Annotated in this window: 93 protein-coding genes, 1 tRNA gene and 2 pseudogenes (2 of these 96 running past the window's edge); 40 read left to right on the forward strand and 56 right to left on the reverse strand. The window is 71.5% G+C overall.

From position 1 onward, the window contains the following. Window positions 1–352, reverse strand: the beginning of a protein-coding gene (locus ACQXVK_RS03150) for an ROK family protein (protein WP_430852654.1). It extends 791 nt beyond the left edge of the window; only the first 352 of its 1,143 coding nucleotides appear in the window; its start codon is at window positions 350–352; its stop codon lies off the left edge, out of view. Between the two features lie 36 nt (window positions 353–388). Between ACQXVK_RS03150 and ACQXVK_RS03155 the strand changes: the two genes are divergently transcribed. Further along, a complete protein-coding gene (locus ACQXVK_RS03155; RefSeq protein WP_430852656.1) occupies window positions 389–2,092 on the forward strand; it encodes a beta-N-acetylhexosaminidase in 1,704 nt (567 codons plus the stop codon). Between the two features lie 59 nt (window positions 2,093–2,151). On the opposite strand, the gene ACQXVK_RS03160 is transcribed toward ACQXVK_RS03155, so the two are convergent. Further along, the gene (locus ACQXVK_RS03160; RefSeq protein ID WP_430852657.1) at window positions 2,152–3,705 is read right to left on the reverse strand and encodes a hypothetical protein; all 1,554 of its coding nucleotides are present in this window, start codon (window positions 3,703–3,705) and stop codon (window positions 2,152–2,154) included. 197 nt (window positions 3,706–3,902) lie between these two features. On the opposite strand from ACQXVK_RS03160, the pseudogene ACQXVK_RS03165 reads away from it, so the two are divergent. Further along, window positions 3,903–4,916, forward strand: a pseudogene (locus ACQXVK_RS03165) (UDP-N-acetylglucosamine 4,6-dehydratase family protein); the annotation flags it as partial. Window positions 4,917–4,980: 64 nt separating this feature from the next. On the opposite strand, the gene ACQXVK_RS03170 reads toward ACQXVK_RS03165, so the two are convergent. The 11 genes from ACQXVK_RS03170 to ACQXVK_RS03220 form a co-directional block, all read right to left on the reverse strand. Further along, window positions 4,981–7,107 (reverse strand): PTS fructose transporter subunit IIABC, encoded by a 2,127-nt coding sequence (locus ACQXVK_RS03170; protein ID WP_416394078.1) that lies wholly within the window; start codon window positions 7,105–7,107, stop codon window positions 4,981–4,983. A 92-nt stretch (window positions 7,108–7,199) separates the two neighbouring features. After that, entirely contained in the window at window positions 7,200–8,189 is a 990-nt protein-coding gene (locus ACQXVK_RS03175) for a 1-phosphofructokinase family hexose kinase (protein ID WP_430852756.1), read from the reverse strand. 68 nt (window positions 8,190–8,257) lie between these two features. Then, window positions 8,258–9,046, reverse strand: coding sequence for a DeoR/GlpR family DNA-binding transcription regulator (locus ACQXVK_RS03180; RefSeq protein WP_022906144.1), 789 nt, complete (start codon window positions 9,044–9,046; stop codon window positions 8,258–8,260). Between the two features lie 782 nt (window positions 9,047–9,828). Next, the gene (locus ACQXVK_RS03185) at window positions 9,829–10,770 is read right to left on the reverse strand and encodes a carbohydrate ABC transporter permease (protein ID WP_430852659.1); all 942 of its coding nucleotides are present in this window, start codon (window positions 10,768–10,770) and stop codon (window positions 9,829–9,831) included. Continuing rightward, the gene (locus tag ACQXVK_RS03190) at window positions 10,767–11,813 is read right to left on the reverse strand and encodes a carbohydrate ABC transporter permease (protein WP_430852660.1); all 1,047 of its coding nucleotides are present in this window, start codon (window positions 11,811–11,813) and stop codon (window positions 10,767–10,769) included. The genes ACQXVK_RS03185 and ACQXVK_RS03190 overlap by 4 nt, the downstream gene beginning before the upstream one ends. Window positions 11,814–11,816: 3 nt before the next feature. Beyond that, entirely contained in the window at window positions 11,817–13,142 is a 1,326-nt protein-coding gene (locus tag ACQXVK_RS03195; RefSeq protein ID WP_022906147.1) for a sugar ABC transporter substrate-binding protein, read from the reverse strand. Between the two features lie 199 nt (window positions 13,143–13,341). Continuing rightward, on the reverse strand, window positions 13,342–13,896 hold the full coding sequence (locus ACQXVK_RS03200) for a DUF2231 domain-containing protein (RefSeq protein ID WP_430852661.1): 555 nt from the start codon (window positions 13,894–13,896) through the stop codon (window positions 13,342–13,344). Window positions 13,897–14,099: 203 nt separating this feature from the next. After that, on the reverse strand, window positions 14,100–16,268 hold the full coding sequence (locus ACQXVK_RS03205) for an ATP-dependent Clp protease ATP-binding subunit (protein ID WP_430852663.1): 2,169 nt from the start codon (window positions 16,266–16,268) through the stop codon (window positions 14,100–14,102). 48 nt (window positions 16,269–16,316) lie between these two features. Then, window positions 16,317–17,735, reverse strand: coding sequence for an MFS transporter (locus ACQXVK_RS03210; protein WP_430852665.1), 1,419 nt, complete (start codon window positions 17,733–17,735; stop codon window positions 16,317–16,319). Between the two features lie 134 nt (window positions 17,736–17,869). Continuing rightward, window positions 17,870–18,145, reverse strand: coding sequence for a twin-arginine translocase TatA/TatE family subunit (gene tatA, locus ACQXVK_RS03215; protein ID WP_022906152.1), 276 nt, complete (start codon window positions 18,143–18,145; stop codon window positions 17,870–17,872). A 200-nt stretch (window positions 18,146–18,345) separates the two neighbouring features. Next, window positions 18,346–21,123, reverse strand: coding sequence for a glycoside hydrolase family 2 protein (locus ACQXVK_RS03220; RefSeq protein WP_430852667.1), 2,778 nt, complete (start codon window positions 21,121–21,123; stop codon window positions 18,346–18,348). Between the two features lie 217 nt (window positions 21,124–21,340). Here ACQXVK_RS03220 and ACQXVK_RS03225 point away from each other — a divergent pair, with 217 nt between their 5' ends. Continuing rightward, window positions 21,341–21,739 (forward strand): hypothetical protein, encoded by a 399-nt coding sequence (locus ACQXVK_RS03225; RefSeq protein WP_022906154.1) that lies wholly within the window; start codon window positions 21,341–21,343, stop codon window positions 21,737–21,739. An 83-nt stretch (window positions 21,740–21,822) separates the two neighbouring features. Then, entirely contained in the window at window positions 21,823–22,653 is an 831-nt protein-coding gene (locus ACQXVK_RS03230; RefSeq protein ID WP_022906155.1) for an aldo/keto reductase, read from the forward strand. A gap of 107 nt (window positions 22,654–22,760) precedes the next feature. Here ACQXVK_RS03230 and ACQXVK_RS03235 read toward each other — a convergent pair whose 3' ends face one another. Next, window positions 22,761–23,903, reverse strand: a complete 1,143-nt coding sequence (locus ACQXVK_RS03235) for a class I SAM-dependent methyltransferase (RefSeq protein ID WP_430852669.1) — start codon at window positions 23,901–23,903, stop codon at window positions 22,761–22,763. Window positions 23,904–24,010: 107 nt separating this feature from the next. Between ACQXVK_RS03235 and ACQXVK_RS03240 the strand changes: the two genes are divergently transcribed. After that, window positions 24,011–25,927, forward strand: coding sequence for a hypothetical protein (locus ACQXVK_RS03240; RefSeq protein WP_430852670.1), 1,917 nt, complete (start codon window positions 24,011–24,013; stop codon window positions 25,925–25,927). A 69-nt stretch (window positions 25,928–25,996) separates the two neighbouring features. On the opposite strand, the gene ACQXVK_RS03245 is transcribed toward ACQXVK_RS03240, so the two are convergent. The 4 genes from ACQXVK_RS03245 to dnaK all read right to left on the reverse strand — a co-directional run bounded on the left by ACQXVK_RS03245 (window position 25,997) and on the right by dnaK (window position 30,093). After that, window positions 25,997–26,407: a heat shock protein transcriptional repressor HspR gene (locus tag ACQXVK_RS03245; RefSeq protein WP_031261684.1), complete on the reverse strand. Its 411-nt coding sequence runs from the start codon at window positions 26,405–26,407 to the stop codon at window positions 25,997–25,999. A 126-nt stretch (window positions 26,408–26,533) separates the two neighbouring features. Further along, a complete protein-coding gene (locus tag ACQXVK_RS03250) occupies window positions 26,534–27,544 on the reverse strand; it encodes a DnaJ C-terminal domain-containing protein (RefSeq protein WP_402265298.1) in 1,011 nt (336 codons plus the stop codon). 23 nt (window positions 27,545–27,567) lie between these two features. Next, window positions 27,568–28,227 carry a nucleotide exchange factor GrpE gene (locus tag ACQXVK_RS03255; protein WP_022906160.1) on the reverse strand — a complete coding sequence of 220 codons (660 nt, stop codon included), beginning with the start codon at window positions 28,225–28,227 and terminating at the stop codon, window positions 27,568–27,570. Continuing rightward, entirely contained in the window at window positions 28,228–30,093 is a 1,866-nt protein-coding gene (gene dnaK / locus ACQXVK_RS03260) for a molecular chaperone DnaK (RefSeq protein WP_022906161.1), read from the reverse strand. Between the two features lie 285 nt (window positions 30,094–30,378). Between dnaK and ACQXVK_RS03265 the strand changes: the two genes are divergently transcribed. The 7 genes from ACQXVK_RS03265 (at window position 30,379) to ACQXVK_RS03295 (ending at window position 39,820) form a co-directional block, all read left to right on the forward strand. Next, window positions 30,379–33,096 (forward strand): Ig-like domain-containing protein, encoded by a 2,718-nt coding sequence (locus tag ACQXVK_RS03265; RefSeq protein WP_430852672.1) that lies wholly within the window; start codon window positions 30,379–30,381, stop codon window positions 33,094–33,096. 88 nt (window positions 33,097–33,184) lie between these two features. Continuing rightward, window positions 33,185–33,619 (forward strand): DUF3060 domain-containing protein, encoded by a 435-nt coding sequence (locus ACQXVK_RS03270; protein WP_416394090.1) that lies wholly within the window; start codon window positions 33,185–33,187, stop codon window positions 33,617–33,619. A gap of 109 nt (window positions 33,620–33,728) precedes the next feature. Further along, the gene (locus ACQXVK_RS03275) at window positions 33,729–35,096 is read left to right on the forward strand and encodes a polysaccharide biosynthesis tyrosine autokinase (protein WP_402265308.1); all 1,368 of its coding nucleotides are present in this window, start codon (window positions 33,729–33,731) and stop codon (window positions 35,094–35,096) included. A 42-nt stretch (window positions 35,097–35,138) separates the two neighbouring features. After that, window positions 35,139–35,780: a sugar transferase gene (locus ACQXVK_RS03280; RefSeq protein WP_430852674.1), complete on the forward strand. Its 642-nt coding sequence runs from the start codon at window positions 35,139–35,141 to the stop codon at window positions 35,778–35,780. After that, window positions 35,777–37,039, forward strand: a complete 1,263-nt coding sequence (locus tag ACQXVK_RS03285; protein WP_430852676.1) for a glycosyltransferase — start codon at window positions 35,777–35,779, stop codon at window positions 37,037–37,039. Before ACQXVK_RS03280 ends, ACQXVK_RS03285 begins: the two co-directional genes overlap by 4 nt. Window positions 37,040–37,078: 39 nt before the next feature. Next, a complete protein-coding gene (locus tag ACQXVK_RS03290; protein WP_430852678.1) occupies window positions 37,079–38,197 on the forward strand; it encodes a glycosyltransferase in 1,119 nt (372 codons plus the stop codon). 3 nt (window positions 38,198–38,200) lie between these two features. Then, the gene (locus ACQXVK_RS03295; RefSeq protein ID WP_430852679.1) at window positions 38,201–39,820 is read left to right on the forward strand and encodes an O-antigen polymerase; all 1,620 of its coding nucleotides are present in this window, start codon (window positions 38,201–38,203) and stop codon (window positions 39,818–39,820) included. A gap of 336 nt (window positions 39,821–40,156) precedes the next feature. Here the strand turns inward: ACQXVK_RS03295 and ACQXVK_RS03300 are convergent, their stop codons facing one another. The 7 genes from ACQXVK_RS03300 to ACQXVK_RS03330 all read right to left on the reverse strand — a co-directional run bounded on the left by ACQXVK_RS03300 (window position 40,157) and on the right by ACQXVK_RS03330 (window position 48,322). Next, entirely contained in the window at window positions 40,157–41,518 is a 1,362-nt protein-coding gene (locus ACQXVK_RS03300; RefSeq protein WP_430852681.1) for a right-handed parallel beta-helix repeat-containing protein, read from the reverse strand. Between the two features lie 37 nt (window positions 41,519–41,555). Then, window positions 41,556–42,911, reverse strand: coding sequence for a lipopolysaccharide biosynthesis protein (locus ACQXVK_RS03305; protein ID WP_430852682.1), 1,356 nt, complete (start codon window positions 42,909–42,911; stop codon window positions 41,556–41,558). A gap of 53 nt (window positions 42,912–42,964) precedes the next feature. Next, on the reverse strand, window positions 42,965–44,140 hold the full coding sequence (locus tag ACQXVK_RS03310; RefSeq protein WP_430852683.1) for a glycosyltransferase: 1,176 nt from the start codon (window positions 44,138–44,140) through the stop codon (window positions 42,965–42,967). Between the two features lie 55 nt (window positions 44,141–44,195). Continuing rightward, on the reverse strand, window positions 44,196–45,491 hold the full coding sequence (locus ACQXVK_RS03315) for a nucleotide sugar dehydrogenase (RefSeq protein ID WP_430852685.1): 1,296 nt from the start codon (window positions 45,489–45,491) through the stop codon (window positions 44,196–44,198). Window positions 45,492–45,594: 103 nt separating this feature from the next. Then, window positions 45,595–46,593 carry a Gfo/Idh/MocA family protein gene (locus ACQXVK_RS03320; protein WP_402265331.1) on the reverse strand — a complete coding sequence of 333 codons (999 nt, stop codon included), beginning with the start codon at window positions 46,591–46,593 and terminating at the stop codon, window positions 45,595–45,597. Then, window positions 46,590–47,714 carry a DegT/DnrJ/EryC1/StrS family aminotransferase gene (locus ACQXVK_RS03325; RefSeq protein WP_430852687.1) on the reverse strand — a complete coding sequence of 375 codons (1,125 nt, stop codon included), beginning with the start codon at window positions 47,712–47,714 and terminating at the stop codon, window positions 46,590–46,592. The genes ACQXVK_RS03320 and ACQXVK_RS03325 overlap by 4 nt, the downstream gene beginning before the upstream one ends. Continuing rightward, window positions 47,711–48,322: an acyltransferase gene (locus ACQXVK_RS03330; protein WP_430852688.1), complete on the reverse strand. Its 612-nt coding sequence runs from the start codon at window positions 48,320–48,322 to the stop codon at window positions 47,711–47,713. The genes ACQXVK_RS03325 and ACQXVK_RS03330 overlap by 4 nt, the downstream gene beginning before the upstream one ends. A gap of 102 nt (window positions 48,323–48,424) precedes the next feature. Here ACQXVK_RS03330 and ACQXVK_RS03335 point away from each other — a divergent pair, with 102 nt between their 5' ends. Then, a complete protein-coding gene (locus ACQXVK_RS03335; RefSeq protein WP_430852690.1) occupies window positions 48,425–49,321 on the forward strand; it encodes an ankyrin repeat domain-containing protein in 897 nt (298 codons plus the stop codon). A gap of 62 nt (window positions 49,322–49,383) precedes the next feature. Here the strand turns inward: ACQXVK_RS03335 and ACQXVK_RS03340 are convergent, their stop codons facing one another. The 7 genes from ACQXVK_RS03340 to ACQXVK_RS03370 all read right to left on the reverse strand — a co-directional run bounded on the left by ACQXVK_RS03340 (window position 49,384) and on the right by ACQXVK_RS03370 (window position 58,787). Continuing rightward, window positions 49,384–50,571, reverse strand: coding sequence for a glycoside hydrolase family 1 protein (locus ACQXVK_RS03340; protein WP_430852757.1), 1,188 nt, complete (start codon window positions 50,569–50,571; stop codon window positions 49,384–49,386). A 28-nt stretch (window positions 50,572–50,599) separates the two neighbouring features. Next, window positions 50,600–51,472, reverse strand: coding sequence for an alpha/beta fold hydrolase (locus tag ACQXVK_RS03345; protein WP_430852692.1), 873 nt, complete (start codon window positions 51,470–51,472; stop codon window positions 50,600–50,602). Next, a complete protein-coding gene (locus tag ACQXVK_RS03350) occupies window positions 51,469–53,265 on the reverse strand; it encodes an ABC transporter ATP-binding protein (RefSeq protein WP_402265346.1) in 1,797 nt (598 codons plus the stop codon). The genes ACQXVK_RS03345 and ACQXVK_RS03350 overlap by 4 nt, the downstream gene beginning before the upstream one ends. Next, window positions 53,262–54,194, reverse strand: a complete 933-nt coding sequence (locus tag ACQXVK_RS03355; protein WP_402265349.1) for an ABC transporter permease — start codon at window positions 54,192–54,194, stop codon at window positions 53,262–53,264. Before ACQXVK_RS03355 ends, ACQXVK_RS03350 begins: the two co-directional genes overlap by 4 nt. 58 nt (window positions 54,195–54,252) lie before the next feature. Then, window positions 54,253–55,233, reverse strand: a complete 981-nt coding sequence (locus ACQXVK_RS03360; RefSeq protein WP_430852694.1) for an ABC transporter permease — start codon at window positions 55,231–55,233, stop codon at window positions 54,253–54,255. After that, window positions 55,230–56,969 carry an ABC transporter substrate-binding protein gene (locus ACQXVK_RS03365; protein WP_430852695.1) on the reverse strand — a complete coding sequence of 580 codons (1,740 nt, stop codon included), beginning with the start codon at window positions 56,967–56,969 and terminating at the stop codon, window positions 55,230–55,232. Before ACQXVK_RS03365 ends, ACQXVK_RS03360 begins: the two co-directional genes overlap by 4 nt. A 753-nt stretch (window positions 56,970–57,722) precedes the next feature. Continuing rightward, window positions 57,723–58,787 carry a LacI family DNA-binding transcriptional regulator gene (locus ACQXVK_RS03370; protein WP_416394101.1) on the reverse strand — a complete coding sequence of 355 codons (1,065 nt, stop codon included), beginning with the start codon at window positions 58,785–58,787 and terminating at the stop codon, window positions 57,723–57,725. A 245-nt stretch (window positions 58,788–59,032) separates the two neighbouring features. Here ACQXVK_RS03370 and ACQXVK_RS03375 point away from each other — a divergent pair, with 245 nt between their 5' ends. Next, window positions 59,033–59,188: a hypothetical protein gene (locus tag ACQXVK_RS03375; RefSeq protein WP_022907498.1), complete on the forward strand. Its 156-nt coding sequence runs from the start codon at window positions 59,033–59,035 to the stop codon at window positions 59,186–59,188. A 258-nt stretch (window positions 59,189–59,446) separates the two neighbouring features. Here ACQXVK_RS03375 and ACQXVK_RS03380 read toward each other — a convergent pair whose 3' ends face one another. Beyond that, the gene (locus ACQXVK_RS03380; protein WP_430852698.1) at window positions 59,447–60,148 is read right to left on the reverse strand and encodes a GntR family transcriptional regulator; all 702 of its coding nucleotides are present in this window, start codon (window positions 60,146–60,148) and stop codon (window positions 59,447–59,449) included. Between the two features lie 106 nt (window positions 60,149–60,254). On the opposite strand from ACQXVK_RS03380, the gene ACQXVK_RS03385 reads away from it, so the two are divergent. Continuing rightward, window positions 60,255–61,403 carry an MFS transporter gene (locus ACQXVK_RS03385; RefSeq protein WP_430852758.1) on the forward strand — a complete coding sequence of 383 codons (1,149 nt, stop codon included), beginning with the start codon at window positions 60,255–60,257 and terminating at the stop codon, window positions 61,401–61,403. A gap of 155 nt (window positions 61,404–61,558) precedes the next feature. Here ACQXVK_RS03385 and ACQXVK_RS03390 read toward each other — a convergent pair whose 3' ends face one another. Then, window positions 61,559–62,716 carry a hypothetical protein gene (locus ACQXVK_RS03390; protein WP_430852700.1) on the reverse strand — a complete coding sequence of 386 codons (1,158 nt, stop codon included), beginning with the start codon at window positions 62,714–62,716 and terminating at the stop codon, window positions 61,559–61,561. A 193-nt stretch (window positions 62,717–62,909) separates the two neighbouring features. Between ACQXVK_RS03390 and ACQXVK_RS03395 the strand changes: the two genes are divergently transcribed. From ACQXVK_RS03395 to ACQXVK_RS03415, 5 genes and pseudogenes are all read left to right on the forward strand, one after another. Further along, on the forward strand, window positions 62,910–64,274 hold the full coding sequence (locus ACQXVK_RS03395) for an extracellular solute-binding protein (RefSeq protein ID WP_402265365.1): 1,365 nt from the start codon (window positions 62,910–62,912) through the stop codon (window positions 64,272–64,274). Continuing rightward, window positions 64,271–65,188: pseudogene (locus ACQXVK_RS03400) on the forward strand (carbohydrate ABC transporter permease); the annotation flags it as partial. The gene ACQXVK_RS03395 and the pseudogene ACQXVK_RS03400, both read left to right, overlap by 4 nt. A 176-nt stretch (window positions 65,189–65,364) precedes the next feature. Next, window positions 65,365–66,300 carry a carbohydrate ABC transporter permease gene (locus ACQXVK_RS03405; RefSeq protein WP_022906963.1) on the forward strand — a complete coding sequence of 312 codons (936 nt, stop codon included), beginning with the start codon at window positions 65,365–65,367 and terminating at the stop codon, window positions 66,298–66,300. Continuing rightward, the gene (locus tag ACQXVK_RS03410) at window positions 66,297–69,311 is read left to right on the forward strand and encodes a glycoside hydrolase family 2 TIM barrel-domain containing protein (RefSeq protein ID WP_430852703.1); all 3,015 of its coding nucleotides are present in this window, start codon (window positions 66,297–66,299) and stop codon (window positions 69,309–69,311) included. Before ACQXVK_RS03405 ends, ACQXVK_RS03410 begins: the two co-directional genes overlap by 4 nt. A 94-nt stretch (window positions 69,312–69,405) precedes the next feature. Continuing rightward, window positions 69,406–71,394 carry an Ig-like domain-containing protein gene (locus ACQXVK_RS03415; RefSeq protein ID WP_430852704.1) on the forward strand — a complete coding sequence of 663 codons (1,989 nt, stop codon included), beginning with the start codon at window positions 69,406–69,408 and terminating at the stop codon, window positions 71,392–71,394. 233 nt (window positions 71,395–71,627) lie between these two features. On the opposite strand, the gene ACQXVK_RS03420 is transcribed toward ACQXVK_RS03415, so the two are convergent. Further along, complete coding sequence (locus ACQXVK_RS03420; protein WP_430852705.1) at window positions 71,628–72,047, reverse strand: DUF3151 domain-containing protein; 420 nt, start codon at window positions 72,045–72,047, stop codon at window positions 71,628–71,630. Window positions 72,048–72,335: 288 nt separating this feature from the next. Between ACQXVK_RS03420 and ACQXVK_RS03425 the strand changes: the two genes are divergently transcribed. Next, on the forward strand, window positions 72,336–73,925 hold the full coding sequence (locus ACQXVK_RS03425) for an ABC-F family ATP-binding cassette domain-containing protein (RefSeq protein WP_430852706.1): 1,590 nt from the start codon (window positions 72,336–72,338) through the stop codon (window positions 73,923–73,925). A gap of 61 nt (window positions 73,926–73,986) precedes the next feature. Here ACQXVK_RS03425 and ACQXVK_RS03430 read toward each other — a convergent pair whose 3' ends face one another. From ACQXVK_RS03430 to ACQXVK_RS03475, 10 genes are all read right to left on the reverse strand, one after another. Continuing rightward, complete coding sequence (locus ACQXVK_RS03430) at window positions 73,987–74,682, reverse strand: SDR family oxidoreductase (protein ID WP_430852708.1); 696 nt, start codon at window positions 74,680–74,682, stop codon at window positions 73,987–73,989. A gap of 129 nt (window positions 74,683–74,811) precedes the next feature. Beyond that, entirely contained in the window at window positions 74,812–75,843 is a 1,032-nt protein-coding gene (locus tag ACQXVK_RS03435; RefSeq protein WP_402265379.1) for a YihY/virulence factor BrkB family protein, read from the reverse strand. 4 nt (window positions 75,844–75,847) lie between these two features. Then, entirely contained in the window at window positions 75,848–76,366 is a 519-nt protein-coding gene (locus tag ACQXVK_RS03440; protein ID WP_022907728.1) for a hypothetical protein, read from the reverse strand. Window positions 76,367–76,611: 245 nt separating this feature from the next. Further along, on the reverse strand, window positions 76,612–77,655 hold the full coding sequence (locus tag ACQXVK_RS03445) for a Gfo/Idh/MocA family protein (RefSeq protein WP_430852709.1): 1,044 nt from the start codon (window positions 77,653–77,655) through the stop codon (window positions 76,612–76,614). Between the two features lie 71 nt (window positions 77,656–77,726). Further along, window positions 77,727–78,653: a prenyltransferase gene (locus tag ACQXVK_RS03450; protein ID WP_031262891.1), complete on the reverse strand. Its 927-nt coding sequence runs from the start codon at window positions 78,651–78,653 to the stop codon at window positions 77,727–77,729. Beyond that, window positions 78,650–79,030 (reverse strand): lycopene cyclase domain-containing protein, encoded by a 381-nt coding sequence (locus ACQXVK_RS03455; RefSeq protein ID WP_430852712.1) that lies wholly within the window; start codon window positions 79,028–79,030, stop codon window positions 78,650–78,652. The genes ACQXVK_RS03450 and ACQXVK_RS03455 overlap by 4 nt, the downstream gene beginning before the upstream one ends. Continuing rightward, window positions 79,027–79,368 carry a lycopene cyclase domain-containing protein gene (locus tag ACQXVK_RS03460; protein ID WP_022907726.1) on the reverse strand — a complete coding sequence of 114 codons (342 nt, stop codon included), beginning with the start codon at window positions 79,366–79,368 and terminating at the stop codon, window positions 79,027–79,029. Before ACQXVK_RS03460 ends, ACQXVK_RS03455 begins: the two co-directional genes overlap by 4 nt. Beyond that, window positions 79,368–80,999 (reverse strand): phytoene desaturase family protein, encoded by a 1,632-nt coding sequence (crtI, locus tag ACQXVK_RS03465; protein WP_430852714.1) that lies wholly within the window; start codon window positions 80,997–80,999, stop codon window positions 79,368–79,370. The genes ACQXVK_RS03460 and crtI overlap by 1 nt, the downstream gene beginning before the upstream one ends. Further along, the gene (locus ACQXVK_RS03470; protein ID WP_430852716.1) at window positions 80,996–81,928 is read right to left on the reverse strand and encodes a phytoene/squalene synthase family protein; all 933 of its coding nucleotides are present in this window, start codon (window positions 81,926–81,928) and stop codon (window positions 80,996–80,998) included. Before ACQXVK_RS03470 ends, crtI begins: the two co-directional genes overlap by 4 nt. Beyond that, complete coding sequence (locus ACQXVK_RS03475) at window positions 81,925–82,983, reverse strand: polyprenyl synthetase family protein (RefSeq protein WP_022907725.1); 1,059 nt, start codon at window positions 82,981–82,983, stop codon at window positions 81,925–81,927. Before ACQXVK_RS03475 ends, ACQXVK_RS03470 begins: the two co-directional genes overlap by 4 nt. A gap of 21 nt (window positions 82,984–83,004) precedes the next feature. Between ACQXVK_RS03475 and idi the strand changes: the two genes are divergently transcribed. The 3 genes from idi (at window position 83,005) to ACQXVK_RS03490 (ending at window position 85,500) form a co-directional block, all read left to right on the forward strand. Further along, entirely contained in the window at window positions 83,005–83,547 is a 543-nt protein-coding gene (idi, locus tag ACQXVK_RS03480; protein WP_430852718.1) for an isopentenyl-diphosphate Delta-isomerase, read from the forward strand. A gap of 54 nt (window positions 83,548–83,601) precedes the next feature. Next, window positions 83,602–84,189, forward strand: a complete 588-nt coding sequence (locus ACQXVK_RS03485) for a glycerol-3-phosphate responsive antiterminator (protein WP_430852720.1) — start codon at window positions 83,602–83,604, stop codon at window positions 84,187–84,189. 261 nt (window positions 84,190–84,450) lie between these two features. After that, the gene (locus ACQXVK_RS03490; RefSeq protein WP_416394743.1) at window positions 84,451–85,500 is read left to right on the forward strand and encodes a magnesium and cobalt transport protein CorA; all 1,050 of its coding nucleotides are present in this window, start codon (window positions 84,451–84,453) and stop codon (window positions 85,498–85,500) included. Between the two features lie 78 nt (window positions 85,501–85,578). On the opposite strand, the gene ACQXVK_RS03495 is transcribed toward ACQXVK_RS03490, so the two are convergent. The 4 genes from ACQXVK_RS03495 to ACQXVK_RS03510 are packed head-to-tail and all read right to left on the reverse strand — an operon-like array spanning window position 85,579 to window position 90,656. After that, window positions 85,579–87,006 carry an FGGY-family carbohydrate kinase gene (locus ACQXVK_RS03495; protein ID WP_430852722.1) on the reverse strand — a complete coding sequence of 476 codons (1,428 nt, stop codon included), beginning with the start codon at window positions 87,004–87,006 and terminating at the stop codon, window positions 85,579–85,581. Then, window positions 87,003–88,520, reverse strand: coding sequence for an FAD-binding oxidoreductase (locus tag ACQXVK_RS03500; protein ID WP_430852724.1), 1,518 nt, complete (start codon window positions 88,518–88,520; stop codon window positions 87,003–87,005). The genes ACQXVK_RS03495 and ACQXVK_RS03500 overlap by 4 nt, the downstream gene beginning before the upstream one ends. Before the next feature lie 47 nt (window positions 88,521–88,567). Continuing rightward, entirely contained in the window at window positions 88,568–89,344 is a 777-nt protein-coding gene (locus tag ACQXVK_RS03505; protein ID WP_022907719.1) for an SDR family oxidoreductase, read from the reverse strand. Between the two features lie 28 nt (window positions 89,345–89,372). Next, window positions 89,373–90,656, reverse strand: coding sequence for an MFS transporter (locus tag ACQXVK_RS03510; protein ID WP_430852725.1), 1,284 nt, complete (start codon window positions 90,654–90,656; stop codon window positions 89,373–89,375). 308 nt (window positions 90,657–90,964) lie between these two features. Here ACQXVK_RS03510 and ACQXVK_RS03515 point away from each other — a divergent pair, with 308 nt between their 5' ends. The 4 genes from ACQXVK_RS03515 (at window position 90,965) to ACQXVK_RS03530 (ending at window position 96,474) form a co-directional block, all read left to right on the forward strand. Next, window positions 90,965–91,987: a LacI family DNA-binding transcriptional regulator gene (locus tag ACQXVK_RS03515; protein ID WP_402265407.1), complete on the forward strand. Its 1,023-nt coding sequence runs from the start codon at window positions 90,965–90,967 to the stop codon at window positions 91,985–91,987. A gap of 485 nt (window positions 91,988–92,472) precedes the next feature. After that, window positions 92,473–93,996 (forward strand): multiple monosaccharide ABC transporter ATP-binding protein, encoded by a 1,524-nt coding sequence (gene mmsA, locus ACQXVK_RS03520; protein ID WP_402265725.1) that lies wholly within the window; start codon window positions 92,473–92,475, stop codon window positions 93,994–93,996. Then, entirely contained in the window at window positions 93,993–95,285 is a 1,293-nt protein-coding gene (gene mmsB, locus ACQXVK_RS03525; protein WP_402265409.1) for a multiple monosaccharide ABC transporter permease, read from the forward strand. The genes mmsA and mmsB overlap by 4 nt, the downstream gene beginning before the upstream one ends. A gap of 85 nt (window positions 95,286–95,370) precedes the next feature. After that, window positions 95,371–96,474, forward strand: coding sequence for a substrate-binding domain-containing protein (locus ACQXVK_RS03530; protein ID WP_022907053.1), 1,104 nt, complete (start codon window positions 95,371–95,373; stop codon window positions 96,472–96,474). A 221-nt stretch (window positions 96,475–96,695) separates the two neighbouring features. Here the strand turns inward: ACQXVK_RS03530 and ACQXVK_RS03535 are convergent, their stop codons facing one another. From ACQXVK_RS03535 to dcd, 3 genes are read right to left on the reverse strand one after another with little or no spacing between them, the layout of a single operon-like run. Next, a complete protein-coding gene (locus ACQXVK_RS03535) occupies window positions 96,696–97,073 on the reverse strand; it encodes a HepT-like ribonuclease domain-containing protein (RefSeq protein WP_430852726.1) in 378 nt (125 codons plus the stop codon). Further along, window positions 97,070–97,585, reverse strand: coding sequence for a helix-turn-helix domain-containing protein (locus tag ACQXVK_RS03540; protein ID WP_416394733.1), 516 nt, complete (start codon window positions 97,583–97,585; stop codon window positions 97,070–97,072). The genes ACQXVK_RS03535 and ACQXVK_RS03540 overlap by 4 nt, the downstream gene beginning before the upstream one ends. Before the next feature lie 46 nt (window positions 97,586–97,631). After that, window positions 97,632–98,219, reverse strand: a complete 588-nt coding sequence (gene dcd, locus ACQXVK_RS03545; protein WP_402265418.1) for a dCTP deaminase — start codon at window positions 98,217–98,219, stop codon at window positions 97,632–97,634. Window positions 98,220–98,307: 88 nt separating this feature from the next. Here dcd and ACQXVK_RS03550 point away from each other — a divergent pair, with 88 nt between their 5' ends. Beyond that, window positions 98,308–99,399: a GNAT family N-acetyltransferase gene (locus tag ACQXVK_RS03550; RefSeq protein WP_430852727.1), complete on the forward strand. Its 1,092-nt coding sequence runs from the start codon at window positions 98,308–98,310 to the stop codon at window positions 99,397–99,399. Window positions 99,400–99,481: 82 nt separating this feature from the next. Further along, complete coding sequence (locus ACQXVK_RS03555) at window positions 99,482–101,527, forward strand: cytochrome c oxidase assembly protein (protein ID WP_430852728.1); 2,046 nt, start codon at window positions 99,482–99,484, stop codon at window positions 101,525–101,527. A gap of 53 nt (window positions 101,528–101,580) precedes the next feature. On the opposite strand, the gene ACQXVK_RS03560 is transcribed toward ACQXVK_RS03555, so the two are convergent. Together ACQXVK_RS03560 and ACQXVK_RS03565 are read right to left on the reverse strand one after the other, a co-directional pair. After that, window positions 101,581–101,928: a hypothetical protein gene (locus ACQXVK_RS03560; protein ID WP_022907058.1), complete on the reverse strand. Its 348-nt coding sequence runs from the start codon at window positions 101,926–101,928 to the stop codon at window positions 101,581–101,583. Next, on the reverse strand, window positions 101,918–102,985 hold the full coding sequence (locus tag ACQXVK_RS03565; protein ID WP_416394726.1) for a DUF6177 family protein: 1,068 nt from the start codon (window positions 102,983–102,985) through the stop codon (window positions 101,918–101,920). Before ACQXVK_RS03565 ends, ACQXVK_RS03560 begins: the two co-directional genes overlap by 11 nt. A 210-nt stretch (window positions 102,986–103,195) precedes the next feature. Between ACQXVK_RS03565 and ACQXVK_RS03570 the strand changes: the two genes are divergently transcribed. The 10 genes from ACQXVK_RS03570 to ACQXVK_RS03615 all read left to right on the forward strand — a co-directional run bounded on the left by ACQXVK_RS03570 (window position 103,196) and on the right by ACQXVK_RS03615 (window position 113,703). After that, a tRNA-Gly gene (locus ACQXVK_RS03570) sits at window positions 103,196–103,266 on the forward strand. Between the two features lie 185 nt (window positions 103,267–103,451). After that, window positions 103,452–103,670 (forward strand): hypothetical protein, encoded by a 219-nt coding sequence (locus ACQXVK_RS03575; RefSeq protein ID WP_402265507.1) that lies wholly within the window; start codon window positions 103,452–103,454, stop codon window positions 103,668–103,670. Between the two features lie 87 nt (window positions 103,671–103,757). Further along, window positions 103,758–104,696, forward strand: coding sequence for a class A beta-lactamase (gene bla, locus ACQXVK_RS03580; protein ID WP_430852729.1), 939 nt, complete (start codon window positions 103,758–103,760; stop codon window positions 104,694–104,696). A 69-nt stretch (window positions 104,697–104,765) separates the two neighbouring features. Further along, entirely contained in the window at window positions 104,766–106,034 is a 1,269-nt protein-coding gene (locus tag ACQXVK_RS03585; protein WP_430852730.1) for an NAD(P)/FAD-dependent oxidoreductase, read from the forward strand. Continuing rightward, window positions 106,031–107,161 carry an FAD-dependent oxidoreductase gene (locus tag ACQXVK_RS03590; protein WP_430852731.1) on the forward strand — a complete coding sequence of 377 codons (1,131 nt, stop codon included), beginning with the start codon at window positions 106,031–106,033 and terminating at the stop codon, window positions 107,159–107,161. Before ACQXVK_RS03585 ends, ACQXVK_RS03590 begins: the two co-directional genes overlap by 4 nt. Beyond that, the gene (locus ACQXVK_RS03595; RefSeq protein ID WP_402265518.1) at window positions 107,158–108,717 is read left to right on the forward strand and encodes an ABC transporter substrate-binding protein; all 1,560 of its coding nucleotides are present in this window, start codon (window positions 107,158–107,160) and stop codon (window positions 108,715–108,717) included. Before ACQXVK_RS03590 ends, ACQXVK_RS03595 begins: the two co-directional genes overlap by 4 nt. Beyond that, window positions 108,714–110,069 (forward strand): M20/M25/M40 family metallo-hydrolase, encoded by a 1,356-nt coding sequence (locus tag ACQXVK_RS03600; protein ID WP_430852732.1) that lies wholly within the window; start codon window positions 108,714–108,716, stop codon window positions 110,067–110,069. Before ACQXVK_RS03595 ends, ACQXVK_RS03600 begins: the two co-directional genes overlap by 4 nt. Before the next feature lie 223 nt (window positions 110,070–110,292). Further along, a complete protein-coding gene (locus ACQXVK_RS03605; protein ID WP_416394714.1) occupies window positions 110,293–111,408 on the forward strand; it encodes a glycerate kinase in 1,116 nt (371 codons plus the stop codon). A gap of 143 nt (window positions 111,409–111,551) precedes the next feature. Further along, a complete protein-coding gene (locus tag ACQXVK_RS03610; protein ID WP_022907070.1) occupies window positions 111,552–112,598 on the forward strand; it encodes an NAD(P)-dependent alcohol dehydrogenase in 1,047 nt (348 codons plus the stop codon). 145 nt (window positions 112,599–112,743) lie between these two features. After that, complete coding sequence (locus ACQXVK_RS03615) at window positions 112,744–113,703, forward strand: helix-turn-helix transcriptional regulator (RefSeq protein WP_430852733.1); 960 nt, start codon at window positions 112,744–112,746, stop codon at window positions 113,701–113,703. Here the strand turns inward: ACQXVK_RS03615 and ACQXVK_RS03620 are convergent. Together ACQXVK_RS03620 and ACQXVK_RS03625 are read right to left on the reverse strand one after the other, a co-directional pair. Beyond that, entirely contained in the window at window positions 113,700–115,100 is a 1,401-nt protein-coding gene (locus ACQXVK_RS03620; protein ID WP_430852734.1) for a hypothetical protein, read from the reverse strand. The genes ACQXVK_RS03615 and ACQXVK_RS03620 overlap by 4 nt on opposite strands. After that, window positions 115,090–115,343 carry the 3' end of a TIGR03943 family putative permease subunit gene (locus ACQXVK_RS03625; protein WP_430852735.1) on the reverse strand. It continues 535 nt past the right edge of the window, so 254 of the gene's 789 nt are visible here — the last part of the coding sequence; the start codon falls outside the window, past its right edge — the gene reads right to left on this strand; its stop codon occupies window positions 115,090–115,092. Before ACQXVK_RS03625 ends, ACQXVK_RS03620 begins: the two co-directional genes overlap by 11 nt.

Below are 115,343 nucleotides of genomic sequence, written 5' to 3' on the forward strand. Positions count from 1 at the left end.
GCTGGCGGCCGCGCAGGTCCGAGCGGAGCCCCACGATGCCGTGCAGCCCGAGGTCGACGCCGAGCACGGACCCGGCCGCGGCGTCCGCACGGAACCGCTTCGCCCGGCGCCCGGCCTTGTTCGGCGTCGCGATGGCCTCGGCTTCGGTGACCCACCCCTCGTCGACCAGGTCGGCCAGGGCGGCCTCGACGGTGGGGCGGGACAGTCCGACGGTCCGACCGAGCTCGGTCACGGTGTGCGAGCCGTCGTCGCGGAAGAGCTCGGCGAGGATCGCGCGCGAGTTGATGAGTCGGAGCATCCCCGGAGCGCTGCCGACGACACCGTTCGGAAGCGTTGACACGGTCTCGTCCACGGCCATAGCCTCCATATTACGAAAGATCATTGAGGAATGGTGGACTCCGACATGCTCATCCCACGGCCGCGCCGCACCGAACCGGGTGTCGGCGCCTTCGCGATCACCCCGTCGACCCGCATCGCCGCAGACGCCGCGAGCGAGTCGGTCCGACTGTACCTGCAGCAGACGCTGCGGGGTTCGACGGGACTGCCGGTGCGCGACGCCGCGGATGACCCGGGGGCGACGGCGGACGTGATCGCGCTCCGTGTGGCCGAGGACGACTCGCTCCCCGCGGGCCCGGGCGGTGACCGCTCCGAGTCCTTCCGACTCGTGGTCGCCCCCGACGGCGTCGAGGTCACGGGCGGCGGCCCCGCCGGCGTGTTCTACGGCGTCCAGGCACTCCTGCAGTCCCTGCCGGCCGACGTGTACCGCAGGGGCCGGGTCGGCGACGGCCCGTGGACGGTCCCGGCGGTCACGGTCGAGGACGCTCCGGCCTTCGCCTGGCGTGGCGTCATGCTCGACGTCGCGCGGCACTTCCGGACGAAGCACGAGGTCATGCGGGTGGTCGACCAGCTCGCGGCCCACCGCCTGAACCGCCTGCACTTCCACCTCACCGAGGACCAGGGGTGGCGCATCGAGATCCGGAAGTACCCGCGCCTGACCGAGGTCGGCTCGTGGCGGAAGGAGTCCCAGGTCGGAGCGCACGTCGCCGACGCCGACGGTGTCCTCTGCCCGGCGTCGTTCGACGGTCGCCCGCACGGCGGCTACTACACGCAGGACGACATCCGCGAGATCGTCGCCTACGCGAGCGACCGGTTCGTCACGGTCGTCCCGGAGATCGAGACCCCCGGGCACGTCCGCGCCGCCCTCGCGGCCTACCCGTCGCTCGGCGTCTCGGGCGACCCGGTCGACGTGTGGACCGAGTGGGGCATCGCCGAGGACGTCCTCAACGCCGAGGAGTCCACGATCGCCTTCTTCCAGGACGTCCTCGACGAGGTCGTCGCCCTGTTCCCGTCCGAGTACATCGGCGTCGGCGGGGACGAGTGCCCCAAGGTGCAGTGGCAGGACGACCCCCGCACGCAGGAGCGCATCCGCGAGCTCGGCCTCGCCGACGAGGAACAGCTGCAGGCGTGGATCATCGGCCGGCTCGCCGCGCACGTCGAGTCGCACGGGCGGCGGGCCTTCGGCTGGGACGAGATCCTCGAGGGCGGCACGCTCTCGAAGTCGGCGACCGTGCTGTCCTGGCGCGGCCTGACCGGCGCCCGGACCGCGGCGAAGCGGGGGCACGACGTGATCTCCGCGCCGGACGACCAGGTGTACCTCGACTACCGGCAGAGCGACCTCGTGACCGAGCCGATCCCGGTGTCGATCGTCCTCACCGTCGACGACGTGTTCGCGTTCGACCCGGTGCCGGCGGACCTCACGGACGCCGAACGCGCGCACGTCATCGGCGGCCAGGGCAACATGTGGACCGAGCACGTGGACACCGCCCGCAAGCTCGACTACCAGCTGTTCCCCCGCGTCGCGGCACTGGCCGAGGCCCTCTGGTCGGCCGACGTCACCGGACCGCGGGACGTCGCGGAGTTCCGGGGGCGCCTCGCCGAGCACACGGCCCGGCTCGAGGCGATGGGCATCGAGTACCGACACGACGCCGGGCCCTTCCCGTGGGAGCAGCGTCCGGGCGTGCCCGGCCGTCCGCACTCGCGCGAGGAACGCGCCGCCTACATCGACGCGGTCACGGCGAACATCGCCGACTGACGAGCCGAGCGGGACGCCGGGGCCACCGTCGGCACCGAGAACGGGCGGCGCGTGGTCGCTCAGCCGAAGGTGGGCACCGGCCGGACCTGCTCGACCTCGTGCCCGACGTCCGAGGTCCTCGCCCCGGTGACGACCGCGCAGCTCATCGACAGGCTCCAGAACGAGGTGGGCTCCTGCCGCGTCGGCGGACCCGGGGTGTCCTGCTGCGTCTGCGGCGCACTGCGGATCCGGATCGCCCGGTCGGCCGGGAGCGTGCGGCAGGCTTCGCGGGCGGCGGCCACCGCAGCCGTGTACCGCGGACCGTCCGTGCGCAGGACCGGCCCCAGCGGCCGGAACTGCACGACCACGAGGACGAGCAGGACCACGGCGACGGTCGACCGCACCGCCGTGCCGAGTGCGGGACGGCGGGGAACGCGCCGGGGCCGCAGCGATCGTCGCGACGGATCGGCAGACGCGGCCGCCGCCGCCCCGACGGCGCTCCGGGTGCGACTCCAGCGTCGGGGCGTCACGAGCGCGAGCATGACGAGCACGAGCCCGGCGGTGGCGGGGAACACCCCGTACCGGCTCACCCACGCGTACCGGAGGAACTCCGGCGACATGCTGGCGTAGGCGTAGGCGGGCTTCGGGTTGAGCACGACCGCCGCGCACCAGAGCACGACGGCGTACAGCGCGAGGACGACCGCGAGGGTCCGTTGCGTCCGGTCGCCGCGGACGAGCACCCAGACGAAGGCGACGACGAAGGGCACCAGGAAGAGCAGCCCCGCCCAGGGGCCGACGGCCGCGAGGAACTCGCCGGACGCGGCCCGCGAGAGGAAGGTCGTCATCCCGGCGTTCAGACCGAACCCGTCCGCGAGCGACGCGAGGTCGATGGTCGCGCGCCCGACCTGTCCGCGGTGCCGGTCCGAACCGAGCCACACGGCGAGCTGCAGACCGGCACCGGCGAGGAAGGCGGCCCTGACGGGCCAGGTCCGACGAGTCCTGAGCCCGAGGACGAGCAGCGGCGCGAACACGATCGCCTGCGTCTCGGTCAGGGCGCCGAGCAGGGTCACGACGGCCAGCCCGACGCTCGACGCCCAGCTGCGTGCCCGGTGCAGGAGCACGAACGGCATCATCCACAGGAAGTACGCGTGCACGTTCGCGAGGTTGCCGAGGACCTCGTTCGTCGCGATCGGGACGAGCACCACCGCGAGGGCGATCCCCGCCCGAGCGGCGAGCGCGGCGCCCGGCGTCAGTCGCGCGGTGGCGTCCCGCGTGCACACGAAGACCACCGCCGCGACGAGGCCGGTCCCGACGACGGCTCCGAACGCGATGCCGGTCGCCCACCCCTCGACCGGCAGCACGTGCTGCACGACCCCCGCCACGAGCCGCGGGTACTGGTGCAGGTACCCCGCGTAGCTGCGGGTGAGCGTCCCGAGCGTGCCGTACTGCACGCCTTCGCCGAGGAACGTCCGGCCGTCCTCCGCCCAGAGCACGTCCCGCACCGCCGCGGGCATGCGCGACCAGGCGAGGACGACCGCGAGGACGAAGACCCCGACGGCACCGGCCCGCTCCCAGCGGCCGACGCGGGACCCGTCGTCGCGGATCGGCGCATCGGGGGCGGGTGCTGTTCGCATCGGATCCGTTCGTCTCTCGGTCGGCGACCAGCGTACTGGGCGGTGGAGGACGCCGGGCAGAGCGCCCGCGGCTGCGCGGCGTGCAGTGCAGCACGCCGTCACGACGAACGTTGTTATTTCACATACGAGGTGTTACCGTGGGATGGTCGATCGAAACCGTCCCGAGGAGCGCCATGTCCGATCCCCTGTCCCAGCCCGACCTCCACGGTCTGGACCTGCACGACCTCGTCGGCACCACTCCGACCCCGACCGACCTCGACGGCATGGCGGACCTCGTCCGCGGGCGCCGCGTCCTCGTGACCGGCGCGGGTGGGTCGATCGGCAGCGAACTGTGCCGGCAGCTCGTCGCGCTGGCCCCTCGCGAGGTCATCATGCTCGACCGCGACGAGACCGCCCTGCAGCAGGTGCAGGTCTCGGTCGCCGGGCACGGCCTGCTCGACACCCGTGACGTCGTGCTCGCCGACATCCGCGACGCCGAGGCGATCGACCAGGTCATGCGGACCCGCCGCCCGGACGTCGTGTTCCACGCCGCGGCCCTGAAGCACCTCCCGATGCTCGAGCAGTACCCGGACGAGGCCTGGAAGTCGAACGTGCTCGGAACCCGGAACGTCCTCGCGGCCGCGGTCGCCGCCGACGTCCCGACGCTCGTCAACATCTCCACCGACAAGGCCGCGAACCCCACGAGCGTGCTCGGGTACACGAAGCGGATCGCCGAGCGGCTGACGGCGTGGACCGCGGCCGAGACCGGTCGACGCTACGTGTCGGTCCGGTTCGGCAACGTCCTCGGCAGCCGTGGGTCGATGATCCCGCTCTTCGCCGACCTCATCCGCGCCGGACGCCCCGTGACCGTCACCCACCCCGACGCCACCCGGTACTTCATGACCATCCCCGAGGCCTGTCACCTCGTGATCCAGGCCGCGGCGATCGCCGAACCGGGCGAGGTCCTCGTGCTCGACATGGGCCAGCCCGTCCGGATCCTCGACGTCGCGACGCGGATGATCGACGTCCTCGGTGGCACGTCCGACATCGTGTTCACCGGACTCCGCGCCGGCGAGAAGCTGCACGAGGAACTCATCGGCGCCGGCGAGGTCGAGCGCCGCCCCGTGCACCCGAAGATCTCGCACGCGTCGGTGCCGCCCCTCGCGCCGAGCGAGCTCGACGCCACCACCGATCCCCGGACGGCGCCGATCGAGCTCGCCGTGGCGGCCTGACACCCGGACACGAACAGGAGGCGCGGTGCCAGCCGGCACCGCGCCTCCCGTCAGCAGGTGGTGACTAGACCGCCACCGCGACCCGCTCGTCGGCCGTGACCACGGCGTCCTCCGACGCGGCCGGGGCTCGTCGGACCCACTTCTTCAGCCCGACGAGGACCAGCGCCGACACCACGGTGCCCGCCAGGATCGCCACGATGAACATCGCCACGTCCCCGATCGCGAAGAAGACGAAGATCCCACCGTGCGGCGCCCGCGAGGTCACACCGGCGGCCATCGAGATCGCACCCGTGACCGCGGCACCGATCATCGACGCCGGGATGACCCGCAGCGGGTCGGCGGCCGCGAACGGGATCGCACCCTCCGAGATGAACGACGCACCGAGCAGCCACGCGGCCTTGCCGTTCTCGCGCTCCGGCTTCGTGAAGCCCTTGCGGTAGAGCACGGTCGAGGCGAGCGCCAGGGCCAGCGGCGGGACCATGCCCGCGGCCATCACGGCGGCCATGATCTCGAACGGGACGACGTTCGTGGCGGAGCCGGCACCGAGACCGGCGACCGCGAACGCGTACGCCACCTTGTTCACCGGGCCACCGAGGTCGAACGCCATCATCAGGCCGAGGATGATGCCGAGCAGGATCGCCGAGGCACCGGACAGCGAGTTGAGCCACGCGGTGAGCTGCGTCATGACCCAGGCGATCGGGCCGCCGAGCACCAGGAGCATCAGGCCCGAGGCGATGATCGACGCGAACAGCGGGATGATCACGACCGGCATGAGGCCACGCAGCCAACGCCAGGTCGGGATGCGGCCGATCCAGTAGGCGGCGCCACCGGCGATGAGACCACCGACGAGACCACCGAGGAAGCCGGCGTTCATGAACACGGCGATCGACCCGGCGACGAAGCCCGGTGCGATGCCCGGACGGTCGGCGATGGCGTACGCGATGTACCCGGCGAGCGCTGCCACGAGGAACCCGAGGGACACGCCACCGATCTGGAACGCGGCGGCCCCGAGGTAGTACGCCAGGCCCTCCGGCGGCAGGTTCAGCAGCGTGTAGTTCGTGAGCGTGTAGACCGCGTTGTTCTGCCCGGAGTCACCGTGGGTCAGCGCGATGCCGTACCCGGCGAGCAGGAAGCCGAGCGCGATGAGGAGCCCGCCGCCCGCGACGAACGGGATCATGTAGCTGACACCGGTGAGGAGCCAGCGCTTGAGTGCCTGCCCGAAGTGCTCGTCCTTCGCGGTGCTGGAACCGGCCTCGGCAGCGGAGCCGTGCACGCGTGCGGCGTTGGGGTCGTCGGCGGCGCGGAGCGCCTCGGCGATCATCTTGTCCGGTTCGTCGACACCGCGCTTGACCGGTCCGGCCACGAGCGGCTTGCCGGCGAAGCGACCGCGGTCGCGGACGTCCACGTCGACGGCGAAGACGACGGCGTCGGCGCGGGCGATGAGCGCCGGGTCGAGGGGCTCGACCTGCGAGGACCCCTGCGTCTCGATGTGCATCTCGGCACCCGCGCGCTGCGCGGCGGCGACGAGGGCGTCGGCGGCCATGTAGGTGTGCGCGATGCCGGTCGGGCAGGCCGTCACGCCGACGAGCACCTTGCGGGCGCCGGTCGCGGACCCGGCCGCGGCTCCGTCCGCAGCGTTCGTGGCGGCGGCGGGTCGCGCCTCCTGGCTGGTCGCGGTCGCACTGGAGGCGCTGCTCGCGGTGCCGACACCGGCCTGCGCGACCTCGCCGCTCACCTCGCGGTCGACGAGGTCGACGATCTCCTGCGGGGTGGTGGCGGCGCGGAGCGCGGCGGTGAAGTCCTCGCGGATGAGCGCACGGGCGAGGGTCGAGAGGACCGTGAGGTGGTCCTTGTCGGCCCCCTCGGGCACGGCGATCATGAAGACGATGTCGGCGTCGCCGTCCGGGGCGCCGAACGACACCGTCCGTGCGAGGCGGCTCATCGCCAGGGTCGGCTCGGAGACCGATGCCGACCGGGCGTGCGGGATCGCGATGCCGCCGGGGACGCCGGTGCCGACGCTCGCCTCGCGCTTGATCGCGTCGGCGGCGAGGGACGCCCCGTCCGCCGCGCGGCCGGTCGCGGCCACGCGGTCGGCGAGGACGCGGATGACGTCGCTCGACGTGGCGCCGAGGTCCTCGTCGAGGCCGACGAGCTGGACGCTGATGAGGCGTGGACTCGTGTTGACGGACATGGGTTGCTCCTTTGCAATGGCGCGGGGGGCGCGGGTGCTGCGTGTGTGCGGGTTCGGTGGGAGGGGCGGGCGGCGTGTGCCGTCGTTCGGTGTCAGGCGGGTTCGGGCGCTCGGTCGAGCGCTCGGACCTCGATGCCCGACGGGTCGGTGTGGTCGAGGGCGGGGACGTCGCTGCCGGGGAGTGCAGCGGCTGCGGCTCCGGTGGCGACGGCCTGGGCGAGGCGCTGCTCGGGCGGGTGCCCGGCGACCTCGGCGAGCAGGTACCCGGCGAGGGAGGAGTCCCCCGCGCCGACGGTCGAGCGCGCCACGATCCTGGGTGCGGCGGCGGCGTAGCTCCCGTCCTCGGTGACGAGGACGGCCCCGGCACTGCCGAGGGTGAGGAGCACGGTGCCGACGTTCTTGTCACGGAGCCGTTGCGCGGCGAGCGCCGCGGCGTCCACGTCCCGCTCGAACTCGTCCGGGTCGCCGCCGACGACCTCGGCGAGCTCCTCGGCGTTCGGCTTCACGAGGTCGATCCGCTCGCCCGACTGCAGCAGGGCGGTGAACGGCACGCCCGACGAGTCGACCGCGATCCGGACGTCGTCGCCGTGGCGCTGCCGGACGGCGCGGACGAGGACCGCGAGGGCGTCGTCGGGCAGCCCCGGGGGCAGGGAGCCGGCGAGGACGACCCAGCGGGCAGCCGGTCCGGTCGCGGTGGCGCCGGCGGCGTCCGCGACGAGGGCCGCGAGGTCGTCGAGGCGGCCGGCGAGCGACGGCCCGGGCTCGTTGAGCTTCGTGGTCGTCCCGGTCGGCTCGGTCACGGTGACGTTCGAGCGCAGCGGGGCACCGATCGGCAGGGCGGCGGTCGGGATCCCCCGCGTCGCGAGACCGAGCAGCACCGGGTCGAGCTCGTCGCCCGGGAGCACGGCGATGGTGTCGCCCCCGCTCGCGACGACGACCCGGGAGACGTTGACGCCCTTGCCGCCGGGCTCCGCCGTCGAACGGGTGGCGCGCTGGACGGCGCCGCGCTGCAGCTCGCCGGCGAGCTCGATCGTGCGGTCGAGGCTCGGGTTCGGGGTGACGGTGACGATGCGGGTGCTCACGATGGAGCCCGGCTCGGCGCTGGTGTTCGGGGCTCTACGACTGTTCGAGGTCACGCTGCTGTTCGGGGTCATGCGACGACCACCTCGACGTCGGCCTCGGCGAGGGCTCCCGCGAGGTCGGCGGGCGGCGTCTGGTCGGTGACGACGGTGTCGATCTCGTCGAGCCGGGCGAACCGCATGAGCGCTTCGACACCGTGCTTGGCGGCGTCGGCCAGCACCACGCTCCGGCGGGCCGCGAGGACGTACGCGCCCTTCACCCCAGCCTCGTACTCGTCCGGCGTGCTCAGGCCGAAGCCCGCCGACAGCCCGTTCGTCCCGACGAAGGCGATGTCCGGACGCAGCGCGCCGATCTGCTCGACCGTGGCGGTGCCGACCGCGGCGCTCGTGATCCCGCGGACGCGTCCGCCGAGCAGGTGGAGCTCGACGTGCTCGCTGTGCTGCAGGGTCGCGGCGATCGGGACCGAGTTCGTGATGACCGTCAGGGTCGCGCCGGCCGTGGCGGGCTCCCAGCGGACGAGCTCGGCGGCGACGGCGGCGCAGGTGGTGCCGGCGTCGAGGGCGATGGAGCCGGTGAAGGTCGGCGGGACCAGGCGCATCGCGGCCCGGGCGATGGCGGACTTCGCGGAGTTGTGCTGGACCTCGCGCTCGGCGACGGTGAGCTCGACGACGCTCGACCGGCCGACGGGGACCGCTCCCCCGTGCACGCGGCGCAGTCGGCCGGCGGACTCGAGGGCGTCGAGGTCACGGCGGACGGTCTCGGTCGTGACGTCGAAGTGCTCGGCGAGGTCGGCGACGGAGACCCGTCCTGCCGACTGCAGCGCGGCGGCGATGGCGTCGTGCCGCTCGGTTGCGTACATGCCCGAACTCCTTCGTTCCCGTGGGTTTCGAGAAGAGTACGTCCGGATGCCACAGAAACGCAACCGTTTCAACGCGGAACCAACACGTTCGCAGGTCGCGGTGCGTCTGCGGCTCGCCGAGCGCTCGCCGAGCGGGCCTTTTTCGTCCCGTTCGCCCGCCCCAGGCAGCGAGTTCCGCCCGCTCGACGAACGCGAGCCGCGTGTTCCGCCCGCTCGTGGTCGTTCCGCGACCGACCGTTCGGCGCCCCGCTCTGCGCCCGCCCGTTCGGCGCCGTGCCTGCCCGTGGTGGTCCTGCATCCGCCCGTGGTCGCACGAACTGTCGCGTGGGACCTCCGCCCGGGCCGCTGGTCGCACGAAGTGTCACGCGGGACCTCCGCCCGGGCCCCTGGTCGCACGAAGTCCCGCCGCCCCGCAGCCCGGACGGCACTTCGTGCGACCAACTCACCACGCACGCGGCACGTCGTGCGACCAACCGGCCACCGACACCGCTGGTCGCACGAAGTGTCGCCACCCCGCGGCCCGGGCGGCATGTCGTGCGACCAACCCGCCACGCACGCGGCACGTCGTGCGACCAACCGGCCACGCACGCCGCTGGTCGCACGAAGTGTCGCCACCCCGCGGCCGGCCGGCATGTCATGCGACCAACCCGCCACGCACGCGGCACGTCGTGCGACCAGGTGGCACGAGCGCGCATCGCCGAGCGCGACGCCGAGCCCGGGCACGACGACGCCCCGACCGCCGGAGCAGGTCGAGGCGTCGTCGTCCGGAGCGCCGGGGAGCGTCAGCCCTTGACGGCCCCCGCGGTCATGCCGCTCACGAGCCGCCGCTGCACGATGAGGAAGAACACCACGACGGGGATGGAGAACAACACGCTCGCCGCCATGAGCCCGCCGAAGTCGGTGCCCTTGTCCGTCGAGAAGCCCGCCAGCCAGACCGGCAACGTGTACATCCCCTGGTCCTTGAGCATGACGTAGGCGGTCAGGTAGTCGTTCCACGCTGCGATGAACGCGAAGACGCTCGTGGCGATCACCCCCGGCATCACCAACGGGAACAGCACGCTCCACAGGATCCGGAAGGTCCCGGCGCCGTCGACCTTCGCGGCTTCCTCGATCTCGACCGGGACGGCGACGAAGAACCCGCGCATCACCCAGATCGAGAACGGCAGCACGCTCGCGACGTAGGCCAGGATCAGCCCGATGTAGCTGTTCAGCAGTCCGAGCGACTGGAACGACAGGAACAGCGGGATCAGCAGCGCACCCGACGGGATCATCTGCACGAAGAGGATCGCCACGAGGATCGTCCGCCGGCCGCGGAACCGGAAGCGCGACAGGGCCGCCGACGCCAGGAAGCCGACGACGATCGACAGCAGCACGGCGGCCACGACGACGATCGCGGAGTTCCGCAGGTACACGAGGAAGCCGTCCTGCGTCAGCGCCCGTGTGAAGTTCTCGAGCGTCGGTCGCAGCGGCAACCAGATCGGCGTGAGCGTCGTGACCTCGTCGGCGGGCTTGAAGGCGGTGTTCACCATCCAGTAGATCGGGAACACCCAGACCAGGCAGAACACCACCGCGATGGCGTTCGCCACCACGCGCGGCTTGCGTCGCCGGGCACGGACCGGCGCGACCGGCGCGGTGGGCCCGGAGGCACGCCCCGCTCCGGTCACGTCGGGCTGCGCTTCGGAGGCGGTCACCCCGGTCACCCCGGGGGTGGTGGTGGTCGTCACAGGTCTTCCTCCCCGCTCCGGACGAGCCGGCGGATGTAGTAGCTGGTGAGCGCCCCCAGGATCAGCGTCGAGATGACGGCGATCGCGGCTCCCTGCCCGTACGCGTTCGACACGAAGGACTTCACGAACGTCCAGATGCCGAGCGTGAGCGTGGTGTCCTCGGGACCGCCCTTGGTGAGCAGCCAGATCTGGTTGAAGACGTTGAAGTCCCAGATCACCGAGAGGATCGTCACGAGCAGCAGGGTCGGCACGAGCGCCGGCAGCGTGATCGCCCGGTACATCGCCCACGCGGACGCCCCGTCGAGCGCGCCGGCCTCGTAGTACTCGGGCGCGATCTGGGACTGCGCGGCGTAGAGCGTCAGGGCGACGAACGGCACGGCCTGCCAGATGACGAGCGAGAGCACGATGGTCAGGGCCTGGCCGGGGCTCGACGCCCAGTTGTCCTGCGTGTGGTCACCGAACACGCCGAGCTGGGTGATGAGCCAGTTCAGCACGCCGTAGAACGGCTGGAAGAGCCACTGCCACACCAGGCTCGAGGCGACGTTCGGCATCGCCCACGCCAACACGAGCACGACGCTCACGACGGTGCGCATGACCACGCCGAGCCGGGTGAGGAGCTGGGACACCGCCATGCCGATGCCGATGGTCCCGATCACCATGGCCCCGGTGACGAGCACCGTGCGGAGGATGACCGGCCAGAAGCTGGCGTCGGTGAGGACGTTCGTGTAGTTCGTGAGGCCGGCGAACCCCGCCTGTCCGGTGAAGATCGCCCGCAGCCCGTAGTCCTGGAAGGAGATGACCACCAGGCGGACGAGCGGGTAGACGACCAGCGCCAGGAGCAGGAGTGCGGCGGGGGCGAGCAGGACCAGCGGCGCACGCGAGGACGTGACGGACCGGCGTCGCGCCGCAGGCCCCGGACCCTTCCCGCCCCCGGGACCCGATGCCGTGCCCGACCCGGTGGTCCGACGCCGTCCGAGGGCCCCACGCCGGGCCCCCGGCTCGGCCTGAGCCGAACCGGGGACCCGCTCCGTCGTGGAGGTCATCGACTACTGCTGCGCGTTGAGCGCGGTCGTGAGGTGCTCCGAGAAGCCCTCGGCTGCCTGCTGCGGCGACTTCCGACCGGTGGCGATGTCGGCGAACATCGTCTGGAAGGTCGAGTCGCCCTCGATCGTCGCCCAGCCCGGGGTCGCGGGCGTCGGACGGCTGGTCGACGCAGCCTCGAAGTACGGCTTGTGGAGCTCGTCCACGTCACCGGCGACCGCGTCGAGGAGCTCGGTCGAGTTCGGTTCCCATCCGTCGACCCCGAAGACCTGGTCCTGCTGGAACTTCTTCGACGTGAGGATCTTCATGTAGTACAGCGCGAGGTCCTGGTTGGCGGACTTGGACGGGATGCCGAGGTCGGAACCGCCCAGGAACACCGGCTGCGTCTTGCCCGCGGTGCTCGACGGCATCGCGAACGTGCCGATCTGGTCCTTGAGCTCGGGCTTCGCCGTGGTGATCGACCCGATCTCCCACGCGGAGCCGAGGATCGCCGACGTGTTCCCCTGCGCGAAGACGTCGGACTCTGCCGGCTTGTCGGTGTTGATGTCCTGCGTGGACTTCGCCGAGTACGCGTTCTGGAAGTCCTTCCACGCGGTGAGGCCCTTGACGGCATCGTCCGAGTCGATCGCGCCCTTCCACTTGCCGTTCTTCTCGGTCGCGATCTGCCCACCGGCGTCCCACACCCACTGCAGCCCGCCGTACCAGTACTGCCCCGGCATGTAGAACGCCGAGAAGTCCGCCTGCGGGTTCTTCGCCTTGACCTTGTCGAGGTCGGCGGTGAGCTCGTCGTAGGACTTCGGGACGTCGGTCACCCCGGCGTCGGCCCACATCTTCTTGTTGTAGATCACCGCGCGATTGCCGGCGAAGAGCGGGGCTCCGTACAGCTTGCCGTCCACCGTCGCCGGGCCCTCGAGCCCGGAGAGCCAGGTCTGCCCGTCCTGCAGCTCCGACTTGTAGGGCGAGAGGTCCATGAGGCCCCCGGTCGCCGCGTACACGGGCACCTGCGTGTTGCCGAGGTCCACCACGTCCGGGGCGTCCTTCTGAGCGAGCGCCGTCGTGAGCTTGGTCGTGATGCCGTCCCACTGCTGGAGCTGCAGCTTCACCTTGGCGCCGGTGGCCTTCGTGAACTGCTGCTCGGCGACGTCGAGGATCTTCGGGCTGAGGTCGCCGTTCATGATCCAGACGGTGATGGTCTTGCCCTTGCCATCGGGTGTGCCGATGGACTTCGTGCCACCGTCGGAAGCTCCGTTGCTTCCGGCGGAGCACCCGGTGAGGGCGAGCGCGCCTGCGAGGGCGAGCGCACCGAGTGCGGCGAAACGCGTGCGTGTCACGTTGACTCCCTTGGTCCGACCTTTATGAAAGGACGTTGCGTAATGGTGAGTAAAGACCCATCACGCAGGGATGTCAACCACGGAAACGAAGGCTGTGGACAATCGCGATCCGCATGTTTCCGCGGGATCACGGATGTGGAACGGATGATCGACGACGCTTGACGAACTGGTCATGACCAGGCATGATCAGCACCCGCACTCAGGCGTCGAACGGCACCTCTCCGTGCCGGCTCACACCGGCCCGCTGCCGGTACGCGAGGTGTCCGCCGAGGTACCCGCCGACGCCGACCACCGCGAGACCCGCGAAACCGAGGAGCTTGCCCGCGCCGTGGTTCCCGCGCTTCCGCTGCATCCACGACAGCCCGTACAACGAGATGCCCACCCAGTTGACCGCCTGGTGCACCCAGCCCGTCCGGAGTTGCGCACGGTCGAGCTCGGACCAGTCGACGTAGCCGGCCACCGATGCGCTGCCGGACGACACGAGCCCCACGCCGACGAGGGTCTTCGCCGCACGCGCGTTCCCCTTGCCGCCGATCAGGTCCAGCACCGCCGCCGAGGTCCACGCCCCCAGCGGCACCTGCACCAGGAGCGGGTGCAGCGGGTGCCCGAACGGCACGCCGTGCAGCAGCTGGCGCAGTGCCTTCGGCTTCGCGAAGGCGTTCACCACGGAACGATCGACGTCGACCGCCTTGTCGAGCACGCTGGCGTGCTCGACGGCGTCGGTGAGGCGACGGAACACTCGGATCTCAGGCATGCCCTGGACCGTAGGCCGGGCGAGACCGGAGCGTTCACAGCGCGCCGGCGCTCAGAACGCTCCGGTCTCGCCGGGCGAACCCGCGAACCCGCGAACCCGCGAACCCACGACCGGCGAACCCACGAACCGGCGAACCCGCGAACGAGGCGCCGCCCCAGGAGCCGACACCGCGCCTCCTGTCCAGGGGTCCGGCCCGTCCGCGTCTACTCCTCGACGATCTCCGCGAGCTCGAACGGCTCCACCGTCAGCTCGTTGCCGCCCGGGGCGACGTCGACGCGGACCGTGTCCCCGTCGCGCACGTCACCGGCGAGGATCGCCCGCGCGAGCCGGTCGTCGATCTGGCGCTGCATGAGCCGACGGAGCGGACGCGCGCCGTACACCGGGTCGTAGCCCCGCTCGGCGAGCCAGGTGCGGGCGTCCGGGGTCACGGCCAGTTCGAGGCGACGATCGGTGAGGCGGCGGGCGAGCCGGTCCACGTAGAGCGACACGATCTGCCCGAGGTCCTCCTCCGTCAGCGCCTGGAACACGACGATGTCGTCGAGCCGGTTGATGAACTCGGGCCGGAAGGCCTGCTGGACGAGCTCACGGACGGCTTCCTCGCGCTGGACATCGGTGATCGACTGGTCGGTCATGAACTGCGACCCGAGGTTCGACGTCAGGATGAGGATGGTGTTCCGGAAGTCGACCGTCCGGCCCTGCCCGTCGGTCAGCCGGCCGTCGTCGAGGACCTGCAGGAGCACGTCGAAGACCTCGGGGTGGGCCTTCTCGATCTCGTCGAGCAGCACCACGGAGTACGGGCGACGCCGGACGGTCTCGGTGAGCTGCCCGCCGGCCTCGTACCCGATGTACCCGGGCGGGGCGCCGATGAGCCGCGCCACCGAGTGCTTCTCGCCGTACTCGCTCATGTCGATCCGGACGAGGGCCTTCTCGTCGTCGAAGAGGAACTCGGCGAGCGCCTTGGCCAGCTCGGTCTTGCCGACGCCGGTGGGGCCGAGGAACAGGAACGAGCCCGTCGGGCGGTCCGGGTCGGAGATGCCGGCGCGGGTGCGGCGGACGGCTTCGGACACCGTCGAGACGGCGGTGCGCTGCCCGATGATCCGCCGACCGAGCTCGTTCTCGAGGTGCAGGAGCTTCTCGGTCTCGCCCTGCAGGAGGCGTCCGAGAGGGATGCCGGTCCACTGGGCGATCACGGCGGCGATGTCCTCGTCGGTGACGCTGTCGTTCACCATGCGGTCAGCGGACTCGGCCTGCTCGGCCGCGGCGAGTTCCGCTTCGATGCGCGGCTTCTCCCCGTACTCGAGCCGACTCACGGTCTCGTAGTCGGCCTCGCGCTGCGCCCGCTGCGACCGCACGTTGAGGTCGTCGAGCTGCTGCTTGAGCTCACCGATCCGGTTGAGCGAGGCCCGCTCGGCCTGCCACCGCGTTTCGAGCTCGGCGAGCAGCCCCTCGCGGCTCGCCAACTCGGCACGCAGGGTCTCGAGGCGCGCCTTCGACGCGTCGTCCTTCTCCTGCTTCAGCGCGAACTCCTCGACGCGCAGCCGGTCGACGGTGCGCTTGAGCTCGTCGATCTCGACGGGGCTGGAGTCGATCTCCATCCGGAGCCGCGAGGCCGCCTCGTCGATGAGGTCGATCGCCTTGTCCGGCAGCTGCCGCCCGGAGATGTACCGGTTCGACAGGCTCGACGCGGCGACGAGCGCGGAGTCGTTGATCGTGACCTTGTGGTGGGCCTCGTACCGTTCCTTGAGCCCGCGCAGGATCGCGACGGTGTCCTCGACGCTCGGCTCCCCCACGAAGACCTGCTGGAAGCGGCGTTCGAGCGCGGCGTCCTTCTCGATGTACTCGCGGTACTCGTCGAGCGTCGTCGCCCCGATGAGTCGGAGTTCGCCGCGCGCGAGCATCGGCTTGAGCATGTTGGAGGCGGCCACGGAGCCCTCGCCCCCGCCGGCGCCCATCAGCGTGTGCAGCTCGTCGATGAAGGTGATGACCTGCCCGTCGGAGTCGTTGATCTCCTTGAGCACGGCCTTCAGCCGCTCCTCGAACTCGCCGCGGTACTTGGCGCCGGCGATGAGGGCGGACATGTCGAGCGAGACGAGGCGCTTGTCCTTGAGCGAGTCGGCGACGTCGCCCGCGACGATGCGCTGGGCGAGTCCTTCCACGACGGCGGTCTTGCCGACGCCGGGTTCCCCGATGAGCACGGGGTTGTTCTTGGTGCGGCGCGTCAGCACCTGGGAGACGCGCCGGATCTCGGCGTCGCGGCCGATCACGGGGTCGAGCTTGCCGTTGCGAGCGATCGCCGTGAGGTCGACGCCGTACTGCTCGAGGGCGGTCTTCTGTCGTTCTTGCGAGTCAGGAGCGCCCTGGAGGTTCGCCATGCGTTCCGTCCTTTCGTTGCGGTGGTCCTGAGGTTGAGTCTACTCCACTCAACTTGCGTCCGCGGCGGCAGATTCCCGCCGCGGGTTCCGGATACCGACGGCACTCACGAGGGCACCGGCGAGGAGCAGGAACGCCATCACCACCATCGCGCGGTGCAGTCCCCCGACGCTCACCGCACCGCCGAGCACGATCCCCGCGAGCGCGACCATGACGAGCCCGGCGATCCGAGCGACGGCGTTGTTCACCGCCGATCCCGCTCCGGCCTCGGACTGCGGGACGGACCCGAGGACCGCGCTCGTCAAGGGGGTGACCATCAGGGCGATCCCCGCACCGATCAGCACCAGCCCGGGCAGGACCGACCACCAGTAGCCCCGTGGATCGTCACCGGCGGCGAGCATCAGGAGCGCCCCGCAGGCGGCGATGGCGGGGCCCGCGGCCATGAACCACCGCGGCCCCCAGCGGCCGGCGAGCGCACCGACCGTCGTCGAGAGGACGAGGAGCATCACGGTCGGGGGCAGCGTCGCGAGACCGGCGAGCCAGGCCGGGAAGCGCCAGACCTCCTGCAGGAAGAGCGTCACCACGAAGAACACCATCCCGAGGGCGCCGTAGATGGAGAGCGTCGCGAGGTTGCCCACCGTGAAGTTCCGCGCCCGGAAGAGCTCGAGCGGGACGAGCGGCGCGCCGTGCCGACGGGTGACGCGGAGCTCCCACGGCACGAAGGCAACGAGCGCCGCCCCGCCGAGCACCAGTGCGGTGAAAACGACCGGCGCGCCCCACCCGAGGCGCTCCTGTTCGATGAGCCCGAGCACGACCCCGCCGACGCCCACGACGGCCAGCACCGCGCCCACCACGTCCACGTGGGCCCGCGGACCGACCCGGACGTCCGCCGAGATCCGCGACACGAGTGGGATGGTCACGGCGATGGGCACGGCGGTCAGCACGAAGATCCACCGCCAACCGATGCCGTCCACGACGAGCCCGCCAACGACCGGCCCGAGGATCGTCGCCGCACTCGACCACGCCGTCCACGTCCCGATCGCCTTCGCCTGCGCCGCACCACGGAACGCCGCAACGATGAGCGCGAGCGCACTCGGCGTGACGAGCGCCCCGCCGACGCCCTGCAGCGCCCGGGCGACGATGAGCACCTCGCCCGTGGGCGCGACGGCACACACGACCGAGGCGATCCCGAACACCACCAGCCCCCACGTGATGATCCGGACACGGCCGAACAGGTCGGACAGGCTGCCGGCGACGAGGATGAGCGACCCGAGCGTGACGAGGTAGGCGTCCACCGTCCACTGCTGGACGACGAGTCCCCCGCCGAGTTCGTCGCGGATCGCCGGGAGCGCCACGTTCACGACGCTCGAGTCGAGCCCGACCACGAAGGACGACAGGATCGCCACGACCAGCACGACACGGCGGTCGTCGCGGAGCGGAGCGGTGGCCGCAGGGGCAGGGGTCGTCATGTGCTCATCCTCCGCCACCCGGCGCGGTCCCGCCTGCCCTGGGGACGACCTGTGGACGACTCGTCCGACGTGCACGACGAAGCCCCCGCGACCGGTGAGGTCGCGGGGGCTGCCGACAGGACGGGGCTGGGGTCCTAGTTCCTGGAGTCCGAGTTCGGCTGGACCGACGGGCCGGGGTTGACCACCGGCTGCGGGGCGGGCTCGGCCGCGGTGTTCGTCACCGTGGTGTTCTGCGCGCCGGCGTCGGTGCCCTTGGCCTTCTTGTCGTCGTCACCCATCTCCTTCTTGAAGATGTTGATCGACTGCCCGAGGCCCTTGGCGAGCGCCGGGAGCTTGGTCGCACCGAACAGCAGGATGATGATCCCGAGGATGATCAGCAGGTGTACGCCACCGAGGTTTCCGAGCATCATGACTCCTTGGTATCTGGATCTGGTCGCCGTCTCCGAGTCACCGTCGACGCGTGCGGCGGAAGTCCGTCGTGCACCCATCGTAACTCGCACCGGTCAGGAAGCCCAGGCGGGCCCCGGAACGAACACCGTTCGCACAGGCAGGAAGGAAGGCAGGCGTACCGGCGGACAGACAGACGGCAGGCAGGGACGCGGTCAGTCCGTCAGCGTGCGAGCACCGCGTCGAGGGTCCAGGCCACCGGCGCTGCCGAGAGCGCCGGGACGTCCGCCTCGGTCAAACCCCGCAGGCGGTACGCGACGCGCTCCCCGGGCAACAGCGTCATGAAGCCCCGGTCGACGGTGCCGCCGGCAGCGACCCGGTCCGGCTGGAAGAGCAGGTCGCGGACGAGCCCCTCCGCCTCGACGACGAGGTCGAGCCCGTCGCCGTCCGCCGCGGGGGTGAACGCCGTGCGGTAGCGGGCGGGCTCCCAGCGCATCTCCTTGTCGGGTGCCGGCGTCCAGACCGCACGTCGCCAGTCCATGTCGGCGACGACGAGTTCGTTCGTCGGGTCGTCCACGACACCGACCGACTCCGGCAGCGCCACGACGGCGACCCCGGCGGCGGACAGGTGGACGGGCAGCGAGACCTCGGCGAGGACGGTGCCCGCCAGGGTGATGCGCCGGACCCGGACGACGCTGTCGTGACCGGACCGGGTCGAACGGACCGCGATCTCGATCGGCGAACTGCCGAACGCCCCTGGCGACACCCCGAGGGAGAGCGTGTCCGCCAGGTCGCCCAGATCAGCCGTCTCCCCGACGGCGGCCGACGAGGCGCCGCGATCCGCGCCTCCCGGCTGCTCCGACCCGTCCATCGAACCGGACCCACCCGCCTGGCCGGACCCGACGCCGGACCCGACCGCCTGGCCAGAGCCGACACCGGAGCCGACACCGGACCCGACGTCGGACCCGACGCCGTCACCGACCGCAGCCGCGACCGACGAGGCCGGACGGATCGTGAGCAGCACGTCGTCGTAGAGCCGCCGCAGCTCGTGCGCGAGCGGCTTCAGCCGCCCGGCCGAGTCGATCGCCGACCACGACGAGACCGGCCACAGGTCGTTCAGCTGCCACACGACGACACCCGTGTTCCGGGGCCAGTGCGTCCGCCAGTGCTCCACGCCCGTCGCGATCGCGCGTGCCTGCTGGAGCTGCGTCAGGTAGTGCCACCGGTCGAACTCGGCCGGGGCGACGGAACCGAACCGGGGTGCGAGCCCCCGCTCGAGCTTGCCCATGCCGTCCGCCGCCTTCTGGTGGTGGACGACGCCGGGCGAGTCGACGGCGAGCGGCGCGTCCCGCACGGCGTCGCGGAGCGTCCGCCAGGCGGGCGGTGCCTGCCAGCCGAACTCGGACACGAAACGCGGCACCGACTCGCGGTAGGCGGTGTCCGGCAGGCGGTTCCAGACCTCCCACGAGTGGTGCGTCTCGTGGTCGACGTCGTTCGCGAAGAGCGACTCGGAGCCCGACCACGGCGACGCGACCGTGTAGAAGCGGGACGGGTCGACCGCGTCGACGATGGTCGGCAGCAGGTCGAGGTAGTAGTCCAGGCCCCAGCCGCGGTCCCCGAGCTCGGCGGCCCAGCCGTCGACCTCGTGCAGCCAGATGTTCTCGTTGTTCCCGTTCCAGAGCACGAGGGACGGGTGCCGCGAGAGCCGGGCGACGTTGTCCCGGGCCTCGGCGATGACCTCGCTGCGGATCGGCTCGCCCTCGGGGTAGGCCGAGCACGCGAACGGGAAGTCCTGCCAGACGAGCAGTCCGAGCTCGTCGCAGACCTCGTAGAAGTCGCGCGACTCGTAAACGCCGCCACCCCAGACGCGCACGAGGTTGACGTTGAGGTCGGCGGCGGCGCGCAACCGCCCCTCGACGCGGTCCCGGGTGACCCGCGAGACGATCACGTCGTCCGGGATCCAGTTCACGCCCCGGACGTCGACGAGGGTGCCGTTGACGTGCACGTTGAACGGCTTCCCGACGCGGTCCGACGTCGTGTCGATGCGCGTCGAGCGGAAGCCGGTGCGGAAGGTCGAACGGTCGAGGACCTCGCCGTCGACCGTCTGCAGCTCGACCACGACGTCGTAGAGCTCCTGTGCGCCGTAGCCGCGCGGCCACCACCGCTGGACCTCGGGCACGCGCACGGTGACGACCGTCTCGTCGTCCTTCGGCGTCAGCTGGGCGCGGGAGCGCTGCCGCGTGGTCCCGCCGTCGGCCGTCCCGCCGCTCACGGTGACGACGAGCACGAGGTCGTCGTCCTCGCCGTCCTGGTCGAGGTCGTTGAGTCCCGAGCGCTCGACGGTGATGTGCGCGTCGAGCACGCCCTCCCCCGCCTCGACGTCGACGAGCGGCCGGACGTCCCGGAGCCTCGCCGTGGACCACCGCTCGATCGCGACCGGTCGCCACGGACCGCTCGTCACCGCCGTCAGTCCCCAGTCCCAGCCGAAGTTCGACGCCATCTTGCGGATGTACGGGAACGGCTCGTCGTACGGACCGGGCATGCTGCCGGCCTTCGCGGCGACGCGTCCGGCCTCGCGGTAGGGCGACTCGAACAGGATCTCGAGCGTCTTGCTGCCGCGGCCGACACCGCCGGTGGCGTCGCGCGCGTCGAAGCGGTACCGCCGGTGCATGTTCCGGGTGGTCCCGACCACGACGCCGTCGAGGCTGAGCTCGGCCACGGTGTCGAGTCCGTCGCACACGAGGTCGACCCGTTCGAAGCCGCGCGGGTCGACGTCGACGGTGCGCTGGTACGACCAGTCCGCTCGTCCCACCCACTTCCCCGCGTCCTCGTCGCGGTCGAACGTCGGGTCCGCCAGCAGACCCGCGCGCTCGAGGTCGGTGTGGACCTGCCCCGGCACGGTCGCCGGGATGACGCGGCCCGCGACGCCGTCCGGCGCACCGGGGCCCTCGGCCAGGGTGACGGTCCAGTCGTCGCGGAGTTCCTCGCGTTCGAGGGTCATGCGGGTCCTTCTCTTCGGCGGAGGGGTCGGTGTCCGCCACGGTCGGGGCGCCGGCCGGCGGCCCGCCCCGGGGCCGGGGTCTCGGCCTGGAGGCGCTGCACCGGTCGGCCGGGCGTCGTCGCGTCGCGCGCGCGGACGCTGGTGCGATCGCGCGTGGGGGTGCCCGGCGATGCTAGTACGGCGACCTTGCAGGACCGCGAGTGGCAGGCTGGGGAGCGTGATCAGTGTTGCACTCGCCACCGCCCTGCGTGACGCCGGACTCCGGTGGCACCCGACGACGGGCGACCGGTTCGTGATCGACAAGCCGGGCGTGGACGACGACGTCTACACGGTGTCCGAGATGACCGTGGAGCGGCACGACTACCCGTCCGGCACGGTGCTCGGGTTCAACGGCACGACCGAGTGGGCACTCGACTCCGTGGACGCCGCCGAGTCGCTCTGGCTCCCGCGCGAGGACCAGCTGCGCGAGCTGCTCGGGCCGGCGTTCGTGTCGCTGTCGGCCGGCTTCACGGTGGTCGCGACGATCGACGGTGCTGATCGTTCGTTCACCTCGGACGACGCCGCCGAGGCCTACGGGCTCGCGCTGCAGGCGTACATCACGGCCGCACTGGCCTAGCGGGGTACGTCGGACGGGCGACGGCGCGCCCGGCCTGAACGTTCCCGGAATGCGGGCTGGGCGCGCTTTGGTTGACTCGGACCATGACCGTTCCGAACATCACCCTGAACGACGGCAAGACCATCCCGCAGCTCGGCTTCGGGGTCTTCCAGATCGACCCGTCGGAGACGAAGGACGCCACGCTCGCAGCGCTCGAGGTCGGCTACCGCCACATCGACACCGCCGAGATGTACGGCAACGAGAAGGAGGTCGGCGAGGCCATCGAGGCGTCCGGCATCCCCCGTGAGGAGATCTTCGTCACGTCGAAGCTCAACAACGGCTTCCACGACCCCGAGGCGGCGCTGGAGAACGGGAAGAAGTCGGCCGAGCTGCTCGGCGGCTACACCGACCTCTTCCTCATCCACTGGCCGCTGCCCACCAAGTCGGACTTCGTGCCGACGTGGAAGGCGATGGAGGAGCTCTACCGCGGCGGCACCGCCCGCTCGATCGGCGTGAGCAACTTCCAGGCCCACCACCTCAACCGCCTCGCGGCCGAGACCACGATCACCCCGGCCGTGAACCAGATCGAGGTGCACCCGTACCTCACGCAGGACGAGCTCCGCGCCTACGACCGCGAGCACGGCATCGCGACCGAGGCCTGGTCGCCGATCGCGCAGGGCCTCGTCCTCGACGACGAGACCATCACGCGCATCGCGGGCAACATCGAGAAGACCCCGGCGCAGGTCGTCCTGCGCTGGCACATCCAGCGCGGCGACATCGTCTTCCCGAAGTCGGTCACGCGCGCCCGGGTCGAGGAGAACTTCGCGATCTTCGACTTCGAGCTCTCGGACGACGACATGACCGCGATCTCGTCGCTCGACAAGGGCCACCGCACGGGTCCGGACCCGGACACGTTCGACTACATCCCGGCGTAGGCGGGCAACGAGAGCGGGGGCGGTCGCGCGAGCGACCGCCCCCGCTCTCGTGTCCGGTGTCCGCGTCCCGCGCGATGCGTCCGGCGCGATGCGTCAGGCGCGAGGCGTCAGGCGCGACGGGACGCGGTGACCGTGAACTTCGGCGTGCGGACGACCTGCCTGGTCGTCCCGACGAGCCGCTCCAGGACCGGCCGGTAGCGCAGGTGCGAGTTCCAGACGCACCACAGTTCACCGCCGGACTGGAGGATCGTGGCCGCGTTCCGGAACATCGCCTCGGCCGCGTCGGTGGACACGGTGGTGTCCTCGTGGAAGGGCGGGTTGCAGAGGACGAGCTGCGCGGACCCCTCGGCGAGTTCGTCGCCGGCGTCCGACCGGACCACCTCGACCCGGTCCGTCACGCCGTTGGCCCTGGCCGTGGCGATCGTCGACGCCACCGCGATCTTCGAGACGTCCGTGGCGACCACCCGGATGCCCGGACGACGCCGGGCGAGCGCGGTGGCGATCACGCCGTTGCCGCACCCGAGGTCGACCGCCGTGCGGGCGGTGGGCACGGCGCCGTCCATCGCGTCGAGCAGCACCCGCGTGCCCTGGTCGAGCGAGGTCCCGGCGAACACGCCACCGTGTGCGACGAGGGTCATGCCGAGGTCGTCGACGTGCACGGACCGCGGCCAGGGGTTCGTCGCGTCCGCCCGTGTCGCCTGTGCGCGGAGCGGGTCCTGCGCGATGAGCAGCCGCGACTTGCCCCGGCCCCGGGACGCCGTGACCTCGCCGAAGTACCGGCGCAGGACGTCGTTCTGCGAGAGGTTCATGTGCTTCGACACCCCGCCGCACAGCAGCACGACGTCGGGCGCGGCGAACCTGGCGACGGCACGGGCGAGTTCGTCGAGCCGGTCGTTCGACTTCGACAGCCGGAGCAGGACGAGTCGCACGTCCCGGAACGCCTGCTCGAGCGAGCCCGGGTGGTGGAAGCCCCGCCGACCGAAGGTCCCGGCGTTGGCCTCGAGCGCGCGCACGCCGACCAGGGAGTCCTGCACGACCCGGACGTCCGAGGCGCCGTGCAGGGTGATCGCACCGAGCGTCAGCACGCCGTACCGGTCGTCGACCACCGCGACCTCGCCCGGCTGCCGGAGCGCGTCGCCGTGCACGTGCGGCGCCTCGTCGAGGATGAACCGGTCGGTGCCGTCGATCGCGATGAGGTCCGGCGCGTCGTCGTGACGGCGGCGGAAGAGGTCGGCGAAGTCGGGTGGCACGGCGCCAGCGTACCGGTCCGGCTGTTGCCAAGCGTTGCCAAGACTTTCACATACGGTGTTCCACATCGATATGTTGCTGAGGTCCTGTTCGACTCCGAAGGAGCCTCATGCAACTCACTGTCCCCACCGCCCGCGCGCGCTGGATCGCGGTCGGCGTCTGCGTCACCGCAGCCATCGCCGCCGGCGGCGCGACCTCGGCGTCCGCCGCGACGACCCAGGCCGACGGCGACCAGGTCGTCGGCCCCCTCGTCACCGAGACGTCGTCCTTCCAGGGTGCGCCGGCGTTCGCCGCACCGCTCCCCGGCGCCGCCGGTCAGGAGATCGCCGCGAACCGTGCGGCGACGCTCGCCGGAGCCCTCGACCGCGCCGTCGACTGGTACCTGCCGGCGCCCGGCACCGTCGGCCCGGTCCGCCCGGTGTCCGCGCCCGACCTGTGCCTCAGCGCCGCGACCGCGACGGCCGGCATCAACTCCCGCGTCACGCTCGAGTCCTGCGTGGACGGCGCCGTCGAGCAGCGGTTCTCGCTCGCGAGCAACCAGGGGTCGAACAACCCGATCGGCACCGGTCTCCGTTCGGAGCGCAACGGCGGCTTCCTCGGGCTCTACAACAACGACCCCGTGATGCGACTCCAGGTCAAGGAGATCGCCGACCGGCTGCCGAACGTGGCGGACTTCCTGCCGGCCTTCGACGCCCGGATCGACCGCATCGACACCCTGGCCCGCACCGCGTTCCTCAGCGGCCGCGGCACCCCGAACGCGCAGGTCCTCGTCGACGGCGCGAACGCGGTGTCCATCGGCACCGACGGACGGTGGACCGCGGTCGTCACCGGCCTGGCGTTCGGCACGAACACGATCCGCCTCGAGCAGTACGTCGGGCCCGACCGCACCGGGTCGACCACCCTCACCGCCGTGCTGGCCGCCGACGAACTGACCTTCACGACGACGTTCTCCCCGATCCGCGACACCCCCGTCCAGGCCGCCGGTACCGCCCACCCGGGCGCGACCGTCCAGCTGCGGGACGCCGCCGGCACCGCGCTCGGCGCCCCGGTCACGGCGAACGCCACCACCGGACGCTGGTCGACGACCATCCCGGCACCGAACGCGGCCGGCACGTACGCCGTCACGGCGACCCAGTCGCTCGCCGGCCTGGTCGACTCGGAGCACGCGGTGACGCGCGACGTCGACTACGGCGCGGGCGTCGCCGTGGAGACCCCCGCCGACGGTGCCGCGCACACGGGCGGTCCGGTCGACATGTCCGGCACGGGCGAGCCCGGGTCGACGATCGAGGTGCACGACGTCACCGGCGGCGCCGACCGCATCGTGGGTCGCAGCACCGACGTCGTCGCGCCGGACGGTCGCTGGACGCTCACGACCGACGATCTCGACCGGGCCGAGCACGTGCTCCGCGTCGTGCAGTCCTCGCGCGGCGCGAACACGACCACCGCCCAGGTGACGATCAACCCCGGCTCGAACGGCAGCCTCGCGCCGGTCGTGCTCACGTCGCCCCGAACGGTGACCCCCGGACTCTCGAACACGTTCCGCGGCACCGCCGAGCCGGGTGCGACCTACCGGGTGCTCAACGTCTCCGGCACCCAGATCGTCCCGGGCACGCTGACCGTCGCCGACGACGGCACGTGGGAGTTCGAACGCGTCGTGTCGACCGGCGCCACGTCGTTCCAGTTCGCGATCGAGCAGACGAAGGACGGGCAGACCGAGACCTCGGAGCTGTTCTCGATCGACGCGAACCAGGGGGTCGCCCCGGTCGTCGTGACGACGGACGCGGTCCTCCCCGGCTTCGTGAACACGTTCGAGGGCACCGGCCCCGCCGGCGCGACCTACGAGGTGCTCAACGCCTCCGGCACGGTCATCGTCCCCGGTCGCCACACCATCGGTGACGACGGCTCGTGGTCGTTCGACCGGACGGTGTCCGCCGGGTCGCTCCGCTTCGGCTTCAAGCTGCGGGTGACCGTCGACGGCTCGACCTACACGACGCGGCTCTACGACCTGCCCGCCGCGACGCGGTGACCCGCTGACGGCCTGACACGACAGCGGGCTCCGGGACATCACGTCCCGGAGCCCGCTGTCGTCCGGTCGTCAGCGCGGAGGCCGCCACAGCACGATCTGCGTGTTCCGCTGCGGCCGCACCCCGGCGCGGAGCGGCACGGCTCCGCCGGTGGCCGAGGCCGCGAACACGCGCGCACCCGGTCGGTTGATGAGCTGGTCGGCGAGCGCCGTCTCGAGCTCGGAGATCCGTGATCGCAACGCCCGGTTCTCGTTCTCGAGCTCGAGCACTCGACGGATGCCCTCGAGCGAGACACCCTCGGACCCGAGCTGTGCGATCTCGCGGAGCTGGGCGATGTCCCGCATCGAGTACCTGCGGGACCCGCCCCGGGTCCGCCCGGGGACGACCAGACCGAGCCGGTCGTACTGCCGCAGCGTCTGCGGGTGCATCTCGGCGAGCTCGGCCGCCATCGCGATCGCGAAGACGGGCGAGTTCTCGTCCATGTCGGTCATGGCGTGTTCCTTCCGTCGTCCGCGTGGTGGTGGAAACCAGCCTGGAGGCTCGGCGAGCGTCCGTCAGGAAGCCGCGCCGAGCCTCCAGGCCGGGTTCATCGCTGTTGTTGCGTGACGCTAGTCGCGCGCCTTGGCGAGGAGGTCCTCGCGCGGGTTCTCGTCGGGCAAGACGTCGGCGAGGGCCTCGACGGCCTCGCGCTGCTTGTCCGACAGGTGGGACGGCACCGCGACCTGGACCGTCGCGAGCAGGTCGCCCGTGCCGTTCTTGGTCGTGACGCCGCGACCCTTGACGCGCAGGACGCGACCAGACGGGGTGCCCGGTGCGACCCGGAGCTTGACGGTGGAACCGCCGAGCGTCGGGACCTCGATCGTCGCGCCGAGGGCCGCCTCGACGAACGTCACGGGGACGTCCAGCCGGAGGTGCTGCCCGTCACGCTCGAAGACCGGGTGCTTGCGGACCGTGACGGTGACCACCAGGTCGCCCGCCTCGCCGCCGTCGGGCGACGGTTCCCCGCGCCCGCGCAGTCGGATCTTCTGCCCGTCCGCGACGCCCGCCGGGATGCGGACGTTCACCGGACGGCCGTTGCCCTGCGAGAGCTTGACGGTGTCGCCCGCGATCGCGGTGGTGAAGTCGAGGGTCGTCGTCGCCGTGACGTCGCGACCCTTCGTCGGCCCACCGAAGCCCCGGTAGCCGCCGCTGGACTGGCCGAAGCCACCGCCACCGCCGGCTGTGCCTGCTCCAAACATGCCGCCGAGGATGTCTTCGAAGCCGCCGGCTCCGCCCTGGCCGAAGCGGACGCGTTGCCCGCCGCCGCCCTGGCCGAACATGCCGCCGAAGACGTCCTCGAAGCCCCCGCCCTGGCCCGGGCCACCCGCGGTGAAGCGGGCACCCGAACCCATGGCGCGGACCTGGTCGTACTCCTGGCGCTGCTCCTTGTCGGAGAGGACCGAGTAGGCCTCGCTGATCTCCTTGAAGCGGTTCTCGGCGGCGGCGTCGCCCGGGTTGGAGTCCGGGTGGTACTGCCGCGCGAGCTTCCGGTAGGTCTTCTTCAGCTCAGCGTCGCTCGCCGTCTTGTCGACGCCGAGGACCTTGTAGAAGTCCTTGTCGAACCAGTCCTGACTGGCCATGAATCCCTACCTCCTCCCCGCGCTCAGGCCGGGACCGCCACCGCGACCTTGGCCGCACGGAGGACCCGCTCGCCGAGCTTGTAGCCCGGCTCGACGACGTCCGCCACGGTCTGGCCGGTGGCACCGGGTGTCGGGAGCTGCACGATCGCCTCGTGGATGTTCGGGTCGAAGGACTCGCCCTTCTCGCCGATCTGCACGAGCTTGAACTTCTCGAAGCCGCCGCGGATCTTCTGTCCGATGACCTGCATGGGGCCCTCGGCGAGGTCACCGTGCGCCTCGGCGCGGGTGAGGTCGTCGAGCGCCGGCAGCAGTGCCCGGACGACCTCGGCGATGGCGACCTCGCGGTTGGCCTCGCGGTCGCGCTCGACGCGCTTCCGGAAGTTCACCAGCTCGGCCTGCGCACGGAGCATGTCCGCACGCATCTCGGCCACCAGGTCGCGGTCCTCGGGGCTGAGCTTGTCCTCGGCGATGCCGCGCGCGGCGTCGGCGAGGAGCGCTTCGTCCTCCGGCGAGAGGTCGTTCTCGGCGTCGGCGGCCGGGCCGCCGGCGGCGGGGCCGTCCGTCGGGAGTTCGACGTCGGGCCCCTCCGCCTCGATGAGGTCCTCGGGCTCGGCCGCGTTGGTGGCGTCGCCCTCGACCTGGGGTTCGTCCTCGTTCGGCACGTTGTCCTTGGGGTCCGTCATCTACTTCTTGTCCTTGTCGTCCTCGTCGTCCACGACCTCGGCGTCGACGATGTCCTCGTCGTCGGCCGGCTGCTCGCCAGCGGGCTGCTCGCCACCGGCGGCACCGGCTGCTGCGTCCTGCTGGGAGTAGATCGCCTGGCCGAGCTTGCCCTGCGACTCGTTGAGCTTGTCGAAGGCGGTCTTGACAGCCTCGTCGTCCTCGCCGGCGAGTGCCGACTTCAGGGCGTCGACGTCGGCCTGGACCTCGGACTTGACGTCCGCGGGGAGCTTCTCGTCGTTCTCCTTGATGAGCTTCTCGATCGAGTAGACGAGCTGCTCGGCCTGGTTGCGACGCTCGTTGGCCTCGCGGCGGGCCTTGTCCTCGGCCGCGTGCTCCTCGGCTTCGCGGACCATGCGCTCGATGTCCTCCTTCGGCAGCGACGAGCCGCCGGAGATGACCATCGACTGCTCCTTGCCGGTGCCCTTGTCCTTCGCGGACACGTGCACGATGCCGTTGGCGTCGATGTCGAAGGTGACCTCGACCTGCGGGACGCCGCGGGGAGCCGGGGCGATGCCGGTCAGCTCGAAGGTGCCGAGCGGCTTGTTGTCACGGGTGAACTCGCGCTCGCCCTGGAAGACCTGGATCGCGACCGACGGCTGGTTGTCGTCCGCGGTAGTGAAGGTCTCGCTCCGCTTGGTCGGGATCGCGGTGTTGCGGTCGATGAGCTTCGTCATCAGGCCGCCCTTGGTCTCGATGCCGAGCGACAGCGGCGTGACGTCGATGAGGAGGACGTCCTTGCGCTCGCCCTTCAGGACACCGGCCTGCAGCGCGGCGCCGACGGCCACGACCTCGTCCGGGTTGACGCCCTGGTTCGGGGACTTGCCGCCGGTGAGCGACTTGACGACCTCGGCCACGGCGGGCATGCGGGTCGAGCCACCGACGAGCACCACGTGCGCGATGTCGTTGACCGAGACACCGGCTTCCTTGATGACGTCGTTGAACGGCTTCTTCGTGCGGTCGAGCAGGTCGGAGGTCATCTGCTCGAACTGGGCGCGCGAGATGGTCTCGTCGAGGTTGAGCGGACCGTCGGCCGTCAGCGTCAGGTACGGGAGCTGGATGCTCGCCGACATCTGCGACGAGAGCTCCTTCTTCGCCTGCTCGGCGGCTTCCTTGAGGCGCTGCTTGGCGATCTTGTCGGTCGACAGGTCGACGCCGTGCTCGTCCTTGAACTTCTTGACGAGGTAGTCGACGATGCGCTGGTCCCAGTCGTCGCCACCGAGGCGGTTGTCACCCGAGGTCGCGCGGACCTGGATCGTGGAGAAGTCGTCGTCCTTGCCCACCTCGAGCAGGGAGACGTCGAACGTGCCGCCACCGAGGTCGAAGACCAGGATGAGCTCGTCTTCCTTGCCCTTGTCGAGGCCGTACGCCAGCGCGGCGGCAGTCGGCTCGTTGATGATGCGGAGGACGTTGAGGCCGGCGATCTCACCGGCGTCCTTGGTGGCCTGGCGCTCGGCGTCGTTGAAGTACGCCGGCACGGTGATCACCGCGTCGGTCACGTCCTCACCGAGGTACTGCTCGGCGTCGCGCTTGAGCTTGCCGAGGATGCGGGCCGAGATCTCCTGCGGCGTGTACTTCTTGCCGTCGATGTCCGTCGTCCAGTCGGTGCCGATGTGGCGCTTGACGCTGGCGATGGTGCGGTCGACGTTCGTGACGGCCTGGCGCTTGGCGGTCTCGCCGACGAGCACCTCGCCATCCTTGGTGAAGGCGACGATCGACGGCGTGGTGCGCATGCCTTCGGCATTCGCGATGACCGTGGGCTCACCGCCCTCGAGCACGCTGACGACCGAGTTGGTGGTTCCGAGGTCGATGCCTACTGCACGTCCCATGTGTGGGTGCTCCTTCTGTTGGTACTCGTGGTGCTGAAGTCGTTGGACTTGCGTCCGATGGACTCAACCTTACTCCGGTGCACCTGGACGTCAAGATGACAGCCTCGGAACTTGCCATGAGTCGGCTCAAGTCGGTAGCGATCGCAGATGTTGTATTTCAGCGTTAGGTTTGATATTCTGGTACGGCAGCGGGGTCTCCCGCGAACATCCCACCGCGAGCCGCCGACGGCCCGATCGTCCGAGCGAGAGCACGCGGCCCGACCCCCTCGAAAGGGATCACCAACCATGTCATCCAAGAAGAAGCGTCTCGCGAAGGGCCTGGGCGCCGGTGCGCTCGCCGTCGCGACGATCGTCTCCGGTCTGTCGTTCGGTGCGGCTTCCGCGTCCGCCGCGGAGACCAACCAGGTGCTCGGCACCATGAAGTTCGTCTCCGGCACGTCCGCGATCATCGCGAGTCCGCAAAATGACGAAGTCATGGCAATGTGGAAGACCTACACGACTGCACAGGCGGCAAAGCAGAGCGCGACAGCGTACGACATTCTGTCGACGTCGGACGCGGGCGCATTTCTCTTCCGTTCACCTACAACGGGCAAGTGCCTTTCTTTCATCTGGCCCTCCAACATCCCGATGCTCCGCGAAACGACCTGCGACTCACTGCGCTCAAGGTTTCGCTTCGAGAACGGTTCCTTCGTCACACACAACTGGAATCAGATCGGTTCGGACACTATTGCGATCAGTGCAGAGAACCAGCTCTACGACGGATCAGTGCGCAACGTGGGGGTCCGCGGCCTTCTCGGATCAATCGGTAACACCCGCTGGGACGACCTTCCTTCAGTGATCGTAGGTTGGGACCAGCTGACCGCGCAGGGGTCGTTCGACACGGACATCGCGAAGAAGGCGACCGTATCGGGTACCGCCGAGCCGGCAGCGACGGTCACCCTGAAGAAGGGCGCGACGACGCTCGACACGACGACCGCGGCCGAGGACGGCACGTACTCGTTCGACGTGGATGCCCCGAACAAGGGTGGCGCCCTCGCCCTCACCGTCACGCAGACGATCGACGGCAAGGACGGCGGTTCAAAGGACATCAGCCTCGACTACGGCAAGGCCGTGGCGATCACCGGTCCGGAGGACCACGAGCACGTCCCCGCCGGGTCCACCGCGATCACGGGCCAGGGCGAGCCCGGGTCGGCGGTCCAGGTGTTCGACAACCAGGGCCGCACCCCGGTCGTCTCCGCGAGCGTCCGGGCGAACGGCACCTGGTCCGGTACCGCGACCCTGACCGACGGTGAGCACACGCTCGAGGCGAAGCAGATGTCGAAGGGTGCGAACACCACCACCTCGACGGTGGTTGTGAACCCCGGCGAGTCGGCGCTCCGCGCCCCGTCCATCACCACCGACGAGTACACGCCGGGGCAGCGCACCACGTTCGCCGGTACGGCGACCGCCGGCGCGACCGTCGACATCCTCGACGGCAACGGGTCCGTCATCGTCGGCGGCGTGCGCGTGGCCGAGGACGGTTCGTTCTCGTTCCAGCACACCCCGGCCGCGAACAGCACCGAGTTCTCCTTCCGCGTCCGCCAGACGCTCGGTGACGCCACGCGTACCGACGGTCCGTTCACGATCGACGCCACGGTCGACGCGTTCGCTCCCGTCACCGTCAGCCGTCCGGCGACCGTGACCGCGGGTGTCGAGAACGTCTTCTCCGGCACCGCGACGCCGAACGCGACCTACCGGGTGCTGAACGCCTCGGGCAGCCAGATCGTCCCGGGCACCTTCACCATCGACGCGGACGGCAACTGGACGTTCCGTCGTGCGGTCTCCACCGGCGCATCCAAGTTCGACTTCAAGCTCGAGCAGACGCTGAACGGTGAGACCCGTACGTCGCAGCTGTTCAGCATCCGCGCGAACGCCGGTTACACGGTCACGAACACGACCCGCTCGGTGCGTCCGGGCGTGAACAACACGTTCACCGGTACCGGCCCCGCCGGTGCGTCCTACCGCGTCCTGAACATGTCGGGCACCCAGATCGTCCCGGGCACGTTCGACATCGACGGCCAGGGCAACTGGACCTTCGACCGAGTGGTGTCGCTGGGCGCTCCGAACTTCAAGTTCAAGCTCGAGGTCACGACGGCGGACGGGGCAACGTTCACCTCGCCGCTCTACACCGTGAACGCCGCCTCGCTCACCCCGGTGACGGTCGACACGACCGAGGTCTTCCCCGGTCGCCAGAACACCTTCGAGGGCACCGGTGAGCCCGGCGCGAGCTACACGGTGCTGAACATGTCCGACACGGTGCTCGACCCGAGCATCGAGAGCACGTTCCGCGTCGGCCAGGACGGCAAGTGGGAGTTCAAGCGAGTCGTCTCGATGGGGGCTGCGAACTTCAAGTTCAAGATCCGTCAGACCCTCAACGGCCAGACCACGACGAGTGACCTGTTCACCATCGACGCCGCCACCTTCCAGGCCCCGACCGTCGACAACGAGTACGTGAACGCCGGCATCTGGAACACGTTCACCGGGACCGTCACCCCCGGCGCGACGATCCGCGTCCTGAACACCTCGAACAACGAGCTCTCGGGCGTCACCGACCTCGTGGTCGGCGCGGACGGCAAGTACTCGTTCAAGCGGATCGTCGGTGCGACGAGCACCAAGCTCGACTTCCGCATCGAGCAGACGCACCTCGGCAAGACGATGATCGGCGACACCGTGACCCTGCAGGCCCGCACCGCGGACGTCACCATCGACAACACGACGGTGACCCCGGGTCGCGTGAACACCTTCACCGGCACGGCCACCCCGGACGCGACCTTCCAGGTGTTCACCGTGGGCAACGTCGGCGACGCCCCGCTCGCGAGCGGCACCGTGTCGGCGCAGGGCCGCTTCGCCTTCGACCGCACGGTCGGCGCCGGCGCCACCTCGTACGCCTTCAAGATCGTCCTCACCAAGGACGGCAAGCAGAGCGTCTCGGCTCCGTTCACCATCACGGCCAGCACCCGCTGACCGAACCCCACCACGGCGACGGCGCCGCGGGACCCCCGTCCCGCGGCGCCGTCGCGCACGCCCGCAGCACCACCCGAAGGACCAGATCATGAACTCGACCGCAATCCGCACGCTCGCCGCCGCCTCCCTCGCGCTCGTCGCCGCCGTCGGCCTCAGCGCCTGCACCGCGAACTCGTCCGGCGGGGACCAGAAGCCCACCGCTACCGCCTCGGCATCCACGAAGGTCGCCGAGACGCAGTACAACGACTGCATCGACGGATCCCTGCAGATCTTCGACGACAGCAAGGACGCCAAGCCCGCCACGTTCGGCGACTGCGCCGGCGCCAGCATCATCTCGTCGGGGCGCACCATCACGCTCGGGACGGTGCCGACCCTGACCGTCGAGGGGCAGAAGAACACGGTCGACGTGACCGGCGTCAAGTCCCTGACCGTCCTCGGCAACGAGAACACCATCACGTACCACGGCACCGCGCCGAAGGTCGATGACCAGGGCAAGGGGAACGCCATCAAGCCGGCCGGCTGATCCACCGATCACCGGCATCGAAGGGCCTCGCACGTGCGGGGCCCTTCGTCATTGTCATTGCTCATGTGATGTATTACACTGAGTACGTCAGCCCGAACGAAGGACCGCCATGAACGCCTTGATGATCGCCCGAGCCCTGCTCCGCAGCTGGTGGATCCTCGCCACGTGCGCCGTCCTCGGCGTCGCAGTCGCGGCCCTGAGCAGCGCCACCACGACTCCGACCTACCGCGCGTCGACCTCGTACTACGTGTCGGTCGCCGGCCAGGACGCGTCGACCGCCGGCGAGATCGCTCAGGGTTCGACGGCAGCCCAGCAGAAGATCAAGTCGTACGTGCAGCTCGCCTCGTCCCCGCGGGTGCTCACGCAGGTCATCGACGAGCTCCACCTGAAGACCACCCCTGCCGAACTCGGGCAGCGGGTCACGGCGAGCGTCGGGACCGGCACGGTGATCATCTCGATCGCCGTCACGGACACGGACGCCGAAGACGCCGCCCGCACCACCGAGGCGATCGGCTCGACCCTCGCGTCGGTCGTCAGCCAGATCGAACCCGAGATCTCCGCGAAGACCCCGTCGGTGCGACTCGAGGAGATCACGCCGGCGACCACGCCGAGCTCCCCGGTGGGGCCGAAGACCGCGGCGAACATCGTGCTCGGCTTCGCCGCCGGCCTCGCCGTCGGTGCAGCGCTCGCCCTCCTGCGGAGCGGGCTCGACACCCGGGTCCGGACCGCCGACGACCTCGAGGAGGTCGGCCTGCCGCTCCTCGGAGACATCGCCTTCGACAGCGACGCCGCCGCGCATCCACTCATCGTCCGCGACAACGCCGGGAGCGCTCGCAGCGAGGCCTTCCGGGCACTCCGCACGAACGTCCAGTTCCTGCGGTCCGACGGACCTCGGACACTCGTCGTCACGAGCGCCCGCCCCTCCGAGGGCAAGACCACGACCACGGCGAACCTCGCGGTCGCGATGAGCCAGGGCGGCCTCCGCGTGGCCGTCGTCGACGCGGACCTGCGGCGTCCGAACCTCGCCAACGTCATGGGCGTCGAGGGTGCTGCCGGCCTCTCCGACCTGCTCGTCGGTCGCGCCGAGCTCGAGGACGTCCTGCAGGAGTGGGGCGAGGACGGACTGCACGTGCTGCCGGCCGGCACCATCCCGCCGAACCCCAGCGAGCTCCTCGGGTCCGAGGCGATGGAACGCGTCCTCGACGTCCTCACCGACCGGTTCGACGTGGTTCTCCTGGACACCCCGCCGGTCCTCGCCGTCACGGACGCCTCGATCCTCAGCGCGCTCGTGTCGACGACCCTCCTCGTCAGCGCAGCCGGTCAGACGAAGCGCACCGAGGTGCGACTCGCGACCGAGGCGCTCGAACGAGTCGGACGACAGGCCAGCGGCGTCGTCCTCACCAAGACCAAGCACGCGCGACGTCAGGGCGGCTACTACCGCTCGGAGTACGCAACCGTCACCACCCCGTCCGCCTGACACGCCACCCGACAACCCGACAACCCGACAGGAGCCACGACCATGAACCACGACCGTCGTACGCGCTTGATGCGCACGAAGCGGATCCTCGACGTCTGCGGCGCCGTCCTCGGACTCGTCATCGCCGGACCGGTCATGCTGGTCGTCGCGGCACTCGTCGCGATCCGGCTCGGCCGCCCCGTGATCTTCCGGCAGGAGCGACCGGGCCTGCACGGCTACACCTTCACGATCCTGAAGTTCCGGAGCATGCTCGAGGTCGACGAGGCCAAGGGCATCACGACCGACGAACAGCGGCTCACCCGGTTCGGCCGGCTCCTCCGTTCGACGAGCCTCGACGAGCTGCCGAGCCTCTGGAACATCCTGCGCGGCGACATGTCGTTCGTCGGCCCCCGGCCGAGCCTCTGCCGCTACCTCGACCTCTACACCGCCGAGGAAGCGCGTCGGCACGACGTCCTCCCCGGCCTCACCGGGCTGGCGCAGGTCCGCGGACGGAACGAGCTGCCGTGGCCCGAGCGGCTCCGGTCGGACGTCGAGTACGTCGACTCGATCAGCCTCGGCCTGGACCTCCGGATCCTCCTGCGCACCGTGGTCGTCGTCCTGCGCCGCGAGGGCATCACCGCCCCCGGCCACGCCAGCTCCGACGTCTTCACCGGCACGGACCGGATGACGGGGTCGACGGCATGAGGACGGTCTGGGTCGTCAACCACTACGCCCACCACCACCTGCGGGACGGCCGTGCGACCCGGCACCAGTCCCTCGCCGAGCACCTCGCCGGGCTGGGCTGGCACAGCGTCGTCATCGCCGCCGGGACCGACCACCCCACCGGCCGCTCGCACCTCCGCGGCTCCCGTCTCCGGCAGCGCTGGTCCGGCGCCGGACACGAGTTCCTCTGGCTCCGCGGCGTCGACTACCGCGGCGCGGGCATCCGGCGGACGATCCGTCGCGCCGCGGACATCCTCCTGTTCACGCTCCTGCTGCTCGCCCCCGGGACGCTCTCCGGACTCCCCCGGCCGGACGTGATCGTCGGCGGGTCGTTCCACCCGCTCGCCGCCTGGGCGGCCGCCCGCCTGGCGAAGCGGCACGGGGTCCCGTTCGTCTTCGAGCCCCGCGACCTGTGGCCCGAGTCCGCGCTGGGCCTCGCCGGCATGACCGAGCGGCACCCGGTGATCCGTGCGCTCCGCCTGCTCGAGCGGAGCATCGTCCGACGGAGCGACCACATCGTCTCGCCGCTCGGCGGGGTCGGGCGCTACTACGCCGACCGCGGGTACACCGGTGACTTCACCTGGGTGCCGAACGGCGTCGCGGTCGAGGAGCTCCCGGGCGAGCAGTCCGATGCGGTGGCACCGCGCGGCACCGGCGGCCCGTTCACGGTCACGTACATCGGCTCGATGGGTCCGGCGAACGCGCTCGAGACCGTCATCGACGCATTCGACCGTGCCGCGACGACCGCCGCGGCACGCGGGACCGGGCCGCTCGCCCTCCGCCTGGTCGGGGACGGCGCCGACGTGACGGCGCTTCGGGAACGCGCGTCGCGCCTCCCGTCCGCCGCCTCGATCTCGTGGGACGGCCGCGTCTCCCAGGGGGACGCCCGCCGGATCGGCCGGCAGGCCGACTGCCTCGTCGTCAACATGCACGACCTGCCGCTCTACCGCCACGGCGTCTCGATGAACAAGCAGTACGAGTACATGCTGCTCGGCCGGCCGCTGCTGGTCGGTGCCCCGGTCCCGCTCGAGTCGGTCGAGGCGTCCGGGTGCGGCGTGCACGTCGCCGCCGACGACGTCGACGCGATGGCCGACGGCATGCTCGCGCTCGCCGCCATGCCCGCCGCGGAACGTGACGCGATGGGCGCTCGGGGCCGCGACCACGTGCTCCGCGAGCACGACTACGCACGCCTCGCCCGCACCTACGCCGGAGCCCTCGACTCCGTCACCGACCGCCCCTGACCCAGCATCTCCTCGCCGCAGACCCGAACGGATCCGCCCATGCGCTACGACATCGTCCACGTCTCCTCCGCCCACCCGTGGGTCGACAACCGCGTCCACCTGCGCGAGGCCGCCGCGGGTGTCGCCGCCGGACGACGCGTGCAACTGATCGCCGTCGAGAGCGACCTGCGTGCGCCGCGGACCGGGGTCGACGTCGTGTGCATCCCCCGCCGACGTCGGGTCCGACGCATGGTCCTGTCGACCGTGCAGGCGCTGCGACTCGCGCTGCGCTCCGGAGCGCGAGTGGTGCACCTGCACGACCCCGAGCTCATCTGGACGATCCCGGTGCTCCGCCTCGCCGGCCGTACCGTCGTCTACGACGCGCACGAGGACCTCCCCGACCAGGTCTGGGGCAAGGACTACCTGTCGCACCGACAGCGTGCCGTGTTCGCGGCGCTCTCGCACGTGCTCCTCCGGGTCGCCGGGACCGCGAACCGCGTCGTTGCCGCGACCGAGTGGACCGGACGTCGGTTCCCGGCGGACCGCACCGTCGCGATCCACAACTTCCCGCTCGAGCGCGCCGAGGACTCGGCGCAGCGCCCCCTCGCCGACCGCGCACCGATCGTTGCGCACGTCGGCGTGCTGAGCCGTGACCGGGGCATCGACGTGATCAGCGCGGCCGCGGTGCACGATGCGTTCCCCGCGGACTGGCGCGTCGAGATGGTCGGTTTGATCGACGCCGCGACCGACACCTCCGTGCTCCGCGGCGCCGAGGCGACCGGCCGCGTGCGACACCTCGGCATGGTCGGGCCGATGGAGGCGCGGGACCTGCTCCTCGACGCGCGGATCGGGGTCGTGCCGTTCCGACGGACCCCCGTGACCGACCAGATCTTCCCCACCAAGCTCTTCGAGTACCTCGCCGCCGGCCTCGCCGTCATCGCCACCGACGTGCCGCTCTGGCGCCGGCTGCTCGACGGCGTCGGGTGCGTGACGTTCGTGCCGGCCGACGACCCCGGCGCGATCGCCGCCGCCGTCCGTCGGTACGCCGAGGACCCGGAGCTCCTCGCCGCGCACGGCGCCGAGGCCAAGGCCGCGGCGGCGCGGTTCTCGTGGGCACGGGAAGCCGACCGGCTGACCGCGGTGTACGACGAGCTGCTCGCGACGACCGGCAAGGCCTGACCCGTGGACCCCGTGCAGGCATCGAAGCGGTCCCGTCGCACCGCCCCCGGGACGATCGTGGTGCTCCGACGCGTGGTCTTCGTCGTGGGTGCGGTCGCCGCGCTCGCAGCGACCATGAACTGGATCTCCGCGGTCCTGGTGGCGCCGTTGTTCAGCTACCTCGGCTACACCTACGTCGGGGCGTCGCCGATGGTCATGCTGGCGGCGGTCCTGCTGACGAGCGCGGTCGCGCTGGCGCTGCCGGTGCGGATCACCCGTCCCTCACACGTCGTGCTGTGGGCCCTCTTCGTCGTGTGCGTCGCCCCGACGATGCTCATGGGCGTCTCCGCCGGCTACCTCTCCGCAGGGACGGCACTCCTGCTCTCAGCCGCCGTGGGCACCGCGTTCGTCCTCGTCGCGGCGGGCATCCCGCGGTCCGCCACCGTCGGGCGGTCGACACCGTCGGACGTCCTCCGGCTCGGTTCGCTCGCGATCCGGCGCAGCACGCTGACCTGGACGGTGTGCGCCGTCTACTCGCTGTTGACCTACGGGATCATGGCGGCGACCGTCGGGATCCACGTCCGGTTCCTCGCCCTCGACGACATCTACGACGTCCGCGCCGACTACACGGCCGACGTCGGCTCCGGCGGCACGCTCGGGTACCTGCTGACCGGTCAGGCCTACGTGGTGAACCCGCTGCTGCTCGCCCGTGGCATCTTCCGTCGACGTCCGTCCCTGATCGTCCTGGCGCTGGTCGGACAGTTCCTGCTGTACTCGAGCACGGGCTTCAAGGCCGTGCTGTTCTCCTTCGTCGCGGTGCTCGGCATGGCCCTGCTGTTCCGCGGACGGTCGACCAAGGGGTCCGCACCGTTCCTCGTCGCCCCGCTCGCGATCATGGTCGTCTCGGCCCTGGCCGACGAGGCACAGGGTGGCATCACCTGGACGTCGGTCTTCACCCGGCGGTTCATGCTCGCCCCGGGACTGCTCTCGTCGGTGTACGTCGACTACTTCAGTCAGAACCCGGTGGCGATGTACGCCTACTCGTTCCTCGACACCTGGTTCGACTACCCGTACGACCTCGCGCCGCCGAAGCGCATCGCCGACTACCTCGTCCCCGGATCGACCGGGTACGCGAACGCGAACCTCTTCGCCGACGGCTTCGCGAACTTCGGCTGGCTCGGCATCGGGATCGCGGCGTTCGCCCTCTGGGTGTGGCTGCGCGTCGTCGACCGGGCCGCCCACGGGCTTCCCATGCGCGTGGCTGCCATGGCGCTCGTGATGCCGAGCATCATGCTCTCCAACACGTCCGTCTTCACCGCGATGTTGTCACACGGGTTGCTGTTCGGCACGATCATCCTCGCGATCTGCCCGCGGACGGGATGGGAGCCCGAAGCCCCGGGGAGCACGACGCGAACGGAGCGGTCCGGAGCGCCGGCCTCCGCGGCCTCGCGGGCGCGACGTGTCGCCGTCGGGGCGGACCGGGTCCTGCGCGCCGCCCACCGGTTCGACGCCGCCCGGGCCGGTGCCGGCTCGGTTCGAGCGGCGTACCGTCTCGCGGGGCGGACCGCGCGACACTCCCGCGCACGGTCCACTGGTCGCCACAGTGCGCATCCGGTCGGCAGCGGCCTCCGCGTCGCCAGGTAGGTCGGCCGGGTCAGGGTCGATCACGAACTCGCCGCGCGCTCTGCCCGGCCACCCGTCGGACGCTCCGGGCCTTCCGTCGGGTGTCGCATCCCTGGTCGGCCAGAGGGCCGGGAGAACGATGGACGCGAACCGGCCGAGCCCGGACCCAGCCGACCAGGCCGGGTCGGCCTGGTCGGCCTGGTCGGCCCGGTCGGCGTGGTCGGGGCTGGTCGGGGCTGGTCGGGTTCGGCCCGGTCGGCCGGGTCGGGCCTGGTCGCGGTTCGGCCCGATGAGCCGGGCTGGGCCTGGTTGGGGCTCGGCCCGTCGGCCCGTCAGCTCCGTCGGCAGAACACCGCATCACCCGTCGAGGAACCGCAACACCGAGTCGCCGGCGGCCACCACGGGATCCATGCCCGCTCCGCCCCAGGTGTTGGCGACGCTGAGGAGCGCGTTCGGCGCCAGTCGGCACTGCAGCCCCACGTCACCCACCGACACCCGGTTGGCCGCCACGATCCCGGAGTTGGCGGTGGCGACGACCGCGATCCCGACGCTCCGCGCCGCCCCGAGCCGTTCCAGCCCGAGCACGGAGTTGCGTTGGACCGCCACGTCCGCGTTGGAGTGGTAGAGCGAGATGGCCCGACCGAACCCCTGCAGTTCGTTGTCGGCCACGATGAGGTCCCTCGTCAGGTACACGAGGATCGGCGCGTCCCGATCGGCGTCGCCGTACCCGGACACCGCGTTCCGCAGCAGGACGCCGGTGGCACGCTCGGCCGGCGAGTCGACGGTCTCCCCCGCTCCACGCACCACGATCCCGGACCCCGCTCCCCGCGTGGACCGGGTGACGCTGTTGCCGATGACCGCGCACGAGAGCGGCGCGTACTTGGTCTTCGACGCATCCGCTTCGTCCTTCGACGGGACGAGGGCGATGCCGACACGGCAGTCCTCGACCCGGTTGCGGAGGATGACGATCTCCTCACCGCCGTGCGTGTCGATCCCTTCCCAGGACCGCACGCCCCGCACCAGGTTGTCGCTGATGGTGATGCGCGCGCTGCGCGGGAACCGATCGGTCCCCGCGGTCGTCGCGCGGACCGCCTCGATGCCGTACGAGTTCACGTACGGGCTCGGCTGGTGCACCTCGTCGATCCGGTTGCCGCTGACGGCGCCGTCCGTGCACGAGAACATGAGGATCCCCGCGTACCCGACGCCGCTGATCGTGACGCCGCTCACGGTGAACCATCCGACGTGCTCGAGCAGCACGCCGTCGTGCGACTGGCCGCTGATCGAGCCGCCTCGGATCTCGATGTTCCGCAGCGGAGCGTCCGGTGTGCCGGCTGCGTGCACACCGCGACCGAGCCCGGAGACCGTCCCGTCGCGACCGCGGAGGACGGGCTCCTCGATGCGCACGTCGGAGGAGCGCACCGTGATGACCGCGATGTGCGCGTCGGTCGAGATCGACCCGCCCGCGAACCGCAGGGTGATCGGCGACGTGAGGACCAGCGACTCGGTGACGACCCAGTCCCGGGTGATGGTGACCGTGGACCACGGGGCCGCCGCTTCGACGAGTTCGTGCAGCGACGCCGCGTCGACGTCGTCCACGGGGACCGCTGCCGCCGGAGCGGGCGCAGGAGTCGTCGCCACCCGCGCGAGCGTCGGAGCCGCGCCGAGCGCCGACGCCGTCGCGCTGACCGCGATCGCTCGCAGGGTCTGCCGCCGCGTCACCACGGGAGGCTCCCGAGGTGCGTCCGGCCGACCCGGGTCAGCGAACGGGGAGTGCGGTCCCCGGAGGAGCCAGGACAGTCGAAGTCGCGACGATCCGGTGCGCCCGGACTGCTCGCCGCACCAGGACGAGGACGACGGCGTAGGCGACGACCATCGATGCCGACAGCGCGGCGACCGTCACCCCGGGGCTCGCGCCTGCAGCGGTCGTCACGAGGACTGAGCCGGACGTCAGGACCAGTCGACCGCCGTCCCACCACAGTTGCGTCAGCTGTCGGCCGAGCAGGGAGAGCAGCTGGGTCACCGGCGACGCGACGACCTGCACGGCGAACGCCGGCACGAGGACCTGGGCGTAGGTGCCCGACAGCGTCCACTGCGAGCCGAAGACGACCGAGAACGCCGTCGGTGCGAAGACGAGGACGAGGAGTGTCCCGGCGGCACCCGCGACCGCCAGCCGCAGCACGATCCGTCTGAGCAGCCGGTCCACCGGTGTGCCGGAGCGGACCGAGCGCCCGAACACGCCGCCGGACCACTGCGCGACCGCGTCCGCCAGCATGCCGACGGGTGTACCAAGCACACGCATCGTGAGGGCGACGTACCCGGCCGACGTGCTGCCCAGGGCGAGGGCGATGAGGACACTGGGTCCCTGCTGCCCGAGGACGTTGAGGAGCGCAGACCAGGGCGTCACGAGCAGGAACCGCCGGTGTGCGCCGAGCGTCGCCGCCATGCGGTCCGACCGCGACACGGACACCGAAGCGGGTGCCGACGCCGACGCCGACGCCGACGCCTCGAGCATGCGGCGACGGGATCCTGGCAGGGAGCCGAGCACCCCCGCCAGTCGGCCCACCGACAGGCCAGCGAGCAGGCCGACGGGTCCGAGCGGTGCGGCGAGCAGGTTCCACGCGGTCTGTGCCAGCCCTTGCACCGCGTTCCGGGTGGCCAGGTCGGTGTAGCGCTGCCGTCGCGCGACGGTCGCGCTCACGATCCGGAAGGCACTGATCGCGACGGTCGTCAGGGGGAAGAGCCACCAGAGCTCCGCGAGCGACGGGGCGTCGAAGCCCGCGGCGAGGGCGTTCCGGAAGGACCAGGCCGCCGCCCCGACGGCTCCCGCGACGACGGCTGAGGTCATCAGTCCGAAGAGCACGAGGTGCCGCACCGCGCGATCCGTCGGGGCGACCATCAGCGCGCGGTCCGTCCCCGTGGTGGCGAACGCGCCGAGGATCGAGCACAGGGCCGTGATCACCGCGAGCGCGCCGAAGTCCGACGGCCCGTACGCGCGCGTCAGCAGTGGCGACACGGCGATGACGGTCCCCTGCCCGATCAGCGTGCCCGACAGGATCACCGCGACGGCGGGCAGTCTCCGTGCCGTGACTCGGTGCGTCCTGATCCGGCGCATGGGTCGACCTTCCGTCCTCGACCATCGTTGCGTGGCCGTCGAGATACAGAATATCACATGCCATGCGAAAGACCTCCGATCGGGTCCGGGAGGCCCAGGCGGCGGTAGACCCCTGTGAGCCGCCCCGACTCGCGTCCCCAGTGCAGCCGGGTGCGAGCGGCCTCGGCCGCCGCACGACCGTGTCGGTCGAGCAGCGCCGGATCGTCGTCGTACGCCTGGACGGCACGGAGGATCGCCTCCGGGTCGTCCGCTGGGACCCACGTCACACAGTCGAAGCCGTCGACGAGCGCACGCCAGGCGGGGACGTCGGTCGCGATCACGGCCAGACCGGCCGCGAGGTACTCGAGGAGCTTCGTCGGGATCGAGGTCCGGAACGCCGGCGTCGGCAGGAGGGGGACGATCCCGATGCGCGCATCGAGCAACACGTCGCGTGCCGCGTCAGGAGCGAGGACGCCGGCGTAGGCGATCCGCCCGGTCGCGATCTGTGCGTCGAAGGCGCGGCGATCGACGGCCGCATCGATCTGCCCGGCGACGACGAGCGACCACCCGGGCGCCCGGTGCAGGGAGCCGGCGAGCGCCGTCACGACCGACAGCCCGCGGTCACGGTTCAACGCACCGAGGTAGGCGATGCGTCGTCGGCGCTGGGACGGCGGGAGCCCGTGGTCGACCGCTCGGAGCCGGGGGAAGTTCCGGACCACCTCGGTCGACCTCGGATCGAACCGTTCCGCGATCGTCGGGGTCGCCGCGACCACGAACGAGGCTCGGCGTGCCACGGCGATCGCAGCGTGCGCGATCGGCACGGCGAGCCGTCGACCAGCCCGGCCGAGGTACTCCTTGCCGGCGACCTGGGCGGGGAGGTCTTCGTGCGCGTCGTAGACGACCGCGCGACCGGCCGCACGCAGGAGCGGTACCGACCAGAGGAGTTCCGGGTCGTGCAGGTGCACGACCCGGGCACGGGACGACCACGCCGCTCGGACGGCCTGGGCGGTCGAGAGCGTCACCCGGGCAGCGCGTCGTCGCCGTCGGAGCCGTCGGACGTAGACGCCCGTCGTCGGATCGGGGTCGTCCCAGTCACGATCGGCGCGGCCGTCGGTCGAGACGGCGACCAGAGCGGTCCGGTACCCGGTCGCGGCCGCGGTGGCTGCGGATCGGAGGTGCACACGGTTGTCCGTCCACGGATGGGCGCTCGACACGTGCACGATGTCGAACGGACGGGGCCTGGAGTCCATGACCGCAGGCTAGGTGCGCAGGACTCCTGGACGGCAGTTCTGCACATGTTGCATGTCAGTTCGCGGCAGGTGCCCCGATGGCGACGACGACGCAGTCCCACTTGGCGGTGTCGAGGACACGTCGACCGTCGACGACGGTGCGGACGCCCGGCAGGGAGCCGTGGTCCATCGTCCGGTACTCGGCGTGGTCGGCCTGGACCACCGCTGCGTCGACCGGTTCCCCCGGCACGTGCGCCGTGAAGCCGAGCCGCTCGAGCTCCGACGAGGAGTACAGCGGGTCGGAGACCGTGACCGTCGCCCCGCGCTGCTCGAGCGCGGTGACCGTGCCGTAGACCCCGGAGAACGCGGTCTCCTTGACGCCCCCGCGGTAGGCGGCACCGAGCACGACGACACGCTGGCCCGCGAGGTCGCCGTGGAGGCGCGCGAGGAGGTCGACCGCGTGGTCGGGCATCACCTGGTTCCGCGCACGGGCGGCGCGCACCACGGTGGCGTCCGGGTCGTTACAGAGGTACAGCTGCGGGTAGACCGGGATGCAGTGGCCGCCGACGGCGATGCCCGGCTGGTGGATGTGGCTGTAGGGCTGCGAGTTGCAGGCCTCGATCACCTTGGCGACGTCGATGTCGTTCCGCCCGGCGAACACCGCGAACTCGTTGGCGAGCGCGATGTTGACGTCGCGGTAGGTCGTCTCGGCGAGCTTCGCCATCTCGGCGGCCTCGGCGGACCCGAGGTCCCACACGCCGTTCCGGCGCGGCAGGTCGGACCGGTCGTCGAACTGCAGGACCGCCCGGTAGAAGTCGTCGGCGAGGTCGGCTCCGGCTCTGGAGAGCGCACCGATGAGCTTCGGGTAGCGCCGGAGGTCCGCGAAGACCCGCCCGGTGAGCACCCGCTCCGGCGAGAACACGACGTGGAAGTCGCGGCCCTCGGTGAGCCCGGAGGCGCGCTCGAGCATCGGCGCCCACCGCGTGCGGGTGGTGCCGACCGGCAGCGTGGTCTCGTAGGCGACGAGCGTGCCGGGGCGGAGGTGCGCGCCGATCGACTCCGTCGCAGCGTCCATCCAGCCGAAGTCGGGGGTGCCGTCACCGCCGACGAAGAGCGGCACGACGACCACGACGACGTCGGCCGTCGGGATCGCGTCGGCGGGGTCGGTGGTGGCGCGGAGCATCCCGGCGGGGACGACCTCGGCGAGGCCGGCGGCGAGCCCGTGCTCACCGGGGAAGGGTTCGACCGCGGCGTTCACCGACTCGACGACGGCGGGTGCCACGTCGAGTCCGGTGACGGTCGCGCCCGATCGGGCGTACTGGACGGCCAGCGGGAGGCCGATCTTGCCGAGGCCGACGACGACGACGTTCATGGTGTGCTGCTCTCTCCGGCGGGGCCGGGACGGGTTCTGGTGGTCCGGTGCGGACGGGTGCGGACGGGTGCGGACGGGTGCGGACGGGTGCGGGCGGGTGCGGTCAGGCCGCGAGGTGGAGTGCGGTGCGGGTCTGCGCGGAACGGAGCACGGCCTCGGCGACGGCGACCGTGCGGGCACCCTCGGCGAGCGTCACGATGTCGTCTCCGCGTCCGAGGACGGCGTCGCGGAACGCCTCGTGCTCGACGAGCAGCGGCTCGCGCTTCTCGATCGCGAAGCGGGTGCTCGCCCCCTCGGCGACCCCGCGGAAGGCCGCGACCTGGTCCCAGGCGGTGGCGGTGGTCCCGTTCTCGTGGAACGTGAGGTCGGCGTGCAGCGTGTCGGCGACGAAGGCCCCGCGCTCGCCGGTCACGACGATGAGCCGCTCCTTGAACGGCGTCAGCCAGTTGACCAGGTGCGAGGTGACGGTGCCGTCCGCGAGCTGTCCGGTGACGGTCACGAGGTCCTCGTGCGGGCGACCGCTCTTGGTGCAGGCGAGCGCGCCGACGTGGACGAACGGCGACCGGGCGATCCACGCGGTCGCGTCGATGTCGTGGGTCGCGAGGTCCTTCACCACGCCGACGTCGGCGATGCGTGCCGGGAACGGCCCCTGCCGACGGGTCGCGATCTGGTAGACCTCGCCGAGCTCGCCGGCGTCGAGCCGGGTGCGGAGTGCGCGGAGCGCCGGGTTGTAGCGCTCGATGTGTCCGACGGCGCCGACGAGTCCGGCGGCGTCGAACGCGCTGACGAGTCGCGCGGCGGCCTGTTCGTCGACCGCGACCGGCTTCTCGATGAGGGCGTGGACCCCGGCGGCGGCGAGTTCGAGCCCGACCGCTTCGTGGAAGGCGGTGGGGACGGCCACGACGGCCGTGTCGATCCCGAGCGCGACGAGCTCCTGCACGGTCGCGACGACGGGCGCGCTCCCTGCTGCGCCGTGGCGGTCGCCGAGGGCATCGGCGGCGCCGACGAACTCGACACCTTCGACCGACTGGAGCACGCGGGCGTGGTGGCGGCCCATCATGCCGAGACCGATCACGCCGGCCCGGAGGACGCGGGCGGTCATCGGCCGGCTCCCACGAGGGTGTTGACGCCGTCGACGATGCGGTCGAGCTGGGCGAGCGTGAGCGTCGGGTAGACCGGCAGCGCCAGGACCTCGCCGGCAGCGCGCTCGGTCTCGGGCAGGTCGAGCTCGAGGCCGAACGAGGGCAGGCGGTGGACCGGGGTCGGGTAGTACACGCCGGTGCCGACGCCGAACTCCGAGCGGAGCGCCTCGGCCAGGCCGTCGCGGTCCTCGGGGACACGGACGATGAACTGGTGGAAGACGTGCTCGGCGTCGGGGTGCACCGTCGGCACGACCACGCCGCGGAGTTCACGGGCGAGGTAGGCCGCGTTGGCCTGGCGCTGCGCCGTCCAGCTGAGCACCTTGCCGAGCTGGACGCGGCCGATGGCGGCGTGGATGTCGGACATCCGGGCGTTGAAGCCGATGACCTCGTTCGCGTAGCGCTGCTCCATGCCCTGGTTGCGGAGGAGTCGCAGCGTGCGGTCGACCTCGGGCGAGGTCGTGGACACCATGCCGCCCTCGCCCGCCGTCATGTTCTTCGTCGGGTAGAGGCTGAAGGCGCTGGCGTCGGACGTGCTGCCGACCCGCCGGCCGGCCCAGCGGGCGCCGTGGGCCTGGGCCGCGTCCTCGACCACGAGCAGGTCGTGCTCGGCGGCGATCGCGGCCAGGGCCGTCATGTCGGCCGGGTGTCCGTAGAGGTGCACCGGCATGAGGGCACGGGTGGCGGGCGTGACCGCGCGGCGGACGGCGGCGGGATCGACGCAGTAGGAGACCGGGTCGATGTCGACGAAGACCGGGGTGGCACCGACGAGCCGGACCGCGTTGGCGGTGGCCGCGAAGGTGAACGAGGGGACGATCACCTCGTCGCCGGGACCGATGCCGAGGGCGACGAGCGCGAGGTGCAGCGCCGCGGTGCCGCTGTTGACGGCGACGACGGAGCGTCCTTCGACGAGCACCTGGCCGAACTCGCGCTCGAACGCGGCGACCTCGGGACCCTGGGCGAGCCCGCCCGAGGCAAGGACGGCATCGACGGCGCGACGTTCGTCCTGGCCGATGAGCGGCTTGGCCGCGGGGATGAGGTCGGGGGTGGTGCGGAGCGGTGCGGTGGTCTGCACGGGGGTCATCGGGACACCTCGATCTGGTCGCCGGCTGCGGAGAGCCGGAAGCGGTCGCCCGTTGCGGGGCAGGTCAGTGCGTCGCCTGCGGCGGCGACGAGTCGGGCACCGGTGCGTCCGACCCAGCCGATGCGGCGGGCCGGGACACCGGCGACGAGTGCGTGGTCCGGGACGTCGTGGGTCACGACGGCACCCGCGGCGACCATCGCCCAGCGGCCGACGTGGACCGGGGCGACGCAGATCGCGCCGGCGCCGATCGACGCGCCGTCCTCGACGACGACGGCGGTGGGCTGCCAGTCGGACGCGTCCTGCTTGGTGCCGTCGGGGTTGACGGCGCGGGGCACGTTGTCGTTCGTGAGCACGGCACCGGGGCCGACGAAGACGCCGGCGCCGAGGACGGCCGGGCCGTAGACGAGGGCGGCGTTCTGGATCTTGCAGCGGGCGCCGACGACGACGCCGGCGCCGATCGTCACCCCGCGACCGACGAGGGTCTCGGCGCCGATGACGGCACCGGCCTCGACGTGCGAGCCGTCCCAGACGCGGACGCCGTCGCCGAGCGAGGCGGTCGGCGCGATGGTCGCGGTCGGTGCTGCGGAGGCGTTCGGGTTCGAGGGCATCTGCTGTTCCTGTCTTTCGTGACTGCCCTCCAAGATTACATATCGGTATGAGAAATATCACGTGCGATTCCAAAGCACGTGTGATGCCCCTAAGGTCGACGTGTGCGATGGAGTCGAGTTGGCTGGCCCGCCGTCGGGTACGTCTCCCTCGAGGACGTCGACGGCTACCCCGAGCACCTCGCGCGCCTGGTCATCGACGCACCGCCCTCGATCGCCGCGCTCGCCTCGGTGACGTGGAGCGAGTCGCGCGTGCAGAGCTGGCGGATCGAGGAGGCCGGTCGACACGGGGACGCCGGCGTCGACGCGACACCGACCCACACCGTGCACGCGGTCTTCGTCGTGCGCAACGACGAGGTCCTGGACACCCCGGACGGCCTCTGGCGGCGCTGGAACCACGCGCGGGTCTCGCTCCGGTTCGACCGGGCCGTGCTCGACCCCGGCGACACGGACGCACTCGACCTGCTGGCCGGTGACGTCCACGTCTCACGCGGCGAGATCGCGCACGTCGACGCGGACGTCTGGGAGCTCCGGCTGCTCGTGTCCCCGACCGGCGAGCTCGCCGTCCACTTCCGCGACGTCGTGATCGAGGTCCGGCCGGTGGACGAGGCGGTCTGGTCCGACCTCGAGCGCCGCCCCGTGCACGGCTGGCGCGGCCCGGTGCCGGACGGCTGGGTCGAGTGGGCGACCCCCGCGGTGCGTGCGGCAGCGCACGGCGACGTCGGCGGGCTCTCCCTGGCGCTGGACGGCATCGGTCAGGACCCGGCCGGGATCGACGAGGTCGACCCGCGGTGGGGCTTCGCGCCGTTGCACGCCGCGGTGTGGTTCGACAACCGCGGCACGACCGAGGCGCTGCTGGAACGCGGGGCGGACGTCCGGGTCGAGGATGCCGAGGGGCGGACCGCGATGGACATCGCCCACGAACGAGGTGCGCGGAAGGCGGAGGAGGTCCTCCTGGCCTGGTTCGACCGGCCGGCGCACGACACGGACCAGGGCGACTAGGACGAGACGGGAGGCGCGGTGCCAGCTGGCACCGCGCCTCCCGTCCGCTGTCCGGTCGCTGCTCAGACGGTGAGCGCGTTGGCGGCGGCGACCCGCCCGTACCAGTGCGCCGAGTCCTTCGGCGCGCGCTCGAACGTCTCCGGGTCCCAGGCGACGAGTCCGAAGGTCGGGCGGAAGCCCGACGCCCACTCGTAGTTGTCGAGGAGCGACCAGTGCTGGTAGCCGAGGACCTCGATGCCGTCCTCGATGCAGCGGTGGATCCCCTCGAGGGCGCCCTGCGTGTAGGCCACCCGGCGGGAGTCGTCGGCGGTGGCGATGCCGTTCTCGGTGATCATCAGCGGGACGTGGCCGGAGAGCTCCCACGCGCTGCGGAGTCCGTCGGCCGAGGCCTCGGGGTAGAACTCCCAGCCGGTCAGGGTCGTCTCGACGTCGTCGGCGACGGGCAACGGGCCGGACGGGCCGATGAAGGTGCGGGTGTACGCCTGGACGCCGAGGAAGTCGTCCCCGGCGGCGTTCTCGAGGTACCAGTCGTCGCGCGGGTACCCGTACTCGCGGAGCATCTCGTCGGCACCCGGCTCCCCGTTCGAGCGGAACGCCTGCGTCGCGATCGTCCAGCCGGACTGCAGGCCGGGCACCTGCGAGAGGACCTCGCGCGACCGCTTGTGCGAGGCGAGCAGGGCGTCGGCGACGCCGAGGTCCGGGTTCGGCAGGCCGTAAGCGACGAGGTTCCGGGCGTCCTCTCCCCCGGCGAGCATCGCGGCGATGTTCGGCTCGTTGATCGTGCAGACGTAGCGCACGCCGTCCTGGACGACGGGGAGCGCCGCCTCGGTGTAGCGGGCGAACAGGTCGGCGGCGTCGGGGGCGCGCCAGAAGCCGTCGCGCTCGAACCAGCGGGGAACGGTGAAGTGCATGAGCGTGACGATCGGCTCGATGCCGAACTCGTGGCAGGCCTCGACCATGCGGCGGTAGTGGTCGATCTCCGCGCGGGAGACGAAGCCCCGCTCCGGCTCGATGCGCGCCCACTCGATGCTGAACCGGTACGAGTTCAGGCCGAGGTCGGCGGCGATCCGGATGTCCTCGCGGTAGCGGTGGTAGCTGTCCGCCGCGTCCCCGGAGGGTTCGACGATGGTGGTGTCGGGCTCGTGCTCGTGCACCCACCAGTTGCTGTTGACGTTGTTGCCCTCGATCTGGTGGGCGGCGGTGGCGGCGCCCCAGAGGAAGCCGTCGGGGAACTGCAGCGTGGTGATGATGGTGCCTTTCGGTGCGTGCTCGGTCAGGTCAGTGCTGACTCATGAAGGTGTCGAAGACCGCGAGCGTCGCCGTCGGGTTCTCGACCTGGGGACCGTGGTAGCTCTCCGGGATGACCTCGTAGGCGGCGCCCGTGTCGAGCGCCATCTGCCGCTGCCACGGGATCGGCCAGGCGCCGTCCCACTCGCCGTGCGTCACGAGCACCGGCAGCCCGGTGGCGCGGAGCTCGGCGGACGAGTCGGTGTGGTCCTCGAGGATGTGCCCGCCGGCGCCGACGCTCGCGGGGTCGTGCGCGTCGAAGCGGTCGCGGACGAAGCGGGGGTCGTCGGGGAGCTCCTCGTCGGGCCGGTACGCCCAGAGCGGGTTCGTCGAGTCGAAGAGCTGGCGGAGGTTGCCGGCGGTGTCGTGCAGGATCGTCAGCTCGGTCACCTTGCGGTAGGGCCAGCCGTACGGACCGGAGCAGAACTGCACGACGTCGCGGAACGCGCTCGGGTCGGCGATCGCGGCCTCGCGCACGATCACGCCGCCGAGCGAGTGGCCGATCAGGTGCACCGGCGCGCCGTCGTCGAGCAGCCGTGCGACCCGGACGACGTCGGCGGCTTCCTCGTCGAGCGTGTAGCCCGCGGGTCCGGACGCCCGCGCCGAGTCGGCCTGCCCGCGCCGGGTGATCGCGACCGCGGTCCAGCCGGCGTCCCGGAGGAGCGGCATGAACGTCCGCCAGTCCTCCTTCGACCCGGTGTACCCGGGGACGACGAGCACGACGCCCTTGCTGGGCCCGGACGGCACGACGCGGTAGGCGGTGAGCCGACCGACGGGGAGGTCGATGCCGACGACGTCGACGCCGTCGGGGGTGGGCAGGTGGCCGAACGGCGGGACCGTCGGGAAGTCGTGGAGGGTGCTCATGCCAGCAGTGTCCTCCGCGGGTTCGGCACGGCGTCGAGCAACGCCACGGTGTAGTCGTCCTGCGGGTGCTGCAGCACCTCGGCCGTGTGCCCCCGCTCGACCACGGCGCCGTCGTGCAGCACCATGATGTCGTCGGTGATGAGGCGCGCGCTCAGCAGGTCGTGCGTGATGTAGAGGAGCGAGACGCCCCACTGCTCGCGGAGGTCCTCGAGCAGGGCGAGCACCCCGGCGCGGAGCGTCACGTCGAGCATCGAGACCGGCTCGTCGGCGATGATGACCTGCGGGTCGCTCGCCAGCGCCCGGGCGATGACCACGCGCTGCCGCTGGCCGCCCGAGAGCTGGTGCGGCAGCTTCTGCGCGAACTGCTCCACCGGGGTCAGGCCGACGGTCTCGAGCAGCTCGAGCACCCGCCGACGGGCATCGCGTCCACGGAGGTCCGTGAAGTTCGCGATCGGCCGGGACAGCGTGTACTCGACCGTGTGCAGCGGGTTGAGCGCCGAGTACGGGTCCTGGAACACCATCTGGACCTCGGAGCGGAGGTCCTTGAGGCCGCGGCGCCCGAGCTTCGCGACGTCCGTGTCGCCGAACCGGACCGTGCCCGACGTCGGCTTCTCGACGCCGGTCAGCAGCTTCGCGATCGTGGACTTGCCCGAGCCGGACTGCCCGACGAGGGCGAGCGACTGCCCGGGCTCGAGGGTGAATGACACGTCGCGCACCGCCTGCACCGGCTGCTCGCCGCGGCGGGGTGCCGGGTACGTCTTCACGAGGTGGTCGACGACGATCGGGTTGCGTGCCGCACTGCGCTCGCGGGACCCGACCGTGCTGAACGAGCTCGTCGTCTCCTGGCGCGTCGCCCCGTCGGACGAGCGCTGCGACCGATCGGGGAACCCGGGCAGGCTCACGACCTCGGCGCGCGGGTCGGCGTAGTGCGACAGCAGCATCTTCGTGTAGTCGTCCTGCGGGTCGCGCAGGATCTCCTTCGAGCCGCCGTCCTCGACGATCCGCCCCTCGTGCATGACGAGCACGCGCTCGGTCGCCTCGAGGACGATGCCGAGATCGTGGCTGATCAGGATGGCCGTGAACCCCTCGGACTGCTGCAGCTCGATGATCGTGTCCATCACGGCGTGCTGCACGAGGACGTCGAGCGCGGTGGTCGGCTCGTCGAACACCATGAGCTGCGGTTCCAGCGACAGCGCGAGGGCGATCGAGACGCGCTGCCGCATGCCGCCGGAGAGCTCCCCGGGGAACCGGGCGAGCATCGACGTCGGCAGCTTCACCTTCTCGATGAGCTCCTTCATCCGGGCGTCCCAGCGGTCCCGCGACACGTGGCCGTGCGCCTTGAACACGTCGATGAAGTGGTTGCGGATGGTCCGCACCGGGTTGAGCGCGTTCATGCCGGACTGCAGCACCATCGCGAAGCCGCCCTGGCGCTGCTGCCGGAGGGCTTCCTCGTCGAGGTCGCGGATGTCGTGTCCGCCGAAGACGATGCTGCCGCCGTTCGTGCGCGCCGGCGGTTTCTGCAGTCGGGTCAGCGCGTAGCCGAGGGTCGACTTGCCCGAGCCGGACTCGCCGACCAGGCCGACGAACTCGCCCTTCCGCAGGCTGAAGGACACGTGGTCGACGGCCTGGACGGCCTCCTGGCCGGCCGATTCGTACACGACCGACAGGTCGCGGACGTCCAGCAGGACGTCCTGCGTCACGCTCGTGGCGCGGTGCGGGTCGGACGGGAGGCGCGTGGCGGCGCCGTCCCGCGCCTCCAGGCCGTCCGATGCGTGCGTGGGTGCGCCGCTCATGCGGTGGCCTCCTTGCGCTTGCGACGCGCGCCGTCGCGCAGTCGCGGGTTGGACACGGCGTCGACGCCGAAGTTGATCAGGGTCAGGCTCATCGCGAGGAGGGCGATGCAGAGACCCGGGGCGAACAGCAGGATCCACTGGCCGGTGAGCAGCGCGTTCGAGTTCTGCGCCCAGTAGAGGATCGTGCCCCAGCTGACGATGGACGAGTCGCCGAGTCCAAGGAACTCGAGGCCCGCCTCGGCGAGGATGGCGCTCGTCGCCGCACCGAAGAACGAGCCGACGATGAGGCTCGTCATGTTCGGGAGGATCTCGCGGAACACGATGCGCGTCGCGCCGTCGCCGGAGAACTGGGCGGCGGTCACGAAGTCACGACCGCGGAGCGACTGCGTCTGGCTGCGCAGGACGCGCGCGCCCCATGCCCAGCCGGTGACCACGATCACCGCGATGATGACCGCGATGCCGCCGTTCTGCAGGTACGCCGCGATGACGATCATGAGCGGGAGGCCCGGGATGACGAGGAAGAGGTTCACGATGAACCCGATGACCTCGGCGATCCAGCCCCGGACGTACCCCCAGCTCAGGCCGATCGCGACCGCGACGAGCGTGGACAGCAGGCCCGCGACGGCGCCGACGAGGACCGAGATCCTCGCGCCGTAGATGATCTGGGAGAGGACGTCCTCGCCGGCGGCGGTCGTGCCCATCCAGTGCGCCCAGGTGGCGTCGGCGCTCCGGGCGAACCCGTTCTGGCTCGCGCCGTAGGGGGCGAGGAGCGGGGCGGCGAGCGCGACCACGACGAAGACGCCGAGGATGATGATGCCGATCCGGGCCTTGGTGTTGCTCCAGACGACGCCGAACTGGCGGGCGGCGGCCTTGAGCTTGGACGGGGCGGTGGGTTCTTCTTCTTGCGTGCGAACTGCGATCGTGGTCATCGGCGCGTCCTCGGGTGGTGGTTGTGGGCAGAGCACGCCGCCCATCGCGACGTTGTGGTCATCGGCGCGTCCTCGGGTCCAGGACGCCGTACAGGACGTCCACGATGAAGTTGGCGATGAGCACCGACACGGTGATCATCAGGAAGAGGGCCTGCATGAGGGGGTAGTCCTGCCCGATCACGGCGTTGAACAGCAGGTAGCCGATGCCCGGGTAGCCGAACACCTGCTCGACCAGGACGGACCCGCCGACCACGCCACCGAGCGCCAGACCGAAGCCGGTCAGGTTCGGCAGGATCGCGTTGCGCGCCGCGTACCGGACCGCGACCGTGCGCCCGCGCAGGCCGTTCGCCTCGGCGAAGGTCACGTAGTCGTCGCCGAGCGTGTTGATCATGGCGTTGCGCATGCCGATGATCCAGCCGCCGAGGCTCGTCACGAGGATCGTGACCGCCGGCAGGACCGCGTGCTGCAGCGCGTCTCCGAGGAACGCCCCGCTGAGGCCAGGGGTCGTCGTCGCGGAGTAGGCACCCGTGGTCGGGAACCAGTGCAGGACGTAGCCGAGGAAGAACAGCAGCAGGAGCGCCGTCCAGAAGTAGGGGAACGTCGACATGAACGATCCGGACAGCGTCGGCAGGGAGTCGAGCCAGGTGCCGCGCTTCCACGCTGCGCCGACGCCGATGAGGGTGCCGAGGACGAAGGCGAGGATCGTCACCACGCCGACGAGGATGAGCGTGTACGGCAGGGCCTGGGCGACGAGGTCACCGACGGGCTGCGGGTAGAACGTGTAGCTCGTGCCGAAGTCGAGGGTGATGACCTGGTGCAGGTAGCTGACGTACTGGTCCCAGAGGTTGCCGCTCGGGACGCCGAGCTGCGCCTCGATGGCCTTCTTGGTGGCGTAGGTGACGGGCCCGTTCTGGCTGAGCTTCGCCAGCGCGGCGTCGGTCGGGCTGCCCGGCATGAGTCGCGGGAGCACGAAGTTCAGCGTGACCGCGGCCCAGAGGGTCAGGACGAAGAGGACGAGTTTCTGGAGGATGTACTTCACTGCTGGTCCTCCTGGGCCTTCTGCTCCTGCAGGATCTGCTTGCCCGCTGCGCTGTCACGGAGCCGCAGCTTCGAGAAGATCAGCAGCGGAGCCGAGTCGTAGTTCTGCGGTGCCATGTACGGGTCCTCGGCGCTCGGCCAGCCGACGAACTTGCCGGTGTTGAACAGGCCCCAGAGTCCGCCGTAGTACATGCCGATCACGGGCAGGTCGTCGTACACGATCTCCTGGAGCTGGTCGAGGATCTCCTGCTGCTTCGCGGTGTCCGTCGTCGCCTTGTACTCGTCGAGGAGCTTCTGGGTGTCGGCGTTCTGGTACCGCTCGTAGTTGTTCACCGTCGACTTGCCGACCGGCTGGTAGAAGTCGGAGCTCAGCAGCGAGTTGAACGCCTGGTAGACGTCGCCGTTGCCCATGCCGCCCATCGCCATGTCGAACTGACCGTTGTTGAGGTTCGACTGGTAGCCCGCGGGCTGCGGCGCCTGGATCGACACCTTGATGCCGATCGCCGTGAGGTTGCGCTGCACGGTCTGCGCGGCACGGAGCCAGTCCGAGTAGCCGTTCGCGGTCATGATCGTGATGGACAGCTGCTTGCCGTCCTTCATGATCTTGCCGTCCTGCTCGGTCCAGCCGGACTTCGCGAACGCCTGCTTCGCGGCGTCGACGTCCTGCGCGATCATGCCCTGGTCGGGGATGTCCGGGTTGAGGTACTTCTCCTGGTTCGGCAGGATCAGGCCGGTCTGGCCCGCCGCCGCCAGGTTGCCCTCGGACGCGGTCTCGGCGATGTCGTCGCGGTCCAGGGCGAGCGAGATGCCCTTCCGGACGTTGACGTCGTTGTACGGCGCCTTCGTCAGGTTCGGGATGAGACCGATGACGCCGCCGGCGGGGAACCACCAGGTGTTGGTCTTCGAAGCCGCCCCCCAGGTGCCCTTCACGTCGGAGATGAAGGAGTACGCCCAGTCGTAGCCGCGCGTGACCGTGTCGAGCTGCGTGTTCGTCGCCGGCAGGATGAGGTGCTTGATGGCGATCTTGTCGGCCTGCCAGTACCGCGGGTTCTTGTCCATCGAGTACTGCTGGTCGGTGTAGTTGCCGAGCACGAACGGGCCGGTCCCGACGGGGTTCGGGTCGCGCCACGTCGTCGGGTCCTGCACGCCGCCGTAGTGCTTCGCACCCAGGATGTACGTCGCGCCGATGATGTTGAGGCTCGGCACGTCGTCGCTCTTGAGGTGGAAGACGACGTGGCCGTCCTTGCTCTCGATGCGGTCGATGTGCTGCCAGGCGCCCTTGACGTCCATCGCCGGGAACTTCTTCAGCAGGTCGAACGTGAAGACGACGTCCTTCGTGCTGAACGGCGAGCCATCCGACCACTCGACGCCCTTGCGGATCGTCATGTCGATCGTGCGGGCGTCCGGCTGGCTCCAGCTGCTCGCGAGCCACGGGGTGCCCTTGCCGTCGAGCGGGTTGATCTCGATGAGCGGCTCGTACATCCACTTGCTCGCCGTGCGGGCGTTGGCGATGTACGGGTTGAAGTTGCGGTCGAACAGCGGGTTGCCGTGGTCCGCGTTGATGAGCATGGTGTCCTTGCCGATGCTCGGGTCCGGCTGGGAGCGGACCTGGATGCTGCAGCCGGTGGCCGCGAGGGCCACGACCGCGATGCCGGCGATGGCCGCGATGAGGCGGCCTCGCCGTCCCCGGCGGGTGCCCGGGGTGCGCGCTGGGACGCGCTGTGGGGGAAGCGTCATTGCTCGGTCGACCTCCGTGTCGAGTCGGTACGGAGACAATGTATGCGCTTACATCGCAGCGCGCAACCGTGCGGGTTGTTTCCCGGGGCGGTACGGGTGCGGGGCGGAGGTGGCGGACGCGGGGCCGGGTGGGTGCGGGGGTGGGTGGGTGCGGGGCGGGCGCGGGTGGCGGGCGCGGGTCCAGCGCGAGGCCGGGTGGGCGCGGCGCACCGTGCGGGCTCCATCGGCCGGTGCGAGGTTGCACGCTGTGTGCGGCGCGACAGGGCCTCACCCAGCGGGCAACGCCGCACGGGATGAGCGAGGCGGCACGGTGCGGCGAGCGCGAGAGGCACGAGGCCGCGATGGGTGGACGGGTCGATCGAGACGCGAACGGGCAGCTCGGGCCAGGAGGCGCGGTGCAGCCCCGACTCGCACCGTGCGCGGTTGCGGGGTCGAGTGGCGCGGCGCCGGTGCGGGCTTCGTCGGCCGGTGCGGGGTTGCGGGGGCGGTCGGTGCCGCGCACGGTGCGGGACTCGCCGGCCGGTGCGGGGTTGCGCGCTGCGTGCGGCGCGACAAGTTCGCACCGAGCGGGTAACTGCGCACCGGATGACCAAGGCGGCACGGTGCGGCGCGCGGGAGGAAAGGCGAGCAGCACCCAGCGGCGCGCAGGAGGAAAGGCCGAGCAGCACCCAGCGGCCAGCAGGAGGACCGGCCAGCGGGAGGACCGGCCGGCAGGAGGCGCGGGAGGAGCGGCGGGCGGGCGGACCCGGCGGGCTAGAGCGCCGGGGGGCAGCTCTCCCGCAGCAGCACCTCGACCGGCAGTCGCACCGCCCGCGGCGGCCCGTCGCGCCGCTCCAGCCGGTCCACGATCGCCCGCACCGCGGCACGCCCGAGCTCCCCCATCGGCTGGTGCACGGTGGTCAGCCGGGGCGACGAGAACCGCCCCGCGTCGATGCCGTCGAAGCCGGTCACGACGAGGTCGTCCGGCACCCGGACGCCCCGCGCCCCCGCGGCGTCGAGCACGCCGAGCGCCGACTGGTCGTTCGAGCAGACGATCGCCCGCGGGACGGCGTCCCCGTCGAGCAGCTGCGCCGCGAGCTCCCGGGCCCGCGCACGCCCGAAGTCGCCGTGCACGACGCGCACCGACGACGCCGGGACCCCGTGGTCGTCGAGCGCCTGCCGGAACCCAGCCGAGCGCTCCATGTCGTCGGGTGAGTCGATCGGCCCCGCCAGGTACACGAGCGACCGGATGCCGAGCCGCCCGATGACGTGCGCGCCGAGCGTCCGCATGCCCGCGGCGTTGTCGACGCTCACCGAGTCGAAGCCGTGCGAGCGCCGGTCGTCCGCGAGCACGACGACCGGGATCCGGCGGGCGACGTGCTCGAGCAGGTCGTCCGGGACCGTCTGCGCGAGGACCGCGAGTCCGTCGACCCGGCCGGCGACGTCGTTGACGATGACGTCCCGGGAGGAGCCCCGCCCCGCCGCCACCATCAGCGCGAGCCCGCGCTGCCAGGCCTCGGTCTCGGCACCGCGCAGGACCTCGTCGAAGTACAGGTTGGAGGAGAACGGCTGCGTCACGTGCCGCCGGTCGTCGACGACCCGGACACCACCGTCGGTCACCAGGTCCGGCCGCTCGTCCGGCACGACGTCGAACCCCGGCAGCAGCAGACCGACCACGCCGGTGCGCTTGCCCGCGAGCGCGCGTGCGTTGCCGGAAGGGACGTACCCGAGCGTCCGGATGGCCGCCTGGACGCGGTCGCGAGTGCCCTCACGGACGGCGTCGGGCGTGCGGAGCACGCGCGACACGGTGGCGATGGAGACGCCCGCCGCGGATGCCACGTCGTAGACCGTGGGAGGTGCGGTGCGCTGCTCGGCCAAGCCGTGCCTCCCGTCCGACGTCCGCTGCTCGCGTGCCGCGAGCCGCGCGGCCGGACCATCCTAGGCATGGAGCCCACCGGGACTTTCCCACATGTGCCGGAAACCCCTTGCGCGATCCGGACAGGGCGCGCCACACTGTCACGACCTCAGCACGTCCCGTGAGGAAGCGCACCGCCACGGTGCCCACACACACAGGAGAAGACGCGATGTCCCAATCGACACGGTCCGGCAGCAAGAGCGCGATCCGGCTCACCACCGACGAGGCCGAGGTGCGCGACGCACTGCTCGACCACTCCGACGGCGGCAACGCCTGGATCTTCGACCAGATCGACTCGGCCGAGGACGGCGCGACGAAACCGTAGCGGTCCGCGGAGGCGCGGTGCGGGTCCGCCGCGCACCGCGCCCGACCGGTCGGTCGCGCCCACGGCACGTCCGTCGCGTCAGCGTGCGGTCGGCAGGTGCGTCGCGTCAGCGCGCGGTCGGCAGGTGTGTCGCGTCAGCGCCCGGCCGGAAGGTCCGTCGCGTCACCGCCCGGTCGGCACGTCCGTCGCGCCGGCGGGCACGTCCGTCGCGTCAGCGCCCGGTCGGCATGTCCGTCGCGCCGACGCCCGGTCGGCGCGTCAGCGCTCGGTGCTGCCCACGATCGCCATCCCGGCACCCCGCAGCCGCCGGCGCTCCTGCGCGATCCACGCCAGCAGTCGATCGTTCGTGCCCGCGACGTGTGCCGCCAACAGCTCGGCCGCGCGGTCGGGGTCGCCCGCGCGCACGGCGTCGATGATGGCGCTGTGCTCCTCCCACGCCGCGTCGCGTGCCTCGGGTGTGCGCACCTCGATCCACCGCGTGCGCTCCAGGCGGGTGAGCGCGTCGGCGATGGCGTCGGTGATGAACCGGTTGCCGCCGAGCGCTGCGAGGTCGAGGTGGAACGTCGAGCCCATCCGGATGCCGGCCTGCCGGTCCGGGGTCGGTCGGAGGCTGTCGAGGTGCGCGCGGACCTCGTCGAGCTGCGCCGCGGACGCCCGCGCCACGGCGAGCCGGGCGGCGGCGGGCTCGAGGACGCCCCGGAGTTCCGCGAGCGACGCGATCTCGTCGAGGTCGATCGGCGTGACCGTCCACGAGCGCCCCTCGTGCAGGATGAGCCCCTCGCGCTCGAGCCTGGAGAGCGCCGCTCGGACCGGGGTCCGCGAGGCGTGGAACCGCGCTTCGAGCCCGCGTTCGGAGATGCGCTCCCCCGGGGCGATCTCGAGCGTGAGGATCGCGGCACGGAGGTTGTCGTAGAGCTGGCTCGTCTGCGACACGGGCGCTGGTTCGGTCGTCTCGGTCACGGCGATCCAGCCTAGCGGCGTTCGGGCCCGGATGGTATACCGTTGTGGTATACCAATCAGTTCCACGACGGGACGATCCGTGACCTCCACCTCGCGCGCCTGGACGATGCTCGCCCTCGGCGTCGCCGCCCAGGCGGCCGGCACCCTCGTGGTGTCCGCACCCGCCCTGCTCATCCCGTTCCTGCACGCGCACGGCACGCCGCTCGCCCTCGCGGGGCTCCTCGCCGCGGCACCGACCTTCGGCATGGTCCTCACGCTCATCGCGTGGGGTGCGGTCACCGACCGCATCGGCGAACGCGTGGTCATCGCGGGCGGGCTCGTCCTCACGACCCTGGCGGTCGTCGGCGCCTGGGCTGCTGCGGGCAACCCCGTGCTGCTCGGCCTGGCCTTCCTCGCCGCGGGCATGACGAGCGCCTCGACGAACGCCGCGAGCGGCCGGGTCGTCGTCGGGTGGTTCCCGAAGGAGCGGCGCGGACTCGCGATGGGGATCCGGCAGATGTCGCAGCCCCTCGGGGTGACGCTCGCGGCGGTCACGGTCCCGCAGCTGGCCGAGGCGGTGGACCTCCGTGCGGCCCTCGTCCTGCCGATCCTGCTGTGCGCCGTGCTCGCCGTCGCCTGCGCGATCTGCATCCGGAACCCGCCGAGGCCGTCCCGCGCCGACGCCCCGGTGGCGCACGTCGCGAACCCGTACCGCGCGGACGGTTTCCTCTGGCGGATCCACGCGGTGTCGGTCCTGCTGGTCGTGCCGCAGTTCACGCTGTCGACCTACGGGCTGGTGTGGCTCGTCGGCCTCGGCTGGTCGACCCCGGCCGCCGGGCTGCTCGTCGGCGCCTCGCAGTTCGTCGGGGCGATCGGCCGGATCCTCGTCGGCGCCTGGAGCGACCGCGCCGCGTCCCGGGTCGGCCCCCTGCGGATCGTCGCCGTGAGCGCCGCGGCGGTGATGGGGTTGCTGGCCCTGGTGGACGCCACGCACCTCGCCGCCGCCGCGGTGTTCCTGGTCGTCGCGACGAGCGTGACCGTCGCGGACAACGGCCTGGCCTACACGTCGGTCGCCGAGGCTGCCGGGCCGTTCTGGTCGGGACGCGCGCTCGGGGCGCAGAACACCGGGCAGTTCATCGCGGCGAGCGCCGTCGGCCCCGGGATCGGTGCGCTCGTCGGGGCGGTCGGGTTCGCGGCGTCGTTCGGGGTCGTCGGGGTGCTGCCGCTGCTGGCGCTGCCGCTGGTCCCCCGGCGCGACCGGTCCCTGCAGGACTGAACCTTCCCAGAACGCTTGCGATGGGGAGCCGGAACGGGCGTACCGGGTCGAACGGATCGACCAGGGACGCCCGTTCCTGCCAGGGACGCCGGTTCCGACCAGGTACGCACATTCCGACCGGGCGCGCTCGGGACCGGGCCCGCCCCGGGCCGGGATCAGGCGGGGACGGCCGGACCGACCGGCCACCGCAGCAGCGCGGCCGCGGCGACCCCGCCCGGCAGCGACGCGGCGTTGACGAGCACGAGCTCCGCGTCGGTCAGGACGGCCGCGCGGACGAGCGCGCACACGGCCGGTACCGCCCCGATCACGGGCGTCCCGCCGGCCTGCTCCGGCGCGGTCGCGACCCACGGGGCTCCGGCGAGCGCGAGGAGCGTCTTGTTCCCGACGGCCACCGCGTCGAGCGCGACGACCGCGCCCTGCGCCTGCTGCAGCGCCCCGACGACGGCGCCGAGCCCCGTCACGGCGAGGTTGTCACCACGGCCGACGTGGGTGCGGAGCAGCTGCTCGAGGTCGTGCCGTCGGGTGGCCACCACACGGGCGAGAGCGGTCTCGACGTGCTCGACGAAGGCCTGCTTCGACGCGGCGTCCGCGCGGGGGTCCCCCGGGAAGACGGAGGTGAGCCCGCGGGCCTCCGACGACAGCGCCTTCACGAGGAGCTCGCGTGCGGTGACGTCCCCGGCCACCACGACGAGCCCCGGCCGGAGGGTCCGCACGGCCTCGTCGACGGCAGCCGCGGTCTCGGCGGAGTTCTGCTTCCAGATCTCCTCGGTGTGCTGCTGCCAGTGCGGCTGCTTCCAGCCCGTCCCCGCCTTGGCGTAGTGCAGCGTGTCGTTGTGTCCCTGCACCTGCTGCTCGTCGTGCGACACCGGTGCGTGGCCGAGTCGGTAGGCGCGGAACGCCCCGCCCTCCTTGCCGGCGCGGACCACCAGGAACGGCAGGTCGACCGGACGGTGGGCGACCAGCGGGACGAGGTCGGGGACGTCGCCGACCCCGACGGACTCGGGGCCGTGCAGCGTGCCGGGGAGCACCTCGCTGATCACGAGCGTGCCGTCGTGCACGAGGACGTACCGGGTGACGGGTGACGGGACCCCCGGTGCCTGTTCGAACTCGCCGGCGACGAGGTCGACCACGTCGTCGGCCGCGCCCTGCTTCCGGAGCGCCCCCTCGACGACACGGAGCCGCAGCGCCGCCTGCCGTCTCGGGTCGTCCACGTTGCCGGAGACGTCGGCGTACGCCCAGGCCCAGGTCCCACCGCCCTCCAGCCGCTGTCCCAGGATCTCGTGCAGTTCACTCGTCGCGTTGGTCGACGTCATGGCAGCTCCTCTCGGACGGTCGCCGGGGCTGTCACGAACCCCGACGTTTCGTGTGCGCCCACACTCCACCCGTTCGGCCCTCGTCGCCCACGGCCCGGAGCGAACACCCAGAGTCTGCGTGAAAGTACAGCCCTGCTCGGTTTTGTGGTTGGGTGGAGGGCACCCCGATCGACGACGAACCGGAGTCCAGGCAATGCGGCCACAAGCGAACCGAAGCGCGATATCGAGACGACAGCTGTTGGGCTTCGGCCTGGGCACCGCTGCCGCCGGACTCCTGGCCGGGTGCGCCGTGCCGGGCTCCACCAACGTGAACAAGGCGGCGCTCATCCCCGCCGCGGCGAGCGGGCAGAAGGTCGAGCTGACCTACTGGGCCTGGCTCAAGGACCTGCAGAAGGTGTGCGATGTCTGGAACGAGTCGCACCCGGACATCCAGGTCACGGCCAACTGGATCCCCGGCGGCAACAGCGGCGGCTACCAGAAGATGTACTCGGCGCTCGCGGCCGGCGGTGGCCCCGACATCGGCCAGGTCGAGCTCCGGCAGATCCCCGAGTTCATGCTCGCCAACGGCCTCACCGACCTCGCCCGGTACGGTGCGAAGGACTTCGAGTCGAAGTACGACGACGCGGCCTGGGCGCAGGTGTCGTTCGTGGACGGCATCTACGGCATCCCGCAGGACACCGGCCCGATGGGCTTCTACTACCAGACGGCGATCCTCGAGCAGGCCGGCGGCGAACCCCCGACGACGTGGGACGAGTGGCGCGACCTCGCCGAGAAGGTCCGGTCGACCGGGGCCCAGAACTACCTCGAGGTCTTCCCCGTCGCCGACGCCTCCCCCTTCGCCGCGTACGCGCAGCAGGCCGGCGCCCGGTGGTTCAAGGTCGACGGCGACGAGTGGGTCGTCGACATGACCGACGACAAGACCATGATGGTCGCCGACTTCTTCGACGGCGTCATCGACGACAAGCTCGTCGACACGAGTGCCGGTGCGTACTCCCCCGGCTGGTACGCCGCGGCGGCGAGCGGCAAGATCGCCGCCGTCACGAGCGCGAGCTGGGGCGACGCCCTCATCGAGTCCGTGCAGGGCGGCGAGGGCAAGTGGAAGGTCGCACCGATGCAGAAGTGGGGCGACACCGGGTTCGGGTCGAGCGCGATCGGCGGCTCGACGGCCGCCGTGCTCGCCAACGCGAAGCACCCGAAGGAAGCGCTCGAGTTCATCACCTGGATGACCACCTCGAAGGAGGGCATCGACGCGATGATCAAGTACTGCGGCATCGGGTGGTCGCCCGCCAAGGACTACATCGGCAAGCAGCGTGAGCAGCCGAGCAAGTGGTTCTCCGGCCAGAACTACAACGAGGACGTCTTCGTGCCCGCATCGCAGGAGCAGAACGTCGACTGGTCGTGGTCCCCGGTCACGCAGTCGGCGTTCACGAGCCTGCAGAACCAGTTCCGCCGCAAGCTCACCAGCGGACTGAAGCTCACCGACGCGGTGGAGCTCGCCCAGAAGGAGATCGTCCAGTCCTTCAAGGACAAGGGCCTGAGCGTCAGGACGGCACGATGACCACGACACAGCCGAAGAACGGCTTCCGCACGAGCACGAAGGCCACGGTCGCCCAGAAGCGGGCCCCCTGGATCCTGCTCGCACCCTTCCTCGCCCTGTTCCTGCTGACGTTCATCATCCCGATCATCAGCGCGCTGTTCCAGTCCTTCACGACCGTCGACCGCGAGGGCCTCTTCGGCGAGGACGGCGTCGTCGGCCGGTTCGCCGGGTTCGACAACTACGCGATCGCGCTGCAGGACTCCGGCTTCGTCGCCTCGATCGGCCGCATGCTGCTGTTCGGCGTCGTGCAGGTCCCGGTGATGATCATCGCGTGCACGATCCTCGCGCTGCTGCTCGAGTCGGCGAGCGCCCGCTGGCCAGGGTTCTTCCGTGCGATCTACTTCATGCCCTACGGCGTCCCCGGGGTCATCGCGACGATCCTGTGGTCGTTCCTGTACGTGCCGGGCCTCTCGCCGATCGTGTCGCTGCTGCAGGGGATCGGGCTCCAGCCGGACTTCCTCGGCGCGAACAGCGTGCTCTGGTCGATCGCGAACATCGTCACGTGGACGTACACCGGCTACAACATGCTCATCATCGTGGCGCAGCTGAAGTCCATCCCCGGCGAGGTCTACGAGGCCGCCAAGGTGGACGGCGCGAACGCGTTCCAGGTCGCCTGGCGGATCCAGATCCCGCTCATCGCGCCGGCACTCGTGCTCACGACGGTGTTCTCGATCATCGGCACGCTGCAGCTCTTCGCGGAGCCGCAGATCCTGTCCACGGTCGCCCCCGCGATCGACACCGAGTACACGCCGAACTACGCCGCCTACACGAACGCGTTCGCGTTCAACGAGTACGGCGTCGCGAGTGCGCAGGCGGTCATCATCGCGCTGGCCGCGTTCATCCTGTCGTTCGCGTTCCTCGCGTTGACGAACCGTCCGCCGAAGAACGAGCGGGACCAGAGGAAGCGCGCCAAGCGCGACGGCCAGGAGGCGCGGCGCGCCCTCCAGACGCGCGTCGCCACCGCCGACGGGTCGCGACCGGCGACCGGCGTCGCGAACCGCAGCACGACCACCGGGGCCGCACCGCGCCTCCGGGCCGAGGGGGACAACCGATGACCAGCGAAGCCGTCCAGGCGCCTGCCACCGCGAAGACCGCGGTCCCGGTCGACACCACGTCGATCTCGGCGCACCAGCGCCGCAAGCTCGACCGCTCCGGCAGGTCGCAGATCGTGGTGACGGGCATCCTCGTCATCGTCGCGATCTACTTCCTGGTCCCGCTGTACTGGGTGGTGATCGCCGCGACGAAGACCACCGGGGCCCTGTTCGCCACGAACGGGTTCTGGTTCGGCGGCGACTTCGCGCTCTTCAGCAACCTGCAGCAGGTCTTCACGTACGACGGCGGCATCTTCGTCCGCTGGATCGCGAACAGCATCCTGTACTCGGGCGTCGGAGCGGTCCTCGCGACCTACTTCGCGGCCGCAGGCGGGTACGCGCTCGCGAAGTACGAGTTCCGCGGTCGGCAGGTCGTGTTCGGCACGATCCTCGGCGGCGTGCTCGTGCCGGGGACCGCGACGGCGCTGCCGCTGTTCCTGCTGTTCTCGACGCTCGGGCTGACCGACACGTACTGGAGCGTGCTCATCCCGAGCCTCGTCTCGCCGTTCGGCCTGTTCCTCTGCCGCGTGTACGCCGCGGCGTCGGTGGACACGGCGCTCCTCGAGCAGGCCCGCATCGACGGTGCCGGCGAGCTCCGGATCTTCCACACGATCGTGCTGCGGCAGATGACGCCGGCGCTCGTGACCGTGTTCCTGTTCCAGGTCGTCGGCATCTGGAACAACTTCTTCCTGCCGCTCATCATGCTGGCCGACCAGAAGCTCTACCCGATCACCCTCGGGCTGAACAACTGGCGCTCGCAGGTCGACCGGCTGCCGGAGTTCTACCAGCTCACCACCGGCGGGGTGCTCGTCTCGGTCATCCCGCTCGTCATCGCCATCATCGTCCTGCAGCGCTTCTGGCGCGGGGGCCTCACGGAAGGATCGGTCAAGGGTTGACCATCGCCGCACTCTCCTCCACCGCACCCGGCTCCGACACCCGGCTGGCCCCTCGGGCCTGGCTGCACACGGACGCTCCCACCCTGTCGCTGAACGGCGAGTGGGACTTCCGGTGGTCACCGGTCGCGGACGTCCCGGACCCGGGTCCGGAGGACGAGTGGGGCACCATCCCGGTGCCGTCGCACTGGGTCCTGCACGGGCACGGCGCGCCGAGCTACACGAACCTGCAGTACCCGTTCCCGATCGACCCGCCGCACCCGCCGGAGGAGAACCCGACCGCCGACCACCGCCGCACGTTCACGGTGCCGTCGTCGTTCGACGCCGCGGACCGGGTGCTGCTCCGGTTCGACGGGGTGGAGTCGCACTTCCGGGTGTGGGTGAACGGCGTCCTCATCGGATGGTCGACCGGGTCGCGGCTCGCGACGGAGTTCGACGTCACGTCCGTGCTGCGACCGGGGGCGAACGAGGTCCGCGTCCGCGTGCACCAGTGGTCGGCGGCCTCGTACCTCGAGGACCAGGACCAGTGGTGGCTGCCGGGCATCTTCCGTGACGTCACGCTGGTGGCGCGTCCCACCGCGCCGGTCGACGACGTGTTCGTGCGGGCCGGGTGGACCGCCGTGCTCGGGGACGCGGCGAGCGCCGGGACCGCGGCGTCCGGCCGGCCGTCCACCGGCACCGGGACGATCTCCTTCCCGACGATGGACGCGGCGTACCCGGTGCGGTTCGCGGTGCCGTCGCTCGGCGTGGACGTCGTGTGGGCGGGTCCCGACGACGTCGCGCCGATCGAGGTCGACGGCGTCGAGCCGTGGAGCGCCGAGCTTCCGCGGCTGTACGACGCGACCCTGTCGACCGGGACCGCTGCCGGTGGGAGCGCCGGCGGTGAGACCGTGTCGCTCCGGCTCGGCTTCCGCACCGTCGAGATCGTCGGCGACCGGTTCCTGGTGAACGGCGAACGGGTCGTGTTCCACGGCGTCAACCGGCACGAGACGCACCCCGTGCGCGGGCGGGTCTTCGACGAGGAGCACGCGCGCGCGGACATGGCGCTCATGAAGCGGAACAACGTCAACGCGATCCGCACCTCGCACTACCCGCCCCACCCCCGCGTGCTCGACCTCGCCGACGAGCTGGGCTTCTGGGTTGTCCTGGAGTGCGACCTCGAGACGCACGGCTTCCTCTTCACCGACTGGGTCGGGAACCCGTCGGACGACCCCGACTGGCGCGACGCGTACCTCGACCGCATCGCGCGGACGGTGGAGCGCGACAAGAACCACGCGTCGATCGTGATGTGGTCGCTCGGCAACGAGTCCGGGACCGGCCGGAACCTCGCCGCGATGGCGCAGTGGGTGCACGACCGCGACGACGAGCGTCCGGTCCACTACGAGGGCGACTACACGGGCGAGTACACCGACGTGTACTCGCGGATGTACCCGACGCTGCAGGAGACCGAGTCGATCGGCGGCGGTCCGGCCACGCCCCTGCTCGGCTGCGGCCCGGCCGAGGCGGCCCGGCAGCGGTCGAAGCCGTTCATCCACTGCGAGTACGTGCACGCGATGGGCAACGGTCCCGGGCAGATCGCCGAGTACGAGGCGCTCGTGGACACGTACCCGCGCCTGCACGGTGGGTTCGTGTGGGAGTGGCGGGACCACGGGCTGCTGGCGCACACGCCGGACGGACGGCCCTACTACGCGTACGGGGGCGACTTCCACGAGGTCGTCCACGACGGCAACTTCGTGATGGACGGCCTCGTGCTGCCCGATGACACCCCGACGCCGGGGCTGGCCGAGTTCGCCGCGGTCGTGGCGCCGATCCGACTGTCCGCGTCGGACACCACCGTGCTCATCGAGAACCGGTACCACTCGGCGTCGACCGCGGGACTGCGGTTCCACTGGACCCTGTCGCGGAACGGCGTGGTCGAGCACGAGGGTCGGTTCGCCCCCGGCGTCGTCGCGGCACGCTCGTCCGCCACCGTCCCGGTGCCCGACGCCGTCCTCGACGCCCGTGCCCGGACGCTGGCTCCCGGCGAGGAACTCTGGTTCGACGTCACCGCCGAACTCGCCGGCCCGACGGCCTGGGCGGACACCGGCCACGTCGTGGCACGCACCCAGACGCTCGTCGCATCGCGCGCGGCGGACGTCCCCCGCGCCTCCCGTCAGGGGTGGGACGGCGACCGACTCGGCGACGGGACCTTCTCGGCACGGGGCGACCTGGTGTCCTGGAAGGGACACGAGGTCGAGGGTCCGCGCTTCGAGCTCTGGCGCGCACCGACCGACAACGACAGCCTGGCGTCGCAGGGCGGCTACGAGACCGCCGACCCGGTGCTGACGCACGGCGTCGGCGACCCGGACGCGCCGGCCTCGGCGACCCGCTGGCGCCAACGCGGACTCGACCGGCTGACGCACCGGCTCGTGTCGGTGGACCGGACCGCCACCGGCCTCGAGCAGCGGGTGCGCGTCGCGGCGGCGAACAGCGGCTGGGGCGTGGACGTGACGCACCGCTGGACCCGGACGGACGAGGGGCTGCTGCTGCAGACCGACGCCGTCCCGTTCGGCGCGTGGGACGTCACCTGGCCGCGCATCGGGGTGCGGTTCGACCTGCCGACCGCCCTGACCGACCTGGACGCCACCTGGTTCGGGACCGGGCCCCTGGAGTCCTACGCGGACTCGTCGCACGCCGCACGGGTCGGCCGGTTCACCGCACCGGTCCGGTCACTCGGTGTCGAGTACTCGCGCCCGCAGGAGAACGGGCACCGTCCGTCCCTGCGGTCGCTGTCCGTCGGCGACCTGACCGTGTCCACCGTCGGGCGACACCGCGCGGGGTTCACGCTGACGCCGTGGACCGCGCAGCAGATCGACCGCGCGGAGCACCCGTACGAGCTGCCGGCGTCCGACCACCTGTACCTGTACCTCGACTTCGCGCAGCACGGCCTCGGGTCACGCGCGTGCGGCCTCGACGTGCTCCCGGAGCACCAGCTCTGGCCGCAGGCGTCCTCGTGGAGCGTCGTCCTCGGCTGATCGCAGTCCGGAACTCACATATCTGATACATATTCCTTGCGCGCCCCGCGGGCGTCGGGAAGGGTCGTCTCCGCACCACAGCAGAGAGGACCCCATGCACAGCACTCCGAGGCGCGCCGTCGTGAACGCCGCCCTGACCGCCATCGTGGTGGTCGGCGGCGGCCTCGCGGCGACGGTCACCACACCCTCCCCCGCGCACGCGGTCGCGCCCTTCCCGGTGTCCGACCCGTTCGCCGGGTTGCCGCTCGGCACGACCATGCCCGCCGGATGGACCCGCATCGCGTCCGACGACGACCAGGCGACGATCGTCGACCACGGCGCGGCCGGGCGGTGGCTGCGACTGACCGACGACACGAAGCGGGTGAGCTCCGCGGTGTTCGACGAGTCGCCCTACGACTCCAGCCAGGGGCTGAGCGTCGCGTTCGACGAGCGGATGTGGAGCACGACGGACACCGGGTACGCCGACGGCATCGGGTTCTTCCTGCAGGACGCCGCCGTCCCGCTGGAGTCGATCGGCCCCGTCGGCGCCGGCCTCGGTTACCACGACGGGACCCGACCGTGCGCCGACGGCCTCGACGGAGGCGTCGTCGGGGTCGGCTTCGACCGGTTCGGCAACTTCGCCCGGCCCGACGTCGTGCCGAACGCGGTCACGATCCGCGGGGCCGAGCGCGACTGCTACCCCGTCCTCGCGACCACCGGGGACCTCGGCGAGGGGTTCCTCGAGGACCGTGAGACCACCGCAGCGGCCGCGACCCACCGGCACGTGCAGATCGACGTCCTGCCGACCGACGCGGACGGCATCCGGGTACGGGTCGCGATGTCCGACCCCGTCGCCCCCGACGCCGCCCCCGGAGCGCTCCGCGAGATCGTCACCGCCGAGCTCCCCGGGACGTCGCTGCCCGACCGGCTGCGCTTCGGCTTCAGTGCGTCGACGGGCGGTCGGTCGCAGTTCCACGAGATCCGGGGGCTGCGGGCCACGCAGCCCACCGACGTCGTGACGACCGCCCGGACCCTCACGGACCAGCCGGTCCGCGCCGGCGCGGACGCCGTGTTCGAGGTGCGGTCCGAGAACCACGGCCCCGCCACCATCGGCGGCGCGGCCGACGCGCTCGCGCGCACCGTGGCGGTCACCGCCGGCGTGCCGCTGACGGACGTGCGGTGGACGTGTCGCGCGGACGCCGGGGCGACGTGCGCGTCCCCGAGCGGCACGGGCGCGGAGGACGCCGACTGGGCGGGGCCGCCCGGGAGCGGGATCACGCTCACGGTGCGGGGCACGGTGCCCGTGACGACCCGCTCGGGACGGTGGACGCTACCGGTCGAGAGCGTCACCGACTTCGACGCCGGCCGGCTCGACACGGCACGCTCGGCGATCGCGCTCGACGGGTCGGTGAGTGACGTCGACCTGACGAACAACGCCGACACCGCCGCGTTCGAGGTGGTCCTGCCCGAGGCCGTCGCGGTCGACGACGAGGGCACCGCGGAACCGGGTCGGCCGCTGACGATCGACGTCCTCGGCAACGACCCGCTCGACGGGAGCGCAGCGGACCCCGGCTCGCTGCGGTTGAGCGGCGACGGGATCGACGGGGCGGAGGTCTCGGCGGACGGCAAGCGGCTCCGGGTCCCCGGCGAGGGTGTCTGGACCGTCGGCGCCGACGGACGGGTGACCTTCACGCCGGAGCCGACGTTCTCCGGATCGGCCACCCCCGTGCGGTACCAGGTGACGACGGACGCGGGGCAGACCGTCGTGGCGACGATCCGGGTCGCCGTGGAGTCAGGCGGTTCGGTGGTCGTCCCGCCGACGCCGTCGTCGACGCCGACCGTGGTGCCGTCACCCTCGCCCGGAACCGGGTCCGACGCGGGTACCGGTTCGGGCACGGACACCGGCGCGGCGGGAGCCGGTGCGGGGACCGGGTCCGTCGTCCGAGGGGCGGCTGAGCCCGCGGGTGCCCGGAGTGCGCTGGCGTACACGGGGGCGTCCGGGCGGAGCGTCCTCGTGGTCGGCGCGGTGGCGGCGCTGCTGCTGGCGGCGGGCGGGTGGATCTCGGTCGCGCGGCGGCGGCGCGCGGCGGCGGCCGGGCGCTAGCGGCTGCGGCCGGCGGCGGCGCGCTGCGTCCCGGGGCCGCGCGCCCCGGGTGCCGCGCGCTCCCGGGGCCGCGCGCTCCGGGAGCCGCGCGCTCCGGGAGCCGCGCGCTCCGCACAACGCAAGTCACCCCGAACCAGTCGGAAACGCGGTTCGGGGTGACTTGCGTTGTGCGCTGGTCGCACGCACCAGCGCGGCGCGGCAGCGCGCGGCGCGCGAGCGCCGGCGGCGCGGCGCTACGCGCTCAGCGCCGGGATCGCCGCCGGGTCGGACGCATCGAGGAACGCCGTCAGCCGCTCGGGCTCGCCCGGCTCCTCGATCGCCTCGGCCGCTCGCCGCAGCGCGAACAGCGCCCGCAGCACGCCCCGGTTCGGCTCGTGCGACCACGGGACCGGCCCGGCACCCCGCCACCCCGCCTTCCGCAGCGCGTCGAGGCCCCGGTGGTAGCCCACCCGGGCGTAGGCGTAGGACTCGAGGGTGGCCCCGCGCTCCCACGCCTCGTCGGCGAGCATCGCCCACGCCAGGCTCGACGCCGGGTGCGACACCACCACGCTCGCGACGGGTGCGTCGGCGGCGAGGGCGGCGGTCACCTCCGGTTCGGCGGGGAGGAGCGTCTCGGGGTTCGCGGTCGGGTTCGGCAGCAGGTTCTCCGGCATGCCTCCAGCCTGTCACGGTCCGGGGGTCTTGCGCGGCGCGCGGCTCCCGGCGTAGCGTGATCGGGTCCTCGTCGTCATCGCGAGGCCACCGGTGCGGGACGACCGACCGGCGGTCCGGATGGCGGTCACGCAGGGCTCCCCGACGGAAGTGGACGAATTGCTGTCGATCACCGGATCTGCTCAGCCCTCGCGCTGACACCGTGATCGTCGCGCCCCGTCGGGCGCTCCGCCCTCCCGTGGCGGGTCCGGTGTCGTGCGCCCAGCATCGACCACCGGGGAGGCACCCGTATGCCCATCAGTCCGTCCGTCGTCCTGAACGACCTCAGTTTCGCCTGGCCCGACGGCACCGTCGCGCTGAGCCACCTCACCACCGCCTTCGGCCGTGGCCGGACCGGCCTGGTCGGGAGGAACGGTGCCGGCAAGTCGACGCTGGTCCGGCTGGTCACGGGTCGGCTCCACCCCACGTCGGGCTCCGTCACGACGTCCGGGCCGGTCGACCATCTGCCGCAACGCCTGCAACCGCAGAACGACGACGCGGTCGCCGACCTCCTGCGCATCCGCCCCACCCTGACGGCACTCCGGGCGATCCTCGGCGGCGACGCCGCCCCGGAGCACTTCGACGTCGTCGGGGACGACTGGGACCTCGAGGAGCGTGCGGCCGCGGCGCTCGACGCCATCGGGGTCGGTGCCGCCCTCGGCTCGGACCGGGACGTCCTGGAGCGTCCGGTGCACACGCTCTCCGGTGGACAGGCGGTGCTCGTCGCCGTCGCCGGCATCCGACTGCGAGGGCTGCCGATCGCGTTCCTCGACGAGCCGACGAACAACCTCGACCGCCGCGCCCGTGCGCTGCTGCTCGGCATGGTCGACGACTGGCACGGCACCCTCGTCGTCGTGAGTCACGACCGCGAGCTCCTCGAGCACGTCGACGAGGTGGCGGAGCTCCGCGCGGGCGGCATGTCGGTGTTCGGCGGGACGTTCAGCGCGTTCGAGGAGCACCTCGCCGTGCAGCAGGCCGCCGTCGAGCGCGAGGTCCGGGTCGCCGAGCAGCGGCACCGCACCGAGAAGCGGCAGCGCATCGAGGCCGAGACGAAGATCGCCCGCCGGGCCCGGTCCGGGGTGAAGGCCGCCGAGGGGATGCCGAAGATGTTCGCGAACGAGATGCGCAAGCGCGGCGAACAGACCGCCGGCCGACTCCGCACCGGGTACGCCGAGGACGAGGCCGCCGCACTCGCCACCAAGCGCGAGGCCGAGGGGCGGCTGCGGGCGGACGAGTCCATCCACGTGACCCTCCCCGATCCGGCCGTCCCGGCATCCCGGCAGATCGCGACGATCCGGGTGCGGGGCCGCGAGTCGATCGTGCAGGGTCCCGAACGCGTCGCCGTCACCGGGGACAACGGCGTCGGCAAGACCACGCTCCTCGAGCAGCTCGTCGGGGTCCCCGGTGCGCGGACGCACCCGTTGCCCGACACGACTGCGGTCCCGCACGTCGACCGCGTCGGCTACCTGCCGCAGCGGAAGGACTCGCTCGACGACGCCGTGTCGGTCCTCGACAACGTCCGGCGTGACGCCCCGCACGTGCCACCGGCCGAGGTGCGGAACCGCCTCGCGGAGTTCCTCGTCCGCGGGGACACCGTGGACCGGCCGGCCGGGGCGCTGTCCGGCGGCGAGCGGTTCCGCGTGGCGCTCGCGAGCCTCGTGCTCGCGGATCCGCCGCCGCAGCTGCTGGTGCTCGACGAGCCGACGAACGACCTCGACCTGACGAGTGTCGACCAGCTCGTGGACGCGCTCCGGGCGTACCGCGGGGCGCTCGTGGTGGTGAGCCACGACGAGGACTTCCTGGACCGACTCGACCTCACGACCCGCATCGAGCTGGCGTGAGCCGTCCCGTCAGCGGCGACCCGTGCGCGGTCTCATCAGCGGCGACCCGTGGGCCGTCCCGTCAGCGCCGCCGCGTCGGCCGGATCGCCAGGGACTCGATCGTGCCGCGCTCCGGCAGGTCGACGACGGTCCGGACGGCGTCGGCCACGTCAGACGGCGCGAGGTAGTACGCGGTGTCGTAGTCCTCGCCGAGCTTCTGGGTGAGGGCACGCTGCATGTCGGAGTCCGTCCGGCCCGGGTGCACGCTCGAGACCCGCACGCCGTTGCCCCGCTCCTCCTCGCGGAGGGCGTCGGCGAAGGCCCGCAGCGCGAACTTCGACGCCGCGTACACGCCGCCGCCGGGACCCGCGGTGAACCCGGACCCGCTGTTGATCGGCACGACGATGCCGCGCGCGGCCCGGAGTGCCGGGAGCGCGAGCCGGGTCAGCTCGGCGACGGCGAACAGGTTCGTGGCGAAGACCTGCTCCCAGACGGCGCGTTCGGTGTCGGCGATGGTCGTCCCCTGCTCCACCCCGGCGGAGTGCACGAGGACGTCGAGGCGCTCCGGCAGCGGCGGGACCGCACCCGCGCCGAGGTCGCCCACGAAGGGCGCCGCGCTCGGCAGCTCGGCGACGAGCGCGTCGACCGCCGCGGCGGTGCGGCCGCCGACGAGCACGTGGTGCGTCCGGCCGAGGTCGAGCGCGATCGCCCGGCCGATCCCACGGGTCGCGCCCGTGACGAGGGCGGTCGGACGGACGGGAGGCGCGGTGTCGGTCATGCGTCCCACCCTACGGAAGCCGTCTGCCCAGGCCGAACCGCGCCTCCTGGCCCGTCGAGCGCATCACCGCGACGCCGCGAGGCGCGACGCCGCGAGGCGCGACGCCGCCGCGGCGACGCACCGGGTCGATCAGCTGCGGTCGGCGCCCTCGCGGATCTTGATGCCGTCGAGGACGTCCTGCGCCCGCTTCTCGTCCTGCTTCTCGATCTGCCGGGTGTCGCGCTCGGGGAGCTGGATGTCCTCCTCAGCGCGGATGCCGGCCTGCAGCTGCCGACCACGCTCGAGCTCGGCGTCGAACTCCGCCCCGAACAGCAGCGCGTTGTTCGTGATCCACACCCACAGCAGGAAGACGATCACCCCGCCGAGCGAGCCGTAGGTGGCGTTGTAGTTCGAGAAGTTGGCGACGTAGAACCCGAACCCGACGCTGGCCACGACGAGGATGAGGATGGCGAGGATCGACCCACCGCTCACCCACCGGAACTTCGGCTGCTTGACGTTCGGCGCCCAGTAGTAGAGCACGGCGACGACGACGATCGCGATGACGAGCAGGATCGGCCACTGCACGATGCTGAGGACCGTGGCGGCGACCTCGCCGAGACCGATCACGTCGCCGAAGCTCCGCGCGAGGGGGCCGGACACGAGCGCGAGCAGGCCGACGACGAGCAGCACCACGGTGAAGAGTGTGACGCCGAGCATGGTCGGGCGGAGCTTCCAGATCGGGCGACCCTCGCGGACGTTGTAGATCCGGTTCATCGCCCGGCCGAAGGCACCGACGTACCCGGAGGCCGACCAGAGCGCACCGATGACACCGACGACGAACGTGATCGGTGCCGCGGGCGACCGGACGAGTCCCTCGATGGGGTCGCGGAGGAGCTCGGCGACCTGCCCGCCGCCGATGCCCGTGACGATGTCGAGCAGGGTCTCGACGGTCTCCTTCGGGTCGGAGACGAGCCCGAGGATCGACACCACGGCCAGCAGCCCGGGGAAGAGCGCGAGCACCGTGTAGTACGTCAGGCTCGCGGCGAGGTCGGTGCACTGGTCGCCGGAGAACTCCCGGAGCGTCTTCTTCAGCGTGTAGACGAGCGTCGGCTTCGTGAGGTCCGACGGGCTGTCGGGCTTGCGGGGGTCGTCGGCGTCGGGCTTCTGCTGCTCGCGTGCCACGGGACTACCCCCTCGCCTTCAGCGCCTGCTTCGAGCGCTTCGCCGCCTGCTTGCGGTTCTTCGCCGCACGCCGCTGCACCGCGGCGATGCCGGCGCGCTGCTTGACGCGGGCCCGGTGCTGCGGGTCGCGTTCGAGCGACTCCTCGGCGGCCTTCGCACGGGCCTTGCGCCCCTTGCGTCCTGGCTGGCTCTGCTCGACCGCACCGGGGCCGTCGCCGCCGCGGGCACCGAACGGCAGCAGCGCGGTGAAGGCCGACGACGCGGGCGGCCGGGCGAGGTGCCCGGCGGGGTCGTTCCGGATCGCGATGCCGACGATGATCGCCGCGACACCGGCGGCGGCGGTCACGCCCATCGCGACGAGCGGAGTGGGGTCGCGGTGCCAGCGTTGCTTGGTCTTCGCGATCGCCAGCCGGGTGCGCGCCGGGATGTCCGCACGACGACGGATCTCGGTCACGGTGTCCGTGATGCCCTCACGTGTGCGGACGTTCGCGAGTTCGAGCTCGGGGAGACTGTCCTTGGCCATTCCCCATTTCGTACACGCACGAGCCGGGGTCTCGCCCAGTCCGGTCGTCCCCTCGCGCGCGTCGGACGATGCTGCCGCCGACGCGAGCGGGCTTTCGCGCTGGGCGACAGTTCACGCGCGCACGACCGCGTGAACTGTCGCTGTGCGCGTGAGGACGCGCCCGTGAGGGCGCGCGTGCGTGCGGGTGCGCGCACGGGACGGGAGGCGCGGGGCGGGGCCGCACCGCGCCTCCCGTCCGCCGGGTGTCAGGACGGGACGACGACGTCCTCGGGCAGGCCGGAGGCCGCGGAGCGACCGGCCGCCTCCATGAGCGCCAGGCTCCGCAGGTTGTCCCGCCCGCTCGTCGCCGGGGCCGGCCCGCCCTCGACGGACCGTGCGAACGCCTGCAGGCCGCCCTGCCGGTCGGTGTGCGGCATCGTCGGCAGCTCGACCGTCTCGGCGTCGTCGTCCTGGTTCCGGCGGACGGTCACCCGGTCGCCGGCCACCGCGTTCGGCTCCCCGGAACGGCTGGTGAACCAGACCTCGCCGTCCTCGCCCTGGATGCTCCACTCGCCCGCCCACGCCGTGCGGGGTGCGCGCGAGAGCCAGCTGCCGCGGTAGCTGACCACGAGCCCGTCGTCGAGCTCGATGATCATCGACGCGACGGCCTCGTCCTGGTACTTGCTGTACGACGGGTACGACGACTTCGCGAACACCCGGACGGCCTCCTGACCGGTGATCATCCGGAGGAGGTCGAAGTGGTGGATCGCCATGTCGTTGATCATCGCGTGCGGGAACCGGTAGTGCGGGTGCTCCTCGAAGGCGAGGTCGTTGTCCCACTGCCGGAAGTCGATCGAGATCGCCGAGAGCTCCCCGACCGTCCCCGCGGCGAGCAGGTCGGTGACCACCCGGGGCGCCGGGTACCAGCGGTAGTTCTGGCTGACCTGCAGCACCAGCCCGAGTTCCTCGGCGCGACGGACCGCGGTGACGGCCTCGTCGGTGGAGTTCGCGAACGGCTTCTCGACGAGGACGTGCTTGCCGGCCTCGAGCGCCTCGAGCGCGAGCGGCACGTGCGTGACGGCGGGGGCCGTGATGACGACGGCGTCGGCCTCGACCCCGGCGAGGGCCTCGGTGAGGGACGCGAACGCCGCCGATGCCGGCAGCCCGAGGTCCGTCCGGACAGCGTCGAGCGTCGCCGCGACCGGGTCGACGATCCCGACCACCTCCACTTCGGTGACCTCTGGGATGGCGGTGCGGGCCCAGTTGCCGCCCCACCCTCCGAGACCGACGTGGATGATCCGGACCGTCATGCGTGCACTCCTTCGTGGCTGGGGCGCCACGACTCCCGCGGCGCGTGCGTCCAGTCTGTCAGGGTGCGACGTCAGTGCGTGAACGCGTAGGCGATGAGCGCCATCGTGACGATGAAGCCGGCCAGGTAGTTGATCCAGAGGAAGCGCTTCCACCCGGCGTTCGCGGACTCGGCGCCGTCGTCGGTGACGTTCCACCACGGCAGCACGTTCAGCGCGTACGGGATGACGACGACCGCGGCGATCGGCCCCGGGAACGCCGAGAACAACAGGGCGACGCCGGCGACGAGGTACGCCACGAACGCCAGGCGCACGGTGGCCCGGGCGCCGATGACGGTCGCGACCGAGCCGATCCCGCCCGCGCGGTCGGCGAGCACGTCCTGCACCGCACCGAACGCGTGCGACGCGACACCCCACAGGAAGAACGCCACGCACACGGCGACGAGCTGCCCCGTCCAGTGCGGGCCGGCGAGCGCCAAACCGTAGATCGCCGGCGACACGAAGTGGGTCGACGAGGTCAGCGAGTCGAGGAACGGCTTCTCCTTGAAGCGCAGCCCCGGGGCGGAGTAGGCGATGACCGCGAACACGCTGATCGCGAGGACGAGCCACGACCACGGCCCGTTGCCGGACACCGCGCCGAGCACGACGAGCGCGACGAGGAAGGGCACGTTCGTGACGACGACCGCCCAGAGCGTGGTGCGGTGCACGCTCTTGTCGAGCAGGGCGCCCTCGACCCCGCCCTTGCGCGGGTTGCGCAGGTCGGACTCGTAGTCGAAGACGTCGTTGATGCCGTACATCGCGAGGTTGTAGGGCACGAGGAAGTACACGACCCCGACGAGGAACGCGACGAGCGAGAACCCGCCGCCGCCCTCGACGCCGACCCCGCTGCCGAGCAGGTAGGCGGCGCCGAACGGGTACGCGGTGTTCACCCAGCTGATCGGGCGCGACGACACGAACAGCGCGCGCACGGTCGAGGGCCGGGAGGCGGTGCTGGCGTTCATCGGGTCGGTTCTTCTTCCTGGGATGGCCGGGTGGGGCGGGCGAACAGGACCCACAGGCTCGGCAGCAGCACAATCGCCGCGATCGAGTACGCGAGGTCCTCGATCGGGATCGCGCCGAGCTTGACGCCGCTGATGAGTGCCGGGTCGTACGCGACGATGCGCAGCGTGACGATGACGTTGTCGAAGACGATCGTCATCACGAGCAGGGCGACACCGGCGGCCAGCCCCGTCACGAGGGCGATCCGCCGTCCGGTCGCGGACCGTCGGCCGGCGGCACGGGCCCGTCGTGCGGCGACGATCCCGGCGACGACGGCGACCACCGCCACCGCCGCGAAGAACGGGAGCGCGAGCAGCGCGTACGCACCGGACCCGGTCACGAGCCGCCTCGCTCGGACCGCCGGAGGCCCCGGGCGACCAGCGGCTGCACGAAGCCGACCAGGTTCATCGTCGTGTAGCAGAGCAGCAGCAGGAAGAAGAGCTCCTCGAGCGGGACCTCGGGGGCGAGGAGCACCCCGGTCAGCAGGTTCTGCGGGCCGATGAAGAAGATGCCGAGCGCGACCCCGAGGACGTCCCACAGCATGAAGAACGCGACGCCCACCACCATCACGGCGGCCGCACGCCACGGCGACCGCCAGAAGAACAGGTGCAGGCGGGCGTCGAGGACCGTCATGCCCACGAGCGACACGAGCAGCCCGGCGAGGTACAGCCCGGGCATCAGCCGGGGGTGCCGGGCCGCGGCAGCGGTACCGGGAGCGGTTCGGTGGTGGTGTCGCCGTGGATGCGCTTGAGGAGCACCTCGGCGCTGATGAGGCACATCGGGAGCCCGATGCCCGGGATCGTCGAGGCGCCGGCGTAGTAGAGCCCGTCGACCTTGGTGGACGCGTTCTTCTCGCGGAAGAAGGCGCTCTGCTTCAGGGTGTGCGCCGGGCCGAGCATCGAGCCGTTCCAGGCGTTGAGGTCGTCGGCGAAGTCGCGCGGTCCGATGGTGCGCCGGACCCGGATGCGGTCCCGCAGGTCCGGCACCCCGGCACGCTCCGCGACGACGTCGATGGCGCGGTCCGCGATCTGCTCGACCTGGAAGTCGCCGGCGCCGTCGATCCCGCCCTTGCCGATGGACAGGTCGGCGGGCAGCGGCACCAGGATGAAGAGGTTGCTCGAACCCCGCGGTGCGACGGACGGGTCGGTCTCGGACGGTGCGCAGACGTAGATCGACGCCGGGTCCGGCACGTGCCGGTCCTTGCCGAAGATGGCGCCGAAGTTCGCCTTCCAGTCCTCCGTGAAGACCAGGGTGTGGTGCAGGAGCCCCGGGGTCGGGCCGTCGATGCCGAGGTACACCAGGACCGCGCTCGGCCCCGGGTCGCGCGTCTTCCAGTGCTCGGCGCCGTGGGTGCGGTGCTCGCGGTCGAGCAGCTGCATCTCGGTGTGCTGCAGGTCGGCGGCACTCACCACGAGGTCGGCGGGGGCGGTGTGCTGCACGCCGTCCCGGTCGCGGTGCACGACACCGGTGGCGACGCCGTCCTCGACGACGATCCGCTCCACCTTCGCACCGGCGATGATCTTCGCGCCCTCGGCACGGGCGACCCGCTCGACGGCAGCGATGACCTCGGTGATCCCGCCCTTCGGGTAGAGCACCCCGTCGGCGAGGTCGAGGTGGCTCATCAGGTGGTACATGCTCGGCGCGGCGTACGGGCTGGTGCCGAGGAACACTGCCGGGTACCCGAGGATCTGCCAGAGGCGACGGTCCTTGACCGCCGTGCTCGCGAACGCCGACAGCGGCTGCAGCAGCAGGCGTGCGAGCTTCGGCAGGCGCCGGAGGACGTCGGGTGCCGCGAGCTTCGTGAGGTCCTGGAACGTCGTGTACAGGAAGCGGCGGACGGCCATCGCGTAGGTGTCCTCGGCCGACGCGAGGTACTTGCGCATCCGCTTGCCCGCACCGGGCTCGACGGACTCGAACAGCGCGATGTTCGCCTCGGCGTCGGCGCGCAGGTCGATCGGTTCGTCGTTGCCCTCGCTGTACACGCGGTACCCGGGGTCGAGCTTCACCAGGTCGAGTTCGGCGTCGGCCGTCGTGCCGAGCAGCTGGAAGAAGTGGTCGAACACCTCGGGCATGAGGTACCACGACGGCCCGGTGTCGAACCGGAAGCCGTCCCGCTCCCACGATCCGGCTCGGCCGCCGAGCTGCCCGCGCTGCTCGAGCACGGTCACCGAGAAGCCGTCCCGCGCGAGGAGCGCCGCGGACGCGAGCCCGCTGATGCCGCCGCCGATGACGACGGCGCGACGCGCGGGGACCTTGCGCGTGGTCGTGGAGCCGGCCTGTGCCGGCCCGGAGGCGCGGGGCGGGGTCACGCCGTGCCTCCCGTCCGGTGGTGGGTCGCGCGCGACCCCAGCGGCGCACGTCCGGCGAGCACCTGCGCGGCGAGGCGTGCCTTCACCGGGTTCGGCACGCGGACCCGGGTCGTGACCAGGCGGTCGGCCGGCGTCGCGGCGATGCGGTCGTTGAGTTCCTGGAACAGCGCGTGGGCGAGTCCGACGGCGTTCCGCGCGTCGGCCGGCAGCAGCCGGACGGTGCGGGCGGCCCGGTCGAGGTCAGCCTGGACGTCGTCGACCAGTCGCCACTTGGTGGCCTCGTCGAAGCTCCGGATGTCGACTCCGGGGAAGTAGGAGCGACCGAGCACCTCGAAGTCGGCGTGCAGGTCGCGGAGGAAGTTCACCTTCTGGAACGCCGCGCCGAGGGCCCGCGCGCCGTCCACGAGCACCGAGTCGTCGAAGGTCGGCGTGCCGGCACGGTGCACGAACGCACGGAGGCACATCAGCCCGACGACCTCGGCCGATCCGTAGACGTAGCGGTCGAAGGACTCCTGGTCGTGCTCGGTGCGCTCGAGGTCCATCCGCATCGAGGCGAAGAACGGACGCGTCAGCTCCGGACCGAACCCCGTGACCCGGGCGGTCCGCGCGAAGGCGTGCACCACCGGGTTGACGGAGAAGCCCATCGCGATCGCCCGCTCGGTGTCGGCCTCGAGCTCGTCGAGGACGGTCCGGGCGAGCTCGTGGTCCAGCCCGGCCTCGGTCGCGGGGCCGTCGACGACCTCGTCGGCGACCCGGACGAGGGCGTAGACGTTGCGGATGTGCTCGCGGGTGTCCTTCGTGAGCAGCCGGCTGGCGAGTCCGAAGGACGTCGAGTACCGGTCGATCACGACCCCGGAGGCGGCCTCGGCCGTGGCGTCGTACAGCGGGAGCCGGGTCGTGGGACGCGGCTCCGTTCGGCTGTGGGTCACCGGGCGCGCTCCACGAGTTCGGTCACGAGGGCCTCCAGGCGGTCGGCGAGTTCGTACGGCAGTCCGGCGAGCTCGGCACGGGCGAGTGCGGTGTGCTCGGCGATCCGCGATTCGGCGGCGGCCCGGGCACCGCAGGTGACAAGGGTCGCACGGAGTTCGGCCGCGCGTTCCTCGCTGAGGTGCGGATCACCGAGGTACGGCGCGATGTCCGGCCAGCAGTCGGTGGTCGCGGCGTACGCGATGAGCATCGTGCGCTTGCCTTCGCGGAGGTCGCCGAGGACGGTCTTGCCGGTCGTGCCCTCGTCGCCGAACACCCCGAGGAGGTCGTCGACGATCTGGTAGGCGATGCCGATCTCGCGGCCGAACGCACCGAGTGCCTGCACGACGGGTTCCGGGGCCCCCGCGAGGACCGCGCCGGACTGCAGGGGCGCCTCGAACGAGTAGACGCTCGTCTTCGCACGCTCCATCCGGAGGACCTCGTCCACCGTCGGCATCACGCCGAGCGCGAGGTCGACGTCGGTCATCTCACCGGCGGCGCTGGCGAACACGGCTTCGTCGAGGAGTTCGAGCAGCCGGGCGCGTCGGTCGCCCGTGACGCCGGCGGACTCGATGAACCGGGGCGCACCGGCGAGCGCGAGGTCACCGGCGATCACGGCGGCGCTCATGCCGCGGTGCTCGGCGGTGGGCAGCGGCAGACCACCCGTCGTGCCGGTGTCGCGGAAGGACCCGGCGACGTTCGGCTGCCCGCGGCGCGACCAGTCGCGGTCGATGACGTCGTCGTGCACAACGAGCGCGGTGTGCAGCAGCTCGTAGGCGGCCCCGACGTGCGCGGCCGCGTGCAGGTCGTCACCCCCGAGGCCGGTGTACGCGGTGAGCACCATGCGCGGTCGGAAGCGCTTGCCGCCCATGCTCGCCTTGCGGAGCACCCGCCAGAGTTCTTCCGACGGGCGTCCGTACCGCTCGGCGCGGGCCGACGACACGGCGAAGAAGCGCTCGAGGCAGTCGTCGACGAGCGCGAGGTCGATGTGCGCCACGGTGGCCGCTTCCTCGCTCATTGGCCTAACCTATCCAAGCTGATGACGACTTTTCCTGAATCCGTGGTCCTGCTGGCCGATGACCGTGTCCCGATCGGCACGGCCGACAAGTTCACGGTCCACACCGACCGCACGCCCCTCCACCTGGCCTTCTCCTGCCACGTCCGGAACACCGACGGCGACGTCCTCGTGACCCGTCGTGCGCTGACGAAGAAGACGTGGCCCGGCGTGTGGACGAACACGTTCTGCGGCCACCCGGGGCCGGACGAGTCGTTCGAGGACGCCATCGCCCGGCGGGCATCGCGTGAACTCGGGATCACCGTCCGCGACGTCGAGCTCGTGCTGCCCGACTTCCGGTACCGCGCGGTGGACGCGTCGGGCATCGTCGAGAACGAGGTCTGCCCGGTGTTCCGTGCGGTCACGGACGACGTCCCGGCCCCGGCCGACGACGAGGTCGCCGAGTACGCCTGGGTCTCCGAGGCGGCGCTCCGCGAGTCGGTGGCCGGTGCGCCCTTCGCGTGGAGCCCGTGGCTCGGCTGGCAGCTCACCGAGCTCGCCACCCAGGGCCTGCACATCACCCGCTGACGGATCCGCCGAGCGGGCAGCGGCCACCACCCCGCGTCATCGACAATGGTCGGTATGACGACGACGGAACGCGATGTCGCGCGACCGGTGCTCGAGGCACTCCGTGACGACCCCGTGATCGCGAGCATCAAGGACGCGTCCGCCCTGCAGGAGGTCCTCGCGTCCGACCGGGGCGTCGTCTTCGTGCTCTACGGCAGCGTGCTCGACGTCGCGGACATCGTGGCCCGGGCGAAGGACGCCGGCAAGACCGTGTTCGTGGACGTCGACCTGCTCGACGGGTTCGCGGCGCGCGAGGTCGTGGTCACCTGGATCGCCGAGCACACCCGTGCGGACGGCGTGCTCTCGACGAAGTCGAACCTGGTCCGCGCCGCCAAGCGTGCCGGACTCGTGGCCGTGCAGCGGTTCTTCCTCGTCGACTCGTTCTCGTACCACCAGCTCCCCCGCGTGGTCGAGCAGGCCGGGCCGGACGCGATCGAGATCCTCCCCGGGTGCATGCCGCGCGTGATCAACTGGCTGCGCCAGGACACGGACGTGCCGATCATCGCCGGCGGCCTGGTGTGCGACAAGGCCGACGTGGTGGCCGCGCTCGGTGCCGGAGCGGTCGCGGTGGCGTCGTCCGACCGCGACGTCTGGGGCATGTGAGCGTTCGTTCACTTGGCTCGGCCGGGCCAGCGGAGTAGGGTCGGACGTCGGCCACGAGTGTGGCCGCGAGGCCGCCGTCCGCGGCCGACGGACCAGGAGAAGGGCAGGTGAGGCGCGGTGTCGGGTGACCATCCTCGATCGGGCCAGCAGATCGTGCCCCGGCTCCGGTCCCGGACGATCTGCGCGCCCGCTCGCTGAACCACGCCTGCTCCCCGGTGCCCCGGGGAATCGCGCCTGCCTGCTCCCGAGAGGAGCACGCACATGGCACTGATCGACAACGCGGTGTACGTCGCGGGACGACGCGTCGAGTCCCCGTCGACCCTGTCGCTCGCCACGCGGGGTGACCTCGCGTGGATCGGGCTCTTCCGACCCGACGACGCCGAGCTCGAGGCCGTCGCGGTCGAGTTCGACCTGCACGAGAACGCGGTGGAGGACGCCCGCAAGGGCCACCAGCGTGCGAAGCTCGAGCGCTACGGCGACACGCTCTTCCTCGTGCTGCGCCCGGCGTGGTTCGACACCCGGGCCGAGACCGTCGAGTTCGGCGAGGTGCACCTGTTCGTCGGCGACCGGTTCGTCGTGAGCGTCCGGCACGCCGAGCGGCCCGACCTGGCGGCGCTCCGCGCCCGTGTGGAGGCCGACCCGGAGTTCCTCGCGCGGGGCTCCGAGGCCGTCACCGCCGCCGTGCTCGACGAGGTCGTCGACGGGTACGCCCCCGTGGTCGAGATCCTGCAGGACCACATCGACGCCATCGAGGACCAGCTCTTCGCCGGCCAGGTCGACCCCGGCGTCTCGAAGCGGATCTACCAGCTCCTCAGCGAGGTCCTGGCGTTCCAGCGCGCCACGAAGCCCGTACCGGCGATGGTGAAGGGCCTGCTCCGCGGGGCGGACAAGTACGGCGTCGACGACGAGGTCCAGCACCGGCTGCGCAACGTGCTCGACCACGCGTTCCGGGTGACCGAGCGGGTGGACTCGTTCCGGGCGCTGCTCGAGAACGCCCTGACGCTGCACTCGACCCTGGTGTCCCAGGAGCAGAACGAGGCCATGCGCCGGATGACGAGCGCCAGCCTGGCGCAGGGCGAGGAGAGCCGACAGCTCGCGCGGGCCGCGCACCGCCAGGGCGAGGAGGTCAAGAAGATCTCCTCGTGGGCCGCGATCCTCTTCGCTCCCGGACTCATCGCGGGGGTCTACGGGATGAACTTCGACCACATGCCCGAGTTGCACTGGCGCTACGGGTACCCGGTCGCGATCCTCGGCATGCTCGCGCTGATGGGCGTGCTCTGGGCGATCTTCCGCAAGCGCAACTGGCTGTAGTCGCGGGGCGAGGGGACGGGAGGCGCGGTGCGGGCCCGCACCGCGCCTCCCGTCCCGCACCGGGCCGCTCGTCGGGCGTCAGCCGACGATGGCCGCCGTCCGCCGGTAGACCTCGTCGGTGTGCGCGGTCACGTCCGCGTGCACGGCGCGCAGCGCGTCGTACACGGCCGCGGTCGACGGGTCGGGACCGAAGCGGTCCCGTTCGACGACCATCGCCCGCGCGGCCGCCGCGAAGGACGGGTGCACCCCGGTCGCGACCGCCGCGCAGATCGCAGCACCGCGCCCCGCAGCGCTGTCCCCCACGACCCGGATCGTCGGCACCTGGAACACGTCCGACACGATCTGCATCATCAGGTCGGAGGACGATCCCCCACCCGAGACGACGACGCGCTCGTACGGGGTCCCGAGCTCGGCGGCCATCGCGTCGCCGCGGTCGCGCATCGTCATCGCGATGCCCTCGAGGATCGACCGGTAGACGTGGGCGCGGCCCTGGCGTCCGTCGAAGCCGAGGATCGAGCCCTTCCGGAACGTCGCATCGGCCGGCGCGAGCCAGTCGAGCACGGTGAGCAGGCCGTCCGATCCTGCCGGGACCGCCGAGGCCTCGCGGTTCAGCCGGTCCTCGGCGCGTTCACCCGTCCGTTCGGCCGCCTCGGCGAAGTCCGCTCCGAGCAGGTCGCGGAACCAGCTCACGGTCCACATGCCGCGACGGATCCCGCCGGACTCGTAGAGGTACCGCCCGGGCTCGGCCCCGAAGTTGGTCCAGAAGTCCGTCGCGTCCAGCACGTTCCGGGTCCCGACCGACATGCCGGCGATGTAGGTGCCGAGCGACACCAGCAGCGTCGTCGGGTCGAGGAGCCCGCAGCCGAGCGCCTCGACGGCCTTGTCGTTCGCCGTCGCGACCACCGGCAGGCCGACCGGCAGGCCCGTCGCCACCGCGGCATCGTCTGTCACGGCGCCGATGACCGCACCGGGGTCGACGAGCTCGAACAGCTGCGCACGACGCATGCCCGTTGCGGCATACGCGGCCTCGTCCTCGCTCCAGCGCCACGTGTCGGTGTCGATCGGCCACATGCCCTGGTAGTTCGCGGCGGTGTCCCGGAACGTCCCGGTGAGCCGGTGGGTGACGTAGCCCGACGAGGTGGTGACCCAGCCGACGTCGTCCTGCTCGGCGACGAACGGCCGGCCGACGCGGGCGTCCATCCAGCTCATCACGGGCTGGGCGAGCGACCCGTCGGCGCGGAGCACCGCCCGGCAGAACCGGATCGTGCAGAGACCGACCCCGACGATCTCGGACGGGTCGCCGGGGAACGCCGCCATCGCGATCCGGCACGCCGCGGCGATCGAGTCCCACAGGTCGTCGTCCGGATGCTCGACCACGCCGGGGGCCGGCGACCGGTTCGGCCGCAGTGGCACGCGCCCCTCGGACACGACCCCGCCCCGCTCGTCGAAGACCGTGACCTTCGACGACTGCGAGCCGTTGTCGATGCCGACGACGTACCGGGTCATGCGCTCGCGCGCCGGAACGACGTGTCCGGGTCGGCGGCGGCCGCCTGGATCGCACCGGGTGCCGGGAAGATCGTGCCCTTGTTCATGATGCCCTTCGGGTCGAACTGCGCCTTGAGCCCCTGCATGATCGCGAACGCCGAGCCGTGCTCCTCCTCGACCCACGGGGTGCGGTACTTGCCGACGCCGTGGTGGTGGACCATCGACCCGCCGTGGCGGAGGGCCTCCTCCACGATGATCGCGTTGAGGGGGATGTGGTACTTCTCGATCTCCTCCTCGGGCGCGCAGTCGATGCGGTAGTCGTAGACGAAGTACATGTTCGTGCCGGTCTGGTAGCTGTGCGACGAGTGGCCGCCGAGCATCGTCAGGTCGTCGGCGTACGGGTACTCCTCACGGATGCGGCGCATGACCGCGTCGTACAGGTCGGCGACGGCGGACCAGTCCGCGGAGACCTCGGTCGTGTACCCGAGGTGCCGGTCGGCGAGCATGGCCTGCTTCTCGGCGTCGATCTTGTCCTGCCCCCAGTTGAGGTGCTCGAACCAGGACTCGATGAGCGACGGGTCGACCGGCTCGTGCTCGTGCTGGCCGAGGACGCGCTGGATCTCCTCGCTCGTGGCGCGGACGATGCCCTTCGGTCCCTCGGCGACGAACACCACCACGCACTTGCCCTTCGAGAAGTGCGAGAAGTGCTGGTTCGCGTCCTCCGGCGAGTACAGGCGCACGACGGACGGGCGGAAGCCGTTCACGACGACCTCGCGGATGATCGCGACCCCGGTGCGCATGTCGTCGACGAGCGCGCCGTGGAACTCGTTGTTCTCCGGCATGTACTTGAAGACCTTGATCGTGACCTCGGTGATCACGCAGAGCGCACCCTCGTTGCCGATGACGACGTGGCGGATGTCCGGGCCGGCCGAGCGGCGCGGGACCGACTTGATCCGACGGACGCGACCGCCGGGGAACACGGCCTCGAGTCCGGTGACCATGTCCTCGATCGCGCCGTAGAGCGTGGAGAACTGCCCGATCGACCGGGTGGCGACGAGGCCGCCGTACTGGGCGAGGGGCTTGGACTGCGGCGAGTGCCCCGTGGTGAGGCCCTGCAGGCGGAGCTCGTCCTCGAGTCGCTGGAGCGGCACGCCCGCCTGCACCGTGACCTGCATGTTCTCCGGGTCGACGTGCAGGACGGCGTCCATGCGGGAGCAGTCGAGGACGACCGTGTCGACGACGCTCGTCTCGAGGCCGCCCTCGGTGCCGGTGCGGCCGGTGCGGGGGACGATGTTCACGACGTGCTCGTCGGCGAAGGCGAGGATCGCGGCGACGTCCTCGGTGGACTCGGCGTTGACGATCGCGACGGGCGTCGGAGCGTCGTGGATGCCGTGCACGGACTGGTACTTCTTGAACCGGTCGACGCTGGCGTCCAGCAGGTGCTGCTCGTCGGTGTCGAGCTGGTCGGGACGGACGATGGTCGCGAGACGCTCGAGGATCCCGGCGCGGTCGAGGGTGGCGGTCGATTCGATCATGGTGGTGAGCCCTTCGGTGGTGTGGGTCGGGTGTGCGGTGGGAGGGACTAGCGGACGAGGTACCCGCCGTCGACGGTGAGGGTGTGCCCGTTCACGTAGTCGGAGGCGCCCGAGGCGAGGAAGACGGTCGCGCCCATGAGGTCGGCGACGTCTCCCCAGCGGCCGGCCGGGATGTGGTCGAGGACGCGCTGGTTCGTCACCGGGTCGGTGCGGGTCTGCTCGGTGATCTTCGTGGCGAAGTACCCCGGCGCGATCGCGTTGACCTGCACGCCGTGCTGCGCCAGCTCGTCGCAGTACGCCTTCGTGAAGCCGACGATCCCGTGCTTCGTCGCGGCGTACGCGGGCGACCACTGGCCGCCGAGGAACGCGAACAGCGACGCGATGTTGATGATCTTGCCGGAGCCCTGCGCCACGAGGTGCTTGCCGACCGCGTGCCCGAGGGCGAACGGCGCGGTGAGGTTCACGGCGACCATCGGGTCCCACTTCGCGCGGTCGAACGCCTCGACGTCGTCGAGCAGGCAGATGCCGGCCGAGTTGACGAGCACGTCGATGCCGCCGAGCGCCCGGGTGCACGCGTCGACGATCCGGGTCGGGGCGTCGGGGGCGGTGAGGTCGACCTCGAGGAACGCGTAGCGGCGCCCCTCGGCCTCGACGAGCGCCCGCGTGGTGCCGTCGTCGTCGACGACGCTCGGCACGAACACGTCGGCGCCGGCCTTGGCGAGTGCGAGCGAGAAGGCCTGGCCGAGGCCGGAGTTCCCGCCGGTGACGATGGCCCGCTTGCCGGCGAGCGAGAACAGGTCCATCGAGAAGTCGCGGATGTCCATGGGGTGTGCAGTGTCCTTTCGAGGTGGGTCAGACGGCGACGGCGACGTCGGACGGCCGACGGTTCCGGAGTTCCCGCGCGCGGACGCGCATGGTGAGGGTGGTGAGGAGGACGCCGAGGACGGCTGCGCCGACGAGGACGGCGAACATCGTGGTGTAGCCGCCGCCCTGCTGCGGGACGCCGTTCGACGGGTCGCCGACCCACCAGGCGCCGAGGGCGGGGAGGAACGCGTCCGGCAGGTAGGCGATGCCCGACGCGAGCCCGATCACGCCGCCCCGCTGGGCGAGCGGGACCTCGACCTCGCCGACCTGCGCCCAGTAGATGCCGCGCGAGGTGAAGACCGCGAGGCACATCACGGTCATGAGGGCCACGGCGACCCAGACGAGCGCCGGATCGTGCGGCAGGACGAGGAACCCGACGGCGCTCACCGCGGCGACGACGAACGCCCACCGGAGGAACGCGGGCGACGACCTCGTCCACCGGTCGACGAGCACGCCGCCGACCGGTCCGCCGACGATCTGGAAGACGTAGGTGCGCACGACGCCGATCGCGCCGAGGAGCACGACGGGCACCGCGAAGCCGTCCTGCAGCAGCGGGGTGAGGTACCCGAGCAGCGTGTAGAAGCAGTACATGAGCATGATCGAGGCGCCGATCAGCCAGGTGTACTTGTTGCGGGCCGCCGCGCCGAGCTCCCGGAGGGTGACCGTCTGCCGCCCGACCTGGCCGAGGGCGTCGCGGTCGGTCCGGACGACGACGAGGACGAGCACCGCGAACGCCAGGCAGAGCACGCCGTAGATGCGCATCACCCAGAGGACGCCGCCGGTGTCCGCGATCGCCGCGGCGACGATGGCGGCGCCGATGAAGCCCACGACGGTGGACGTGATGCCGCGGACGCCCTCGAGCCAGCCGAACAGCTTGCCCTGCTCGTCGGCGTTCCCGAGCATCGAGACGAGCTTGACGAGCGACGACCAGTAGAGCCCCATGCCGAGGACGGCCATGAGCACGTGCGCGACGACGATGCCGGTCTCGCCGGGGACCGTGGACAGCCAGAGGTCGACGGCGCCCATCCCCGCGAGCGCGATCACGATGAGCGCCCTGGGCGAGAAGCGGTCGGCGAACCAGCCGCCGCAGAAGTACATGAGCACGGCGACGGCGCCGAAGACCGACGTGATCTCGCCGTAGCGCTGGATGCTGAGGTGGAGCGCGTGCGCGGTGTCCGCGAGGAACACGAACCGGATGTACGCGACCTGGAAGATCGCACCGCCGGTCATCGACAGGACGATGAAGCTCGTCAGTCTGCGGGCTCTGGTCAAGACCACTCCTTCGTGGTGGGTGGGGGTTCGGTGGACGCAAAAAAGAGAACAGCGACACCCCAGCGCTGGTGCGCTGCGGGTGTCGCTGTTCTCTGAGGTCTGGAGCGACTGCCGTCCGCGGGCGGACGGCCGATCTGCAGTTGTGTGCTCCGGCTCGGGCGATATGCCGGATACGGGTTGACGGTAACCCATCGGATCCGGAAACGACAACTCAGGTCGCATGCATGCCGGAGGCGTGCATAATGATCTGGCTCGGAATGTGAACGTGCACATCGACGTGCTTCGGCCCCGGGCAGGAACGAGTAGCAATGGCGTCGACGCGGACACAACAACCGCGGTCGCCCAGCATCCGCGACGTGGCGCGGGTCGCCGGGGTGTCGCACCAGACCGTCTCACGGGTCCTCAACAACTCGGACGCCGTCGTCGCGGAGACCCGCGACAAGGTCCTCGCGGCGATGGAGCAGCTGCAGTACCGGCCGAACCGCGCCGCGCGGGCACTGGTGACGAGCCGCACGCACACGATCGGCGTGCTCACGGCGCAGCGGTCGCACTACGGTCCCGCGGCCACGATGCAGGCGATCGAGGACGCCGCGGTGAGGCGCGGGTACTCGGTCACGACGGCGAACATCGCCGCGGCGACCGACGAGGCGGTGCGGGACGGCCTCGGCCACCTGCTCGACCAGGACGTCGAGGGCATCATCGTCATCGCGCCGCAGCAGCGGGTGTTCGACCTCATCGAGGAACTCGGCATGCGGACGCCCTACGTCGCGCTCCGCACGAGCCACGCCGACGGTCCGTCGACGCTCTTCATCGACCAGATGGAGGGCGCCCGGCTCGCCACCGCGCACCTGCTCGACCTCGGCCACGAGTACGTGCGGCACATCGCCGGACCACAGGACTGGATCGAGGCCGAGGCGCGGATGCAGGGCTTCCTGCGCGAGATGTCCGACCGCGACATGCCCGTCGTGCCGCCGATCCTCGGGGACTGGACCGCGGACTTCGGGTACCACGCCGGCCGCGAGCTGCTGCGCTACCGCGACTGCACGGCGATCTTCTGCTCGAACGACGCGATGGCGCTCGGGGTCATGCACGCGGCCCGGTCGTACGGCCTCGACGTGCCGGGCGACCTGTCCGTGGTGGGCTACGACGACATCCCGGAGGCGAAGCACCTCTGGCCACCGCTGACGACCGTGCAGGTGGACTTCCCCGAGCTCGGTCGGCGCTGCGTCGAGCAGCTGCTCCCCGGGGACGACGCGGCGATGCTCCGCCCGATCGACCTCGTGCCGCAGCTGGTCGTCCGCGGCTCCACGAGCGCGCCGCGCAAGCGCTGACCCGCCGCCCCCGCGCAAGCGCTGACGCGCCGCCCCCCGCGCAAGCGCCGACGCGCTGCCCAGCACCGTGCGTGTTCCCGCACCACGGGACGGACGCGCGGTGCCGAGTGGAGCCGAGCCGCGCCTCCGGGCCCCTGTGGCCCCGCCCCGGTACCCCAACGCGGGGGACGTGCGGACCCGCGTTCCGCCAGATCACGCGGGCCGTTACGAAAACGCGACCAATCCGAATTGACAGGCGCGCCGATCCCGTGCGTAGTATTACCTCCGTTCCGCCGATGTGAACGGTCACATGGACCGTCACACAGGCAGGACACCGGACGCGACAACGAAGTCCACACAGACCTCCTGTGCCTTCGCTGCCGCAAGCAGGACCACCCGAAGGACTGCCGCATCGCAGCGGCAGAAGGAGATGCACCGTGGCGTCAACCCCGATCGACACCGGACTCGAGACCCGGTCGATCACCGCACCCGAGACGATCCTCGAGATGCGCTCGATCACCAAGGAGTTCCCTGGTGTCAAGGCGCTCTCCGACGTCTCGCTCAGCGTCCGTGCCGGCGAGATCCACGCGATCTGCGGCGAGAACGGCGCGGGCAAGTCGACCCTCATGAAGGTCCTCTCCGGCGTCTACCCGTACGGCACCTACGAGGGCGAGATCGTCTTCGAGGGCGAAGAGGTCCGCTTCAAGGACATCAAGCAGTCCGAGCAGGCCGGCATCGTGATCATCCACCAGGAGCTCGCGCTCATCCCGGAGCTCTCGATCACCGAGAACCTGTTCCTCGGCAACGAGCCGGGCAAGTTCGGCGTGATCGACTGGACCAGCGCCCAGCTCCGCGCCCAGGACCTGCTCGCCCGCGTCGGCCTCGCCGACGACCCGGACACGCAGATCAAGAACATCGGTGTCGGCAAGCAGCAGCTCGTCGAGATCGCCAAGGCCCTGCACAAGGACGTCAAGCTCCTCATCCTCGACGAGCCGACCGCGGCCCTGAACGAGAACGACTCCCAGCACCTGCTCGACCTCATCGTCGGGCTGAAGGCCAAGGGCATCTCGAGCATCATCATCAGCCACAAGCTGAACGAGATCGAGCAGATCGCCGACGAGATCACGATCATCCGCGACGGCAAGACCATCGAGACCCTGAACGTCAAGGGCGACGGCGTCAACGAGGACCGCATCATCCGCGGCATGGTCGGGCGCTCGCTCGAGAGCCGCTTCCCGGACCGCACCCCGAAGATCGGCGAGACCTTCTTCGAGGTCCGCGACTGGACCGTCCAGCACCCGCTCGACTCCTCGCGTCTGGTCTGCAAGGGCTCGAACTTCCACGTCAAGCGCGGCGAGATCGTCGGCTTCGCGGGCCTGATGGGCGCCGGCCGCACCGAGCTCGCGATGAGCATCTTCGGCCGCTCCTACGGCACGTGGCTCGGCGGCCAGATCATCAAGGACGGCGAGGAGATCAAGGTCGCCAACGTCCAGCAGGCGATCGAGCACGGCATCGGGTACGTCTCCGAGGACCGCAAGGCGCTCGGCCTCAACCTGCTCGACACCGTCAAGCGGTCGACCGTCGCGGCCGACCTGCCGAAGATCTCCAAGGCCGGCGTCGTGGACTCCCTCGAGGAGTACAACGTCGCCGAGAAGTACCGCAAGATGCTCCGCACCAAGGTGCCGACCGTCGAGGAGAACGTCGGGAAGCTCTCCGGCGGGAACCAGCAGAAGGTCGTCCTGTCGAAGTGGATGTTCACCGACCCGGACATCCTCATCCTCGACGAGCCGACCCGCGGCATCGACGTGGGCGCCAAGTTCGAGATCTACGGCATCATCCAGCAGCTCGCCGCAGAGGGGAAGGGCATCATCCTCATCTCCTCCGAGCTCCCCGAACTCCTCGGCCTCTCCGACCGGATCTACACGATCTTCGAGGGCCAGATCACGGCCGACATCCCCTCGGAACAGGCCGATCCAGAAACGCTCATGCGCAGCATGACCTCCGCGCGGAAGGGCGCTCTCGTCTCATGAAGAACCTGAAACTGCTGTTCGGCAAGGGCAACAGCATCGGCCAGTACGGCATGATCATCGCGTTGATCGCGATCGTGATCTTCTTCTCGATCACGACGAACGGCCTGATCCTCGAGCCGACGAACGTCATCAACCTGTTCCTGCAGTACTCCTACATCCTCATCCTCGCGCTCGGCATGGTGATGGTGATCATCGCGGGCCACATCGACCTCTCGGTCGGTTCGGTCGCGGCGTTCGTCGGCATCATCGTCGCCCAGTCGATCTCCGTGTGGCACTGGCCGGTCTGGGCCGCGATCATCCTCGGCCTCGCCGTGGGTGCGCTCGTCGGTGCCTGGCAGGGCTTCTGGGTGGCGTTCGTCCGGGTGCCCGCCTTCATCGTGACGCTCGCCGGTCAGCTCATCTTCCGCGGTGCGAACCAGATCATCGGTCAGTCGACCTCGGTGCCGACCCCGGACTCGTACAACGTCATCGGTGCCGGCTACCTCGGCGACTTCGGCCCGGACTTCGGCTTCTCGAACGGCACGCTGCTCATCGGCCTCGCCACGATCATCGCGCTCATCGTCATCGAGGTGCGTGGCCGCGGCCGCCGCAAGAAGATGCAGGCCGAGGTCCCGCCGCTGTGGGTGTCGATCGTCCGCACGGGCATCCTCGTCGCCGTCACGCTCGTCGCGACCTACCTGTTCGCCGCCGGCCCCGTCGGCACGTCGATCCCGATCGTCGCGATCATCCTCGGCGTCCTCACGATCATCTACGGCTTCATCACGAAGAACACGATCTTCGGCCGCCAGGTCTACGCCGTCGGTGGCAACGCCAGCGCCGCGGTCCTCTCCGGCGTCAGTGCCCGCAAGGTCAACTTCTTCGTCATGGCGAACATGTCGGTCCTGGCCGCCGTCGCCGGCATGGTCTTCGTCGGCTACTCGAACGCCTCCGGCCCTGCTGACGGCACCGGCTGGGAGCTCGACGCGATCGCCGCCGTGTTCGTCGGTGGCGCCGCGGTCGCCGGTGGCATCGGCACCATCTCCGGGTCGATCATCGGTGGTCTCGTGATGGCGCTCCTGTCCAACGGTCTCCAGCTCATGGGCATCGAGTCGAACAAGGTGCAGATCATCCGTGGTCTCGTGCTCCTCGTCGCGGTCGCCTTCGACGTCTACTCGAAGTCCCAGGGTCGTCCGTCGCTGATCGGCGGCATGATGCGCCAGTTCCAGCGCAAGGACACCGAACAGAACACGGTCGAGGCCCAGCAGCCGCGGTCCATCGAGGACCAGCCGCAGAAGGTCAACACCCAGTAGAACGTGGCGCCGGGCGGTTCAGTCCGCCCGGCGCACGAATCCCCACCACCACAGCACCACCCCTCAACGAAGAGAAAGCAATCTCATGCGCAAGAAGCTCATCGCCGGCATCGGCCTGGCCCTCGTCGCGGGCCTCGCCCTCAGCGGCTGCTCCGCACGCGGGACCTCCGGTTCGGACTCCGCCAGCACGGAGATCAAGAAGGGTGACCTGATCGGTGTCGCCCTGCCGGCCAAGACCTCGCAGAACTGGGTGCTCGCGGGCGCCGCGTTCGAGAAGTCGATCGAGGACGCCGGCTTCAAGGCCGACATCCAGTACGCCAACGCCGGCAACCCCGTCCCGGACCAGCAGTCGCAGATCTCGGGCATGGTCACCAAGGGTGCGAAGGTCGTCATCATCGGCGCCGCCGACGGTTCGCAGCTCGGCTCGCAGGTCAAGGCCGCCAAGGCGAAGGGCGTCACCGTCATCGCCTGGGACCGCAACATCCTGAACACCAAGAACGTCGACTACTACGTGGCGTTCAACAACTACAAGGTCGGCCAGCTGCAGGCGCAGGCACTCCTCGACGGCCTCAAGGCCGAGAAGGGTGACGGCCCCTACAACATCGAGCTCTTCGCCGGTTCGGCAGACGACGCGAACGCGACCGTGTTCTTCAACGGTGCGATGAACGTGCTCGAGCCGAAGATCAAGGACGGCACCGTCAAGGTCACGTCCGGCCAGGAGACCTTCCAGAAGGTCCAGACCAAGGGCTGGCTCGCGCAGAACGCCCAGTCGCGCATGACCGACCTGCTCTCGCAGTACTACTCGGGTGACACCAAGCTCGACGGCGTCCTGTCGCCGAACGACACGCTCGCCCGCGCCATCCTCACCGCGACGAAGGCCGCCGGCAAGCCGAACCCCGTCGTCACCGGTCAGGACTCCGAGACCGCGTCGATCCCGCTCATCATGCAGGGCACGCAGTACTCGACGATCTACAAGAACACCACCGAAGAGGCGCAGGCCGCCATCGACCTCGTCTCGACGCTGTCGAAGGGTGACAAGCCCGACACCAAGATCGACAAGACGAACAACTACAACGGCGTCAAGACGGTCCCGGCGATCGAGCTGACCCCGGTCCTCGTCACCAAGGAGAACGCGGTCGAGGCCTACAAGGGCAACGACACCCTCGAGGCACTCGCCAAGAAGGGCTGATCTCCCCGATCACAGCACGACGACGGCCCCGTCTCGCTCCGGCGAGACGGGGCCGTCCCGCGTTCGCGGTGCGCCGTTCTCTCCTGCGACGGTGACCGTTCCGGTTCACGGAACCCGGTGATCGCGAACCAGGACGGTCAGCGCCACGACCGGGAACGTCCGTCGGCCGCGCCTCGTGCGGACGGGAGGCACGGTTCCGGGCGACTCGCATCCCGCGTCCGTCAGCCGGTCCGGTCCACCGCCCCGGTCGCGCTCCGTCGGTCACCGTGCGCTGTGTGCGCGGCGCGCAGGCGCTGCACCGCCGCGCAGAGCGAGGGCACGTCCACCCGCGCCGTCCCGAACACGACGGCCGGCGTGGTGTCGAAGTACCGCCGGGTGAGCCGTTCGCCGAGGAGCGAGACACGCGACCACGGGATGCCGGGTTCGGTCGACGTCACCGCGCTCGGGAGCATCCGCACCGCCTCGCCGATCTCGACCAGCCGCATCCGGACCGCGTCGTACACGAGGTCCTCCGGTAGCGCATCGTCGTCGACGTACCGCCCGATGACCCCACACGCGTGGATGACGTCCTCGAGCCGGTCCTCGAGGTCGCGGCTCACAGCGGCACCGCGTCGCGGACGGCGTCGCCGCCCATGCCGGCCGCGTCCACGACGTCGACCCGGACGCCGAGGAGCTGCTCGGCCTCGTCCTGGATCCGCATGAGCGCGAAGATGCCGAGCCCCGCCTCGAGGTCCACCATGAGGTCGACGTCGCTCGCCGGACCGTCGTCGCCACGGGCCACACTGCCGAACAGCCGGGGGTTCCGGCCGCCGAGTCGCGTGACGATCGCGACGAGGTCACGCCGCGCTGCCATCACCCGCTCGCGGAGCGGGGGCGACTCCTCGACGGGGTGCAGGTCGATCTCGGTGGTGAACCCGGCGGCGAGCAGGAGGCGTTGCAGCGCGGCGAGGGACGGCTCGCGACGCCCGTTCTCGTAGGTGCTGATGACGCTCTGCGTGACGCCGGCGCGCTCCGCGAGCTGCACCTGGGTGAGTTCGGCGCGGAGACGGGCGTCCCGGATGAGCCCGGCGGCCGACACTGGCAGCACGGGTCGTGGGGTGGCTACGGACATGTCGCCACGATACACAGAATGCGAAATGTCGTCCGGTCGACCGGCGTCAGGGGCGGCGGGAGACGTCCGTCCGCAGGAAGTTCTGCGCCGAGCGGGACGGTGTCGGCCCCCGCTGGCCCTGGTAGCGCGACTGGTACTCGGCCGAACCGTAGGGCTTCTCGGCCGGGCTCGAGAGCTGGAAGAAGCAGAGCTGGCCGATCTTCATGCCCGGCCAGAGCTTGATGGGCAGGGTCGCCACGTTCGAGAGCTCGAGTGTGACGTGGCCGGAGAAGCCCGGGTCGATGAAGCCCGCCGTCGAGTGGGTCAGGAGCCCGAGGCGACCGAGCGAGCTCTTGCCCTCGAGCCGCGCCGCGATGTCGTCGGGAAGTGTCACGACCTCGTACGTCGAGCCGAGGACGAACTCCCCCGGGTGCAGCACGAACGCCTCGTCCGGGTCGGTCTCCACCAGCCGGGTGAGGTCGGGCTGGTCCGTCGCCGGGTCGATGTGCGGGTACTTGTGGTTGTCGAACAGCCGGAAGAACTTGTCGAGCCGGACGTCGATGCTCGACGGCTGGACGAGCGAGGCGTCGTACGGGTCGAGGCCGATCCGGCCCTCGGCGAGCTGGGCGGTGATGTCGCGGTCGGAGAGCAGCACGCGACGAGCCTAGCGGCAGCCGCACGGGCGCCGGTAAGCTGCGAGGCTGCCCAGCGTCGGGCGGCGTCACACGGCCGGGAGGAACGAGATGACCGCGTACACCGTGCACGAGATCGACGTGCCCGTGACGATGGCTGACGGCCCCGCGACGGTGCAGTCCTTCCGCGACTGGGTCCGCGTGCAGAACGCCGCCGAGGTCGCCGTCACCGGGTTGCCCGAGATCCTCTGGACCCCCGAGGAGCAGCTGCCGTACCTGCTCGACAGCGCGGCACCGAGCCGGCTCTTCGTGGTCCGGGACGCCGGCGGGGAGGTCGTGGCCGCCGGCTCCTACGACACGAAGCAGGCGGCGGGCACCCCGAACTGCTGGCTCGCGGTCGCCGTCGCACCCGAGCACCAGCGCCGCGGGATCGGCACACTGCTGGCCGACCACCTCGAACGACTCGCCCGCGCCGACGGCCGCACGCAGTGGAAGACGTACGCGGTGTCGCGCCAGGTCGGCCCGGCCTCCGGCCCCGGGTACCTCGTGCCGCCCACCGGCCACGGCGCCGTGCCGGAGGACGAGGCCGGCACGCGGTTCCTCACCGGACGCGGCTGGCGGTTCGGGCAGGTCAACCGGATCAGCCGCCTCGCGCTGCCCGCCGACCACTCCGTCGTGCGCGAGCTCCACGACCGGGCGGTGACCGCCGCCGGACCGGCGTACCGGGTGCACGCCTGGACCGGGCCGACGCCGGAGCAGTGGCTCGACGGCATCGCGCTGCTCGAGACGCGGATGAGCACCGACGCCCCCGAGGGTGACATGGAGGAGCCGGAGGACGTCTGGACCCGGGAGCGGCTCGCGGAGCACGAGGCGAACCTGGAACGCTCACCCCGCACGATGGTCACGGTCGCGGTCGAGCACCTGCCGACGACCACCCTGGCCGGTTTCACGCAGCTCGCGGTGCCGGACGCCGCCCACCAGCCGGTCATGCAGGGCGACACCCTCGTGCTGCGGGAGCACCGCGGGCACCGGCTCGGCTGGCTCCTCAAGGTTGCCGGCATCGAGCGCATCGAACAGGACTTCCCCGGGCACCCGTCGATCATCACGTTCAACGCCGAGGAGAACCGCCCGATGCTCGACGTCAACGAGGCCGTCGGGTTCGTCGGTGTCGGGAGCGAGGGCATCTGGGAGCGACGCGTCTGACGGCGTGGCCTGAGGCGGGCCGCAGCCGGTGCGCGCGACGCACGCCGCGCCTCCAGGCCCGGACGCCTACCATTGGACGGTCATGACCGTCACGTCACCCGAAACCCAGCCAGGAGGCGCGGCGCCGGAATCGGCGCCCGTCACCGCGCGCACGTCCACCGTCGCGACGGTCCTCGTCGTCGCCGTCCCGTTGGCGGTGGCGTGCTCGATCCTCGGGATGACGCTCACCGGCGCCTTCACCGCGAACCAGCAGCTGGTGTCCGCCGGCGACATCGTCGAGTACGGGCTGCCCGTCGCCCGCGTGGTGCACGACACCATGGCAGCGCTGACGATCGGGCTGCTCGTCGTCGCCGCCTTCGCGCTGCCGGCACAGAAGAAGGACCACCGGGCGATGTCGAGCGTGCAGCACCGCGCCGCGCGCTGGGCGGCCGTGACCGGAGCGGTCTGGTTCCTCGCCGCCGTCGTCGGCATCGTGCTGACGGGCGCGAACACCCTCGGCGTGCCGCTGACGAACCCCGTGTTCGCCCGCAACTTCCTGCTCTTCGCGTTCCAGGTCGAGATCGGGCAGGCGCTCGTGGTCTCCGCCGTGGCGATCCTCGTCGCCACCGTCGTCGCGGCCTTCGCCACCCGCGTGACGACGCTCGCGGTCGCGACGGTCGCCGGGTTGTTCGCGCTACTGCCGCTCGCGCTCTCCGGGCACGCCGCCGGGTCGCTCGAGCACGCCAACGCGGTGAACTCGCTCGCGGTCCACCTCGTCGCCGTCTGCGTCTGGGCCGGTGGCCTCGTCGCCGTCGTGGCCCTGCGGACGCGCACCAAGGGCGCCACGGGCCGCGTGGTGTCGCGGTACTCGACGCTCGCCGGGTGGGCGTTCGCCGCGGTCGCCTTCTCGGGCATCGTGAACGCGTCCCTCCGCCTGACCGGACCGCTCGACCTGTTCACGACGACGTACGGGTGGCTCATCACCGTCAAGGCCGCCATCCTCGTGCTGCTCGGGCTCGCCGGGGTCGTCCAGCGTCGTCGGCTCGTGCCCGGGCTCCTCCGCGCGCCGCTCGACCGCCGACTGTTCGTGCGGTTCGCCCTCGCCGAGATCGTCTTCATGGCGATCGCGATCGGTGTCTCGGTCGCCGTCTCACGCTCGCAGCCGCCGATCCCGCAGACCCCGGAGACCGGCGACGACACCCGCTCCGGGCTCATCGGCTTCCCGTACCCGCCGGCGCAGACCGTGCAGACCTACCTGACCGAGTGGCACATCGACTGGGTGTGGCTCGCGCTCGCGGTCGTCGGGGCGGGCTGGTACCTGCTCGCCGTCCGGAAGCTCCACCGGCGCGGCGACTCGTGGCCGGTCGGGCGTACCGTCGCCTGGCTCCTCGGGTGCGCGCTGTTCATCTGGACGACCTCGGCCGGGCCGGCGGTCTACGGCATGATCCACTTCTCGTCGCACATGATCCAGCACATGCTGCTGATGATGTTCGTGCCGCTGCCGCTGGTGCTCGGCGGCCCGGTGCTGCTCGCGCTCCGCACCCTGCCGGTCCGCAACGACGGGTCCCGCGGCGCCCGTGAGTGGCTCATGCTGTTCACGCACTCGCGGTACATGCAGTTCCTCGCGAAGCCGGCCGTCGCCGGGGTGATCTTCGCCGGGTCCCTCGTCGTGTTCTACTTCACGCCCGCCTACGAGTACGCCATGCAGTCGCACGAGTGGCACGTCGCGATGGTCGTGCACTTCGTGTTCAGCGGCTACCTGTTCTTCTGGGTGTTCATCGGCGTCGACCCGGGCCCGAAGCGTCCGCAGTACCCGATCCTCATCATCGCCCTGCTCGCGACCCTGGCCTTCCACGCGTTCTTCGGTGTCGCGGTGATGACCTCGGAGTCCGTGTTCGCGATCGACTGGTTCCACGCGCTCGGTCAGACGAACGACGCCGCGCTCCTCGCCGACCAGCACACCGGCGGCGGGATCGCGTGGGGTGCGTCCGAGCTGCCGATGGTGTTCGTGGCGCTCCTCGTGGTGCGGAACTGGGTGCGGTCGGACTCACGCGACGCGAAGCGCCTCGACCGCAAGGCCGAGCGTGACGGGGACGCCGACCTCAAGGCCTACAACGAGCAGCTCGCCGCGATGCACGACCGCGACTGACGCGCCGGGCGGCGGCTCGGGGCGGCGGCTCGGGGCGGCTGCCGCGCCGCCGCTCAGTCACCGTGGACGATGCAGACCGCGTCGAGGTCCATCGCGGCCTCGAGCGCGGCGGAGATCCCGGACTCGCCGTCCGCGCCGGCCGGCGTCACGGTGTCCACCCACCACAGCGGCGTCGACAGCGTCGGGGCGTCCGGCAGGATCCGTTCGACCTCGTCGAGGGCGTCCACCCGCCGGACCCCGAGCACGGTGATCACAGGGTGCGTGGCGTCACGACAGACCTGCATGACCGGGCCGTCGTCGAGCGCCCGGACACCCCAGCCCTCGTCGTGCAGCAGCAGGGCCTCGGCGACGTCGCGCGTCTCGACCGGTCCGCGGCAGAGGAGCGTGACGTCACGGGGCACGGCGACCGCCGAACACGTGCGAGCCGTCCCCGACGTGGCCGTCCAGCGTGCCCTCGTCGTGGGCGGGGTCGAGCGGAGCGCCGCCGACGAGGTGCAGGAAGCGGTCCTCGTCGATCCGGTCGAGGAACGCCTCGAGCGCCTGCCAGCCGTCGTCGAGGCGCACGACCAGGCCGCCGCCGCCGAACGTCGAGGTGGTGGTGCGCGGCGGGGGCCACACGCCGTCCCGGTCGAGGAACTCGGTGGCCTCGGGACCGACCACGACCGCGAGCGGCTCCGGCTCGCCGTGCGACACGGCCCGGACGAGGTGGTCGGCGTCGCCACGGCGCTGCATGACGACGCCGAAGACGGGTTCGACGTCCTCGGCCACGCGGTGCACGGCGTCCAGCAGCTTCGGGGCGAGGGACCGGTCGGTGCCGTCCTCGGGCACCGTGAGCACGGCGGACATCGTCTCGACCACCACGCCGTCGAGCAGGTGCGCGGTCATCGTCGCCGAGAACCCCTCGCCCACGGCGTACGACGTCGACACGGCCGGCGCCTCGTGCTTGGCGTACTGCGTGACGACCCAGCGGTCCCACGGCACGGTGAGCGGCTCGGCGGTGCCCCAGCGGGTGGGGCAGGTGCCGACGGTCTCGCACAGCGCCTCGATCGCGGAGCCGATGTCGACGGCGCGCTCGGAGTGGTGCCGGAGCGTGAGGTCGATGCTGATCTGTCGCACCGAGTCGCGGGCCACCGGGTGCTCGGGCGACGGTGTGCCGACGAGCTCCGGGCCGCGGTGCACGAAGTCCTCGATGCGCGAGGCGGTGACGCCCGTCCGGCCGTCCCGGAGGGTGCCGTCGGGGTCGGTCACGGCCCAGGCCGCGCCGTACGCACCGAGGGCGTGCCGGAGCGCCGGGGTGAGGGCCGATCCGGGGCCCGTGCGGAGCAGGACGAAGCGTCCGGAGTCCGCTGCCCGACGGAGCAGGGAGGCGAGCGCCTCGGTCAGCCACACCACCGGCGAAGCCGAGTCGACCACGATCGCGGGGCCGACCACGTCGTCGATGAGGGGATGCCTGACCATCCGGGTCCTCCTCGGGTTCGCGGGTCGTGCGGATCCACCTGGACGGTACACACGAGGGCGACACCTGTCCGTCGGACGGACCGGCTCACAGCGGAGACACGGGTGCGGTCGGGAGGCGCGGTGCGAGTGGGCAACGCCACGCTCGGCGGGCACTCGGCTGGCGTCCAGCGCAGAATCCGCTAGGCTTGCCACGTCCCGCTGAGCGGGCGCGCGAGTGTAGTTCAATGGTAGAACTCCAGCTTCCCAAGCTGGTAGCGCGGGTTCGATTCCCGTCACTCGCTCCGACACGAAGGGCCGCCCGACCGGGCGGCCCTTCGTCGTTCCACCAGTGGCACCGTCGAGGGATCGCGACTCGCCGACACCCTCCTGTCTTGCGCATCTGGCATTTCACCGGCATCATTCTTCTCGTCCGACCACGAGGGTCGGGTCTGGCAACGCCGCCAGGACGAGAGGACACCGCCACGCCGTGTCGAAGCTCACGCTCGCGTTCGCGGTCCCGGCCCTGACGGCCCTGGCCACGTCGATCGGCCTCGGGATCTGGGGCGACCTCTCGCCAGCGGGATCCACGCTGCAGCACGTCCTGTTCACCTTCGCCACCACCGTCGGGCTGGCTGCCGTCGCGATCGGCGTGGTCGGGGCGAGTGTCGTGCGAGCCAGGATCCGACGCTCGCGACGGGGCGGCTAGGCACCGCCGCCTCGGGCGCTCCGGCGATCCACCGACGGAAGCCGAGGCGTGCGGGCAGCGTCCAGGGCCGCGCGCGAGAGTGCTGTCATGCGTGCCACTGCCCCGTTCGTCGTCGGCGTCGTAGCAGCCCTCGCCCTCACCGGGTGCAGCGCCGGCGCCGCCCCTCGTCCGACCGGCACCGCCAGCACTGCGACGGCTACACCGACACCGACACCGAGCATCGGGGCCGCCGACCGCACCGCCGTCGATCGGACGCTCGCCGGCCTCGAGCGGGAGTACGACGCCACCGTCGGCGTCGTCGCCACGGACACCACGACCGGCGAGACCGTCGCGTACGGCGGCGACCGGCGTTTCGGGTACGCGTCGACGCTCAAGGTGTTCGCGGCTGCGGCGTTCCTCCGCCAGGTGCACGGCGCCGACCGGGACGAGCGCGTGCGGTGGACCGCGGCGGACGCCACCGCCGCCGGGCACACCCCCGTGACGAGCGCGCACGTCGCCGACGGCCTGACGCTCGCCCAGCTCGCCGAGGCCGCCGTCCGACAGAGCGACAACCTCGCCCTGAACCTCGTCCTCGACCGCATCGGCGGACCCGCCGGACTCGGCCGGGCCCTCACGGAGCTCGGGGACCGGACGACCGAGGTGGTGCACGACGAACCCGCGCTCAACACGATCGAGCCTGGCAGCACCGCGGACACCACGACCCCGGCGGCGTTCGCGGCGGACCTCGCGACGGTGCTCGACGGACAGACGCTCGGCCGCTCCGACACCGCACTCCTCGAATGGTGGATGAGCGGCAACGCCACGGGCGACACCCTGGTCCGCGCCGGCGCACCGGCCGGGTGGACGGTCGCGGACAAGTCCGGGGGCGCCGGCGGCATCCGGAACGACGTCGCACGCGTCACGCGACCTGACGGCGGCCCGATCATCATCGCCGTGCTCACGGCGCGCAACGAGCTCGACGCCGCGTACGACGACGCCCTGGTCGCGGAGTCCGCCCGCGCGGTGCTCGCCGCGTTCGCGGGCTGACGGTCACGCGGCGTCACACGGCGTCATCCACGACACCTGTCGGCAACACACGACAACTACGATCTGGTCATGTCCTCCCCCGACTCCCCCACGGTCGTCGTCGGCGCCGGCATCATCGGCCTGAGCACCGCGTGGCACCTGGCCGACCTCGACCAGCGCGTCGTCCTCGTCGACAGCGGCCCCGCCGCCGGCGGGACGACCACCGCAGGCGCCGGCTTCGTCGGACAGTGGGCGGCCGGGTACGCCTGGTACTGGAACGAGTCCGAACGCGACGTCGAGCAGTACGGCATCGACTTCTACCGGCGGCTGGCCGAGTCCGGGAACGGGCCGACCGGGTACCGCCGGAACGGCAACGTCTGGCTGACGGTCACCGACCAGGGCCGCGCGGACCACATCCCGCCGTTCGAGGACCACCCCCTGCGCCCGGCTGGTGCCAGGACGCTCACCCCGGACGAGGCGGCGGACCTCGTCCCCGGCCTCGACCCGTCCGCGGTGACGGCCGGGTTCCTCCACCCGAACGGCATCCAGATCAGTGCGCCGGACACGGCCGCGGCCCTGGTCCGGGCACTGCACGCACGCGGGGTCGCGTTCCGCGAGCACACCACGGTCACGGGCCTGGAGGCGCGGGACGGCTCCGTCACGGGCGTCCGGACCGCGAGTGGCGAGGTCATCGACGCCGCGCGGGTCGTCCTCGCGGCCGGCAGCTGGACGAACGCACTGCTCGCGCCCCTCGGTCGCGAGCTCCCGACGGTGCGGGTGGTCGCGAGCCGCCTCGTCACGAAGCCGTTCGGCCTCCCGCAGACGCTGCCGACCCTGATGCTCCCCGAACTCGAGGGGCTGTGGATCCGCGAGCACCGCGGTGGCCTGACCTACGGCGCCGGGAGCGGGTACGAGGCGTTCTTCGTGCGCGGTGCCGGCCGCGACACCGAACCCGAGCGCCGACCGGACCGCCCCGACCTCGTCGAGGCCATGCGCACCGCCCTGCACCCGATCGTCGCGGCGCTGCTGCCGGGCGCCGCGGCTGCACTCGCCGACGACGAGACCGTCACGCAGGGGGTCGTGTCGATGACGGCGGACCGGAACTTCATCGTCGGCCCGGTCCCGGAGCTCGCCGGCCTCGTGGTCGCCGGCGGGGACAACGAGTCCGGCGTCACGCACGGCCCCGGGCTCGGTCGGATCGCCGCCGAGCTGAGCGTCACCGGGTCGACCACCCTCGGCGTTGCGAGCCGGTACGACCCCGCCCGGTTCCCGGCAAGCGCACCGAGCGAGGCCGACGTCGTCTCGCTCATGCCGGCTCGCCGTGAGGCCGACGCCCGACGAGCCGGAGCGACGGCATGAGCGACCAGACGACGACGCACGTCGTGATCGGCGGCGGGGTGGTGGGTGCCGCCACCGCGTACGCCCTGGCCACCCGCGGCGAGCGCGTCCTGCTCGTGGAACAGCACGAGCGCGGCCACCACCGCGGTTCCTCGCACGGTGCGACCCGGATCTTCCGGCAGGGCTACGCCGATGCCGAGTACGTCGCGCTGACGACCCGGGCGCTCGCGCTCTGGGAGGCGCTCGAGACCGCGGCCCACGAGGAGCTGATCGTCCGAACGGGCGCCGTCGACCACGGCCGCCCCGAGGTCGTCGATTCCATCGCCGCGGCGCTCGCGGACGCCGGGATCGCCCACGAGGCCCTCAGCCCGGACGCCGCTGCCGAGCGCTGGCCGGGCATCGCGTTCGAGGGGCACGTCCTGACGCACGCGACCGCGGGACGCATCCGGTCCGACCGCGCGATCGAGGCGTTCCTCACGCTGGCCGACCGCACGGGGCTCGCCGACCTCCGCTTCGACACCCGGGTCACCGGGCTCGAGGACCACGGCGACGAGGTGACCGTGACGCTGTCCGACGGGTCCGCCCACCGCACGTCGTCGGTGATCGCCGCCGTGGGGTCGTGGGCGCCCACGCTGGTCGGCGACCTGCTCGCGGAACGCGGGGCGCGCCTCCCGGCCCTCCGTGTCACGCAGGAGCAGCCCGCCCACTTCCTCAGCCACCTGCCGGACGAGGCGTGGCCGAGCTTCGTGCACTGGGCCGACGGGGACGACGTCTACGGCCTGCTCACCCCGGGCGAGGGCGTCAAGGTCGGCTTCCACGGCACCGGTCCCGTCGTCGACCCGGACCACCGCGACTTCACCCCGGTGCCTGCCGAGGCCGAGCGGCTGCAGGCGTACGTCGCCCGGTACGTGCCCGGGGTCGACGCGACGAAGCCGACCTTCATCAGCTGCCTCTACGACAACTCCCCCGACGAGGACTTCGTCATCGACCGTCGCGGTCCGGTGACCGTCGCGACCGGGTTCTCCGGCCACGGCTTCAAGTTCGCTCCGCTGCTCGGCGTCATGATCGCCGACCTCGCGACCGACGGGCCACCACCCCCGGCCCGGTTCTCCCTCTCGAAGCACCACCCCACCCCCACAGGACGATGACCACCCGACTCCTCAGCGCCATCGCGCTCACCGCCGCCACCGCCGCCGTGCTCACCGGCTGCGCCTCCACCGGCTCGTCCGGCACCGACGCCGTCGACGGACTCGTCGTCGGCACCACCGACGTCGTGACGTCCCTCGACCCGGCCGGCGCCTGGGACCGCGGGAGCTACACCGTGCAGACGCAGCTGTACCAGCACCTGCTCACCTACCCCGCAGGGAAGACCACGACCAGCCCCGAGGTCGCGAAGTCCTGCGACTTCACCGACGGCACGCACTACGTGTGCGAGATCCGGGACGGCCTGCGGTTCTCGAACGGCGACGACCTGACCGCGAAGGACGTGGTGTTCTCGTTCGAGCGGCAGGTGTCCCTCGGGTCGAAGAACGGCCCGGGGTCGCTGCTGGCCAACATGGCGTCGGTGTCGGCGTCCGGCAGCACCGTGACGTTCACCCTGAAGCAGGCCGACGACCAGACGTTCCCGTACGTGCTCGCGAGCATGGCGGGGGCGATCGTGGACTCGAAGGTGTTCTCGGCGACGACGGTGCACGCGAACGACGGGGTGGTGGGATCCGGGCCCTACGCGCTGCAGGACGCCGCGGACGGTGGGGCGACGATCGCCCTCACCGCGAACGACCACTACGACGGCGACGCTCCGGCCACGAAGAGCGTGACGATCAAGCAGTACACGAAGTCCGCCGACCTCAAGCTCGCCGTGCAGAAGGGCGACGCCGACGTCGCGTACCGCCAGCTCACGCCGACGGAGGTCACCTCGCTGTCGTCGGACGACTCCCTGCAGACCGTGCACGGCGACTCCGGCGAGATCCGGTTCCTGGCGTTCAACCTCGACACGATGCCCGGGAAGGACAGCGCCCAGAAGCAGGCGATCCGGCAGGCCGTCGCGGCGTCGATCGACCGTCAGGCCATCGCGAAGGACGTCTACCAGGACACCTACGCGCCGGCGTACTCGATCGTCCCGAGCGGGTTCACCGGTGCGACCGAGGCGTTCCGGTCCCTGTCGGGCGAGGACGCGAAGGCCATCCTGCAGCAGGCCGGAGTGACCACGCCCGTGACGCTGCCCATCGAGTACACGACGGACCACTACGGCTCGGGTTCCGACGACGAGTACGCGCTCATCGCGCAGCAGCTCGAGGACACGGGCCTGTTCCGGGTCGACCTGCAGTCGGCGAGCTGGGACACCTACGTCGGGAACGTCGGCAAGGGCGAGTACCCCGTCTTCCAGCTCGGGTTCTTCCAGGACTACCCGGACGCCTCGTCGTACCTCACCCCGGCCTACGGCGCCGCGGACGTCAACCTGCTCGCGAACCACTTCGACGACGCCACGGTGCACGACCTCGTCGCCGCGCAGGCCGTCGAGCCGGACACGGCGAAGCGGACGCAGCAGATCGAGCAGATCCAGCGGGACACCGCCGAGTCGGTCCCGCTCATCCCGCTGCTCGCCGGGCAGGAGAACGTCATCGGGCAGAAGTCGTTGACCGGGCTGTCGGAGTCCGTCGACGCGTCCGGCGAGTTCCGCATCTGGGAGATCGGTCGCTCGTGAGCCCGTCAGCCCTCCGCGACGCCGTCCGCGGCCGCCTGCCCGAGGGGCTCGAGGACCTGGCCGCGCTCGTGGCGATCCCGTCCGTCCACGACCCGGCTGTGCAGTCGCTCGACGACTGCCACCGGGTCGCGGAGGCGGTGCGGGTCGCGTTCGCGGACCTCGGTCTGGAGGCGCGGCTCGCCACCACCGCGGACGGCTCGCGGGCGGTCATCGCGACCCACCCCGCACCCGCCGGTGCACCGACGGTGCTGCTCTACGCGCACCACGACGTGCAGCCGGCCGGAGACCTGTCCGCGTGGACGAGCGATCCGTGGACGCTCACGGAGCGGGACGGTCGCCTGTACGGCCGGGGCGCGGCGGACTGCAAGGGCGGGATCGTCACGCACCTCGTGGCGCTCCGGGCGCTGCTCGACGTGCACGGGACGTTCCCGGTCGGGCTCGTCGTGCTCGTCGAGGGCTCGGAGGAGCAGGGCACCGACGGCCTCGAGCAGTACGTGACCGACCACGCCGCCGACTTCCGGCACGTGGACACCGCTGTCGTGATGGACGCCGGGAACGCCGCGGTCGGCGCTCCCGCGCTCGTGACGACGCTCCGCGGCACCGCGTTCGTCGAGCTCCGCGTCCGGGCACTGCGGGGGAACGTGCACTCCGGGATGTTCGGAGGCGCGGCACCCGACGCGATCGCGGTGCTCGTCGCCCTGCTCGCGTCGCTCCGGGACGGCACCGGGGACACCACCGTCGACGGGCTCGACGCGTCCGAGACCTGGGCCGGCCTGCCCTACGACGCCGACCGGTTCGCCGCCGACGCCGGACTGCTCGACGGCGCGGTGCCGGTCGGTTCGGCGGACCCGGCGTCCCAGGTGTGGGCACGCCCGGCCCTCACGGTCGTCGGGATCGACGCCCCGGCGGTCGCGGGGTCCTCGCCGTCCGTGCAGGCGAGGGCTGGTGCCGCGCTGAACCTCCGCGTGCCGCCGGGCGTCGACCCCGCGACGGCCGGGGAACTCCTGGTGGCGCACCTGCTCCGACGGGCGCCCGCCGGCGTCGAGGTCACGGCGCGGGTCACCGGGGTCGGTGCCGGGTTCCGTGCGCTCGGCGGACCGTCCTCGTCGGCGTTCCGCGCCGCGCTCGCGGAGTCCTACCACCTGGCTCCGGTCGGCTCGCTCGGCGGCGGCGGCTCGATCCCGCTCTGCGCGACCCTCGAGCGGGCGATCCCGGGCGTCGAGGTGATCCTCGCCGGGGTGTCCGAGCCGACGGCGAACGTGCACGCCCCGGACGAGAGCGTCGACCCGTCCGAGATCGAGCACATGGCCCTCGCCGAGGCGATCTTCCTGGCCGCACTCCCCACCCGCTGACCCTGACGTCGGGCGGTGCCGCTCCGGGCGCCCGTTTCCGGTCTCGGCGCTGACCGTCCTGGTTCGCGGATCGCGGGTTTCGCGAACCAGGACGGTCAGCGACGCGGATCGATGGGCGGTCCCGAGCGTGACGGGCGGGACGCGCCGGGGCGGCCGGGCCCTCGGACCAGCCGGGGTGGACCGGGTGGACCGGGCGGGCCGGATGGACCGCTACGGTGGTGCCGTGCGCATCGTGGTGGCTCCGGACTCGTTCAAGGGGACGGCGACCGCAGCCGAGATCGCTGCGGCCGTCCGCGACGGCTGGCTCACCGAGCGACCGGGCGACGAGGTCGTCCTCGCGCCGATGGCGGACGGCGGCGAGGGCACGCTCGACGCGTTCGAGAGCGCGATCCGCCTGACCACCCGGGTCCCCATCACCGTCACCGGCCCCGCCGGGACCCCCGTCGACACCCACTGGCTGCGACTGCCGGACGGCCGCGCCGTGGTGGAACTCGCCGCGACGAGCGGGCTCCCCCTGCTGCCGGAGGCCCTGCCCGACACCGCGACGAGCCGGGGCTTCGGCGAGGCGATCGCCGCCGCGCTCGACGACGGGGCGACCGGGCTCGTGCTCGGCATCGGCGGCAGCGCCTCGACCGACGGCGGTGCGGACGCACTGATCGGGCTGGGCGCACTCGTCCACCAGGCTCCCGCGGTGCCCGAACACCCACCGCGGCCGCAGCAGGGCGCCGAGCTGCTCGACGACGTCACAAGCGTCGACACCACGTGGATGCGGCGGCTGCCGGAGCACGGCGCCGTCGTGCTGACCGACGTCACCTCGCCCCTGCTCGGACCGACGGGGGCCGCGGCGGTGTTCGGCCCGCAGAAGGGCATCACGCCCGACCGGATCGCCGCCTTCGACGCCCGCCTGGCCAACTGGGCACGGTGCTTCCCCGAGGTCGACCCCGCGACACCGGGTGCCGGAGCGGCCGGTGGTGTCGGGTTCGGGCTGCTCGCCTGGGGCGCGACCCTGGCGGGCGGCGCGGACGGGGTCGCCGAGGTCCTCGGGCTGCCGGCCCTCCTCGACGGCGCCGACGTGGTGATCACGGGCGAGGGACGGTTCGACGGGCAGTCCGCCGCCGGCAAGGTGCCGAGCGTGGTGCGCGCCCTCGCGACGCGGCACGCCCCCGCTGCCCGGGCGATGCTCGTCGCCGGCGCGATCGAGGCAGCGCTCGACGACTTCGACGCCGCTGCCTCGCTCACCGTCCTGGCGACGCAGACGACGGGCGAGCCGGACGACGCCCTCGCCGACCCGTTGCGCTTCGCCCGGATCGCCGGCCAGCGACTCGCCCGCCTGGCCTGACGCGCGGCGAGCGGGACGCCCGCACGCGACACGCCGGCATTCCGTACAGGGGTGCCCCAACGTGACCCCCCACGCGATGGCGCGCTCCACGAGACTGGTCGTGGGCCGGACCCGGCCCGCACCGCACCACCCACGAGGAGACCATGCGCACCGTCAACGCGTACGCCGCACCGTCGGCCACCGAGCCGCTCGTCAAGACCACCATCACCCGTCGCGACGTCGGCCCGAACGACGTCGAGATCGACATCGCCTACGCCGGCATCTGCCACTCGGACATCCACACCGTCCGCGGCGAGTGGGGCCAGATCCAGTACCCGCAGGTCGTCGGCCACGAGATCGTCGGCCACGTGTCGGCCGTCGGTGAGAACGTCACGAAGCACCAGGTCGGCGACCGCGTCGGCGTCGGCTGCATGGTGAACTCCTGCGGCGAGTGCGAGAACTGCGTCAAGGGCGAGGAGCAGTACTGCCTCAAGGGCAACATCGGCACCTACGCCTCGGTCGACCCCGCCGACGGCTCGATCACGCAGGGCGGCTACTCGCAGGCCGTCGTCGTGAACGAGGACTTCGTGCTCCGCGTCCCCGAGTCGCTCGACATCGAGAAGGTCGCGCCGCTGCTCTGCGCCGGCATCACGCTGTACTCGCCGCTGCACCACTGGAAGGCCGGCCCCGGCAAGAAGGTCGCGATCGTCGGCCTCGGCGGGCTCGGCCACATGGGCGTGAAGATCGCCGCCGCACTCGGCGCCGAGGTCACCGTCCTGTCGCAGACCACCTCCAAGCAGGAGGACTCGCTCCGCTTCGGCGCCGTGGCCCACCACGCGACGAAGGACCCGGAGACCTTCGAGCAGCTCGCGAACTCGTTCGACCTCATCATCAACACGGTGTCGGCGAAGATCCCGATGGGCGCCTACCTCGGCCTCCTCAAGGTCGACGGCACGATGGTCAACGTCGGTGCCCCGGCCGAGCCGCTCGAGGTCCCCGCGTTCGCCCTGATCGGCTCGCGTCGCAGCTGGGCCGGTTCGGCCATCGGCGGCATCCGCGAGACCCAGGAGATGCTCGACTTCTGCGCCGAGCACGGCATCCTGCCGGAGACCGAGCTCATCAGCGCCGACCAGGTCAACGAGGCCTACGAGCGGGTCCTGTCCTCGGACGTCCGCTACCGCTTCGTGATCGACGCGGCCACCCTCGCCTGACGCGCGTGACGATCTGACAGGAGGCGCGGTGCCGGACGGCACCGCGCCTCCCGTCCGTCGTCCGGTCTGTCCCCACAACGCGAGCGGCTCGTCCGGCTCGCGCAGCGCGGTGTCCCGCCCCTCCTCGGCGCGACAGACTCGGGGGATGACGAGCACGGCGGGCGAGGGAAGCGCGTCCCTGGTGTCCTTCGGTGGCACGGACACCGACGCGGCCGTCACCGAGCTCGCCGGCATGTACGCCGGACGGGCCTGGCGTTCGAGCCGCACCGAGGGCGAGTACTGGTACCGCTACGTCGGCGTCGGCGACGACCGGATGAGCGTCCGGCGGTCGCAGATGAACGGCTCGCTCCACGGAGACGTCGCCGTCGAGGGCGAGATCGTCGTCCAGTGGATCGACTCGGGCACCGCATCGCTTGAGGTCGGCGGCACCGAGGTCCGGATGCAACCAGGCGTCCCCACGCTGTTCCCGATCGAACGCCGGTTCGACGTGGACTACCGCGACTGGGACCAGCGGCTCGTGCACCTGCGACGGGACCTCGTGCTCGACGTCGCCTCGGAGCGGTACCTCGTCGACGGGGCGGTCGACTTCGACACGACGACCCCGCCGACCGCCGGGTCGGTCGACCGGTGGCGCCGGACGGTCGCGTCGTCGGTGCACGCGCTCCGCACCGCAGGCGCGGACTCGCTCGTCTGGCAGGAGTCCCAGCGCGAGGTCGCCCGGTCGCTGCTCGAGATGTACCGCTTCCGTGCCGAGCTGGCGCCGGCCGGCTGGAGCGGGCACCGCAACGCACGCATCCGCACGGCCGTCGAGTACCTGCACGCCAACGCGCACGAACCCCTGACGGTGACGGACGTCGCCCGGGCCGCCGACCTCAGCGTGCGCGGACTGCAGGAGGCGTTCCAGCGCACCCTCGACCGGTCCCCGATGCAGTACCTGCGCGAGGTCAGGCTCCGACGGTGCCACGACGACCTCGCTGCCGCGACACCGGGCCAGGTGTCCGTCGCCGACGTCGCCGCCCGCTGGGGCTTCACCCACATGGGCCGGTTCTCGGGCGAGTACCTCCGTCGGTTCGGCGAGTACCCGAAGCAGACCCTCCGCCGCTAGCCCACCTCGTCGCCGGAGGGCAGTGCGCTGCACCAGTCCACGGTCTCCGCCCCGACGCTCGCCTCGAGCGCGCCCGAGGTCGCGTCGACGACGCTCACGAGCGACCCCGTCGCCGACTTGGTCGCGACGGCGACGAACTGGCTGTTCGGGGACGGGCAGACCGCGGTGATGCTCGCGTCCGACGGCACGCTCACGGGCAGCCGGGCGGCGCGGTCCCCGTCCACCCGCACGATCCGCTGGGCGAGGGTGCCGTCAGGGCGCACGTCGCCGACGACACGCAGGTACGCGTCGTCGGTCAGCTGTGCGATCCGGCCGAGGTACGCGGCGTCGGTGCTGCCGGCGGGCGCCCGCAGCGCGGTCCGGTCCCCGTCGGTGAGGTCGAGGCGGACGATGCCCGTGCCCGTCTCCACGACGGCGGTCGTCCCGGTGCCGACGAAGCCGTGCAGGTACGTCGCGCTCCCCAGTCGGACGGGGTCGGTCCGGCCGCTCATGTCGACGAGCACGAGGTCGTCGCCACCGGTCCGGACGAGGGCGCTCTCGGTGCGCGGGACGTACGCCCACTGCCCGACGCTCATCGGGACCGCGCCCGTCCTGGGCTTCCCGCTCGCGTCGATCGCCGTCGGCAGGTGCGTGCCGGTCATGTCGACGACGTAGAGACCGACGTTCCGGGACTGCCCGGTCGAGGTGTCCGCGTACTCGAACCCGAACGACGCCCCGTCGTCGGCGGCGTGCAGCGCGGTGACCCGTCCCTCGGCGGTGGGCAGGGTCAGGTGCTCGACCGGGGCGTCCTCGTCCTGCACACCGCCCGCGAGCGGCACGATGTCGACGGCGGACCCCGCGTCGGTGCCGGTCACCACCACCAGCGACCGGCCGAGCCGCACGTACTCCGAGATGCCGGCGGCCCGGTAGACGGTGGTCGCCCCGCCGGCGTCCAGCGAGCGGCGGACGATCCGGTCCGGGGTACCGGCGCCGCCGGGGACGAGCGCGAGCACGTCGGTGCTGCCGGTCCGGACGGAGGCCCGCAGGTCGGAGGTCGCACGCTGCCCGGGCGCGCGGACGCCCGCGACCCGGATCTCGTACGAGCGGTCGTAGGCGAGCGGGCCGGCGAACTCGACCGCGATGGTGTTGCCGCTCGACGTCACGGTGTGGGCCGCGGCCGGACGTACCGTCACCTCGTTCGCGGACACCCGCTCGACCGCCTGGTTCGCGGTGAGGATCACGCGCTGCGCCGGTCGGGACACCAGGCCGACCGCGTCGTACGAGACGTCACGGAGGCGCGGTCCCTGCTGCGACCCGACGACCGCCGCCGCGGTGCCGACGATCACGAACACCAGCACGGTCGCGACGAGGCGGCGACGGAAGCGGTTCCGCGGTCGGCTGCGCAGCTCAGTACTCATACGGGTCCTCGGGCTGCTGGATCGCCTGCACGCTGGCGGCCCGGATGACGATCCGGGCGTCGGCCGACTGGTCGGGGTTGGCGGCGAGCGCCCCGGTCACCCGCACCCACCGCCCCTCGTCCGGCACGGTGCCGTCCGTGACGACCCCGAGCCCGACGGGTTGGGCGTCCACTGCGCAGCAGCTGATCACGAACCGGGTCAGCGTGAACGAGCCGTCCGAGCCGGGCACGACGAAGCCGGTGA

The organism is Curtobacterium sp. AB451 (genome assembly GCF_050585845.1).
Lineage (GTDB): Bacteria > Actinomycetota > Actinomycetes > Actinomycetales > Microbacteriaceae > Curtobacterium.

Excerpts from the sequence above, each read along its gene's own strand:
- ACQXVK_RS03155 (WP_430852656.1), top strand. The coding sequence starts at position 389 with ATGGTGGACTCCGACATGCTCATCCCACGGCCGCGCCGCACCGAACCG.
- ACQXVK_RS03160 (WP_430852657.1), bottom strand. The coding sequence starts at position 3,705 with ATGCGAACAGCACCCGCCCCCGATGCGCCGATCCGCGACGACGGGTCC.
- ACQXVK_RS03170 (WP_416394078.1), bottom strand. The coding sequence starts at position 7,107 with ATGTCCGTCAACACGAGTCCACGCCTCATCAGCGTCCAGCTCGTCGGC.
- ACQXVK_RS03180 (WP_022906144.1), bottom strand. The coding sequence starts at position 9,046 with ATGTACGCAACCGAGCGGCACGACGCCATCGCCGCCGCGCTGCAGTCG.
- ACQXVK_RS03190 (WP_430852660.1), bottom strand. The coding sequence starts at position 11,813 with ATGACCTCCACGACGGAGCGGGTCCCCGGTTCGGCTCAGGCCGAGCCG.
- ACQXVK_RS03200 (WP_430852661.1), bottom strand. The coding sequence starts at position 13,896 with ATGCCTGAGATCCGAGTGTTCCGTCGCCTCACCGACGCCGTCGAGCAC.
- ACQXVK_RS03205 (WP_430852663.1), bottom strand. The coding sequence starts at position 16,268 with ATGGCGAACCTCCAGGGCGCTCCTGACTCGCAAGAACGACAGAAGACC.
- ACQXVK_RS03210 (WP_430852665.1), bottom strand. The coding sequence starts at position 17,735 with ATGACGACCCCTGCCCCTGCGGCCACCGCTCCGCTCCGCGACGACCGC.
- tatA (WP_022906152.1), bottom strand. The coding sequence starts at position 18,145 with ATGATGCTCGGAAACCTCGGTGGCGTACACCTGCTGATCATCCTCGGG.
- ACQXVK_RS03220 (WP_430852667.1), bottom strand. The coding sequence starts at position 21,123 with ATGACCCTCGAACGCGAGGAACTCCGCGACGACTGGACCGTCACCCTG.
- ACQXVK_RS03230 (WP_022906155.1), top strand. The coding sequence starts at position 21,823 with ATGACCGTTCCGAACATCACCCTGAACGACGGCAAGACCATCCCGCAG.
- ACQXVK_RS03240 (WP_430852670.1), top strand. The coding sequence starts at position 24,011 with ATGCAACTCACTGTCCCCACCGCCCGCGCGCGCTGGATCGCGGTCGGC.
- ACQXVK_RS03245 (WP_031261684.1), bottom strand. The coding sequence starts at position 26,407 with ATGGACGAGAACTCGCCCGTCTTCGCGATCGCGATGGCGGCCGAGCTC.
- ACQXVK_RS03250 (WP_402265298.1), bottom strand. The coding sequence starts at position 27,544 with ATGGCCAGTCAGGACTGGTTCGACAAGGACTTCTACAAGGTCCTCGGC.
- ACQXVK_RS03255 (WP_022906160.1), bottom strand. The coding sequence starts at position 28,227 with ATGACGGACCCCAAGGACAACGTGCCGAACGAGGACGAACCCCAGGTC.
- dnaK (WP_022906161.1), bottom strand. The coding sequence starts at position 30,093 with ATGGGACGTGCAGTAGGCATCGACCTCGGAACCACCAACTCGGTCGTC.
- ACQXVK_RS03265 (WP_430852672.1), top strand. The coding sequence starts at position 30,379 with ATGTCATCCAAGAAGAAGCGTCTCGCGAAGGGCCTGGGCGCCGGTGCG.
- ACQXVK_RS03270 (WP_416394090.1), top strand. The coding sequence starts at position 33,185 with ATGAACTCGACCGCAATCCGCACGCTCGCCGCCGCCTCCCTCGCGCTC.
- ACQXVK_RS03275 (WP_402265308.1), top strand. The coding sequence starts at position 33,729 with ATGAACGCCTTGATGATCGCCCGAGCCCTGCTCCGCAGCTGGTGGATC.
- ACQXVK_RS03280 (WP_430852674.1), top strand. The coding sequence starts at position 35,139 with ATGAACCACGACCGTCGTACGCGCTTGATGCGCACGAAGCGGATCCTC.
- ACQXVK_RS03285 (WP_430852676.1), top strand. The coding sequence starts at position 35,777 with ATGAGGACGGTCTGGGTCGTCAACCACTACGCCCACCACCACCTGCGG.
- ACQXVK_RS03290 (WP_430852678.1), top strand. The coding sequence starts at position 37,079 with ATGCGCTACGACATCGTCCACGTCTCCTCCGCCCACCCGTGGGTCGAC.
- ACQXVK_RS03305 (WP_430852682.1), bottom strand. The coding sequence starts at position 42,911 with ATGCGCCGGATCAGGACGCACCGAGTCACGGCACGGAGACTGCCCGCC.
- ACQXVK_RS03310 (WP_430852683.1), bottom strand. The coding sequence starts at position 44,140 with ATGGACTCCAGGCCCCGTCCGTTCGACATCGTGCACGTGTCGAGCGCC.
- ACQXVK_RS03315 (WP_430852685.1), bottom strand. The coding sequence starts at position 45,491 with ATGAACGTCGTCGTCGTCGGCCTCGGCAAGATCGGCCTCCCGCTGGCC.
- ACQXVK_RS03320 (WP_402265331.1), bottom strand. The coding sequence starts at position 46,593 with ATGACCGCCCGCGTCCTCCGGGCCGGCGTGATCGGTCTCGGCATGATG.
- ACQXVK_RS03325 (WP_430852687.1), bottom strand. The coding sequence starts at position 47,714 with ATGACCCCCGTGCAGACCACCGCACCGCTCCGCACCACCCCCGACCTC.
- ACQXVK_RS03330 (WP_430852688.1), bottom strand. The coding sequence starts at position 48,322 with ATGCCCTCGAACCCGAACGCCTCCGCAGCACCGACCGCGACCATCGCG.
- ACQXVK_RS03345 (WP_430852692.1), bottom strand. The coding sequence starts at position 51,472 with ATGAGCACCCTCCACGACTTCCCGACGGTCCCGCCGTTCGGCCACCTG.
- ACQXVK_RS03350 (WP_402265346.1), bottom strand. The coding sequence starts at position 53,265 with ATGAGCGGCGCACCCACGCACGCATCGGACGGCCTGGAGGCGCGGGAC.
- ACQXVK_RS03355 (WP_402265349.1), bottom strand. The coding sequence starts at position 54,194 with ATGACCACGATCGCAGTTCGCACGCAAGAAGAAGAACCCACCGCCCCG.
- ACQXVK_RS03365 (WP_430852695.1), bottom strand. The coding sequence starts at position 56,969 with ATGACGCTTCCCCCACAGCGCGTCCCAGCGCGCACCCCGGGCACCCGC.
- ACQXVK_RS03375 (WP_022907498.1), top strand. The coding sequence starts at position 59,033 with ATGTCCCAATCGACACGGTCCGGCAGCAAGAGCGCGATCCGGCTCACC.
- ACQXVK_RS03385 (WP_430852758.1), top strand. The coding sequence starts at position 60,255 with ATGCTCGCCCTCGGCGTCGCCGCCCAGGCGGCCGGCACCCTCGTGGTG.
- ACQXVK_RS03390 (WP_430852700.1), bottom strand. The coding sequence starts at position 62,716 with ATGACGTCGACCAACGCGACGAGTGAACTGCACGAGATCCTGGGACAG.
- ACQXVK_RS03395 (WP_402265365.1), top strand. The coding sequence starts at position 62,910 with ATGCGGCCACAAGCGAACCGAAGCGCGATATCGAGACGACAGCTGTTG.
- ACQXVK_RS03405 (WP_022906963.1), top strand. The coding sequence starts at position 65,365 with ATGACCAGCGAAGCCGTCCAGGCGCCTGCCACCGCGAAGACCGCGGTC.
- ACQXVK_RS03415 (WP_430852704.1), top strand. The coding sequence starts at position 69,406 with ATGCACAGCACTCCGAGGCGCGCCGTCGTGAACGCCGCCCTGACCGCC.
- ACQXVK_RS03420 (WP_430852705.1), bottom strand. The coding sequence starts at position 72,047 with ATGCCGGAGAACCTGCTGCCGAACCCGACCGCGAACCCCGAGACGCTC.
- ACQXVK_RS03425 (WP_430852706.1), top strand. The coding sequence starts at position 72,336 with ATGCCCATCAGTCCGTCCGTCGTCCTGAACGACCTCAGTTTCGCCTGG.
- ACQXVK_RS03430 (WP_430852708.1), bottom strand. The coding sequence starts at position 74,682 with ATGACCGACACCGCGCCTCCCGTCCGTCCGACCGCCCTCGTCACGGGC.
- ACQXVK_RS03440 (WP_022907728.1), bottom strand. The coding sequence starts at position 76,366 with ATGGCCAAGGACAGTCTCCCCGAGCTCGAACTCGCGAACGTCCGCACA.
- ACQXVK_RS03445 (WP_430852709.1), bottom strand. The coding sequence starts at position 77,655 with ATGACGGTCCGGATCATCCACGTCGGTCTCGGAGGGTGGGGCGGCAAC.
- ACQXVK_RS03450 (WP_031262891.1), bottom strand. The coding sequence starts at position 78,653 with ATGAACGCCAGCACCGCCTCCCGGCCCTCGACCGTGCGCGCGCTGTTC.
- ACQXVK_RS03460 (WP_022907726.1), bottom strand. The coding sequence starts at position 79,368 with ATGCCCGGGCTGTACCTCGCCGGGCTGCTCGTGTCGCTCGTGGGCATG.
- ACQXVK_RS03475 (WP_022907725.1), bottom strand. The coding sequence starts at position 82,983 with ATGAGCGAGGAAGCGGCCACCGTGGCGCACATCGACCTCGCGCTCGTC.
- idi (WP_430852718.1), top strand. The coding sequence starts at position 83,005 with ATGACGACTTTTCCTGAATCCGTGGTCCTGCTGGCCGATGACCGTGTC.
- ACQXVK_RS03485 (WP_430852720.1), top strand. The coding sequence starts at position 83,602 with ATGACGACGACGGAACGCGATGTCGCGCGACCGGTGCTCGAGGCACTC.
- ACQXVK_RS03490 (WP_416394743.1), top strand. The coding sequence starts at position 84,451 with ATGGCACTGATCGACAACGCGGTGTACGTCGCGGGACGACGCGTCGAG.
- ACQXVK_RS03495 (WP_430852722.1), bottom strand. The coding sequence starts at position 87,006 with ATGACCCGGTACGTCGTCGGCATCGACAACGGCTCGCAGTCGTCGAAG.
- ACQXVK_RS03500 (WP_430852724.1), bottom strand. The coding sequence starts at position 88,520 with ATGATCGAATCGACCGCCACCCTCGACCGCGCCGGGATCCTCGAGCGT.
- ACQXVK_RS03505 (WP_022907719.1), bottom strand. The coding sequence starts at position 89,344 with ATGGACATCCGCGACTTCTCGATGGACCTGTTCTCGCTCGCCGGCAAG.
- ACQXVK_RS03515 (WP_402265407.1), top strand. The coding sequence starts at position 90,965 with ATGGCGTCGACGCGGACACAACAACCGCGGTCGCCCAGCATCCGCGAC.
- mmsA (WP_402265725.1), top strand. The coding sequence starts at position 92,473 with ATGCGCTCGATCACCAAGGAGTTCCCTGGTGTCAAGGCGCTCTCCGAC.
- mmsB (WP_402265409.1), top strand. The coding sequence starts at position 93,993 with ATGAAGAACCTGAAACTGCTGTTCGGCAAGGGCAACAGCATCGGCCAG.
- ACQXVK_RS03530 (WP_022907053.1), top strand. The coding sequence starts at position 95,371 with ATGCGCAAGAAGCTCATCGCCGGCATCGGCCTGGCCCTCGTCGCGGGC.
- ACQXVK_RS03540 (WP_416394733.1), bottom strand. The coding sequence starts at position 97,585 with ATGTCCGTAGCCACCCCACGACCCGTGCTGCCAGTGTCGGCCGCCGGG.
- ACQXVK_RS03550 (WP_430852727.1), top strand. The coding sequence starts at position 98,308 with ATGACCGCGTACACCGTGCACGAGATCGACGTGCCCGTGACGATGGCT.
- ACQXVK_RS03555 (WP_430852728.1), top strand. The coding sequence starts at position 99,482 with ATGACCGTCACGTCACCCGAAACCCAGCCAGGAGGCGCGGCGCCGGAA.
- ACQXVK_RS03565 (WP_416394726.1), bottom strand. The coding sequence starts at position 102,985 with ATGGTCAGGCATCCCCTCATCGACGACGTGGTCGGCCCCGCGATCGTG.
- bla (WP_430852729.1), top strand. The coding sequence starts at position 103,758 with ATGCGTGCCACTGCCCCGTTCGTCGTCGGCGTCGTAGCAGCCCTCGCC.
- ACQXVK_RS03585 (WP_430852730.1), top strand. The coding sequence starts at position 104,766 with ATGTCCTCCCCCGACTCCCCCACGGTCGTCGTCGGCGCCGGCATCATC.
- ACQXVK_RS03590 (WP_430852731.1), top strand. The coding sequence starts at position 106,031 with ATGAGCGACCAGACGACGACGCACGTCGTGATCGGCGGCGGGGTGGTG.
- ACQXVK_RS03595 (WP_402265518.1), top strand. The coding sequence starts at position 107,158 with ATGACCACCCGACTCCTCAGCGCCATCGCGCTCACCGCCGCCACCGCC.
- ACQXVK_RS03610 (WP_022907070.1), top strand. The coding sequence starts at position 111,552 with ATGCGCACCGTCAACGCGTACGCCGCACCGTCGGCCACCGAGCCGCTC.
- ACQXVK_RS03615 (WP_430852733.1), top strand. The coding sequence starts at position 112,744 with ATGACGAGCACGGCGGGCGAGGGAAGCGCGTCCCTGGTGTCCTTCGGT.
- ACQXVK_RS03620 (WP_430852734.1), bottom strand. The coding sequence starts at position 115,100 with ATGAGTACTGAGCTGCGCAGCCGACCGCGGAACCGCTTCCGTCGCCGC.